This window comes from Pseudomonas bubulae, from assembly GCF_037023725.1.
Taxonomy (GTDB): domain Bacteria; phylum Pseudomonadota; class Gammaproteobacteria; order Pseudomonadales; family Pseudomonadaceae; genus Aquipseudomonas; species Aquipseudomonas bubulae.
Genome location: NZ_CP146077.1, coordinates 4,424,168 through 4,539,510 on the forward strand (window position 1 = coordinate 4,424,168; position 115,343 = coordinate 4,539,510).

At 58.1% G+C, this 115,343-nt stretch carries 102 protein-coding genes, 6 tRNA genes, 1 pseudogene and 1 riboswitch; of the genes and pseudogenes, 50 read left to right on the forward strand and 59 right to left on the reverse strand.

Translation table 11 applies throughout. The features are described from left to right. Window positions 1-87: 87 nt before the first annotated feature. Both V6L81_RS20330 and V6L81_RS20335 read right to left on the reverse strand, forming a co-directional pair. On the reverse strand, window positions 88-1,401 hold the full coding sequence (locus tag V6L81_RS20330) for an MFS transporter (RefSeq protein ID WP_338660296.1): 1,314 nt from the start codon (window positions 1,399-1,401) through the stop codon (window positions 88-90). Between the two features lie 65 nt (window positions 1,402-1,466). Beyond that, the gene (locus V6L81_RS20335) at window positions 1,467-2,708 is read right to left on the reverse strand and encodes a glutamine synthetase family protein (protein WP_165446524.1); all 1,242 of its coding nucleotides are present in this window, start codon (window positions 2,706-2,708) and stop codon (window positions 1,467-1,469) included. A gap of 305 nt (window positions 2,709-3,013) precedes the next feature. Between V6L81_RS20335 and V6L81_RS20340 the strand changes: the two genes are divergently transcribed. After that, window positions 3,014-4,312: a histidine-type phosphatase gene (locus V6L81_RS20340; RefSeq protein WP_218722814.1), complete on the forward strand. Its 1,299-nt coding sequence runs from the start codon at window positions 3,014-3,016 to the stop codon at window positions 4,310-4,312. Here the strand turns inward: V6L81_RS20340 and V6L81_RS20345 are convergent. Together V6L81_RS20345 and V6L81_RS20350 are read right to left on the reverse strand one after the other, a co-directional pair. Continuing rightward, a complete protein-coding gene (locus tag V6L81_RS20345; protein WP_338660297.1) occupies window positions 4,305-5,522 on the reverse strand; it encodes an EAL domain-containing response regulator in 1,218 nt (405 codons plus the stop codon). The genes V6L81_RS20340 and V6L81_RS20345 overlap by 8 nt on opposite strands. Window positions 5,523-5,642: 120 nt before the next feature. Then, window positions 5,643-6,404, reverse strand: coding sequence for a FadR/GntR family transcriptional regulator (locus tag V6L81_RS20350; RefSeq protein WP_095001834.1), 762 nt, complete (start codon window positions 6,402-6,404; stop codon window positions 5,643-5,645). A gap of 238 nt (window positions 6,405-6,642) precedes the next feature. Here V6L81_RS20350 and V6L81_RS20355 point away from each other — a divergent pair, with 238 nt between their 5' ends. From V6L81_RS20355 to V6L81_RS20395, 9 genes are all read left to right on the forward strand, one after another. Continuing rightward, complete coding sequence (locus tag V6L81_RS20355) at window positions 6,643-7,383, forward strand: SDR family oxidoreductase (protein ID WP_095019233.1); 741 nt, start codon at window positions 6,643-6,645, stop codon at window positions 7,381-7,383. A 153-nt stretch (window positions 7,384-7,536) separates the two neighbouring features. After that, window positions 7,537-8,385: a fumarylacetoacetate hydrolase family protein gene (locus tag V6L81_RS20360; RefSeq protein WP_095032406.1), complete on the forward strand. Its 849-nt coding sequence runs from the start codon at window positions 7,537-7,539 to the stop codon at window positions 8,383-8,385. Between the two features lie 14 nt (window positions 8,386-8,399). Next, the gene (locus V6L81_RS20365) at window positions 8,400-9,677 is read left to right on the forward strand and encodes an L-fuconate dehydratase (RefSeq protein WP_095019231.1); all 1,278 of its coding nucleotides are present in this window, start codon (window positions 8,400-8,402) and stop codon (window positions 9,675-9,677) included. Window positions 9,678-9,701: 24 nt separating this feature from the next. Further along, the gene (locus V6L81_RS20370; RefSeq protein WP_095019230.1) at window positions 9,702-10,547 is read left to right on the forward strand and encodes an amidohydrolase; all 846 of its coding nucleotides are present in this window, start codon (window positions 9,702-9,704) and stop codon (window positions 10,545-10,547) included. Beyond that, on the forward strand, window positions 10,544-11,320 hold the full coding sequence (locus tag V6L81_RS20375) for an SDR family oxidoreductase (RefSeq protein ID WP_338660298.1): 777 nt from the start codon (window positions 10,544-10,546) through the stop codon (window positions 11,318-11,320). The genes V6L81_RS20370 and V6L81_RS20375 overlap by 4 nt, the downstream gene beginning before the upstream one ends. Continuing rightward, complete coding sequence (locus tag V6L81_RS20380; RefSeq protein WP_095001840.1) at window positions 11,317-11,658, forward strand: L-rhamnose mutarotase; 342 nt, start codon at window positions 11,317-11,319, stop codon at window positions 11,656-11,658. Before V6L81_RS20375 ends, V6L81_RS20380 begins: the two co-directional genes overlap by 4 nt. A 148-nt stretch (window positions 11,659-11,806) precedes the next feature. After that, the gene (gene fucP, locus V6L81_RS20385; protein WP_095001841.1) at window positions 11,807-13,033 is read left to right on the forward strand and encodes an L-fucose:H+ symporter permease; all 1,227 of its coding nucleotides are present in this window, start codon (window positions 11,807-11,809) and stop codon (window positions 13,031-13,033) included. A gap of 36 nt (window positions 13,034-13,069) precedes the next feature. Continuing rightward, entirely contained in the window at window positions 13,070-14,380 is a 1,311-nt protein-coding gene (locus V6L81_RS20390) for an MFS transporter (protein WP_095001842.1), read from the forward strand. 84 nt (window positions 14,381-14,464) lie between these two features. Further along, window positions 14,465-14,716, forward strand: a complete 252-nt coding sequence (locus tag V6L81_RS20395; RefSeq protein WP_095001843.1) for a hypothetical protein — start codon at window positions 14,465-14,467, stop codon at window positions 14,714-14,716. A 26-nt stretch (window positions 14,717-14,742) separates the two neighbouring features. On the opposite strand, the gene V6L81_RS20400 is transcribed toward V6L81_RS20395, so the two are convergent. The 3 genes from V6L81_RS20400 to V6L81_RS20410 all read right to left on the reverse strand — a co-directional run bounded on the left by V6L81_RS20400 (window position 14,743) and on the right by V6L81_RS20410 (window position 18,011). Then, on the reverse strand, window positions 14,743-15,201 hold the full coding sequence (locus V6L81_RS20400; protein ID WP_095032408.1) for an REP-associated tyrosine transposase: 459 nt from the start codon (window positions 15,199-15,201) through the stop codon (window positions 14,743-14,745). A 468-nt stretch (window positions 15,202-15,669) separates the two neighbouring features. After that, the gene (locus V6L81_RS20405) at window positions 15,670-16,938 is read right to left on the reverse strand and encodes an MFS transporter (RefSeq protein ID WP_095003379.1); all 1,269 of its coding nucleotides are present in this window, start codon (window positions 16,936-16,938) and stop codon (window positions 15,670-15,672) included. Between the two features lie 116 nt (window positions 16,939-17,054). Continuing rightward, window positions 17,055-18,011 (reverse strand): LysR family transcriptional regulator, encoded by a 957-nt coding sequence (locus V6L81_RS20410; RefSeq protein WP_095003378.1) that lies wholly within the window; start codon window positions 18,009-18,011, stop codon window positions 17,055-17,057. A gap of 106 nt (window positions 18,012-18,117) precedes the next feature. On the opposite strand from V6L81_RS20410, the gene V6L81_RS20415 reads away from it, so the two are divergent. From V6L81_RS20415 to V6L81_RS20445, 7 genes are all read left to right on the forward strand, one after another. Beyond that, window positions 18,118-18,858, forward strand: a complete 741-nt coding sequence (locus tag V6L81_RS20415) for an SDR family oxidoreductase (protein WP_095019225.1) — start codon at window positions 18,118-18,120, stop codon at window positions 18,856-18,858. 138 nt (window positions 18,859-18,996) lie between these two features. Continuing rightward, window positions 18,997-19,845 carry an ureidoglycolate lyase gene (locus tag V6L81_RS20420; RefSeq protein ID WP_095003376.1) on the forward strand — a complete coding sequence of 283 codons (849 nt, stop codon included), beginning with the start codon at window positions 18,997-18,999 and terminating at the stop codon, window positions 19,843-19,845. A gap of 37 nt (window positions 19,846-19,882) precedes the next feature. Continuing rightward, window positions 19,883-20,857, forward strand: coding sequence for a D-erythronate dehydrogenase (gene denD / locus V6L81_RS20425; protein WP_095023003.1), 975 nt, complete (start codon window positions 19,883-19,885; stop codon window positions 20,855-20,857). A 171-nt stretch (window positions 20,858-21,028) separates the two neighbouring features. Continuing rightward, window positions 21,029-22,396, forward strand: a complete 1,368-nt coding sequence (locus V6L81_RS20430; protein WP_095003374.1) for an MFS transporter — start codon at window positions 21,029-21,031, stop codon at window positions 22,394-22,396. Continuing rightward, window positions 22,393-23,277, forward strand: coding sequence for an NAD(P)-dependent oxidoreductase (locus V6L81_RS20435; RefSeq protein ID WP_169917099.1), 885 nt, complete (start codon window positions 22,393-22,395; stop codon window positions 23,275-23,277). The genes V6L81_RS20430 and V6L81_RS20435 overlap by 4 nt, the downstream gene beginning before the upstream one ends. A 21-nt stretch (window positions 23,278-23,298) precedes the next feature. Next, window positions 23,299-25,083: an IlvD/Edd family dehydratase gene (locus tag V6L81_RS20440; protein WP_095003372.1), complete on the forward strand. Its 1,785-nt coding sequence runs from the start codon at window positions 23,299-23,301 to the stop codon at window positions 25,081-25,083. Window positions 25,084-25,215: 132 nt separating this feature from the next. After that, complete coding sequence (locus tag V6L81_RS20445; RefSeq protein WP_095023006.1) at window positions 25,216-26,403, forward strand: fumarylacetoacetate hydrolase family protein; 1,188 nt, start codon at window positions 25,216-25,218, stop codon at window positions 26,401-26,403. 63 nt (window positions 26,404-26,466) lie between these two features. On the opposite strand, the gene V6L81_RS20450 is transcribed toward V6L81_RS20445, so the two are convergent. Continuing rightward, window positions 26,467-26,543 (reverse strand) — tRNA-Arg (locus V6L81_RS20450). A 325-nt stretch (window positions 26,544-26,868) separates the two neighbouring features. Between V6L81_RS20450 and V6L81_RS20455 the strand changes: the two genes are divergently transcribed. The 3 genes from V6L81_RS20455 to V6L81_RS20465 all read left to right on the forward strand — a co-directional run bounded on the left by V6L81_RS20455 (window position 26,869) and on the right by V6L81_RS20465 (window position 27,905). Further along, on the forward strand, window positions 26,869-27,099 hold the full coding sequence (locus V6L81_RS20455; protein WP_095019285.1) for a hypothetical protein: 231 nt from the start codon (window positions 26,869-26,871) through the stop codon (window positions 27,097-27,099). Between the two features lie 28 nt (window positions 27,100-27,127). Further along, a complete protein-coding gene (locus V6L81_RS20460) occupies window positions 27,128-27,304 on the forward strand; it encodes a PA3371 family protein (protein ID WP_179291755.1) in 177 nt (58 codons plus the stop codon). Window positions 27,305-27,578: 274 nt separating this feature from the next. Then, window positions 27,579-27,905: an Arc family DNA-binding protein gene (locus V6L81_RS20465; RefSeq protein ID WP_016782142.1), complete on the forward strand. Its 327-nt coding sequence runs from the start codon at window positions 27,579-27,581 to the stop codon at window positions 27,903-27,905. 75 nt (window positions 27,906-27,980) lie between these two features. On the opposite strand, the gene mgtE is transcribed toward V6L81_RS20465, so the two are convergent. The 10 genes from mgtE to ltaE form a co-directional block, all read right to left on the reverse strand. Continuing rightward, window positions 27,981-29,423, reverse strand: coding sequence for a magnesium transporter (gene mgtE, locus V6L81_RS20470; RefSeq protein WP_016782141.1), 1,443 nt, complete (start codon window positions 29,421-29,423; stop codon window positions 27,981-27,983). 403 nt (window positions 29,424-29,826) lie between these two features. Further along, window positions 29,827-29,903: transfer RNA gene (locus tag V6L81_RS20475), tRNA-Arg, on the reverse strand. A gap of 71 nt (window positions 29,904-29,974) precedes the next feature. Next, window positions 29,975-30,051, reverse strand: a tRNA-Arg gene (locus tag V6L81_RS20480). Between the two features lie 71 nt (window positions 30,052-30,122). Beyond that, window positions 30,123-30,199: transfer RNA gene (locus tag V6L81_RS20485), tRNA-Arg, on the reverse strand. Window positions 30,200-30,270: 71 nt separating this feature from the next. Beyond that, window positions 30,271-30,347: transfer RNA gene (locus V6L81_RS20490), tRNA-Arg, on the reverse strand. Between the two features lie 107 nt (window positions 30,348-30,454). Beyond that, window positions 30,455-30,545: transfer RNA gene (locus V6L81_RS20495), tRNA-Ser, on the reverse strand. A 61-nt stretch (window positions 30,546-30,606) separates the two neighbouring features. Continuing rightward, a complete protein-coding gene (gene csrA, locus V6L81_RS20500) occupies window positions 30,607-30,795 on the reverse strand; it encodes a carbon storage regulator CsrA (protein WP_095003370.1) in 189 nt (62 codons plus the stop codon). 184 nt (window positions 30,796-30,979) lie between these two features. Further along, complete coding sequence (locus V6L81_RS20505; protein WP_095003369.1) at window positions 30,980-32,215, reverse strand: aspartate kinase; 1,236 nt, start codon at window positions 32,213-32,215, stop codon at window positions 30,980-30,982. A gap of 83 nt (window positions 32,216-32,298) precedes the next feature. After that, window positions 32,299-34,917 (reverse strand): alanine--tRNA ligase, encoded by a 2,619-nt coding sequence (gene alaS / locus V6L81_RS20510; protein ID WP_095019219.1) that lies wholly within the window; start codon window positions 34,915-34,917, stop codon window positions 32,299-32,301. Between the two features lie 146 nt (window positions 34,918-35,063). Then, entirely contained in the window at window positions 35,064-36,068 is a 1,005-nt protein-coding gene (gene ltaE / locus V6L81_RS20515) for a low-specificity L-threonine aldolase (RefSeq protein ID WP_095003367.1), read from the reverse strand. A 215-nt stretch (window positions 36,069-36,283) separates the two neighbouring features. Then, window positions 36,284-36,454, forward strand: a riboswitch (FMN riboswitch). 131 nt (window positions 36,455-36,585) lie between these two features. Here ltaE and V6L81_RS20520 point away from each other — a divergent pair. After that, window positions 36,586-37,080 carry a 6,7-dimethyl-8-ribityllumazine synthase gene (locus V6L81_RS20520; RefSeq protein ID WP_095019218.1) on the forward strand — a complete coding sequence of 165 codons (495 nt, stop codon included), beginning with the start codon at window positions 36,586-36,588 and terminating at the stop codon, window positions 37,078-37,080. 278 nt (window positions 37,081-37,358) lie between these two features. Continuing rightward, window positions 37,359-38,714 (forward strand): M91 family zinc metallopeptidase, encoded by a 1,356-nt coding sequence (locus V6L81_RS20525; protein ID WP_095019714.1) that lies wholly within the window; start codon window positions 37,359-37,361, stop codon window positions 38,712-38,714. Here V6L81_RS20525 and astE read toward each other — a convergent pair. From astE to V6L81_RS20560, 7 genes are all read right to left on the reverse strand, one after another. Further along, window positions 38,711-39,721, reverse strand: coding sequence for a succinylglutamate desuccinylase (gene astE / locus V6L81_RS20530; RefSeq protein ID WP_095003229.1), 1,011 nt, complete (start codon window positions 39,719-39,721; stop codon window positions 38,711-38,713). The genes V6L81_RS20525 and astE overlap by 4 nt on opposite strands. 12 nt (window positions 39,722-39,733) lie before the next feature. Further along, complete coding sequence (locus tag V6L81_RS20535; protein ID WP_003440880.1) at window positions 39,734-40,021, reverse strand: hypothetical protein; 288 nt, start codon at window positions 40,019-40,021, stop codon at window positions 39,734-39,736. A gap of 67 nt (window positions 40,022-40,088) precedes the next feature. After that, window positions 40,089-41,435 (reverse strand): N-succinylarginine dihydrolase, encoded by a 1,347-nt coding sequence (gene astB / locus V6L81_RS20540; RefSeq protein ID WP_095003230.1) that lies wholly within the window; start codon window positions 41,433-41,435, stop codon window positions 40,089-40,091. Window positions 41,436-41,552: 117 nt separating this feature from the next. After that, window positions 41,553-43,022, reverse strand: coding sequence for a succinylglutamate-semialdehyde dehydrogenase (gene astD / locus V6L81_RS20545; RefSeq protein WP_338660701.1), 1,470 nt, complete (start codon window positions 43,020-43,022; stop codon window positions 41,553-41,555). Further along, a complete protein-coding gene (gene astA, locus V6L81_RS20550; protein ID WP_095003232.1) occupies window positions 43,019-44,056 on the reverse strand; it encodes an arginine N-succinyltransferase in 1,038 nt (345 codons plus the stop codon). Before astA ends, astD begins: the two co-directional genes overlap by 4 nt. 55 nt (window positions 44,057-44,111) lie before the next feature. Further along, on the reverse strand, window positions 44,112-45,131 hold the full coding sequence (gene aruF, locus V6L81_RS20555; protein WP_095003233.1) for an arginine/ornithine succinyltransferase subunit alpha: 1,020 nt from the start codon (window positions 45,129-45,131) through the stop codon (window positions 44,112-44,114). Between the two features lie 240 nt (window positions 45,132-45,371). After that, a complete protein-coding gene (locus tag V6L81_RS20560) occupies window positions 45,372-46,592 on the reverse strand; it encodes an aspartate aminotransferase family protein (RefSeq protein ID WP_095020866.1) in 1,221 nt (406 codons plus the stop codon). 396 nt (window positions 46,593-46,988) lie between these two features. On the opposite strand from V6L81_RS20560, the gene V6L81_RS20565 reads away from it, so the two are divergent. Next, window positions 46,989-52,112 carry an NEL-type E3 ubiquitin ligase domain-containing protein gene (locus tag V6L81_RS20565; RefSeq protein WP_338660299.1) on the forward strand — a complete coding sequence of 1,708 codons (5,124 nt, stop codon included), beginning with the start codon at window positions 46,989-46,991 and terminating at the stop codon, window positions 52,110-52,112. A gap of 2 nt (window positions 52,113-52,114) precedes the next feature. Here the strand turns inward: V6L81_RS20565 and argR are convergent, their stop codons facing one another. From argR to acs, 7 genes are all read right to left on the reverse strand, one after another. After that, a complete protein-coding gene (argR, locus tag V6L81_RS20570; protein WP_095003236.1) occupies window positions 52,115-53,095 on the reverse strand; it encodes a transcriptional regulator ArgR in 981 nt (326 codons plus the stop codon). Between the two features lie 115 nt (window positions 53,096-53,210). Next, on the reverse strand, window positions 53,211-53,975 hold the full coding sequence (locus V6L81_RS20575; protein WP_095003237.1) for an ABC transporter ATP-binding protein: 765 nt from the start codon (window positions 53,973-53,975) through the stop codon (window positions 53,211-53,213). 23 nt (window positions 53,976-53,998) lie between these two features. Beyond that, window positions 53,999-55,111 carry a succinylglutamate desuccinylase/aspartoacylase family protein gene (locus V6L81_RS20580; protein ID WP_338660300.1) on the reverse strand — a complete coding sequence of 371 codons (1,113 nt, stop codon included), beginning with the start codon at window positions 55,109-55,111 and terminating at the stop codon, window positions 53,999-54,001. A 3-nt stretch (window positions 55,112-55,114) separates the two neighbouring features. Continuing rightward, window positions 55,115-55,813: an ABC transporter permease gene (locus tag V6L81_RS20585; protein WP_095003239.1), complete on the reverse strand. Its 699-nt coding sequence runs from the start codon at window positions 55,811-55,813 to the stop codon at window positions 55,115-55,117. Beyond that, window positions 55,810-56,499, reverse strand: a complete 690-nt coding sequence (locus tag V6L81_RS20590) for an ABC transporter permease (RefSeq protein ID WP_095003240.1) — start codon at window positions 56,497-56,499, stop codon at window positions 55,810-55,812. The genes V6L81_RS20585 and V6L81_RS20590 overlap by 4 nt, the downstream gene beginning before the upstream one ends. A 105-nt stretch (window positions 56,500-56,604) precedes the next feature. Then, window positions 56,605-57,378 carry an ABC transporter substrate-binding protein gene (locus tag V6L81_RS20595; RefSeq protein WP_095003241.1) on the reverse strand — a complete coding sequence of 258 codons (774 nt, stop codon included), beginning with the start codon at window positions 57,376-57,378 and terminating at the stop codon, window positions 56,605-56,607. Between the two features lie 512 nt (window positions 57,379-57,890). Beyond that, complete coding sequence (gene acs, locus V6L81_RS20600) at window positions 57,891-59,846, reverse strand: acetate--CoA ligase (protein ID WP_086798394.1); 1,956 nt, start codon at window positions 59,844-59,846, stop codon at window positions 57,891-57,893. Between the two features lie 415 nt (window positions 59,847-60,261). On the opposite strand from acs, the gene V6L81_RS20605 reads away from it, so the two are divergent. The 3 genes from V6L81_RS20605 to V6L81_RS20615 all read left to right on the forward strand — a co-directional run bounded on the left by V6L81_RS20605 (window position 60,262) and on the right by V6L81_RS20615 (window position 62,678). Beyond that, window positions 60,262-60,525, forward strand: coding sequence for a DUF2790 domain-containing protein (locus V6L81_RS20605; RefSeq protein ID WP_095003243.1), 264 nt, complete (start codon window positions 60,262-60,264; stop codon window positions 60,523-60,525). Between the two features lie 141 nt (window positions 60,526-60,666). Next, complete coding sequence (locus V6L81_RS20610) at window positions 60,667-60,924, forward strand: heme utilization protein (protein WP_095019707.1); 258 nt, start codon at window positions 60,667-60,669, stop codon at window positions 60,922-60,924. 503 nt (window positions 60,925-61,427) lie between these two features. Then, complete coding sequence (locus V6L81_RS20615) at window positions 61,428-62,678, forward strand: ribonucleotide-diphosphate reductase subunit beta (RefSeq protein WP_016782118.1); 1,251 nt, start codon at window positions 61,428-61,430, stop codon at window positions 62,676-62,678. 79 nt (window positions 62,679-62,757) lie between these two features. Here V6L81_RS20615 and V6L81_RS20620 read toward each other — a convergent pair whose 3' ends face one another. Further along, window positions 62,758-63,804, reverse strand: a complete 1,047-nt coding sequence (locus V6L81_RS20620) for a hypothetical protein (protein ID WP_338660301.1) — start codon at window positions 63,802-63,804, stop codon at window positions 62,758-62,760. Window positions 63,805-64,413: 609 nt separating this feature from the next. Here V6L81_RS20620 and V6L81_RS20625 point away from each other — a divergent pair. Beyond that, window positions 64,414-64,731: a helix-turn-helix transcriptional regulator gene (locus V6L81_RS20625; protein WP_095003246.1), complete on the forward strand. Its 318-nt coding sequence runs from the start codon at window positions 64,414-64,416 to the stop codon at window positions 64,729-64,731. Window positions 64,732-64,740: 9 nt separating this feature from the next. Here V6L81_RS20625 and V6L81_RS20630 read toward each other — a convergent pair whose 3' ends face one another. Next, complete coding sequence (locus V6L81_RS20630; RefSeq protein ID WP_095003247.1) at window positions 64,741-65,769, reverse strand: MBL fold metallo-hydrolase; 1,029 nt, start codon at window positions 65,767-65,769, stop codon at window positions 64,741-64,743. A 256-nt stretch (window positions 65,770-66,025) separates the two neighbouring features. Here V6L81_RS20630 and V6L81_RS20635 point away from each other — a divergent pair, with 256 nt between their 5' ends. Next, entirely contained in the window at window positions 66,026-67,105 is a 1,080-nt protein-coding gene (locus V6L81_RS20635) for a diguanylate cyclase (protein WP_095020862.1), read from the forward strand. 23 nt (window positions 67,106-67,128) lie between these two features. Here the strand turns inward: V6L81_RS20635 and V6L81_RS20640 are convergent, their stop codons facing one another. Beyond that, window positions 67,129-67,452 carry a DUF2025 family protein gene (locus V6L81_RS20640; RefSeq protein WP_095003249.1) on the reverse strand — a complete coding sequence of 108 codons (324 nt, stop codon included), beginning with the start codon at window positions 67,450-67,452 and terminating at the stop codon, window positions 67,129-67,131. Window positions 67,453-67,620: 168 nt separating this feature from the next. On the opposite strand from V6L81_RS20640, the gene V6L81_RS20645 reads away from it, so the two are divergent. The 5 genes from V6L81_RS20645 (at window position 67,621) to V6L81_RS20665 (ending at window position 72,014) form a co-directional block, all read left to right on the forward strand. Then, the gene (locus tag V6L81_RS20645; RefSeq protein WP_095025551.1) at window positions 67,621-68,754 is read left to right on the forward strand and encodes a glycerophosphodiester phosphodiesterase; all 1,134 of its coding nucleotides are present in this window, start codon (window positions 67,621-67,623) and stop codon (window positions 68,752-68,754) included. Between the two features lie 95 nt (window positions 68,755-68,849). Beyond that, window positions 68,850-69,155 (forward strand): PepSY domain-containing protein, encoded by a 306-nt coding sequence (locus V6L81_RS20650; RefSeq protein ID WP_095003251.1) that lies wholly within the window; start codon window positions 68,850-68,852, stop codon window positions 69,153-69,155. Between the two features lie 130 nt (window positions 69,156-69,285). Further along, complete coding sequence (locus V6L81_RS20655) at window positions 69,286-70,464, forward strand: GAF domain-containing sensor histidine kinase (protein WP_095032414.1); 1,179 nt, start codon at window positions 69,286-69,288, stop codon at window positions 70,462-70,464. A gap of 141 nt (window positions 70,465-70,605) precedes the next feature. After that, window positions 70,606-71,394, forward strand: a complete 789-nt coding sequence (gene mddA / locus V6L81_RS20660; protein ID WP_338660302.1) for a methanethiol S-methyltransferase — start codon at window positions 70,606-70,608, stop codon at window positions 71,392-71,394. Between the two features lie 113 nt (window positions 71,395-71,507). Beyond that, window positions 71,508-72,014: an N-acetyltransferase gene (locus tag V6L81_RS20665; protein ID WP_095019699.1), complete on the forward strand. Its 507-nt coding sequence runs from the start codon at window positions 71,508-71,510 to the stop codon at window positions 72,012-72,014. On the opposite strand, the gene V6L81_RS20670 is transcribed toward V6L81_RS20665, so the two are convergent. Then, the gene (locus V6L81_RS20670) at window positions 72,011-72,502 is read right to left on the reverse strand and encodes a GyrI-like domain-containing protein (protein WP_095023017.1); all 492 of its coding nucleotides are present in this window, start codon (window positions 72,500-72,502) and stop codon (window positions 72,011-72,013) included. The two genes, V6L81_RS20665 and V6L81_RS20670, sit on opposite strands and share 4 nt — an antisense overlap. A 198-nt stretch (window positions 72,503-72,700) precedes the next feature. Here V6L81_RS20670 and alaC point away from each other — a divergent pair, with 198 nt between their 5' ends. Next, window positions 72,701-73,909: an alanine transaminase gene (gene alaC / locus V6L81_RS20675; RefSeq protein WP_095003256.1), complete on the forward strand. Its 1,209-nt coding sequence runs from the start codon at window positions 72,701-72,703 to the stop codon at window positions 73,907-73,909. A gap of 48 nt (window positions 73,910-73,957) precedes the next feature. Here the strand turns inward: alaC and V6L81_RS20680 are convergent, their stop codons facing one another. Both V6L81_RS20680 and V6L81_RS20685 read right to left on the reverse strand, forming a co-directional pair. Beyond that, complete coding sequence (locus V6L81_RS20680; RefSeq protein WP_095003257.1) at window positions 73,958-75,310, reverse strand: GntP family permease; 1,353 nt, start codon at window positions 75,308-75,310, stop codon at window positions 73,958-73,960. Between the two features lie 85 nt (window positions 75,311-75,395). Next, the gene (locus tag V6L81_RS20685; RefSeq protein WP_095003258.1) at window positions 75,396-75,929 is read right to left on the reverse strand and encodes a gluconokinase; all 534 of its coding nucleotides are present in this window, start codon (window positions 75,927-75,929) and stop codon (window positions 75,396-75,398) included. Between the two features lie 229 nt (window positions 75,930-76,158). Between V6L81_RS20685 and V6L81_RS20690 the strand changes: the two genes are divergently transcribed. Continuing rightward, the gene (locus V6L81_RS20690) at window positions 76,159-77,190 is read left to right on the forward strand and encodes a LacI family DNA-binding transcriptional regulator (RefSeq protein WP_095003278.1); all 1,032 of its coding nucleotides are present in this window, start codon (window positions 76,159-76,161) and stop codon (window positions 77,188-77,190) included. 34 nt (window positions 77,191-77,224) lie between these two features. On the opposite strand, the gene V6L81_RS24275 is transcribed toward V6L81_RS20690, so the two are convergent. Then, window positions 77,225-77,797, reverse strand: a complete 573-nt coding sequence (locus V6L81_RS24275) for a methyl-accepting chemotaxis protein (RefSeq protein WP_371928113.1) — start codon at window positions 77,795-77,797, stop codon at window positions 77,225-77,227. Next, window positions 77,774-78,544, reverse strand: a pseudogene (locus tag V6L81_RS24280) (PAS domain-containing protein); the annotation flags it as partial. The gene V6L81_RS24275 and the pseudogene V6L81_RS24280, both read right to left, overlap by 24 nt. A 604-nt stretch (window positions 78,545-79,148) precedes the next feature. Between V6L81_RS24280 and V6L81_RS20700 the strand changes: the two are divergent. Next, window positions 79,149-79,595, forward strand: coding sequence for a GNAT family N-acetyltransferase (locus V6L81_RS20700; protein ID WP_317757127.1), 447 nt, complete (start codon window positions 79,149-79,151; stop codon window positions 79,593-79,595). On the opposite strand, the gene def is transcribed toward V6L81_RS20700, so the two are convergent. Both def and V6L81_RS20710 read right to left on the reverse strand, forming a co-directional pair. Continuing rightward, window positions 79,549-80,088, reverse strand: coding sequence for a peptide deformylase (gene def / locus V6L81_RS20705; RefSeq protein WP_095003261.1), 540 nt, complete (start codon window positions 80,086-80,088; stop codon window positions 79,549-79,551). The two genes, V6L81_RS20700 and def, sit on opposite strands and share 47 nt — an antisense overlap. Before the next feature lie 2 nt (window positions 80,089-80,090). After that, window positions 80,091-81,044, reverse strand: coding sequence for a YihY/virulence factor BrkB family protein (locus V6L81_RS20710; protein WP_095003262.1), 954 nt, complete (start codon window positions 81,042-81,044; stop codon window positions 80,091-80,093). Window positions 81,045-81,325: 281 nt separating this feature from the next. Between V6L81_RS20710 and V6L81_RS20715 the strand changes: the two genes are divergently transcribed. After that, on the forward strand, window positions 81,326-81,706 hold the full coding sequence (locus tag V6L81_RS20715) for a hypothetical protein (protein WP_016782092.1): 381 nt from the start codon (window positions 81,326-81,328) through the stop codon (window positions 81,704-81,706). A 206-nt stretch (window positions 81,707-81,912) separates the two neighbouring features. Here V6L81_RS20715 and fadD1 read toward each other — a convergent pair whose 3' ends face one another. Together fadD1 and fadD2 are read right to left on the reverse strand one after the other, a co-directional pair. Continuing rightward, window positions 81,913-83,604: a long-chain-fatty-acid--CoA ligase FadD1 gene (gene fadD1 / locus V6L81_RS20720; RefSeq protein ID WP_095003263.1), complete on the reverse strand. Its 1,692-nt coding sequence runs from the start codon at window positions 83,602-83,604 to the stop codon at window positions 81,913-81,915. Between the two features lie 329 nt (window positions 83,605-83,933). Next, the gene (gene fadD2, locus V6L81_RS20725; RefSeq protein ID WP_338660303.1) at window positions 83,934-85,622 is read right to left on the reverse strand and encodes a long-chain-fatty-acid--CoA ligase FadD2; all 1,689 of its coding nucleotides are present in this window, start codon (window positions 85,620-85,622) and stop codon (window positions 83,934-83,936) included. A 208-nt stretch (window positions 85,623-85,830) separates the two neighbouring features. On the opposite strand from fadD2, the gene V6L81_RS20730 reads away from it, so the two are divergent. After that, entirely contained in the window at window positions 85,831-86,775 is a 945-nt protein-coding gene (locus V6L81_RS20730; RefSeq protein ID WP_095025547.1) for an alpha/beta hydrolase, read from the forward strand. A gap of 79 nt (window positions 86,776-86,854) precedes the next feature. Beyond that, window positions 86,855-87,325, forward strand: a complete 471-nt coding sequence (locus V6L81_RS20735) for a MaoC family dehydratase (RefSeq protein ID WP_019829146.1) — start codon at window positions 86,855-86,857, stop codon at window positions 87,323-87,325. A gap of 119 nt (window positions 87,326-87,444) precedes the next feature. Here V6L81_RS20735 and V6L81_RS20740 read toward each other — a convergent pair whose 3' ends face one another. Further along, complete coding sequence (locus V6L81_RS20740; RefSeq protein ID WP_095003266.1) at window positions 87,445-87,912, reverse strand: PA2169 family four-helix-bundle protein; 468 nt, start codon at window positions 87,910-87,912, stop codon at window positions 87,445-87,447. A gap of 208 nt (window positions 87,913-88,120) precedes the next feature. Here V6L81_RS20740 and V6L81_RS20745 point away from each other — a divergent pair, with 208 nt between their 5' ends. Both V6L81_RS20745 and V6L81_RS20750 read left to right on the forward strand, forming a co-directional pair. Then, window positions 88,121-88,357 (forward strand): DUF3820 family protein, encoded by a 237-nt coding sequence (locus tag V6L81_RS20745; RefSeq protein WP_019693207.1) that lies wholly within the window; start codon window positions 88,121-88,123, stop codon window positions 88,355-88,357. 12 nt (window positions 88,358-88,369) lie between these two features. Beyond that, window positions 88,370-89,563, forward strand: coding sequence for an aminotransferase class V-fold PLP-dependent enzyme (locus tag V6L81_RS20750; protein ID WP_095032564.1), 1,194 nt, complete (start codon window positions 88,370-88,372; stop codon window positions 89,561-89,563). A 95-nt stretch (window positions 89,564-89,658) separates the two neighbouring features. Here the strand turns inward: V6L81_RS20750 and V6L81_RS20755 are convergent, their stop codons facing one another. The 3 genes from V6L81_RS20755 to zwf are packed head-to-tail and all read right to left on the reverse strand — an operon-like array spanning window position 89,659 to window position 92,511. Then, on the reverse strand, window positions 89,659-90,324 hold the full coding sequence (locus V6L81_RS20755) for a bifunctional 4-hydroxy-2-oxoglutarate aldolase/2-dehydro-3-deoxy-phosphogluconate aldolase (RefSeq protein ID WP_095003268.1): 666 nt from the start codon (window positions 90,322-90,324) through the stop codon (window positions 89,659-89,661). A 17-nt stretch (window positions 90,325-90,341) separates the two neighbouring features. Then, complete coding sequence (pgl, locus tag V6L81_RS20760; RefSeq protein WP_095019695.1) at window positions 90,342-91,055, reverse strand: 6-phosphogluconolactonase; 714 nt, start codon at window positions 91,053-91,055, stop codon at window positions 90,342-90,344. Continuing rightward, window positions 91,042-92,511: a glucose-6-phosphate dehydrogenase gene (gene zwf, locus V6L81_RS20765; RefSeq protein WP_095003270.1), complete on the reverse strand. Its 1,470-nt coding sequence runs from the start codon at window positions 92,509-92,511 to the stop codon at window positions 91,042-91,044. Before zwf ends, pgl begins: the two co-directional genes overlap by 14 nt. A gap of 205 nt (window positions 92,512-92,716) precedes the next feature. On the opposite strand from zwf, the gene V6L81_RS20770 reads away from it, so the two are divergent. Then, on the forward strand, window positions 92,717-93,577 hold the full coding sequence (locus tag V6L81_RS20770) for a MurR/RpiR family transcriptional regulator (RefSeq protein WP_169845242.1): 861 nt from the start codon (window positions 92,717-92,719) through the stop codon (window positions 93,575-93,577). A gap of 22 nt (window positions 93,578-93,599) precedes the next feature. Here the strand turns inward: V6L81_RS20770 and V6L81_RS20775 are convergent, their stop codons facing one another. From V6L81_RS20775 to V6L81_RS20800, 6 genes are all read right to left on the reverse strand, one after another. Beyond that, window positions 93,600-94,463 carry a D-hexose-6-phosphate mutarotase gene (locus V6L81_RS20775; protein ID WP_095003271.1) on the reverse strand — a complete coding sequence of 288 codons (864 nt, stop codon included), beginning with the start codon at window positions 94,461-94,463 and terminating at the stop codon, window positions 93,600-93,602. 97 nt (window positions 94,464-94,560) lie between these two features. Continuing rightward, complete coding sequence (locus V6L81_RS20780; RefSeq protein WP_095003272.1) at window positions 94,561-95,898, reverse strand: carbohydrate porin; 1,338 nt, start codon at window positions 95,896-95,898, stop codon at window positions 94,561-94,563. 84 nt (window positions 95,899-95,982) lie between these two features. Beyond that, the gene (locus V6L81_RS20785; protein ID WP_095003273.1) at window positions 95,983-97,143 is read right to left on the reverse strand and encodes an ABC transporter ATP-binding protein; all 1,161 of its coding nucleotides are present in this window, start codon (window positions 97,141-97,143) and stop codon (window positions 95,983-95,985) included. A gap of 3 nt (window positions 97,144-97,146) precedes the next feature. After that, a complete protein-coding gene (locus tag V6L81_RS20790) occupies window positions 97,147-97,983 on the reverse strand; it encodes a carbohydrate ABC transporter permease (RefSeq protein WP_095003274.1) in 837 nt (278 codons plus the stop codon). Next, window positions 97,976-98,884: a carbohydrate ABC transporter permease gene (locus V6L81_RS20795; protein WP_095003275.1), complete on the reverse strand. Its 909-nt coding sequence runs from the start codon at window positions 98,882-98,884 to the stop codon at window positions 97,976-97,978. The genes V6L81_RS20790 and V6L81_RS20795 overlap by 8 nt, the downstream gene beginning before the upstream one ends. Before the next feature lie 106 nt (window positions 98,885-98,990). Next, entirely contained in the window at window positions 98,991-100,280 is a 1,290-nt protein-coding gene (locus tag V6L81_RS20800; protein WP_095019694.1) for an ABC transporter substrate-binding protein, read from the reverse strand. A 354-nt stretch (window positions 100,281-100,634) separates the two neighbouring features. On the opposite strand from V6L81_RS20800, the gene V6L81_RS20805 reads away from it, so the two are divergent. Beyond that, complete coding sequence (locus V6L81_RS20805) at window positions 100,635-101,282, forward strand: AP2 domain-containing protein (protein WP_338660304.1); 648 nt, start codon at window positions 100,635-100,637, stop codon at window positions 101,280-101,282. Here V6L81_RS20805 and V6L81_RS20810 read toward each other — a convergent pair. From V6L81_RS20810 to edd, 4 genes are all read right to left on the reverse strand, one after another. Continuing rightward, complete coding sequence (locus V6L81_RS20810; protein ID WP_095024520.1) at window positions 101,251-102,711, reverse strand: HAMP domain-containing sensor histidine kinase; 1,461 nt, start codon at window positions 102,709-102,711, stop codon at window positions 101,251-101,253. The two genes, V6L81_RS20805 and V6L81_RS20810, sit on opposite strands and share 32 nt — an antisense overlap. After that, window positions 102,701-103,432, reverse strand: coding sequence for a response regulator (locus tag V6L81_RS20815; protein ID WP_095019828.1), 732 nt, complete (start codon window positions 103,430-103,432; stop codon window positions 102,701-102,703). The genes V6L81_RS20810 and V6L81_RS20815 overlap by 11 nt, the downstream gene beginning before the upstream one ends. Window positions 103,433-103,521: 89 nt before the next feature. Beyond that, window positions 103,522-104,478 carry a glucokinase gene (locus V6L81_RS20820; RefSeq protein ID WP_338660305.1) on the reverse strand — a complete coding sequence of 319 codons (957 nt, stop codon included), beginning with the start codon at window positions 104,476-104,478 and terminating at the stop codon, window positions 103,522-103,524. Next, the gene (gene edd, locus V6L81_RS20825; RefSeq protein WP_095001384.1) at window positions 104,475-106,301 is read right to left on the reverse strand and encodes a phosphogluconate dehydratase; all 1,827 of its coding nucleotides are present in this window, start codon (window positions 106,299-106,301) and stop codon (window positions 104,475-104,477) included. The genes V6L81_RS20820 and edd overlap by 4 nt, the downstream gene beginning before the upstream one ends. Window positions 106,302-106,510: 209 nt before the next feature. On the opposite strand from edd, the gene gap reads away from it, so the two are divergent. From gap to V6L81_RS20860, 7 genes are all read left to right on the forward strand, one after another. Further along, the gene (gap, locus tag V6L81_RS20830; protein WP_095019826.1) at window positions 106,511-107,512 is read left to right on the forward strand and encodes a type I glyceraldehyde-3-phosphate dehydrogenase; all 1,002 of its coding nucleotides are present in this window, start codon (window positions 106,511-106,513) and stop codon (window positions 107,510-107,512) included. 4 nt (window positions 107,513-107,516) lie between these two features. Beyond that, window positions 107,517-107,981: a methylglyoxal synthase gene (locus V6L81_RS20835; protein ID WP_095001382.1), complete on the forward strand. Its 465-nt coding sequence runs from the start codon at window positions 107,517-107,519 to the stop codon at window positions 107,979-107,981. A 165-nt stretch (window positions 107,982-108,146) separates the two neighbouring features. Continuing rightward, window positions 108,147-108,665 (forward strand): RNA polymerase sigma factor, encoded by a 519-nt coding sequence (locus V6L81_RS20840; protein WP_095001381.1) that lies wholly within the window; start codon window positions 108,147-108,149, stop codon window positions 108,663-108,665. A 51-nt stretch (window positions 108,666-108,716) separates the two neighbouring features. Then, window positions 108,717-109,685 (forward strand): FecR domain-containing protein, encoded by a 969-nt coding sequence (locus tag V6L81_RS20845; RefSeq protein ID WP_095019825.1) that lies wholly within the window; start codon window positions 108,717-108,719, stop codon window positions 109,683-109,685. A 118-nt stretch (window positions 109,686-109,803) separates the two neighbouring features. Continuing rightward, window positions 109,804-112,401, forward strand: a complete 2,598-nt coding sequence (locus tag V6L81_RS20850; protein ID WP_095001379.1) for a TonB-dependent receptor — start codon at window positions 109,804-109,806, stop codon at window positions 112,399-112,401. A 112-nt stretch (window positions 112,402-112,513) separates the two neighbouring features. Further along, window positions 112,514-113,122 carry a biliverdin-producing heme oxygenase gene (locus V6L81_RS20855; RefSeq protein WP_095001378.1) on the forward strand — a complete coding sequence of 203 codons (609 nt, stop codon included), beginning with the start codon at window positions 112,514-112,516 and terminating at the stop codon, window positions 113,120-113,122. A gap of 57 nt (window positions 113,123-113,179) precedes the next feature. Further along, window positions 113,180-113,581: a YbaN family protein gene (locus tag V6L81_RS20860; RefSeq protein WP_095001397.1), complete on the forward strand. Its 402-nt coding sequence runs from the start codon at window positions 113,180-113,182 to the stop codon at window positions 113,579-113,581. A 171-nt stretch (window positions 113,582-113,752) separates the two neighbouring features. Here the strand turns inward: V6L81_RS20860 and arcD are convergent, their stop codons facing one another. After that, window positions 113,753-115,180, reverse strand: a complete 1,428-nt coding sequence (arcD, locus tag V6L81_RS20865) for an arginine-ornithine antiporter (RefSeq protein WP_095001377.1) — start codon at window positions 115,178-115,180, stop codon at window positions 113,753-113,755. Window positions 115,181-115,343: the final 163 nt, after the last annotated feature.

A 115,343-nucleotide genomic window follows, 5' to 3' on the forward strand; every position in this document is an offset into this window, starting at 1 on the left:
GGCTTGCCTGCGATGCACAGGGCGCGGTCTGGCTGAAAAACCGCGCTGAAGCCATCGCGAGCAAGCCCGCTCCCACAGGGGTATTGCCTATGTTTTGGACTCTGGTTCCGGTTCTGGCTCCTGCTCCTCCACCATCGGTTCCTGCACCATTTGCTCCTGGACCACCTGCTCATCCACCCGCGGGTCAAGGGCGGCGACCAGCGGCGAGCTGGACATGCTGTCGGGCATGGCCACGTGATGCAGCGGCGCATCATCGACCTGGTGCAGGTTGGTCACCGCATTCGGGCGAATCCGCCATACCAGGATCAACCCTGCCACGCTGAAAAACCCATAGAGCATCTGGCTGCCAAACAGTTTCATCAGCACCCCCGCCACCAACGGCCCCACGCTTGCGCCCACGCCATAAGTCACCAGCAGCATGGCCGTCAGCGACACACGACGCTCCGGCTCGATATGGTCGTTGGCAAAGGCCACGGCCAGCGGATAGATGCAAAATTGCAGCAAAGCCGCCAGGCAACCGGCAATAAACAGTACCTGCATGGGCACCGCCGGCAAGATCGCCAATGGCAACGCAGCCACCGCCAGCAAGCCGGCGAAAATACGGATCAGCAACGGCCGGTCATAACGGTCGGACAACCAGCCCAACGGCCACTGCACCAGCAAGCCGGCAAAAATGCAGCTACCCATATACAAGCCAACCAGTTCGGTAGACAGCCCTTGCTGCGATGCGTAGAGCGGTGCCAGACCGTAAAACGAGCCCACCAGCAAACCCGCGCCCATCACCGCAATCAACGACTGCGGCACACGCTTGATAAAAAATTTCGGGTCCATCGGCGCCGGGTGCAAAGGCGCCGGGTGAATACGCCGGGTCATGGCCACAGGCACCAGGCACAAGGCAAAACACAAGGCCACCACCATCAACAACTCGAGACCGAGCTGCGGGTGAACCGCCAGGATCAATTGCCCAAGCACCAGCCCCAGATAGGAGGCGATCATGTAGAGGCTGAACACCACGCCGCGCTGCCTGGCCTCGGCCTGCTCGTTAAGCCAGCTTTCGATGACCATGTACTGGCACATCATGCCCAGACCGACAATCACCCGCAGCAACAGCCAGATCGGCAGCCAGTCCGTCAGCCCGTGGCACAGCACCGCCGCACCGACAATACCGGCGCATGTGGCGTAGGCACGAATATGCCCGACCCTGGCAATCAGCCGGTGGCCGATCTTGCCACCCAGCACCAGGCCAAAATAGTTGGCCGCCATCAGCGCGCCGATCCACAGGCCGTCGACATTGTCCGCTGCCAGGCGCAGCGCCAGATAAGTACTCAACAGGCCGGAACCGATCAACATCATCAGCGAGGCAAAATACAACGCTCTAAAGGACTTCCAGATCTGGTGCATTGGCTTTCCCTACGGCTCCTTGTGTCTGCCACCGGGAACAGGCCCGGCGCCACAGATTTAAACGGTCAAGCCTGAGCCGCAAGAACGCGACGTTCCCAGGGCGTGATTTCGTCATGGAAGCTGGTCAGTTCCAGCGTCTTGGACGCAACGTAACCTTCGATGAACTCAGTGCCGAACAGTTCAATCGCCATTTCACTACGGGCCAGGCGTGCCAGTGCCGCGTGCAAGGTGCAGGGCAATGTCAGCGCCTCGGGCACCTGGAACTCACCCTGGATCGCAGCACTCGGTTCAAGCCCACGCTCGATGCCATATAACCCTGCCGCGAGGCTGGCGGCAATTGCCAGGTAGGGGTTGGCGTCCGCCCCCGGCAAACGGTTTTCAACCCGCCGCGCCGCAGGTGAGCTGGCTGGAATGCGTAAACCCGCACTCCGGTTGTCATGGGACCAGCACGCGTTGTTCGGCGACGCATAGGGGTGGAACAAGCGCTGATAGGAATTTACGTTCGGCGCAAACAACGCGGTAAAGTCCGCCATGCCCGCCTGCTGCCCGCCGATAAAATGGCGGAAGGTGGCTGTCGGCTGCCCCGCTTCGTCGCTGAACACGTTTCGCCCGCTGGCCGCCTCGACCACGCTCTGGTGAATATGCATCGAACTGCCGGCCGTGTGCGCCAGCGGCTTGGCCATGCACACCACGTTAAGGCCATGCTTGAGGGCAACTTCCTTGAGCAGGTGCTTGAACAGAAAAGTCTGGTCGGCCAGCAGCATCGGATCACCGTGCAGCAGGTTGATCTCGAACTGGCTGACGCCCATCTCGTGCATAAAGGTGTCACGGGGCAAGCCCAGTGCCGCCATGCACAGGTACACCTCATTGAAAAAAGGCCGCAAGCCGTTGTTGGAGCTGATGCTGAACGCCGAAAATCCGTCTTCACGGCGCCCGTCCAGGCCCACGGGCGGGCGGAACGGCTGGGCCGGATCGGGGTTGTGCGCAAACACAAAGAACTCCAGCTCGGTCGCTACCACCGGCGCCAGTCCCCGCGCCGCGTAGCGGGCGATCACCGCTTTCAACTGGCCACGGGTCGACAGACGCGAGCTTTCACCGCTGAGCTCATCGGCATCGCAAATGGCCAGGGCACGGGTTGGCTGGCTCCAGGGCAGGCGATGAAGCTGGGTGAGGTCTGGCACCAAGGCAAGATCACCGTCCTCGCCGCCATAAAAGCGTGACTCCGGGTAGCCACCCATGATGCATTGCAGCAGCACGCCACGGGCCATCTGCAAGCGCCGCCCTTCTATAAACCCCGCAGCAGTCATCACCTTGCCACGGGGCACGCCATTGAGGTCGGGGGTGACGCATTCAATCTCATCAATACCCGCCAATCGCTGTGCGAGCAAACCCTGGCCATCGCTATTCATGCCACTATCCTTGTTGTTAAGCAGGCCGCGCAGGGCAATGGCTACAAAATACGCACTGCCTGTTCGGAATTTCAAGCGAGCACCGCACAAATCTCGCGAAAACAGTGAACCTTCCTTCGGCAACTGCTACGGAGCTCGGCGTTTGTCTTATTTGCCGACTAGACTCTTCGCCCACTGTGTCAGGAAGACCCAAAGGAAGATCGATGAAGACGCTGCCCCCGCTTTATACCGGCCTGTTGCTGGCCAGCCTGTTCAGCCCCGCAGCCTTGGCCCAGATACCCAGCAGCGATGGCTATGTGCTGGATAAAGTCGTGCAGGTCAGCCGCCATGGAGTGCGCCCGCCTACCGAATCCAATGAAAAACTGCTGACCTCGGTCACCCAGCGCAAATGGCCAACCTGGCTGGTGCCCTTCGGTAACCTGACCGGCCACGGCTATACCGGCGCGGTGGAAATGGGCCGCTACCGTGGTGAAGTGCTGCGCGACGCCGGGCTGATCCCCCGGGGCTGCCCGGATGCCAGCCAGTTGCTGGTACACGCCAGCCCCCTGCAACGCACCAAGGCCACGGCCCAGGCCTTGCTCGATGGCATGTTCCCCGGCTGCGGCCTGCAACCGGGCTATGTCCACGGCAAGCAGGATGCCCTGTTCCAGGCCAATGAAATGCCCTTTGCCGCGCTCGATCCGGCCAAGGCCAAAGCTGAAATCCTCAAGGCTCTGGGCGGCAGCGTCGAAGCCGCACAGGCACGCTACAAACCCTTTGAAGAAAAACTCAGGGAGGTCGTCTGCCTGCCTGCCACCGATTGCCCGTATGGCAAACAGGACTGGACACTGGAACAAAACGCCAAGGGCCGTTTCGCGATCAAGGGCCTGAGCGCAGGTGCCAATATGGGCGAAGTGTTCCGTCTGGAATATAGCCAGGGCCTGCCACTGGACAAGGTCGCCTTCGGCAACGGCCGCACCGCCGCCGAGGTATCCAGCCTGATGGTGCTGACCAAGGCCAAGTACGACTACCTCAACGACATCCCCTATATCGCCAGCCGCGGCGCTTCCGAGCTGATGAACCAGATTGCCCTGGAACTCAAGCAGGGCACCCCGCTGGAACAGAAAGACGCGCCGGATAGCCCGCCCGATGTACCGCTGATGCTGCTGGTGGCTCACGACACCAATATCTCTTACCTGCGCACCATGCTCGGCTTCGGCTGGAAGCAGGGAGATTACATCGCCAACAACATCCCGCCCGTGGGTACGTTGCAGTTCGAACGTTACAAGGAAGTCAAAACCGGCGAGTACTTTTTGCGCATCGCCTTTGAGGCCCAGTCAATGGATCAGATTCGTAACCTGACCCAACTGACCGACACGCAAAAACCCCTCAGGAGCGATTTCCAAAGCGCCGGTGACTGCCGCAAAACCAGCGCAGGCCTGCTCTGCCCGCTCAAGGATGCGATGGTCAAAGTCGAGCAGAACATCGACCCCACCGCGCTGACGCCCTACACCTTCAACTAGTTGTGGTCAAGGCAGGGCTTGCTTCACGTTGCTGCAACCAGCACAGCAAGTCCTGCCCGCTCATGGGCCGCGCAAACCAGTAACCCTGCCCTTCAACACAGCCCATGGCCAGCAAACGCTGGGACTGTGCCTCGGTTTCAATCCCTTCAATAACCACCGACATACCCAAGGCTTTACCCAGGGCCAGGGTGCTGGCGATCACGGCGGCGCAACGCGGTTCATGCTCCAGGTTGCCCACAAATTCACCGTCCAGCTTGATTTCGGTGAATGGCAACTGGCACAGCCGCTGCAATGACGAAAAACCGGCACCAAAATCGTCAATTGATAACCGGCAGCCCATCATGCGCAGGCGCACCAGATTCTCCAGGCTGGCGACCGGAGCTTGCAGCAAACCGGTTTCAGTCAATTCGAATGTCAACCTGGAGCCCGGCGTGACATGACGGGTCAGAACCCCCTTTAGGGTATAAGTCAGCTGACTGTTAGCCAGTTGCGACGCTTGCAGGTTGAACGCCATGTTCAAGGGATAACCCCGGGTCCGTGCTTGCTCTTGCAGGCTCAACGCCTGATCGAGTTGGGCAAACAGCAACTCGTCCATCAAGCCGCAGCGCTCCAGCACCGGGATAAATACCGCCGGTGGTAGCACGCCCTTATCGGGGTGCAGCCAACGGCAAAGCACTTCGACTCCGGTCACATCGCCGGTTTGCAGATTGAACTTGGGTTGATACCAGGCCTGCAATTGCTGCAGGGCCAGAGCCTGACGCACTTCGTCCTCGCAAGCCAGTGACAGCGTGCTGCCCGGTACAGGTCCGAGCGTGCAGATACTGCTTTGATACTTGAGTAACAGAGGTTGCAGCACAGCGGCATACAACGGTTTGCCGGCATCGCCAAGCAACTCGAGCCCCAACAGGGCAATGAGCTGATGCGCAGCACAACGCAAATCGGCCGACAGCGCACTGCTGACAATAATCGACCGGACTTGCCCCGTCCTGCCCACGCGACGCAAAAACGCCAGGCCGTCCATGCCATCCATCTGCAAATCGCACACGGCGATATCCACCGGCCCCACTTGCTGAAGAACCGTCAACGCCTGGCTGCCGTCACTGGCCTCAAACACGTCATGGCAACCCAGGGAGCGAAACATGCTTACCGCGACGGCACGCTGGAAACTGTCATCTTCCAGGATCAGGACACGCAGGGGATTTCCAGGCATTAAGATGAACCATCGAGAAACGGTGTAGGTCAATCATCTCGAATGCTGAAAGATTTTTACCTAGGAAAAGTCCCAATAAATGTAGGACTAATGCCAACCCTCCCGACTGGCGATTGAATGTCAGCGCGCGCTGCGACTGAATATACGGATCACTTCATCCAGGTGCTCGGCCATTGCCTGCCGTGCGGCGGGCGCATCGTGCTGCTCGAGCGCCAGCAGGATACGGCGGTGCTCATCTTCCGAGCGATGGGTCATATCCTGTGGGGTGTAGTGGTTTTGCAGGCGCTGGAACATGCTGCCGTAACGATGGCCCAATAGATGCTGGATCATCAGGGCATAGGCCGGGTTGTCCGAGGCCTGGGCAATGCGGATATGGAACAGACGATCGCCGGGGTGGGTGTGGGACCCTTCGCGGTTGTCCTGAACGTTGCGTTCAAAAGCTTCGCGGATGCCCGCCAACTCCTCGTCACTGGCATTGATCGCCGCCAGCGCCGCCGCTTCGGGCTCAATCAGGCGACGGGCCTGCAACAGCGCGAACGGTGGAATTTCGGCATTGAAGTCGATTTCAAGGTTCAGCTCGGGGTCCAGTTCTTTCCACTGGTTGCGCGTAGCCTGGGCCATAACCGGTTCATCTGACACCGCCTGCACCGGCGGCTCACAGACCAGTACCCCGTTACCGACGCGTACATCCACCAGACCTATCACTTCAAGCGCAATCATCGCCTCACGTACCGAGGCACGACTTACACCCAGCAACTTGGCCAGTTCACGCTCGGCTGGCAAACGGCTGCCCGGCGGAAATTCACCGCTGTCGATCAAGGCGCGTAGCTGATCAGCGATTTGCCGATAAAGCCGTTGGTTATCAATAACTTGAAATGGCATCAGGAAATAAGCTCTGGTTTGGACAGCATTCGACAAGCACTTGGAGCTGAAAAAGACGCTTGTTGAAGCTTGAGGTGCATGCTACAAAAGGCCCAATGGCCTGACCATTGGATGGATATCGTAAAGCGATCATAGCAAACCTTATCCTTGTACTTGTGTCGTTTTGCCATTTGCTACGCCCCCAATGGCCTGACCATTGGGCCAACTATAAAAACAATGACATCGTAACGGAGCACCCATGGATCTTTCCGGCAAACGTGTGCTGATCACTGCCGCTGCGCAGGGGATTGGCCAGGCCACCGTCCAGGCATACCTCGCCGCCGGTGCCGAAGTCTTCGCCGCCGATATCAATGCCGGCGCCCTCGACGCCCTTGAGGGCGCGCACAAACATGTTCTGGACGTCACCGATGCTGCTGCCATCGAGCGCCTGGCCAAACAGCTGGGCCCACTGGATGTGCTGTTCAACTGCGCGGGCGTGGTGCACAGCGGCACTATCCTGGAATGCGAAGAAAAGGACTGGAACTTCGCCCTGGACCTCAACGTGACAGCCATGTACCGCATGATCCGCGCTTTTTTGCCGGGCATGCTGGGCAGCGGCGGAGGCTCGATCATCAACATGGCCTCGGTCGCCTCCAGCGTCAAAGGCGTGCCCAACCGTTTTGCCTACTGCGCCAGCAAAGGCGCGGTGATTGGCCTGACCCGTTCTGTAGCGGCTGACTTTGTGAGCCAGAACATCCGCTGCAACGCCATCTGCCCCGGCACCGTCGACTCCCCTTCCCTGCGCCAGCGTATTCGCGAACAGGCCGAGCGCGAAGGCCGCAGCGTGGACGAGGTGTATGCCGCCTTTGCCGCGCGCCAGCCCATGGGCCGCATTGGCACCGCCGAGGAAATCGCCCAGTTGGCGCTGTACCTGGGCTCAAGTGCCAGCGGCTTTACCACCGGCACGGCACAAATCATTGATGGCGGCTGGAGTAACTAGCCGCAAGCTTTTGACCTTGTGGGAGCGGGCTTGCTCGCGATTGGATCGCTGCGCTGTATCAGGCAAATCGCGCTGATGCCATCGCCAGCAAGCCCGCTCCTGCAGCAAGCCTGCTCCCACTGGGCCCTGCCCCTCCCCCAAAAAGGATTGTTTATGAAACTGCTGCGTTACGGTGAAAAAGGCCAGGAGCGTCCCGCCCTGCTCGACAACGACGGCCAACTGCGCGATTTGTCGGCAGTGGTCGCGGATATCGCAGGCCAGACCCTGAGCCCCGAAAGCATTGCCCGCCTGCAAGATATCGACCCGTCCACCCTGCCACTGGTTGAGGGCTCCCCCCGTATCGGCGCCTGCGTCGGCCAGGTCGGAAAATTTATCTGCATCGGCCTGAACTACGCCGACCATGCTGCCGAAACCGGTGCCGCAATCCCCGCCGAACCGGTGGTGTTCAGCAAATGGACCAGCGCCATCGTCGGCCCCAACGACAACGTCGAAATCCCGCGCAATTCGCGCAAAACCGACTGGGAAGTCGAGCTGGGTGTGGTGATCGGTAAAGGCGGTCGCTATATCAGCGAAAACCAGGCCATGGAACACGTGGCCGGTTACTGCGTGATCAACGACGTCTCCGAGCGCGAGTTCCAGCTGGAGCTGGGCGGTACCTGGGACAAAGGCAAAGGCTGCGACACTTTCGGCCCGCTGGGCCCGTGGCTGGTGACCCGCGACGAAATCGCCGATCCGCACCAGCTCGACCTGTGGCTGGAAGTGGATGGCCACCGCTACCAGAACGGCAACACCCGCACGATGATCTTCCAGATCCCGAAAATCATCAGCTACCTCAGCCAGTTCATGAGCCTGCAACCGGGGGATGTGATTTCCACCGGCACCCCGCCAGGCGTCGGCCTGGGTATCAAACCCGAGCCTGTCTACCTGCGTGCCGGCCAGACCATGCGCCTGGGCATCAGCGGGCTGGGCGAACAACAGCAACGCACCGTGAACGCCGACTGACAGGGAGCCATACCATGACCACAATTACTGCCGTACGGGTTGAAGATATCCGCTTCCCCACCTCGCAATCCCTCGACGGTTCTGACGCGATGAACCCGGACCCTGACTACTCGGCGGCCTATGTCATCCTCGAAACCGACACCCCCGGCCTTGAAGGCCATGGCCTGACCTTCACCATCGGCCGCGGCAACGAAATCTGCTGTGCCTCGATCAAGGCCCTGGCCAGCCTGCTGGTGGGTTTGAAGCTGGAGTGGATCGCCGAAGACATGGGCCGTTTCTGGCACCACGTGACCAGCGACAGCCAGTTGCGCTGGATCGGCCCGGACAAGGGCGCCATCCACCTGGCCACCGGTGCGGTGGTCAACGCCGCCTGGGACCTGTGGGCCAAGGCCGAAGGCAAGCCGGTGTGGCGTCTGGTGGCAGACATGAGCCCCGAAGAACTGGTGCGCTGTATCGACTTTCGTTATATCACCGACTGCATCACCCCGGCAGAAGCTCTGACCCTGCTGCGCGAGCGCGCCAATGGCAAGGCCGAGCGACTGGCCTTGCTCGAGGCTGAAGGCTACCCCTGCTACACCACCTCCGCCGGCTGGCTGGGCTATGCCGACGACAAACTGCGCAGGCTGTGTCAGGAAGCGGTGGATGCGGGCTTCTCTCACGTCAAATTGAAAGTCGGCCACGACCTGCAGGACGATATCCGCCGCGTGCGCATCGCCCGGGAAGTACTGGGCCCGGATCGCAAGCTGATGATCGACGCCAATCAGGTATGGGAAGTGGACGCGGCCATCGACTGGGTGCGCGAACTGTCATTCGCCAACCCGTGGTTTATCGAAGAGCCAACCAGCCCGGACGACGTCGAAGGTCATCGAAAAATCCGCCTGGGTGTCAGCCCGGTCAAGGTAGCGACCGGCGAAATGTGCCAGAACCGTATCGTGTTCAAGCAACTGATCATGCGTGAAGCCATTGACGTGGTGCAGATCGACGCCTGCCGCCTGGGCGGGGTCAATGAAGTGCTGGCCGTGATGCTGATGGCCGCCAAGTACAACCTGCCGGTATGTCCGCACGCAGGCGGCGTTGGTCTGTGCGAGTACGTGCAGCACCTGTCGATGATCGACTACCTGTGCATCGCCGGGACTCACGAAGGCCGGGTGGTGGAATTTGTCGACCATCTGCACGAGCACTTCGAAGACCCCTGCGTGATCCGCAACGCGGCCTATATGCCACCACAGGCTCCGGGCTTCTCGATCCAGATGAAGGCCGCCTCCCGCGAGCAGTACCGCTACCGGGGCTAAGCAAACGGACGGAGTACAACAATAATGTCGTCCCCACACTCACTACGACTGGATGCACACCAGCACTTCTGGCGCTATGACGCCGCGGCCTATCCGTGGATAGGTCGCGACATGAGCGGTTTGCGCCAGGACTTTACCCCCGATGATCTGCGGCCCTTGCTCGATGCTGGCGGATTCGACGGTTGCATCGCCGTGCAGGCCCGCGCCTGTGCCAGTGAAACCGATCAACTGTTGCAACTGGCGCAGCGCTACCCGTGGATTCGCGCCGTGGTGGGCTGGGTCGACCTGTGTGCCCGCGACCTTGAGCAATCGCTTGAGCGCTGGGCGCAAGCGCCGGTTTTGCGTGGCTTTCGTCATCAGTTGCAGGACGAACCCTCGCTCGCCCAGTTTATCCAAAATCCGGGGTTCAGCCGTGGCTTGCATACCTTGCAACGCCAGGGACTGGTCTACGAAGTGCTGGTCAAGGCCCGGGATCTGCGCACGGTTACCGAACTGTGCCAGCAGCATGACCAGCACCATCTGGTACTCGACCACCTGGGCAAACCCGATATCCAGGCCGGGGACTTGAAAACCTGGGCCAGCCAACTGGCACCGTTGGCGGCCCTGCCCCACGTCAGCTGCAAGCTGTCAGGGCTGATCACCGAAGCCCATTGGCAGGACTGGTCCAGCGCACAACTGACGCCCTATTTGCACATGGCACTGGAACTGTTTGGCCCCGAGCGCCTGATGTTCGGTTCCGACTGGCCGGTGTGCCTGTTGGCCAGCGACTACGAGGCCACTCACACCCTGGTCGCCAGCGTGTCAGAGCACGCGGCCATCTGGGGTGGTACGGCGTGCCGCGTCTACAACATAGAGGGAGTGACGCAATGAATCTGCATCTGCAAGACAAGGTGTTTATCGTGACCGGCGGCGGCTCGGGGATCGGCGCAGCCATCACCCTGGGGCTGGCTGACGAAGGTGCGATCCCGGTGATTTTCGGCCACAGCCCGCTGTCCGATGAGCTGGCCCGGCAATTGGATCAGCGCGGGGCGCAGAGCCTGTTTGTGCAGGTCGAACTGCGCGACGAAGACGCCTGCCGCGCGGCAGTCGCCAGCGTGCTGCAACGCTTCGGGCGCATTGACGGGCTGGTCAATAACGCCGGGGTCAACGATGGCGTTGGCCTTGAAGCCGGGCGCTCGGCCTTTGTCGAGTCACTGGAAAAAAACCTCATCCATTATTATCTCATGACCCATCTGTGCGTCGATGCGCTCAAGGCCAGCCGCGGTGCCATCGTCAATATCAGCTCCAAGACGGCCCTCACCGGGCAAGGCGGGACCAGCGGCTACACCGCCGCCAAGGGCGCGCAACTGTCGTTGACCCGCGAATGGGCCACTTCATTGCTGGCTGACGGGATCCGGGTCAATTCGGTGATCCCGGCCGAAGTCATGACCCCCTTGTACGAGCGCTGGATCGACACCTTCGCCGACCCGCAAGCCAAGCTGGCGAGCATTGTTGAAAAAATTCCCCTGGGCCGGCGCATGACCACGGCCGCAGAAATCGCCGACAGCGTGCTGTTTTTGCTCTCCCCGCGCGCCTCCCACACCACCGGGCAATGGCTGGTGGTGGACGGTGGCTACACCCACCTGGACCGGGCGCTGACATGAACCGCCAATGCCTGGCGCTGGACCTTAAGGACGACCCGGCGCTGATTGCCGAGTATGAGCGCTTGCACCAGAACATCTGGCCGCAGATCAGCGCCCATTTGCGCGGGTATGGCGTGCTCGACATGCAGATATGGCGCCTGGGCACGCGGCTGTTCATGGTCATGGACACAGCCCCGGGGTTTAGCGCCGAGGCCTTTGCCCGGGCTGGCGCCAGCGACCCCAAGGTGCAGGAATGGGAAGCGCTGATGTGGCGTTTTCAGCAGCCTACACCCTGGACAAAGCCCGGTGAAAAATGGGCGCCAATGGCACAGATTTTCAGCCTGAAAGATTCTCCCTGACCCTGTGGGAGCGAGCCTGCTCGCGATGGCATCACCGCGGTGGTCAGGCAAACCGAGCCGCCTGCATCGCGAGCAGGCTCGCTCCCACAGGGTGTAGATCCACGCAAACCACAACGCCGAACTCACAACAATAAGAAGGAGATGCGTCATGTCACTCAAGCACCCGAACGTCGCAGCGCCGTCCTTTACCCGGGCGGTCACGTCCTATCGCCGGGCACTGATCCTGGTCACCTGCCTGTTTTTTCTCTGGGGCCTGTCCTATGGCTTGCTCGATGTGCTCAACAAGCACTTCCAGGAAACCCTGCACGTCAGCAAGGCGCAGTCGGGCCTGCTGCAAAGCGCCTACTTTGGCGCGTATTTTCTGATCGCCCTGCCCGCCGGTTTGCTGATGGACAGGTACGGCTACAAGGCCGGCATCCTGCTGGGCCTGTGCCTCTACGCCACTGGCGCCCTGCTGTTTATGCCCGCCGCTGCGGCGCAGAGTTTTCAGTTTTTCCTGTTCGCGCTGTTTGTGATTGCCTGCGGCCTGGGCTGCCTGGAAACCGCCGCCAACCCCTACGCCACGGTGCTGGGTGAACCCGCCGGTGCCGAGCGCCGCCTGAACCTGGCGCAGTCGTTCAACGGCCTGGGGCAGTTTTTCGGCCCCTTGATTGGCGGCGCACTGTTCTTCAGCGGTGCCAACAGCACCGACACCACACAATCGCTGCAAATGACCTATCTGGTGATTGCCGCACTGGTGTTGCTGGTGGCCATCCTTATCGCCCGCACTGCGCTGCCCGACCTGCGCGAGCAGGAAGTGCAAGTTGCGCAGCACGACCACAAAGGCCTGTGGCAACACCGCGAATTCGTCACGGGGGTTATCACCCAGTTCTTTTATGTGGGAGCACAAGTTGGCGTGGGGGCGTTTTTTATCAACTACGTCACCGAGCACTGGGCGCAGATGAGCAGCCAGCAAGCCGCGTATCTGCTTTCGGTGGCCATGCTCAGCTTTATGTTCGGACGCTTTTTCAGCACCTGGCTGATGGGCAGGGTCAATGCCCAGCGCCTGCTGCTGATCTATGCGCTGATCAACGTGGCGCTGTGTGCGGTGGTGGTGCTGGGGTTTGAAGGTGTATCGGTGGTCGCGCTGGTGGCGACGTTCTTCTTTATGTCGATCATGTTCCCCACCCTGTTTGCCATGGGCGTGAAAAACCTCGGCCCACATACCAAGCGCGGCAGCTCGTTCATGATCATGGCCATAGTTGGCGGCGCGCTGCTGCCCTATGTGATGGGTCTGGTGGCCGACCACTCCTCCACGGCCGTGGCCTATCTGTTGCCAATGGGCTGTTTTGTAATCGTCGCTGCCTATGCCCGTGCTGCCCTGAAAAAAATCTGATTGCTGTACTCCACAAAAACAATAACGGAGCACCCCATGACCAACCCCGCACTGCAACAGGCGCTGAGCAAGATCCGCTGGCGCATCCTGCCCTTTGTCGCCCTGATGTTCGCCATGGCGATCATCGATCGTTCCAATATCGGCTTTGCCAAACACGCCCTGCAGGCGGACACCGGCCTGAGCAACGCGGCATTTGCCCTGGGTGCGGGGATTTTCTTTATCGGCTATGCCGTGTTCGAAGTACCGAGCAACCTGATGCTGCACAAGATCGGCGCACGCATCTGGCTGAGCCGGATCATGGTGACCTGGGGCCTGGTCTCAGCGGCGATGATGTTTGCCCACGACGAAACCAGCTTCTATATCCTGCGGTTTCTGCTGGGCGTAGCCGAAGCCGGGCTATCGCCGGGGGTGGTGTTGTACCTGACCTACTGGTTCCCGCAGAACCAGCGTGGCTCGGCCTATGGCATTTACTATTTTGGCGTGCCGGTGTCGTTGATGGTGGGCGGCCCGGTATCGGGCTGGTTGCTGGAAAGCGCGCAGTTCGGCCTTACCGGCTGGCAATGGATGTTTGTCACCGAAGGCCTGGCGGCCTCGATCATCGGCGTATTCGCGTTCTTCTACCTGACCGACAAACCCCGGGATGCCAAGTGGCTGAACACCGAAGAAAAGGCCGCGATCGAACACGAGCTGGAAAAAGAGCAACTGCAAAAAGCCAACAAAGGCCCGTCGTCGTGGCGTGCAGCAATGTTCAACCCGGTGGTGCTGTACTTCACCCTGATCTACTTCACCATTCAGGTCAGCGTGTATGGCGTGCTGTTCTACCTGCCAACGCGGATCGCCGAGTTGCTGGGTACCGGCATTGGCCTTAAGGTCGGCGCCCTGACCTCCATTCCGTGGATTGCCACCGTATGCATGCTGTACCTGGTGACACGCCATGCTGACCGCAAGGGCCAACAAACCCGCTATGCCGCATTGATGCTGGCAATGGCCGCAGTGGGCATGATCGGCTCGACCTTGAGTGGCAACCTGGTGCTGGTGATTATGGCGTTCTGCGTGGCTGCCGCCGGTTTTATCACCGTGCAACCGTTGTTCTGGACACTGCCTACCCGCTTTCTGGGTGGTGCAGCGGCGGCCAGCGGGATTGCCGTGATCGGTGCCCTGGGCAACCTGGGCGGTTTTCTTGCACCCACGGTCAAAACCTGGGCCGAGGGCTACTTCAACAACCCGCACGCGGGCATGTACTTTCTGGCCGGCACGGCGCTGCTGGGCGCATTGATGCTGATTCGCTCAGCGAGGGCGAGCGGCAATCCGGGCAAACTCCCGGCCCCGGCAGCCACACCACACTGAGGGGCACTGCGGGTATTAACACGGGTCACATGTGAGCTACATTGGGTAACAAACAACAGCCCGTAAACTCACAAAGGGTGACCCGTGAATACCAATCAAAAACTGCGCACCTTCGACCTGATCCGTGAAGCGGTACTGCCCGAGTACCGCGACCGCGTAAACGAATACCTGAGCCTCTACGAAGAGACGCTGCACAGCGCAAACACTCCGACTGCCGACATCCAGGCCAGTGCCCAACAGCTGCGCGGCTACCTGCGCGGCCTCAACACCACCCGGGTGCTGGGCATGGCTGACTGGGAAGAACTGGACCGGCGCATTACCGAGTCGTGGTTGTAACGGTAAACACCTATCCCCCTGTGGGATCAAACCCAGATTGCGTACCACAAGGGGTAGTCCCCCACCCGCTGGACCAGCCCGGCGCGCAGCGGGTTGGCAATCACATAACGGGCCATCTGCTTGATATCTTCATCACGCCGCAAGGCATGGTCGTGGTAGCCCTGCTGCCAACGGCGGCCTGTTTGCCCAGTGGACTGGTTGATCGCGCGGGCGCTCAACGATTTTGTGCGACACATCAACTCATCCAGCGAGCCTTTATCAAGGCTGATCAGCCAATGAAAGTGATCCGGCATCACCACCCATGCCAGCGAAGTGGCCAGCCCCTGCTCTTGTGCCCGCTTGAACTGTTCGACCACCCGTCGGCCTACACGCCAGTTCAGGAAAATCGGTTGGCGTTCAAGCGTATTGGCGGTCAGAAGATAAATGCGATTTTGCTCGCTGTAACGACCACGGCGCAGGCGGTGGGAGGCAGAAAAAGAAGGCATGGCCTGACTCTATGAGTTGATGAATTTCAAAGGCTAGTCAGTAGCGGGCCAGCCACAACGGGCATCGTTTGACGGGATATGTCGTGGGACTTTTTTGTGATCACCGCAAACCTGTGGGAGCTGGATTGCCTGCGATGCACACAACGCGGTCTGGCTGGAGCACTCCGGGGATGCCATCGCGAGCAAGCCCGCTCCCACAGAGGTACGCGGCTGACCCCGGATCTTGTGAGCACCGCAAAAACTGTGGGAGCTGGCTTGCCTGCGATGCAAACAACGCGGTCTGGCTGGCGCACCCCGGGGATGCCATCGCGAGCAAGCCCGCTCCCACAGAGGTACGCGGCTGACCCCGGATCTTGTGAGCACCGCAAAAACTGTGGGAGCTGGATTGCCTGCGATGCACACAACGCGGTCTGGCTGGCGCACCCCGGGGATGCCATCGCGAGCAAGCCCGCGCCCACAAGGGCTCAGTCAGGCGGGAGCAAGGGTGGCCAAGGGCGCTTCCGGTGCCTGCGGCTCCTTGAGCAACGCAAAGTAGGCAAAGGCCGAACACGCCGCCACCACCGCACTGATCACAAATGCCGAGGAAAACGAACCGCTCTGCTGCACGCTGAATCCAGTCAGGATCGGCGCTATGGAACCTGCCAGGTAACCGCCAAAGTTCTGGATCGAGCCAAACGAAGCCACACGCTCCGACGGCACAATGGTGTTGACGATCATCCACGCCGTGGCACTGGAGATGTTGATAAAGAACATGGTCAGGCACAGCAGGATCACGCACGCCACCACGTTGGTGGTAAAGGCCACAATCAGGGTAAACAGCGCCCCGCCCAGCAGCCCCAGAATCACCATCAGCTTGCGGCTGGCCAATACCCGCATGCCTCGCGCCACCAGTCGATCACAGCATTTACCGGCCACAATGGTGCCCAACGCGCCAAACAAATAAGCCAGCGATACCACCCAGGCCGTGCGATACAGATCCAGACCGTGCTCACGCTCAAAATAACCGGGCAACCAGGTGAGATTGAGCCAGATCATGTAAATCACACCCATAAACCCGAGGAACGCCCCCCAGGTGTTGCGATCCCTGAACAACGAGGTCCAGCGCACTTTCGCCGCCTTGACCTGTTGCACCGGCACCGGTTCCGCACGACCTGTCTCGGCCATGTATTGCGCCTTGCTCTTGTAGAACTTGAACCAGCACAGTGCCAATACCAGTCCCATGACGCCGGTAAGGATAAACATCCCGCGCCAGCCCAGATGCACCATGAACACGGTCAGCAACGGCGGCGCCAGGCACGGGCCGATACAGGTCGAAGACCACACCCAGCCGGTCGCCGTGCCGCGCTCCTGGGTATCGAACCACTCTGACAATGCCTTGGCCGCCGAAGGAAACACCGGTGCCTCACCTATCCCCAGCAACACCCGCAAGCCAACCAGATGGCCATAGCTGCTGAACAGGCCGAAGGCCGCCTGCGCAACCGACCACACCACCAGCGATCCACCCAGTGCCAGCTTGCTGCCCAACTTGTCGATCAAGGCACCAAGAGGCAGTTGTGAAAAGGCGTAGGCAATGGAGAACGCCGAGAGCATCACCCCCATTTGCATCGGGCTGATGGCCAGGTCTTTCTGGATGGTGGTGTTGGCGATGGATAAGGCGCTGCGGTCAAGGTAGTTGACCACGCCAATCAGGAACAGGAAGAAGATCGTCAGCGTCTTGTAGCTTTTTATTGTTCTCATACGCGCCTCTCATGAGCGGTTGCGCCCCTACCCGACAGGTGGGGCGACGCTCACTTTAGAGGGCGGTTTGGCCTGTGCCCAATTACATCATTCCATCAGTTAATAACCGCGCGTTATCAAGGTGTCTGGCGAGCACCGCGCAGGGCATCGGGACCACTTAACAAGGCGTCGATAAAGGCTTTTGCCGACCACTGCGGGACATCGTTGCGCCGGGTAATCACCCCGTAGTCAGCCAGCACCAGCGGAAACGGCAAGGCCAGGCGAGTCAGGCGACCGGCCTGGATTTCCGGTTCGACCATCGACTCGGCCAGCATCGCCACCGACGGCGTGGTTTGCAGCAGTTGCATGGTGGTCTGCAAGGACACGGTTTCGACGGTGTTTTCCGGGGTCTGCATGCCTGCTTCGACGAAGGCTTTTTCCACCCGCGCGCGCATCGGCGTGCCCGTCGGGTAAATCACCCACGGCCAACTGCCCAAATCCGCCAGTGGCACTTCACTGGCCCCGGCCAGCGGGTGCTGGCTGCCCGTAACCAGGCACAACGGCTCCGGCGCCAGCGCCTGGAATTCAAACAACTCACGATGACGATCGAGGGTAAAACGGGCCACCACCAGGTCCAGTTCCTTGTGTTCGAGCAAGGTCAGCATATTGGCACTGGTGCCCTCAAGCACTTGCACGGTGAGCAACGGCCAGTCCTGCTTGACCCGCACAATGGCAGCAGGCACGGCCAGGGCTGTGGCCGCATAAATGGTGCCGACCTTGATCAGGCCATGCCCACCCTGGCGCAGATGGTTGATCTGGCTGACAAACTGACCGGTGTCGTTCAACGCGATCTGGGCAAAACGGGCCACATGGCTGCCCAGATCGGTAAGGGTCATGCTGCGCGGCAAACGGGCAAATACTTCGAAGCCCAGCTGGTGCTCGATTTCGCGCAACATCTTGCTCACGGCTGGCTGGCTGATGCTCATTTCCTGCGCAGTCGCATGCATGTTTTGCGTGCGCGCCAGGGTGTCGATCAGCACCAAATGGCGAAACCGCAGCCAGTTGCACAACTGGTTAAATCCGACATCCGCCATCCGATAACCCCCGGTTATTAAGACCTGAGAATATCTCATTGGCGATTATCGCAAAGCAATATTAGTGTGCAGCTGTTGGGCCAAATAATAACAACGGACTTTCGTCATGAACCTAGCCAACAAACGTGTGCTGATAACTGCTGCGGCGCAAGGCATAGGCCGCGCTTCGGTACTGGCCTTTCGCGATGCGGGCGCGCAGGTCATCGCCACCGACCTGCATGTCGAAGCCCTGCAAGATATCCCCGGTATTCAAGTCCTGCCCCTGGACGTGACCCAAGCTTGCGCCATCGATGCCATCTGCCAGCAACTGGGCGCTATCGACGTGCTGTTCAACTGCGCAGGCTATGTGCACAGCGGTGCCCTGCTGGAGTGCGACGAGCAGGCCTGGCAATTTTCTTTCGACCTCAATGTCACCGCCATGTACCGCATGATCCGCGGCTTCCTCCCCGGCATGCTGGAAAACGGCGGCGGCTCGATCATCAACATGGCTTCGGTGGCCTCCAGCGTCAAAGGCGTGCCCAACCGCTTTGCCTACACCGCCAGCAAGGCTGCGGTGATCGGCCTGACCAAATCGGTCGCCGCCGACTACGTGCGCCAGGGCATTCGCTGCAACGCCATTTGCCCCGGCACGGTGGACTCCCCTTCGCTACGCCAGCGCATCGCCGAACAGGCCCTTGAGCAAGGGCGCTCCGAAGCTGAGGTCTATCAGGCCTTTGTTGACCGCCAGCCCATGGGCCGCATCGGCAGCGCTGAAGAAATCGCACAACTGGCGCTGTACCTGGCCAGCGATGCCAGCAGCTATACCACCGGCACCGTCCAGGTGATCGATGGCGGGATGAGTAATTAAGCATTTTGTGGGAAACCCTGTGGGAGCGAGCCTGCTCGCGATGCAGGCACCTCGGTGTTTAAGTGGCACCGCATTGATGCATTCGCGAGCAGGCTCGCTCCCACACTAGATTTATTTCCATGCACCAAAGGAGCTTTTATGAAACTGCTGCGCTACGGCGATAAAGGTCAGGAAAAACCCGGCCTGCTCGATGCCCAAGGCAATATCCGCGATTTGTCGGCGCATATCGCCGACGTTGCAGGCGCTGCGCTGTCAGCCGCAAGCCTGGAAACACTGAGCAAAATCGACCCCGCCAGTTTGCCCCTGGTCAGCGGTTCGCCACGTATCGGCGCCTGCGTCGGCCAGGTCGGCAAGTTTATCTGCATCGGCCTGAACTACGCCGACCACGCTGCCGAGTCGGGCCTGGCGGTGCCGTCGGAACCGGTGGTATTCAGCAAATGGACCAGCGCCATCTGCGGTCCCAACGACAACGTGGAAATCCCCCGCGACTCGACCAAAACCGACTGGGAAGTCGAGCTGGGCGTGGTGATCGGCAAGGGTGGACGCAATATCGATGAACATAACGCCCTGGAGCACGTGGCCGGATACTGCGTGATCAACGATGTGTCGGAGCGCGAATGGCAGATCGAACGTGGCGGCACCTGGGACAAGGGCAAGGGCTTTGACACCTTTGGCCCCCTCGGACCATGGCTGGTGACCCGCGATGAGATCAGCGACCCGCACCAGCTCGACCTTTGGCTTGAAGTCGACGGACAGCGCTACCAGAACGGCAACACCCGCACCATGGTCTTTCAGATCCCGGCCCTGATTGCTTACCTGAGCCGCTGCATGTCGCTGCAACCGGGCGACGTGATTTCCACCGGCACACCGCCGGGTGTGGGCCTGGGGATCAAGCCAACCCCGGTGTACCTGCGCGCAGGCCAGGTCATGCACCTGGGCATCAGCGGCCTTGGCGAACAGCGCCAGCTCACCGTACAGGCCGACTGACTTCACGCTCACACAACTATAAGAAAGGGTTTTACACATGCGCATTCTGATTACTGGCGGCACCGGCTTTATCGGCAAACAACTGGCCCAGCGCCTGCTCGACATGAACAGCCTGACCTTTGAAGGCCAGGCGCCTCGCACCATTGAGCGCATCGTGTTGTTCGACGCCTTTGCCGGCGAAGATGTGCCGAGCGACCCGCGTATCGAACTGGTGACCGGCGATATAGCCGACCCCGATGTCATCGCCCGCGTCACCGATGGCGTGGATCTGGTATGGCATCTGGCAGCCGTGGTCAGCTCGGCGGCCGAAGCGGATTTCGACCTGGGCATGCAGGTCAACCTGCACGGCCTGATGCTGCTGCTCGAAACCCTGCGCAAGCAAGGCAACGCGCCGCGCTTCGTCTACGCCAGCGGTTTTGCAGTATTCGGCGGCGCCCTGCCGCCAGTAGTCGATGACAACACCGTGCTTACCCCACAATCGTCCTACGGCATGCAAAAAGCCGTAGGCGAATTGCTGGTCGCCGACTATGCGCGCAAAGGCTTTGTCGACGGCCGGGTGCTGCGCCTGCCAACCGTGGCTGTACGCCCCGGCAAGCCGAACAAGGCGGCCTCGACCTTCTTCAGTTCGATCATCCGCGAGCCACTGGTGGGCCTGCCTGCCGTATGCCCGGTACGCCCGGATACCCAGGTTTATCTCACCTCGCCGCGGCGCATTATTGAGTCGATGCTGCTGGGCATGACCCTGTCGCCAGAAACCCTGGGCAACCAGCGCATTATCCCGCTGCCGGGCGTGACCACCACCGTGGCCGACATGGTCGCGGCGCTGCAACGGGTGGCCGGTGATGACGTGGCCAAACTGATTCGCTGGGAGCCCGACGCGACTATCCAGCGTATCGTCGAAAGCTGGCCGAGCAAGGTAGAAGCCCCCCGTGCCCGTGCCCTGGGCTTTACCGCCGACGCGGACTTCGATGCCATCGTGCGCGCACATATCGAGGATACGGCCGACAAATAGCCCACCACCCCCTTGTGGGAGCGGGCTTGCTCGCGATCAAGGCGACGCGGTGCAACTGAAGCCCCGCAGCGATCCCATCGCGAGCAAGTCCGCTCCCACAAAAAGCCCTGTCTCACCCAAATGCTGCAACGCTCACGCTACTCACAACAATAAAAACTGAGGTCGTGCCACATGACTACTCCACTCACCGATGTCTCGGACATCGAACAACAGACAATCAAGCGCGTGACCAGGCGCATGATTCCTTTTCTTGTACTGCTGTTTGTGGTCGCCTTTCTGGACCGCAACAACGTCGGTTTCGCCGCACTGCGCATGAACGAAGATATCGGCATCAGCCAGACCATTTATGGCCTGGGCGCAGGTATTTTCTTCCTCGGCTATTTCATGTTCGAAGTGCCGAGCAACATTTTGCTGCACCGCTACGGCGCCCGTGTATGGATCGCGCGGATCATGGTGACCTGGGGCATCATCGCCGGCGCCATGGGTTTCCTGCAGACGCCAATCCACTTCATCTCCCTGCGCGTGCTGCTGGGTATTGCCGAAGCCGGGTTCTTCCCTGGCGTGATCTATCTGCTGTCGCTGTGGTTCCCGAGCCGCTATCGCGCACGCATGATCGCCTCGTTTTATCTGGGCGTACCCATCGCGCAAATCATCGGCGCACCGCTGTCGGTGGGCCTGATGGAGATGGGCGATGCCTGGGGCTTTGTCGGCTGGCGCCTGATGTACATCGTCGAAGCCGTACCGGCGGTGATCCTCGGTGTGGTGTGCTACTTCTACCTCACCGACCACCCGGCCGATGCCCACTGGCTGACCGACAAACAGCGCACCTGGCTGATCAACACCCTGGCCCAGGAAGAGCGCAACAAACCGCTGGTGGTGGGAGTGCAACCGACCAAGGGCCAGATGATCCGCAAGGCCCTGTGCAACCGCCAGGTATGGCTGCTGGCACTGGTGTATTTCGGCATCACCTCGGGCTCCAACGCGATGAACTTCTTCATGCCAACGGTTCTGGCATCGTTCCGCGGTACCTTCGGCCTGGAAATCGGCCTGATGCAGAACGGCCTGATCACCGCCATTCCCTATGCCGTTGCTGCTGTGGCGATGATCTGGTGGAGCCGGCGCTCTGACCGCCTGCAAGAACGTCACTGGCATGCCGGCGGTGCCGCCATGCTCGCGGCAGTGTCGATTGCCGTGGCGCTGTGGCTCAACCAGCCGTGGATCATTGTCATCGGTTTCATTCTGCTGGCGATGGGCGTGTACAGCGCGATCAACGTGTTCTGGGCAGTCCCCGGGCAAGTGCTGACCGGTGTCGGCGCGGCCGTGGGCATTGGCCTGATCAACTCCATCGGCAACCTCAGCGGTTTTATCGGCCCTTACCTGACCGGCTACCTGTTCACCGTGACCGGCAGCTACACCCCGGGGTTTCTGGTGATCGCCGCACTGGTTGGCCTGGGTGGCCTGGGCATGGTGCTGATGCCGCGCAATAAAGAATCGCAAATTGGCGCCGCACTGGCCCCTGCCACTGGAGGAAAAGCATGAACCTGCCAAGCGTAGCCTTTATCGGTACCGGGATCATGGGCCTGCCCATGGCCCGCAACCTGCTGCACGCCGGCTTCCCGGTGCGGGCCTGGAACCGCTCCCCGGGCAAGTTGCAGGCGCTGGCAACACTGGGGGCGGCGGTTGCGCCGACCCCGGCAGGCGCGGCAGACGGTGCTCAGGTGCTGATCTGCATGCTCAGCGATGGCCCAACCTGTGACGAGGTGCTGTTTGGTGAAAACGGTGCCGCCCTGGCACTGGCACCGGGGGCGCTGGTGATCGTGATGAGTTCGATCCCGGTCGACACCGCCGTTGAACAGGCGCGGTTGTGTGCCGAACGCCGCCTGCGCTACCTCGATGCTCCGGTGTCGGGGGGCGAGCGCGGAGCGCGGGAGGCCAGCCTGGCAATCATGGTTGGCGGCGAAACGGCCGCCTTTGAGCAGGGCCGCGAAGTACTGGCCGCCATGGGCCGCCCGGTGCATGTCGGCCCGGCGGGCACCGGCGAGTTGTCCAAGCTGGTCAACCAGTTGATCGTCGCCAGCACCATCGCCACCGTCGCCGAGGGCTTGCTGCTGGCCGAGCGCGGCGGCGCCGACCCGGCAAAGGTCCACGAAGCGTTGATGGGTGGTTTTGTCGACTCGCCGATCTGGCGCCAGCACGGCCAACGCATGCTGAACAACGATTTCACTCCCGGTGGCCCGGCCAAATGGCAGCTCAAAGACACCCGCACCGCCCTCGCCCAGGCGCAGAAGCTGGGCCTGGACCTGCCGGTCGGCCGCCTGGTGGACAGCCTGTTTGCCGCCATGGTCGAGGCCGGTGACGGCGAACTCGACCACGCCGGACTGATCCGCCAGTTGCGCCGCAACAACCCATTGCCTGAATAAAATAATCAGCCGGAGCCTGCCATGACCGATTCAACCCCACGCCGCCTGCGCAGCCAGCTGTGGTTCGACGACCCAAGCCACGCCGACCTGACCGCACTGTATGTGGAACGTTACATGAACCAGGGCCTGACCCGCGCCGAACTGCAATCGGGGCGGCCGATTATCGGCATCGCCCAGACCGGCAGCGACCTGACGCCCTGCAACCGCCATCACATCGAACTGGCCAAGCGGGTCAAGGACGGCATTCGCGATGCAGGTGGCATCCCGATGGAGTTTCCGGTACACCCGATTGCCGAACAGTCGCGCCGCCCCACCGCGGCCCTCGACCGCAACCTCGCCTACCTGGGCCTGGTCGAGGTGCTGCATGGTTACCCGCTGGACGGCGTGGTGCTGACCACCGGTTGCGACAAAACCACCCCGGCCTGCCTGATGGCTGCGGCCACCACTGACCTGCCTTCCATCGTACTGTCCGGCGGGCCGATGCTCGACGGCTGGCACAAAGGCCAGCGCATTGGTTCGGGCACCGTACTGTGGCATGCGCGCAATCTGCTCAGCGCCGGCGAAATCGATTACGAAGGCTTTATGACCCTGACCACCGCATCATCGCCGTCGGTGGGTCACTGCAACACCATGGGCACTGCGCTGTCGATGAACGCCCTGGCCGAGGCACTGGGTATGTCCCTGCCCGGCTGCGCGAGCATCCCGGCACCGTACCGCGAGCGCGGGCAAATGGCCTATGCCACCGGGATGCGCATCGTCGACCTGGTGCGCGAAGACGTACGCCCCTCCCAGATCATGACCCACGCAGCCTTCGAAAACGCCATTGCCGTGGCCTCGGCGCTGGGCGCATCCACCAACTGCCCGCCGCACCTGATTGCCATCGCCCGCCACAGCGGTATCGAGCTGTCACTGGAAGACTGGCAGCGCGTCGGCGAAGACGTGCCCTTGCTGGTCAACTGCATGCCCGCCGGCGAGTACCTGGGTGAAAGCTTCCACCGCGCAGGCGGTGTACCGGCGGTGATGCATGAACTGGACAAGGTCGGCCGCCTGCACCGCGACTGCCTCACGGTCAGTGGCCGCAGCATGGGTGACGTGGTTGCCGACTGCGTCACCGGCGACCGTGACGTGATCCGTTCCTACGAAGACCCGCTGATGCACCGAGCCGGTTTTATCGTACTCAGCGGCAACTTCTTCGACAGTGCCATCATGAAAATGTCAGTGGTGGGCGAAGCATTTCGCAAGACCTACCTCAGCGACCCGTTGCAACCCAACAGCTTCGAAGCGCGGGCTATTGTGTTCGAGGGCCCGGAAGACTACACGGCGCGGATCAACGACCCTTCGCTGGACATCGACGAGCGCTGCATTCTGGTGATTCGAGGCTGCGGCACCGTGGGCTTCCCCGGCAGCGGCGAGGTCGTGAACATGGCGCCACCTTCCAACCTGATCAAGGCCGGGATCGACTCCCTGCCCTGCATGGGTGATGGCCGCCAAAGCGGCACCTCGGCCAGCCCGTCAATTCTCAACATGTCCCCGGAATCTGCGGTGGGTGGCGGTCTGTCGTTACTGCGCACCGGCGATCGCCTGCGCGTCGACCTCAACGCGCGCAGCGTCAACCTGCTGGTGGACGAAAGCGTGCTCAACGAACGCCGCCAGGAACCGCTGCCACCGCTGGCCCCGTCACAAACTCCGTGGCAGGAACTCTACCGCCAACTGGTCGGCCAGCTCTCCACCGGCGGCTGCCTCGAACCGGCCACCCTGTACTGGCGCGTGATCCCGGAAAACGGCCCGCCCCGTCACTCCCACTAGACACGACAAACACATTACCTGTGGGAGCGAGCCTGCTCGCGAAGCAGATACTGCAGATGGTCAGCCAACCCGTGGTGACTTGATCGCGACCAAGCTCGCTCCCACCAAGCACTCTTTTCAAGGATCACGTATATGCAAACGCTGCAATTGACCATAGAAAACACCCTGCCCGATGACTGGCAGCGCGCCACCCTGGTCGGTCGCGTGTGGTTGCCCGGCGAACGTGGCGGCCCGGCCGTGGTGGTGATTCGTGACGGTGAAGTAATCGACTGCACGGCCCACTTCCCCACCCTGAGCCTGCTGCTCGATAGCGACAACCCGCTGCAAGCCGTGCGTGAAATCCGCGGCACCGTATTGGGCACGATCCAGGCCTTGCTGGCCAACAGCGGCGAGCAGCGCGACATGGCCAAACCCTACCTGCTGGCCCCGGCAGATCTGCAAGTGATCAAGGCGGCGGGTGTCACCTTTGCTGCCAGCATGATCGAACGGGTGATCGAGGAAAAAGCCGGAGGCGATGCCCACCGTGCCGAAGAGGTTCGTGCCCTGGTGCACGAAGTGATTGGTAATAACCTGCGCGACCTGCGCCCCGGCTCGCCAGAAGCCATGCGCCTCAAACAAGTGCTGATCGAACAGAACATGTGGTCGCAGTACCTGGAAGTGGGTATCGGCCCCGACGCCGAAATTTTCACCAAGGCACCGATCCTCGCTGCTGTGGGCAGCGGCAGCGCCATTGGCATCCACCCCGGTTCAAGCTGGAACAACCCGGAGCCGGAAGTGGTGCTGGCGGTAGACAGCCAGGGCCGGATCCACGGCGCGACCCTGGGCAACGACGTCAACCTGCGCGACTTCGAAGGTCGCAGCGCGTTACTGCTGAGCAAGGCCAAGGACAACAACGCCTCCTGTGCGCTGGGGCCCTTTATTCGCCTGTTTGACGAACACTTCAACCTCGACGACGTGCGCCATTGTGAAGTGACCTTGCGTGTTGAAGGTGTCGATGGCTACGTGCTGAACGGCAAAAGCTCAATGAACCAGATCAGCCGCGACCCGGCGGACCTGGCCGAACAGACGCTCAACGCCAACCACCAGTACCCGGACGGTTTTGTCCTGTTCCTGGGTACCCTGTTCGCTCCTACAGAAGACCGCGACCAACCGGGCCAGGGGTTTACCCATAAGGCCGATGATGTTGTAAGCATCTCGTCACCGACACTGGGAGCGTTGCACAACCGCGTGACCGGCAGCGACCAGGCGCCACAATGGGCGTTCGGGGTCAGTGCACTGATGAAGAACCTGGCGGGCCGCGGGCTGCTCGGCCAGGCCTGACTGGCTGATTGAAAGCCACAAAAAAGGCCCCGCCTGTTCAACAGTGCGGGGCCTTTGCGTATCTGGTGTCCCAGGCGGGGTTCGAACCTGCAACCTTCCCCTTAGGAGGGGGATGCTCTATCCAATTGAGCTACTGAGACAAATAACGGCGTGCATGGTAACGGGCATGCCTGGGTTTGTCATGTCGTGAGTGGTCTTTTTAACTGTAAGACAGCGGCCTAAACAGACTTTTTTTGCCTCCGATGAGCGGTACGAGGTTGCGATCGACTGCACAGCACAGGCAAGGCTCAGGCGGCCATCGTGCAATTTGCACTACATCAAAAAGCCATCATTGCAAAATGCAATTAAACACTCTTGAATATACGGCTCAACTCGCTGTTTTATAAGGTTTTTTAGCCTTGTTACAGTTGGCACGAAGACTGCTCTATTAACAGTATCCCGTCCATGCTCTCAGAGATGACCGCCATGAACAGCACGCTACTACTGTTAAACACCCTCGCGCTGGCCGTATTGCTGGTTTTTCATTTTCTGCCCGAGCCCGTTTCGGCCGAGCAGCCTGTTGAAATGACGGCTACCTTCAACAAACCGCGGCCACAGGTTGCGGTGATGAAAGAGACCAGCCGCGTGACACCTCGTCTGGCTGCCAACCAGCCCGTCGCCGACCAGGCACCTGCGGGTGAACGCTGGGTCTTTTGAAAGCACATTGAGAGATGGGTAAGAAATCATGTCCAAAATCGCTTTGGCTCTGTTAATGCTGGCACTGTCGAGCCTTGCCCTGGATGTATTCACCAGTAACGAATTTGGCAATCTGCCCTTGATCGCCGCCGCGGTGTTTTTCGCTTGCTGGCTGGTGGCGCTGCTGCTTGGTCGCAGGTTCAAGTTTGACCCGCAATTGCGCTGAAACTGCCCATAGGCAAGGGGGAAAACCCATTAATTTGCTGGGTTAATCGCTAAGCCACCCATTCGAGTGTATATTTTTAACAAGACCTACTGGCATAACGCCTTTATCCGGTTCAATATTTGTCACAGAATTGACGCCAGGGAAGTGGCAGATTTGAGGCATGATGCGCGCCTCTTAGCAATTCAGGTTGAACATTTGGCTATAAGGACGGTCTTAAACACATCCTGCGGCCAATTCCCGAGAACCGCTCCCCTGAACTAACCGGTTAACTAAAATGCGCCCATTGAAACAGGCAATTTACTCCAGCCGCACGGCTGACAAGTTCGTCGTTCGCCTGCCAGACGGAATGCGCGAGCGCATCGCCGAAGTGGCTCGCAACCATCACCGCAGCATGAACTCTGAAATCATTGCTCGTCTCGAGCAAAGCCTTATCCAGGAAGGCGTTCTGGGTGATGAGCTCAGCATGCGCCTCGACAGCCCCGAGCTTTCCCTGCATGAGCGTGAGCTGCTGCAACGCTTCCGCCAGTTGTCACACCGCCAGCAAAACGCCCTGGTATCACTGATTGCTCACGATGCTGAAGCAGCCTCTGAAGAATCCTGATTTAACTCAGGCATAAAAAAAGCCAGCAAATGCTGGCTTTTTTTATGGGCGCTGTTCGCGCCCTGTACATAATGATCAAAGCAGGAAGATAGTCGCCAGCCCCAGAAAGATGAAGAACCCGCCACTGTCGGTCATGGCGGTGATCATCACGCTTGCGCCCATGGCCGGATCACGCCCCAGGCGGGCCAGCGTCATTGGTATCAATACCCCCATCAGTGCTGCCAGCAGCAGGTTGAGGGTCATGGCTGCGGTCATCACCACGCCGAGCGACCAGCTGCCATACAGCAGGTAGGCCACAACACCAATCACGCCACCCCACACCAGACCATTGATCAGGCCCACGGCGAGCTCCTTGCGCATCAACCGCGAAGTGCTGCCGGTGTTAACCTGATCCAGGGCCATAGCGCGCACGATCATGGTAATGGTCTGGTTGCCGGAGTTACCGCCAATACCGGCCACGATGGGCATCAGTGCTGCCAGAGCCACCAGCTTTTCAATCGAGCCTTCGAACAGGCCAATCACCCGCGAAGCAATAAATGCCGTGACCAGGTTGACTGCCAGCCAGGCCCAACGGTTACGCAGGGACTTCCACACCGAGGCGAAGATGTCTTCTTCTTCTCGCAGACCGGCCATGTTGAGAACTTCGTTTTCACTCTCTTCACGGATCAGGTCGACCATTTCATCGATGGTCAGACGGCCGATCAGCTTGCCGTTCTTGTCGACTACGGGGGCCGAAATCAAGTCATAACGTTCAAATGCCTGAGCAGCATCGTAGGCATCTTCGTCCGGGTGAAAACTCACCGGGTCGTTGGCCATGACCTCAGACACTTGTTTTTCAGGGTCGTTGACCAGCAGACGCTTGATCGGCAGCACACCTTTGAGCGCACCGTCGTAATCGACCACGAACAGTTTGTCGGTATGGCCCGGCAACTCCTTGAGGCGACGCAGGTAACGCAGCACGACTTCAAGGCTGACATCCTCACGGATGGTCACCATCTCGAAGTCCATCAGGGCGCCGACCTGGTCCTCGTTATAGGACAGTGCGGAGCGCACGCGCTCACGCTGCTGGCCATCCAGGGTCTCCATCAGCTCATGGACGACGTCTCGCGGCAGCTCGGGAGCCAGGTCAGCAAGTTCGTCGGCGTCCATCTCCTTGGCGGCTGCCAGGAGCTCGTGATCGTCCATGTCGGCGATCAGGGTTTCACGCACCGAGTCGGATACTTCGAGCAGGATGTCGCCATCGCGATCAGCCTTGACCAGCTGCCAGACCGTCAGGCGGTCGTCCAGAGGCAATGCTTCGAGGATATAGGCAACGTCTGCGGAGTGCAGGTCTTCCAGCTTGCGCTGGAGTTCAACAAGGTTTTGCCGATGGACCAGGTTCTCGACCCGGTCATGGTGATGGCCTTCCTGACGATGAGTCAGATCTTCGACCACACGCTGGCGATTAAGCAGCTCAATAACTTGAGCAAGGCGGCTTTGCAGGCTTTCTTGGGTTTTCTTTACTTCAACTTCGGTCATAGGCGAACTCCACTCCCAGCAGCAGGGCACGCCGGAAGGATCAATCAGTCAATTCATGATTGGTAAAGCGGGATGCTGAGTTACTACTGGGTAAGTCCATGGAGGTATTCCACAAGCCCCGGCGGGGCTGACGGGCGCAATCATACACGGCTTGAAAATTAATGACGCAAAAATCTTGGAGATAACAAAAGCTTGCGAAAAACCGCCAGACGGCGCCTGCGCACTGCTTGTGCGACGAAGGATGAGTTGCACAGGGCACAACTCAAAGCTGAAATTCAACCTTGTAGCCGTTGACGAGCAGGGACAAGAACCAGAATAAACACAAGACAAGTCGCGAGGATGACAGCAATAGCCAAATCGCAGATAACAAAAAGCCCGCACAATGTGCGGGCTTTTTGATGTTTGGTGCACTCGACAGGATTCGAACCTGTGACCGCTCGGTTCGTAGCCGAGTACTCTATCCAGCTGAGCTACGAGTGCAGGTTGTGTTTGTTAAACCAGACCACCGCTGGCTGAAGCAAAGCCAACTGCCTGGGCAATTGACTCTTAAATGGTGCACTCGACAGGATTCGAACCTGTGACCGCTCGGTTCGTAGCCGAGTACTCTATCCAGCTGAGCTACGAGTGCAAGTTGTGTTTGATAGACCAGACCACCGCTGGTTGAAGCAAAACCAACCGCCTGGGCGATTGACTCTTAAATGGTGCACTCGACAGGATTCGAACCTGTGACCGCTCGGTTCGTAGCCGAGTACTCTATCCAGCTGAGCTACGAGTGCAAGTTGTGTTTGATAGACCAGACCACCGCTGGTTGAAGCAAAACCAATCGCCTTGGCAATTGACTCTTAAATGGTGCACTCGACAGGATTCGAACCTGTGACCGCTCGGTTCGTAGCCGAGTACTCTATCCAGCTGAGCTACGAGTGCATTTGAAGCGGCGCATTATAGACCGTTGAATCTCTCTGGCAAGATTTTTTTTCAGTATTTTCAACAACTTACTGAACTGCCTAGATTACAACGTGCTACATGAATAATGGCGGAGAAGGGGGGATTCGAACCCCCGACACCCTTTTGAGATGTACTCCCTTAGCAGGGGAGCGCCTTCGGCCACTCGGCCACCTCTCCGCAACACGGGGCGTATAATAACCAGCCTTTTCCCCGCATGCAACTAAAAACTTAAATAAAATTAAAGACTTGGTTCTTCATCCTTTTCATTCTTGATCCGCAGGTAGATCTCTTCACGGTGTACGGCCACTTCCTTGGGAGCATTGACGCCAATGCGCACCTGGTTGCCTTTGACGCCCAATACGGTCACGGTAATTTCGCCATCGCCTATGATCAGGCTTTCCGCACAACGGCGAGTCAGAATCAGCATACGTTTCTCCTCACACTTATCTTTTCAGGGACAACAGTCTGCAAAAAAAAAGAGCCCGAGCCTACTAGCGACTAGTAGCACTCTGCGCTCCTTAGTATTGACCAACATGACAAAACGGGTGGGCTTCGTGCATGCCTGCCAAAAAACAAAGGGCGCGGATTAACCGCGCCCTTCTGGCAACGCCTTACTCGCCCTGTCGGGCTGGCGCATCCAGATCAAAAGCGGTGTGCAGGGAACGCACGGCCAGCTCCAGGTACTTTTCTTCGATCACAACAGACACTTTGATCTCGGAAGTCGAGATCATCAGGATGTTGATGTTTTCCTTGGCCAGCGATTCAAACATGCGGCTGGCAACGCCTGCATGAGAGCGCATGCCCACACCCACGATCGAAACCTTGGCAATGTTGGTGTCGCCCACCACTTCACGGGCACCGATCTCGCGAGCGGTATTTTCCAGCACGCTTTGCGCCGCATTGTAGTCATTGCGGTGTACGGTGAAGGTGAAATCGGTGGTGTTATCGTGCGCAACGTTCTGCACGATCATGTCGACTTCGATGTTGGCCGCGCTGATCGGGCCCAGAATCTTGAACGCCACGCCCGGGGTGTCCGGCACGCCACGGATGGTCAGCTTGGCTTCGTCGCGATTGAACGCGATACCAGAAATGATCGGCTGTTCCATGGATTCCTCTTCATCAATAGTAATGAGGGTACCTGGACCCTCCTTGAAGCTGTGCAAAACGCGCAGCGGAACGTTGTACTTGCCGGCGAACTCGACTGCGCGGATCTGCAACACCTTGGAACCCAGGCTGGCCATTTCCAGCATTTCTTCGAAGGTGATCTTTTCCAGACGCTGCGCCTTGGCCACAACCCGCGGGTCAGTGGTGTAGACGCCGTCAACATCGGTGTAGATCTGGCATTCATCAGCCTTGAGGGCCGCTGCCAGCGCCACACCCGTGGTATCGGAACCGCCACGGCCCAGCGTGGTGATATTGCCGAGCTCATCAACGCCCTGGAAACCGGCAACCACAACCACACGACCGGCCTTGAGATCAGCGCGAATCTTCTGATCGTCAATTTTCAGGATACGGGCCTTGGTGTGCGAGCTGTCCGTGAGGATGCGCACCTGGCTGCCGGTGTAGGACACGGCCGGCACACCACGCTTGTTCAGCGCCATGGACAGCAGACCAATAGTCACCTGCTCGCCCGTGGATACAATCATATCCAGCTCACGCGGCAACGGCTGATCGCTGATTTGCTTGGCCAGGTCGATCAGGCGATTGGTTTCGCCGCTCATGGCCGATAGCACGATCACCAGATCATTGCCGGCTTCGCGGAACTTCTTAACTTTATCGGCGACCTGCTCGATTCTCTCGACAGTGCCGACCGAGGTGCCTCCGAATTTCTGTACGATCAAAGCCATTTCAAAGCAGCCTCAGCCCATAAAGGGCGCCCATTTATCATTCAAACAACGCGCCGTTACTAGACAACGGCGCGTTCTGGACCTCAGATACCCTGCTCGACAAATGGCACGGTCAGAGCCAGCGCGGCGTCCAGGGCTGCAGCATCAACACCGCCACCTTGCGCCATGTCCGGACGACCACCGCCCTTCCCGCCCACTGCCGCAGCAGCCTGCTTCATCAAATCACCGGCTTTGAGTTGGCCAGTCAGGTCTTTGGTTACGCCTGCAACCAGTACAACCTTGTCTTCATGGACACTGCCGAGCAGGATCACCGCACGACCGAGCTTGTTCTTCAGCTGATCTACCAGCGCCAGAAGCGCCTTGCCGTCTTGACCGTCCAGGCGGGCGGTCAACACTTTCACGCCTTTTACGTCCACTGCCGACGATGACAGATCATCACCCGCTGCGCTTGCGGCCTTGGCCTGCAACTGCTCAAGCTGTTTTTCCAGCTGACGGTTGCGCTCAAGTACCGCCGACAATTTGTCGACCAGGTTCTCGCGCGAGCCCTTGACCAGGCTGGCGGCTTCCTTGAGCTGCTCTTCGGCAGCATTTAGGTAAGCCAGTGCGGCTGCGCCGGTCACCGCTTCAATACGACGGATACCGGAGGCTACACCGCCTTCGCTGATGATTTTCATCAGGCCGATATCACCGGTGCGCTTGGCGTGGATACCACCACACAGCTCAACCGAGAAATCACCACCCATGCTCAGCACGCGCACGCTGTCGCCGTACTTCTCGCCAAACAGCGCCATGGCGCCTTTTTCCTTGGCGGTTTCGATGTCGGTTTCTTCAGTCTCGACCGGGGTATTCTTGCGAATCTCGGCGTTGACGATATCTTCCAGCGCCTTGATCTGCTCAGGCTTGATCGCTTCGAAGTGACTGAAGTCAAAACGCATGCGCTGGCTGTCAACCAGAGAGCCTTTCTGCTGAACGTGCTCGCCCAGAACCTGGCGCAAGGCGGCGTGCAGCAAGTGGGTGGCCGAGTGGTTCAGCGCCGTGGCGTGACGCACATCGGCGTCCACCTGGGCTTCAACGGTTTCGCCCACTTTCAGGCCGCCCGCAGCAACCACGCCGTGGTGCAGGAAAGCGCCACCGGTCTTGGTGGTGTCGCGCACGTCAAAGCGGGCAGCACCCGCCTGCAGGTAACCGCAATCGCCGACCTGACCGCCCGATTCGGCATAGAACGGGGTCTGGTCGAGAATCACCACACCCTCGTCGCCTTCGTTCAGGCTGGCAACCGACTGCCCTTCTTTATACAGCGCAACCACCTTGGCCGAGGCCTGGGTAGCGTTGTAACCGACAAACTCGGTCGGCACGTCGACTTTGACCAGGGTGTTGTAGTCCAGGCCAAACGAGCTGGCCGAACGGGCACGCACACGCTGGGCTTCCATCTCGCGTTCGAAGCCTTCTTCGTCCACGGTCAGGTTGCGCTCGCGGGCGATATCGGCCGTCAGGTCCATCGGGAAGCCGTAGGTGTCGTAGAGCTTGAACACTACGTCGCCAGGCACCACGGTGCCCTTGAGCTCAGCCAGATCCAGCTCGAGGATTTTCAGACCCTGCTCCAGGGTCTTGGAGAACTGCTCTTCTTCAGCCTTGAGCACGCGCTCGATATTGGCCTGCTCGCGCACCAGCTCCGGGAAGCTGGCACCCATCTCGGCCACCAGGGCCGCGACGATCTTGTAGAAGAAATTGCCAGTAGCACCCAGCTTGTTGCCATGACGGCAGGCGCGACGAATGATGCGGCGCAGCACGTAGCCGCGACCTTCGTTCGATGGCAGTACACCGTCGGCGATCAGGAAGCTGCACGAACGGATATGGTCCGCTACCACCTTGAGCGATGCCTGGCCTTCGTTGGCGCAGCCGATCGCGTCCGCCGCTGCGGTCAGCAGGCTCTGGAACAGGTCGATATCGTAGTTGGAGTTGACGTGCTGCATCACCGCACTGATCCGCTCCAGGCCCATGCCGGTGTCTACCGACGGCGCTGGCAACGGATGCAACACGCCATCGGCGGTGCGGTTGAACTGCATGAAAACGTTGTTCCAGATTTCGATGTAACGGTCGCCGTCTTCGTCTGGCGAGCCCGGCGGGCCACCCCAGATTTCCGGGCCGTGATCGTAGAAAATCTCGGTGCACGGGCCGCACGGGCCGGTATCGCCCATGGTCCAGAAGTTGTCCGATGCATACGGCGCGCCCTTGTTGTCGCCGATACGGATCATGCGCTCGGCAGGCACGCCGACGTCCTGGGTCCAGATGTCGTAGGCTTCGTCATCGCTGGCGTAGACGGTCACCCACAGCTTGTCTTTGGGCAGCTTGAGAACACCGGTCAGGAAGGTCCAGGCGAAATTGATCGCATCTTTCTTGAAGTAATCGCCAAAGCTGAAATTGCCGAGCATTTCAAAGAAGGTGTGGTGACGGGCGGTGTAACCGACGTTTTCCAGGTCGCTGTTCTTGCCGCCGGCACGCACGCACTTCTGGCTGCTGGTCGCTCGGGTGTAGGCACGTTTTTCTTGACCCAGGAAACAGTCCTTGAACTGGTTCATCCCCGCGTTGGTGAACAGCAGGGTCGGGTCGTTATTAGGGACCAAGGAGCTGGAAGGGACACGGGTGTGACCTTGCTCCTCGAAGAAGCGAAGGAAGGCTTCACGGATTTCTGCGCTTTTCATAGGTTCTTCCACGGAGGCTGCGGCCAGAGGCAAGTAAATCACGTCAATCGACAGTGCGACTCGCAAAGGGCCGCATTATATCGGCCCTTCGCCCCGGGTACAGCGTGTTTATACGATAGCGACAAGCAATTGGACGGATTGAACGCTTATTGAAGGGAAAACTCGGCAAAAACCGCTATCACCTGCTCAATCTGGCTGCGACTGACATCCATGTGCGTCACCATTCGCAAGCGCGGCGCGGCACTGAGCCTGATCCCCTGGCCGGCCGCAAAGGCCTTGAGTGCCTCGGCACGCTCACCGATCTGGACGTAGACCATATTGGTCTGCACCGGCTCAACCTCATAACCGGCAGCACGCAGGCCCTCGGCCAGCAACTGGGCATTGGCATGGTCATCGGCCAGACGCGCCACCTGATGATCCAGTGCATACAGCCCGGCAGCCGCCAGTTGACCGGCCTGGCGCATGCCGCCCCCGACCATCTTGCGCAGGCGCCGGGCGCGGGAGACAAGCTCGGCGGTGCCGCACAACACCGACCCCACGGGCGCGCCCAGGCCTTTGGACAGACAGACCGATACCGAATCGAAATGGCGGGTGATATCACCGGCGTCAACGCCCAGTTTGACCGCCGCGTTGTACAACCGCGCGCCATCAAGATGCAGCGCCAGGCCGTGCTCGCGGGTCAGGCGGCCGGCCGCTGCCAGGTACTCGGTGGGCAGCACCTTGCCTTGCATGGTGTTTTCCAGCGCAAGCAGGCGGGTGCGGGCAAAGTGGAAGTCATCCGGTTTGATCGCGGCAGCCACCTGTTTCAGATCAAGCGAGCCATCGGCCTGCACCTCCAGCGGTTGCGGCTGAATGGACCCCAGGACCGCCGCCCCGCCACCTTCGTACTTATAGGTGTGAGCCTGCTGACCGACGATGTATTCATCACCGCGCTCGCAATGCGCCATCAAGGCCAGCAGGTTGCTCATGGTGCCGGTGGGCACAAACAGCCCCCTGGCAAAGCCCAGGCGCAATGCCAGCTCGGATTCCAGTTTGTTCACCGAAGGATCTTCGCCATACACATCATCGCCCATAGGCGCATTTGCCATGGCTTCACGCATGCCTGGGGTGGGTTGGGTCACGGTGTCACTACGAAGATCGATAACAGACATGGCATTGGCCTCGGCAAGGTTTGATCAGTGTTGAATGCTAAACGTGCGATTCCCGCCAGAACAAGCCTACTCTGCAGCGATCGACAATATTCGGATACTCACGTAGGAATTACCTTATTAATGAAATGGAAAAACTGATAGCTATTAGCAAAAAGCATCAATGCATACTCGAAAAATATGTGATACAAAATGTCCGCCGCCAGAAAGGCTGGTGGCAACGTTCTCAGGGCGGGGTGCGACTCCCCACCGGCGGTAATTGCGCGCAAAGCGCATAGCCCGCGAGCGCTTGGCACATTCTTGAGCTTCGGCCAGGAATAAACCAAGGTCAGCAGACCCGGTGTGATCCCGGGGCCGACGGTCATAGTCCGGATGAAGAGAGAACGGGATTGGCGCCAAAGGGCCGTCAACCAGGCGGGATAGTGGCGATGCCGTATGGCCGTGCGCTGCCCTCCTGAACGTACCCTTTAATCCCATTCGATTCATATGCCCTGTTTTTCACACAAACAGGAATCTGAACATGCAACCTACAGCTATTCACCACAACGAACGTGTCGCATTTATCCAGGCTTCCTGGCACAAAGAGATTGTCGACCAGAGCCGCAAGGGCTTCCTGGCCGAAATGCTGGTGCTGGGCTATCAGGAAAGCGACATCGATTTCTTCGAAGTCGGCGGCGCATTCGAGATCCCGCTGCACGCCAAACTGCTGGCCAAGACCGGTCGTTACGCCGGAATTGTCGGCGCCGCACTGGTCGTGGATGGCGGCATCTACCGTCACGACTTTGTTGCCCAGACGGTCGTCAGCGGCCTGATGCAAGTACAACTGGAAACCGAAGTGCCGGTGTTCTCCGTCAGCCTCACGCCGCACCACTTCCACGCCGGTGAGGAGCATCAGAAGTTTTTCTTTGAGCACTTCGTGCACAAAGGCCAGGAAGCCGCCCGGACGTGCGTAGACACACTGCAGAAAATCCGCAACATCAAGCGCATGGATACCCAGCAAAAACGCGCGGTGTAATGCCTGATTCCCCGGCCAGCCCTGAAACCAGGCTCGCCGGGGAGCACACCATAAACATGTAACGCACACATAAGCCATCCAGGCGTTTCAATTGTCGACACAGGTGCCCGGTCACCGATGACATTTGAACTTGACGCCCAGGAGCATCTCTTATGTGCCCAACCCCGCCCCCAGTAACAACTACCCCTCTGCCAGCCCCTCATCATTTCGAGTTTGACGGCGGTGCCCAGGCCCCGCTCGAAAGAACCGAAACAACGGTTTCACACCCCCTGCCCCATGTGACAGAGAGCACCACACAAAGCATTCTTCATATTGGCGATAACGCCACCCTCGTGCGCTACGTCACTGAAGGCGTCCTGTACCCCCGCCCCATTGACCGCCTGGTCTTCCGTGCCTCGGTGGCGCGGGCATCCATTTGCGTCACCAAGGGCGACAACGACTCTCTGCTGATCGACCTGAACCATGAGCGCTATCGGATAAAGCCTGCAAGTGCAAAGCAGATCATCGAAATTCATACCTTGAACGGCAACGATACGGTTTACATCGCCGACACCCTGAAAAACACCTTTCATATCGAAACCGGCCCCGGCAATGACACCGTCGTGACCAGCAGCGGCAAGTCCACGGTGCTGACCGGTACTGGCGATGACATGGTGATGACCCGTGGGGGCACCAGCTACGTAGACACTGGAGATGGCAATGACATCGTCAACGCCAATGGCACGGGCACAACCGTTGCCTACACGGGCAAAGGGGCAGACTTTTTTCGTGGCGGGGCCGGCATGGCCTTTATCGACGCAGGAGAAGGTGACGATGTAGCCGTCGGAGGCCAGGGCCACAGCATTCTATGCGGGGGCGACGGCGATGACCTTATTACAGCCGGAGCGGGCTCCAATGTGATCTATACCGGCCAGGGCCAGGACATCCTCAATCAAATAAAAGACAGGGACAAAGTATTCACCGACAGCGAGCCCACCTATATCGCCGAAGGCAGAATCACCCCGCACAAAAAGGTCGCCAATACATTTATTGGCAGCCCAATCCCCCTGCCGGAATCAGGGCTGATTATTCAAGGCAGCGAAGAGTTTATCGTAAGGGTTCAGGATGACTTGAAACTGTTGCTGAGCTCCGGCAACGGGAGCCAGCTACTGCGCGAACTGACAAAAAGTATTCGTAAAAGCCAGAAACCCATCACCATCGCCGAACTCAAGCAGGTAAATAACGGCCTATACATACCCAATCTGGGTGATGGCCGGTCTTTTATTCAGGTCGGGATGGCAGGTCTGCCTGATTTCGGAGGAACGGTGTACTACAACCCGGCATTTTCCACACCCGGCGCGATACCGCTTACCTCTCTCTACCACGAGCTATGCCACGCCTACAACTTTGTCACGGGCACACGATTTTTAGGCGCAAGCCCCGACGGGCATCAGGGAACCAAGCAAGCTGCGCTGGTGAAAAATGATGAACTGCAGGCCGTGGGCTTACCTTGCAACACAGAGCCCTTTGACTTCGATAAAGACCCTGCAACCCCTGCCCTCCCCACGAACCCGGCACAGTTCAGCGAAAACGGCATACGCGAAGAACTGGGGCTGCCCCTGCGCAAAACCTATATCCATTACTCGGATGATTAACCCTGTGGGGCCAGGGTTGTCGGTTCGATAATGATACCGGCGCGCAGGCCATTTTTGACTTTAGGGTTGGGAAAGATGATCCGCGCACCCTCTTCTTCAATAATCCAGCGGGTTTTGCCGGCGTCTTGCGCCAGTAGATAGCCCTTGGGCAACTCGCTGAAATTTTCGATATCGGCAGGCAAGTGCAGGATAAAGGCATCACTGTGCTTGATGACTTCACGCGCCACACTGAACAACTGCAAACCCTCGAGCGAAGCATCGGCCAGTGCTGGCTCGCTACCCTCGATCATCTGCTGCAAACGCTGCTCCAGACGTTCGACATTGACTCCGCCGTTCTGCCCGAAAGGCCGGGCCTTGCCCAACTCAAGGGTAAACGCCTCGGCGCCCAAGCGATCGTAGGTATAGGCACTGAACACAATGGAGGGCTTGTTTTGCAACAGCACCGCTTCCATCCCGGCCGCACGCAAGCGCGACAGCTCTTCGCGAGAGTGGCTACGGCCCTCCTTGAAGGGATACAACGCAAACTGCTCGATCTTCGACCCTCGAATGGCCGTGTGCAAGTCGTAGTGCAGACGAGTACGCCCGGGAGGGCTGAAAAAGGTTTCAGCCAGGTGTTCAAGCTCGCAAGCACGCAGGGCTTCGGGGCCACTGCTGCTTTCGTGACGGCCGTTGAACAGCCGGTTGAGGTCTTCCTCGACAAAACGTGCGCCAGTACGCATGGCGCCGGGGTTGCCGAACAGGAACAGAATTCGCGCACGGGGCTTGATAGTACCCCGTGCAATGGCCTGCAACAGGCGATCAAGCAACTCGATCGGCGCTGTTTCATTGCCATGGATGCCGGCTGACAACAACAGATCCATACCGTTGTCACGAGCCTCGGGCGGGCGCACTTCAAGCGCGCCTTCGGTCAGCCAGCGCATCCGCACGCCGTCGACAGTCAGTTGAGTTTTCTCGGCCGGTTCACGTCCGGCCAAGGTCAGTTCAAGCAGTTTGCCGAGAGCGAGCATAGAACTTCCTTATCAGTGGTTGCAGTCCGGACCGTGTACGTGACCGTCTTCATCATCGCCCAGATCAGCCGGTTCCATTTCCAGTTGCAGGCTCACAAGGTTAGTCGCCAATGGGCGCAGCAGCAGGTTGGCGTATTCGGCATCGCCTTCTTCAACGTCTACACCGATCAGCAACTGGCCACGGCCGTCCTGCTGAATCCACAATTCCTTGCCCTGCCACATGACGGCAACGCGCGTGCAGGACGTTTCCAGCTGGGTACCGTCGGTGTCTTCAAGGATCAGCTTCAGGGTATCAGTCATTTCATCGCTCTCATTGGGGTGTGAAGGTGCGTGCCCGGCGTCAACTATCGCCCAGGCACAGCGCCTTTCAATTGATCTGGAAGGGGTAAACCGCGCCCAGTTTAAGGATTTGCGTCAGTTCATCCAATGCCGTGCGGCATTCAAGCAGCAATTGTGGATCAGCCAGGTCACTTTCGCGCAAAGCATCACGATAATGTTTGTTCACCCAGACCGTCAGGGTGTCGTACAGCGCCGGGGTCATGATCACGCCGGGGTTGACGGCCGCCAGCTCGGTTTCGTTGAGCGCGACCCGCAGGCGCAGGCACGCCGGACCACCGCCATTCTGCATGCTCTGCTTGAGGTCGAACACCTTGACCTCACGGATCGGCCCGCCAGCGGCCGTCAGCCCTTGCAGGTACTGCCACACGCGCGGGTTGGCACGACACTCTTCAGGCACGATCAATAGCATCGAGCCATCGGCGCGGCTCAGCAGCTGGCTGTTGAACAGATAAGAGCGCACGGCATCTTCCACGGCCACCTGATCACGGGGCACGCTGATCGACTGGAAGTTGGCGCCGCGGGTCGCCAGCTTGGCCTGCAACTCGGCCAGCATCTGCTCGGTATTGAGGAAAGCATCCTGGTGATGGAACAACAGTTCACCATTACCCACGGCGATCACGTCGTTATGAAACACACCCTGGTCAATGACCGCAGGATTTTGCTGGGCAAACACCACACCCTCCTCGCTCAGGCCATGCAGGCGAGCCACTGCCTGCGAAGCCTCGAGGGTCTGGCGCGCCGGGTATTTTTGCGGTGCCGGGTAACGACTGTCGAACGCACTGCGGCCGAACACAAAAAACTCGACACCGGCCTCACCATAATCGCGGCAAAAACGCGTGTGGTTGGCTGCACCTTCATCGCCAAATTGCGCCACTGCCGGCAAAGCCGCGTGGTGGGCAAAATGCTCCTGATCGGCAAACATCGCGCCCAGCACGCGACTGGTGGTCGGGTGCTCGATACTGCGATGGTATTTGCAATTGAGGTTGGCAGCGGTGAAGTGCACGCGACCGTCAGCGGTGTCGGCACTGGGGCTGACTGTGGCCGCATTGGCTACCCACATGCTCGAGGCCGAGCAGCTGGCGACCAGCAATGGCATGGCCTCTTTGGCGGCGCGCTCGATCACCTGAGCATCAGTCCCGGCAAAACCCAGGCTGCGCAAGGCAGCAACGTCCGGACGCTCTTGCGGGGCCAGCACGCCCTGGACAAAGCCCATGTCCATCAACGCTTTCATTTTTTCCAGGCCTTGCAGCGCAGCTTCCTTAGGGTTGGAAGCCTGCTGGCTGTTGCTCTGGGAAGCGACGTTGCCAAACGACAAACCGCCATAGTTATGGGTCGGCCCCACTAAACCGTCAAAATTGACTTCAAAGGACTTCATCAGCGAGGCTCCGGAAAACGGTTATAAGTCATACAGCACCTGTGGGAGCGAGCCTGCTCGCGAATGGCCTTTAAGGCTTTCGCGAGCAAGCTCGCTCCCACAGGGTTGAGATAAGCGTTACGACATCCGCACGCCCGGGGTCAGCGCTGCTGGCAAAGCCAGGGTCGGCGTTTCAAGGGAAGCCACCGGGTATGCGCAATAATCCGCCGCGTAGTAGGCACTGGCGCGATGATTGCCCGACGCCCCGATACCACCAAATGGCGCACTGCTCGCCGCGCCGGTCAATTGTTTGTTCCAGTTGACGATACCGGCGCGGCTTTCGAGCCAGAACTGCTGGTAACGCGCTTCGGAATCCGACAGCAACCCGGCCGCCAGACCAAACGCCGTGTTGTTGGCTTCAGCAATCGCCGCATCAAAGTCAGCGTAGCGAATCACTTGCAGCAATGGCCCGAACAGTTCTTCGTCCAAACGATCGCGAACCTCTGTCACATCGATAATGCCCGGCGTCAGCAAGGCGGCATTACTGTCTGGCTGGTGCATTTCCAGCAAGGCCACAGCCCCCGACCCCAGCAACACTTCCTGGGCATCCATCAAGGCGCGCGCTGCGCCAAGGGAAATCACCGACCCCATAAATGGCGCCGGCTGCTGATCGAAAGCACCCACTTCGATGCTCTGACTCACTTCAACCAGGCGCGTCAGCAGGCTGTCGCCCCATGCGCCTTGCGGCACCAGCAAGCGGCGGGCACAGGTGCAACGCTGCCCGGCGGAGATAAAGGCCGACTGGATGATGGTGTACACCGCTGCGTCCAGGTCCTCTACCTGATCGACCACCAGCGGGTTGTTGCCACCCATTTCCAGAGCCAGGATTTTGTCCGGGCGCCCGGCAAATTGCTGGTGCAGGGCATTGCCGGTGCGGCTCGAACCGGTGAAGAACAACCCGTCGATACCCGTGTGCGCCGCCAGGGCGATACCGGTGTCGCGTGCGCCCTGCAGCAGGTTGAGCACGCCCGCAGGCAGACCCGCTTCGATCCAGCACTTGACCGTCAGCTCGGCGACTTTAGGGGTCAGCTCGCTCGGTTTGAATACCACGCTGTTACCCGCCAGCAACGCCGGAACAATGTGCCCGTTGGGCAAATGACCGGGGAAGTTGTACGGGCCGAAAACAGCCACTACACCATGAGGCTTGTGACGCAAAACGGCCGTGGCATCGCCCAGCGGTCCGCTTTTTTCACCCGTGCGCTCGCGGTAGCTCTGTACCGAAATCGCCACTTTATTGATCATGCTGGTGACTTCGGTGGCCGACTCCCAGAGGGGTTTGCCGGTTTCTTCACCGATGCAGCGCGACAGTTCGTCGGCGTGGTTTTTAAGGCTTGCGGCAAACGCTTCGAGCACACTCAGGCGCTGCTCGAAAGTCTGTTTGGCCCACTGCGGGAAAGCCTGGCGCGCAGCCTTCACGGCGGCATCCACTTGCCCGGCATCGGCGCCCTTGCCAGCCCAAAGCACGTGTTGGGTAACCGGGTTCAGCGACTCCAAAGCCTCGCCCTGCCCGCTCTGCCAGGTACCTGCGATATACAACGTACTCATTATTTTGACTCCCGTGGGGCCACTGACTGGGCGGACAAGGCAACGGCGCGCACCTGGTCGCCCGCGCTCAGTTGCAGGCGTTTGGCGGTCAGCGGGTCGACCACCAGGGTGCCAGCAGCCAGCCGCGCAGGGGCGGCCGTGATGCGGCAATCTTCGCGTTTGCGGTTGTGCATCAGGTAAGGCGTTGCGTCGTCACCCGGTGTGCCAATAGCCAGTACCAGCGCTTCGCTGTCGCGCACTGCGCGGATCTTGCTGGTTTCACACTCAACCGCCGGGCCTGCGTCAAAAATATCGACGTAGCCCTGATAACTGAAGCCTTCGCTTTTAAGCATGTTCAAGGCCGGTTCGGTGTGGGTATGCACCTTGCCGATCACCGCTCGGGCATCTTCGGACAGGAAACAGGTGTACACCGGGAACTTGGGCATCAACTCGGCGATAAAGGCTTTGTTGCCCACGCCGGTCAGGTAGTCGGCCTGGCTGAACTCCATTTTGAAAAAGTGCCGGCCCAGGCTTTCCCAAAATGGCGAGCGGCCACTTTCATCGGACATGCCACGCATTTCGGCAATGATCTTGCTGCCAAACAGCTCCGGGAACTCGGCGATAAACAGCATCCGCGCCTTGGCCAGCAGGCGGCCATTGAGCCCGGTACGGTAATCGGCACTCAGGAACAATGAGCACAGCTCGGAGTTGCCGGTCAGGTCATTGGCCAGAAACAGGGTCGGGATTTCGCGGTAAATATTCAACTCTTGAGAGGCGCTGACCGTCAGGCCCACACGGAAGTTGTACCAGGGCTCACGCAAGCCCACGGCACCGGCAATGGCGGAAATACCCACCACTTTGCCATCGTCGTTTTCGAGCACAAACAGATAGTCCGCATCGCCACGCTCGGCTTCGCCACGGAAGGTTTTCTCAGCCCAGGTGACCCGATGCAGCAAGCGCTCTTCGTTGGCCGGCAAGGTGGTCAGGCCGGTGCCGGTGCTGCGTGCCAGCTCAATCAGGGCCGGTAAATCGCTGTTGCGTACAGGACGAACGATCATGCTATCTCCTTGGACGGGGCTCGCTGACGACCCCCGCGAAACTCGCTCAAACGCGTTATACCGCTACCACTCGTACGCTGGCACCTTCGCCAACACCAAGTGCTTCGGCCGCTTCCAGATCCAGCGTGACCGGTTTGCCCGGCGCCCAATCCAGCTCCAGCAATACGGCGCGGTAATCCTGTAGCTGGGCATTGGCCACCAGATACTGACGTCCACCGCCTGTGCTCAGTGCGCCGATCTTGACCGGAACCACGCGGCTCTGGGCGATTGAGCGGATGCCCGAAACCCGGGCATGCAAGGTCGGGCCACCGTCGAAAATATCGATGTAGTGATCGGTCTCGAAACCTTCGCGCATCAGGATGTCAAAGGTGATCTGCGCACGCGGGTGGACTTGCCCCATGGCCTCTTGGGCGGTGTCAGGCAGCAGCGGCACGTAAATCGGGTAATGCGGCATCAGCTCGGCAAGGAAGGTGCGGCTTTTAAGCCCGCACAGACGCTCGGCGGCGGCATAGTTCAAGTCGAAGAAGTTGCGACCAATGGCGTCCCAGAACGGCGAGTCGCCATTTTCATCGCTGTAGCCAACGATCTCGGTGACCACGGAATCGGCAAAACGCTCCGGGTGGTTGGCCACAAACAGCAGGCGGCCACGGGAGTTGAGTTCGGACCAGGCCGACCCCACCAGTTCCGGGACCACATAAAAACTGGTCAGCAGGCTGTTACCGGTCAGATCATGGCACTGCGACAGGACGTGAATCTTGTTGTGAATCTTCAGTTCGCGGGAGGCGTGCACGAACGTCTCGTTACGGAAGCTGTAAAACGGCTCCGAATAACCGGCCGAGGCCACGATCGCCGAGCACCCCACCAACTTGCCGGCAGCGGTGTCTTCAAGGACGAAAAAATAGCTTTCTTCGCCATTGAAGCTCACTTCGGCAGCGAACGAGGTTTCAGACGCGGCGATCTTGTCGCGCAGGCGTTCGATATCGTCCGGCAATGAAGTGACACCAATCGGGCTGTCCGCAGCCAGACGCTGTACCTCGCCCAGATCAGCCATTTGCGCAGGGCGCATCACCAGCATGGTGTCACTCCTTAATCCTTGAATTGCATAGAGGGGTATAGGCCGAACAGTCGAGTACACCCGGGATTTCAACTGTGGGAGCGGGCTTGCTCGCGATGACGTCACTGCGGCGTGACTGACACACCGCGCTGCCTGTATCGCGAGCAAGCCCGCTCCCACATTGAAAGCCCTGTGCATTGAGCCTGGCCCGGCACATTAAATTCGGTTCGACGCCCGGCAAGCCGGGCGTCGAGGTCACACTCAGGCTTGCGTCAGATTCTTTACGGCACGTTCGAAGCGGTTCAGACCTTCTTCGATATCGGCCTCGTCAACCACCAGGCTTGGCGCGAAACGCACAACGTCGGGGCCGGCCTGCAGAATCATCAGGTTTTCTTTTTCAGCGGCATTGAAGATGTCCTTGGCGCGGCCCTTCCAGGCATCGTTCAGCACACAACCCAGCAGCAGGCCCATGCCACGCACTTGAGTGAACAGGCCGTATTGCTGGCCGATTTGCTCAAGGCGGGTCTTGAACAGGTCATGCCTGGCCTTGACGCCTTGCAGTACCTCTGGCGTGTTGATCACATCGATTACCGCATTGCCGACTGCACACGCCAGCGGGTTACCGCCGTAGGTGGTGCCGTGGGTGCCGACAACCAGATGCTTGGCCAGCGCTTCGGTGGTCAGCATGGCTGCGATCGGGAAACCGCCGCCCAGGCTCTTGGCGCTGGTCAAAATATCCGGGGTCACGCCGTAATGCATGTAGGCAAACAGCTCGCCGGTACGACCCATGCCGGTTTGAACTTCGTCAAACACCAGCAACGCATTATGCTGGTCGCACAGTTCGCGGGCGCCTTGCAGGTAAGCCTGCTCGGCCGGCAGCACGCCGCCTTCGCCCTGGATCGGCTCCAGCACCACTGCGCAGGTCTTGTCCGAAATCGCCGCTTTCAGCGCGTCAAGGTCGTTGAACGGAACATGGGTAATGCCGGTGATTTTCGGACCAAAACCGTCGGAGTACTTCGACTGCCCGCCCACGTTCACGGTGAACAGCGTGCGGCCGTGAAAGCTGTTGAGCGCAGCGATGATTTCGTACTTCTCGCTGCCGAAACGGTCATGGGCGACACGACGGGCCAGCTTGAAAGCGGCTTCGTTGGCTTCAGCGCCCGAGTTGCAGAAGAACACACGCTCGGCAAAGGTCGAGTCCACCAGTTTTTTCGCCAGGCGCAACGCCGGCTCGTTGGTGAACACGTTGGACACATGCCAAAGAGTATTCGCCTGTTCAGTCAAGGCACCGACCAATGCCGGATGCGCATGGCCAAGAACGTTAACGGCAATGCCGCCCGCGAAGTCGATCAGCTCCCGACCGGCCTGATCCCATACTCGGGAACCGGCACCACGCACAGGAATAAAGGCTGCAGGCGCGTAGTTGGGAACCATGACCTGGTCGAAATCGGCGCGTTGCACCGGGGCTTGCTCAACGGACATCGGAGTCTCCTGAAGAGGAACGCCTGCCTAAACTGGCGAGCGATGGGGGGATTGTAGGGACACATCGGGAGCACGCCTTGTCGCCAAGCGACAACTTCTTATAGCGCCAAACCACGATTTACAAAGGCATTACGACAATGCGACATATTCCGTCACAAAGGCGCAGTTTAAACGCTGGGGCGTCTTTGCGGCAGCACTCTGGCGCGCTGATTTTCCCGGAAAACGCGAGTTTTTGCCGATCACCGCCGGATCTGTACGTATGGGTGCTAAATATGTATGGATTGATCGCTGATTGTTGATGCAAAGCCTCCGCCAGCCAGCAAATATTTGCGCTTTTTAACGGGCTCGTACTGGCGGATCTTGAAGGTACTCCATCAGGACATACGAGTACCGGACATGCCCGATCCAACACCTCTTGCGCCCCTGAAACCGCCCCCTGAAAAAGGGTTAACAGCGGCGAACCGACTCCAGACCATCCCCCACTTCACGACCATTGCCGAGGCCATGCCGCCCTGGGCCACGTCCCTGGGCCGACCGACCCTGAACGCATTGAAAGGGACGTCCCCCAGCCTTCACCCAACCTTGAGGACCCTCACGCCCGCTCAGGGCGACACCTTGCGCAAAACGTTTGCAGCGCGATGGGCCGCCCGCAACGATGTTGAAAAAGACCTGGCAAGGGTCGTAGATGTTCACGGGTTTGCGGCGCCCTTGCTGAACAACCTTATTAAACGCCAATATCAGCTGGACCTGGATGTACACAACACCTTTATCAATCTGTATATCCCGAACTACCTGCCTGTCATCGGCCTGCGCGAAAGCGGTACCACGACCTGGCGCGTGTCCCTGATAGACGCGGCCCTGCACAACTTTGAACTGCATGAAACCCTGCCCTATGCCTACCTCTCAGGCTCGGGGTATATCAGCCGCCCCGATGCCCAGGGGCATTTCAAGCAGCTCAATCACATCACCGAGCACATGCCCGTGCAGGCGTTCACGGCCTTGTGCCGAACACTGAATCTGGGCGCCCGCTACAAGGACCATCTCACGCGCCATCTGGGTCTTGACGATCATGGCAGGCAGTTAAGGCTGAAAAACAAAATACTGGACAGTCAACGCGCCGACCTGAAGGCCGATCTGACCTACGCCGTGATGACCAGACAGATCGGCCTGCCCCTGTATGAGTCACTGGATGCCTTTCTCATAGGCCTGGACAACCGTTGGCTGACCTATCGCCTGACAGTGCTCTCCCTCGACATCGAAAGCCCGCTGATCTTCATGCCGGTACATCAACGATCGGTAGTTGCGTACATACCCCACGACCCCCTGCATCCGGTCAAGGAGTACTCATCGATCGGCGAGTGCATGGCGCATCTGACCGAACGCCTGAAAAGCACTTCCTACCAGCATTTCTTCAGCCGCTTCGTCGCCCACGACCGATTGGGGGCTTTTCTGGAGGGTCTTAAAAGAACCTACTGGCAGGTCATCCCCGACACCCCCATCGCACCGGGCGCAACGCTACCAGACGCACTGGTTGCGCAAACCCTGATACCGATCGAAAAACCCGCGATTGAATACCTGCTGGTGCCGATACCTGATGACCTCTGGGAAACGCTTTACAGCAGGCAACTGGCAAAAATTTTCAACGATGCCAAAAGCCTCGCCGTGTCGACCGATGCCGAAGACCGCAAAACCCGTGAGGCACGCCTTGAACGCCTGAAAGGCATTGGCATGGCACTGCTGAATGCCGCAGCCTTTGTCATCGCGCCTTTTGTACCTGTCGTCGGCGAACTGATGCTGCTGCAAATGGCCTGGCAACTGCTGGACGACACCTATGAGGGTATCCACGACTGGGTGCAAGGCAAGACCACTGAAGCATTCGAACACCTGTTCGGGGTGCTGGAGAGCGGTATCCAGGCAGGTTTTTTTGCGGCTGGCACAAAAGTGCTGGGAGGCTTGCTGCCCAAGCCATCCGCCTTTGTACAAGGCATGAAACCTGTCACCTGCAACGATGGCGCCACTCGATTGTGGAACCCTGACATCAGCGCCTACCACCACGACCTGGCCCTGCCCGAACACCTCGCGTCCGACGAACTGGGCCTGCAGTACCACCAGGACAAAACACTGCTGACCCTCAGTTCCGGGCAGCAAGCCCGACACACGCTGGTACTGGACAAGACCGAAAGCGCCGGCCCTTATACTTTGCGTCACCCGACACGGCCCCACGCCTACGGCCCCCGGATGCAGCACAACGATGAAGGCGCCTGGCTGATGGAGGGTGAGCGCCCGCAAACCTGGCAAGGCTCGATCCTTATGCGTCGGCTCGGCCCTGTCGCCGAGGGCTTCAGCGATGCCGAGCTGGAAAAGCTGCGAATTATCAGCGGCACCGATGAAGGCGTGTTGCGAAGGGTTCACCTGCATAACGAACCGACTCCGCCTCTGCTCAAAGACTGTATGGCACGACTGAGGATCCAAAAACAAAATATCGAGGACATCACCCGTATTCGCCAAGGGCGAGCCCTTTCAACCAGGGGGAACTGGCTGGAAAGCCTGCCCACCGAATTACCCGGCTGGCCGCCAGACAAAGCCCTGAATGTCTTTGTCGATGAAACCCTAAGTGGCATGGCCCATGTCTACGGTGCCCCCGAGGCACTCCCCGAGGACTCTCTCAGGATTTCTCAGCAGGACATCAAGAACGGCAAACTGTGGCCCCTGATTGTCGACAACTTCAACACGCCTCAACTCGATGCCCTGCTGGGCCCGCGCGCAACAAAGACAGAAGCCGTCAACACCCTGCAGGCCAAGGTGTCCGACTACGCCCGGCAACGACGGGAAGACATCTTCGACCATCAGTACGCCAGGGAGCGCCAGACAAAAAACCCGGCAGCGCGATTGATAGAAAGCACCTTTGCGCACCTGCCCGCCCCTGTCACCCAAGCGCTGCTTGAGACCACCAGCACGCTCGAGAAAACCACCCTCCTCGAGAATGGCAGAATCCCCCTGAGGGTAAAAAATCTGGCCACCGAGCTGGAACACCAAACCCGCATAGCTCACGCCCAGGAGGGACTGCTTGAAGATGACCTGCTGACTCCAGACGGCGAAAAACTGGCCATAAACACCCTGAAAACCTACACCGATGCGATCCACGACCTTCATCTCGAGGTGCGCGATCTGGTCGTTGACGGCACCTTGCGCTGCAGCCATGCCCCCAAGGACGCCAGGCACACCCGAATACTGGTTCGTAAAGGTCCGGACGCCTATGAGACCTACGATGGCGAGCATGCCCTGCTGCATCCAGCCTCGCGCTTTCACGGTGCGCTGATGAAGGCGCTCCCCGAACGTAACAGCGAGCACCTGAAATCCAGGTTCGCCATTGGCCAGAACTTCAAACAATGGCTGGCAGATAAGTACAGCGCCCCCGGTGAAATCCGAACGGCACTTGATCTGCCATCCCCGGCAGCTTGCGTGGCAACCGAAAGCGAAACCCTGTTGCGCGGCGCCGCCAGCAGCCGGGTCAATACCACGCCTGCAGCCAATCCCTTGCAGGAACGGGTCAAGGCCCTCTACCCCTATCGAAATAACGACGAGATAGCGTTGATCACGGCGCGAATCGACAGCGAGCAGGCCCTTGAACACCTGCGCGCCACCGAGGAGGAAAAAGACCAGCTTTTCGAGACACTGGACAACTGGATCAGCGCTGCGATCGGCGTCACCACCGACAACGCATTGCCACCCAACCTTCATGGTTTAAGGCGCCTGATAGGCTCCAGAATAAAGAACTCCTGGCTATCGGCCGACAAGGTCCATATCAACAAAACAGGACAGGCTGCCATAGTGGCCGAACTGGACTTCAGCAGCACCCTATTCGGCCATGCCGGCACCGACAGCCTGGTTTTAAGCCGCCCCCTGAGCCATGTAGGCCTGCTGAGGCTCGACGATTGCAGCTTTTCCCCAAACCAGGGCGACTTCCTGACCTACTTTCCCAATCTGAAGGTACTTTCGCTCAACGCCAACGACCTTGAAACCCTGCCCGAGACACTCGATACACTGCCGCACCTCAGGTCGCTGCACCTTGCCCATAACCGCCTGACCCTGAACGCCGGGATGCAGAGTCAGCTCAAGCACCTTACCCGTCTTCAACACCTTGATCTGGGTCACAACCCTCTTGGCAGCCCTTTGGCCGTGGGGCATATGCCCGAACTCAGGACACTCGTACTGGAGAACACCCGCATCACTCAATGGCCCCCGGGGTTGTTCGACCAGCCACGACCGAAGGCTTTCAAATTGAACCTGCTGGGCAATGAGATCCATACCGTGCCCGACTACCCCGATCAATCGGCCGAATCCTGGTTGATTGCCAATGCCCGCCTTGAACGCCAGAAGCTCGACCTGGAGAGTCAGGACCGTGTCACTCAGTATCGCCGCGCCCTTGGCCTAGACCCTCATCGCACTTATCCGCCACGAGGGTCAGAGCAAAGCTCATTCTGGTTGTTCGGCCCCCCCGGGTCACAGGTATCCATGCAGGAACTCTGGGAGACTCTAGAGCACGAGCATGGCTCACAGGGATTTTTTGAAGTCATCGCCCGAATGGAAATCCCCCCGGACGTATTTGAAACACCCTCTGACCAAATTGCCTATCAGGAAGGCCTGGGAGATTTGAAGCAGAAAGTCTGGCGCTTGATCGATGCTGCCAGTAACGACACCCGCATGCGCGAGCTACTGTTCACCCTGGCCAGTTCGCCCACCAATTGCGCCGACGCCGGCGCCCAGATATTCAATGCCATGGGCCTGGAAACCATGGCCCATGAGTTCTATAACGCCCGAAGCACACCACTGGAACTGGAAAAAAACCTGATAACGCTGGCACGCGGCAAGGCCCGGCTGGCCAAGATCGGTGACATTGCCCGGGCTGATGTGGCGCAACGTGTCAGGCCTGTGAGTGAGGGCGGCCAGGGCTTGAGGTTTACCAGCGAAGTGATCGATGGTGCGCCCGGAACGGTCGACGAAGTCGAAGTCCACACCGGCTACCAGACCCGGCTGAGCACAAGCCTCGAACTGCCCTGGGTACCCAACTACATGGTCTACAGGATGACTGCCCAGGTGGGCGATACGGAGTTTGTCAGGGCCTATCGCCTGATTCATGAGGGCGAAGCCGGTGACGGGCTGGTCAATCAGATCCTTGATGTGCCCTTCTGGGAGACCTACCTGAACAAAACTTACGCCTCGGAACTGGACGCCAACGCCAGCCTCTTCGAACAGAAGGCCGAGTGGCTCGAGCAGCTCAGGGAGCTGCAGGATAATTGGGTTCGCTCGGATACGCGCCTGGAGCAGCGCCATGCAGGGCAGCGTGTCGAGCTGCAGGAGCTCGCCCTAAAACTGGCAGTGCCTGAGCCTCAGGTATTCACCTCCGAGCCCATGAATGACAAGCTCTACTACCGGATCTACAGCCAGATCGCCGATGAACGCAAAGAGCTCAGCCGGCAGTTGACCCGTCAGGCTCTGACCAAAGCCAGGCTGACCTGACCTCAGCCGCGCTCGGCCGGGGCCGAAGACAACTCGAAAGGGCTGCTGCTACGGCGCTGATTGCGATCTTCACGGGGAGTCGCACCAAAGAAGTTGCGATAGGCGCTGGAGAAATGCGGCCCCGACGAGAAACCGCAGGACAAGCCGATCTGGATGATCGACTTGCTGGTTTGCATCAACATCTGCCGGGCTTTATTCAGGCGCAGTTCGAGGTAGTACTGACTCGGCACGCGATTGAGGTACTGCTTGAAGATACGCTCCAACTGACGACGGGAAACGCACACATGCTGGGCGATTTCGTCGGTGGTCAGGGGCTCTTCAATATTGGCCTCCATCAGCAACACAGCCTGGGTCAGCTTGGGATGGCTGGAGCCAAGACGGTTCTGCAGCGGGATACGCTGACGCTCACCGCCTTCACGGATGCGCTCGACCACCAGCTCCTCGGACACCGCACCGGCCAGTTCGGCACCATGATCGCGAGCCAGCACCGCCAGCAACAAATCGAGTACCGACAGCCCGCCGCAAGCGCTCAGGCGATCACGATCCCAGTCGAACAAATGACTGGTGGCGATTACTTTGGGGAAGCGCTCGGCGAAATCGTCCTGCCAGCGCCAGTGCACGGCCGCACGGTAGCCATCCAGCAAACCCAATTGCGCCAGCGGGTAGACACCCGCCGACAGCCCGCCAATCACGCACCCTGCCCGCACCAGTTGCTTGAGCGCACTGCTCAGGGCCGAGGTCAGGGCGGCAGGCGGCTCATCCGCCAGCAAAAACAGCTTTTGGCAACCTTCAAGCTTGCCGTTCCAGGGCTCACCCGGCAATTGCCAGGCTCCTTCAAGCGGTGCCTCGGCCTGCAAGAACAACAACTCGTAGACGACTTCAGGATGCACGCGCTGGGCAACACGCAACGCTTCCTCGGCCAGCGCCAGAGTCAAGGCTTTGGTGCTGGGCCAAATGAGGAAACCAATTCGATGGGCGGTCATGGCGTGCTATCCGGAACGAAAACGGGAATAAAACCTGTGCACCCAGCCTGGGCCAGCTACGCAGGATGCGGAGCATGACCTATTTTGGTGCACAGCGGCAGTCTTAAAATTGCAGTTATTTCAAGCTGCCCGACAGAAACTGCTGCAACCGCTCGCACTGCGGGTTAACCAGCACTTCACGCGGGTCACCGCTTTCTTCGACAATACCTTTATGCAGAAACACCAACTGGTTCGACACTTCACGGGCAAAACCCATTTCGTGGGTCACCACCACCATGGTGCGGCCTTCCTGGGCCAGATCCTGCATCACCTTGAGCACATCACCCACCAGCTCAGGGTCAAGGGCCGAGGTCGGCTCGTCAAACAGCATGACCTCAGGCTCCATCGCCAGCGCACGGGCAATTGCCACACGCTGCTGCTCGCCACCGGACATATGCCCCGGGTAAGCATCCTTGCGGTGCGACACGCCTACTTTCTGCAGGTAATGCTCAGCCTTGTCACGGGCTTCGGCCTTGGACATGCCCAGTACATGCACCGGCGCTTCCATGATGTTTTCCAGCGCGGTCATGTGCGACCACAGGTTGAAATGCTGGAACACCATCGACAGGCGCGAGCGCATGCGCTGCAACTGCTTGGGATCGGCGGCCTTGAGCGCGCCATCCTTGTTGGCAATCAGCTTGAGCTCTTCACCATTGAGCAGGATCTTGCCTGCATGGGGTTGCTCGAGCAGGTTGATGCAACGCAAAAAGGTACTTTTGCCGGAGCCACTGGAACCGATGATGCTGATCACATCACCTGCCTTGGCGGCCAGCGAAACGCCTTTGAGCACTTCATGACTGCCATAGCGTTTATGCAGGTCTTGGACTTCAAGTTTGTACATGCTGTCGGTTCTCACAAAAACAGTCAGTCGTTGAGCAAGCGCCCGTGACGCAAAGGCTTGCGCCCCGCCACTTTAGCCAGCCAGAAACCGGGTTGGGCATAGCGCAGTCGCTCAACGGCAAATAACACACCGGCGGTGCCCGCGCATACCGTACTGACCCGGTCAGATAAAGGATCAATCACTTCAAACAGCGGCTCGCCGGGCTCAACCCAGGCGCCCACCGGACGTAAAAAACTCACCACACCGGGGTGCGGTGCAAACAACAACTCAGTGCCTTCAAATGGCATGCCTTCACATGCCTCATGCTGCGCTGCAGGCCAGTCACCTGTGATCAGGCCCTGTTCGGCCAGAAACGCCAGAATGCCCTCGGCATAAGCTTCGGCCTGCGGGCGGCCGGTGTCCGCCTGCCCGCCCAGCTCCAGGGTGGTCGACATGCAGGCCAAAGGGATCTGCGCATCGGCAAACTGGCGCTGCAAACGCAGCCAGGGCACTGAGCAGGCTTCATCGAAGGAGCTGCCACCCGAGTCTTCAGCCAACAGCCCAACCCGCACACCCAGATGCGCAGCCAGCGAACGCCACTGCGGCCAATGCTGGGGCAAGGCGTACAGATGCAGTGCGGCATCGGTCTCGCAGTGCAGATCCAGGACAATGTCTGCATCACAGGCATGACTCAACAAAACACGCTGCATACCTTGCAACTGACTGACCGGACCTGGCAACTCGGACAATATATCAAGCATTGTCTGACGGATCAGTCGGGTGTTGGCGTGAGGATCATCCCCCAGGCGACCTGCCAGCCTCTGCGCTACCGGCTCACTCAACTCGACGAAATCGCGGTTGAAGTTTTTGCCGCTGCCAAACTCGAAACGTCCCTGATGACTGCCTTGCAGCAACTGGCCGAGCCCCAGGGGGTTGGCCACGGGCACCAGTTCGATCACGCCATTCAAAGCACCCCGGGCTTCAAGTTCGCTCAGGCGCTTTTTCAGTTCCCAGGCACAACGCATGCCCGGCAGTTCGTCTGCATGCAGGCTGGCCTGGATATAGGCTTTGCGCTCACCTTCACCGAAACGGAACACCGTCAAGTGACGCTCGGAACCCAGGCTGCTCCAGGGCAGCAGGTGATCGATACGCTCCATGACTCAGGCCTTGCGCGGGGCCATATAGCCCAGCCAGCGGCGCTCGGCCAGTTTGAACAGGCGCACCAGAATGAAGGTCAGGCACAGGTAGAAAGCACCGGCCGTGATGTAGGCCTCAAACGGCAGGTAGTACTGGGCATTGACGGTACGCGCAGCGCCCGTAATGTCGATCAGGGTCACGATGGAGGCCAGACTGGTGGTCTGCAACATCATGATCACTTCATTGCTGTATTGCGGCAGAGCCCGGCGCATGGCCGACGGCAGCAAAATGCGGCGATACATCTTGGAACGGGACATGCCCATTGCCTTGGCCGCTTCAATCTCACCATTGGGCGTGGCCCGCAGGCTGCCGGCTATGATTTCGGCGGTATAGGCGCTGGTATTGATGGCAAACGCCAGGCAGGCACAGAAGGTGGCACTGGACAACAGCGGCCACATAAAGCTGTCACGAATTACTTCGAACTGGGCCAGCCCGTAGTAGATCAAGAACAGCTGCACCAGCATCGGCGTGCCGCGAATCACGTAGGTGAACAGCCAGGCCGGAAAGTTGACCCAGGCCTGCTTGGAGACCCGCATCAACCCCAGCGGCACGGCTGCCAGCAGGCCGAAAAACAGCGAGATACCCAGCAGTTTCACGGTTTCCAGCATGCCGCTCAAGTACAGCGGCATGCTGGCCCAGATGACGTTGTAGTCAAAGATCATAGATCAGCCGCCCTTACGCCTACCGAGTAGCGCTTCTCAAGTTGTCGCAATGCCAGCAGCGAAACACTGGTCAGTACCAGGTACATCGCCGCAACGGCCAGGAAGAAGGTGAACGGCTCGCGGGTGGCATCAGCCGCCTGCTTGGCCTTGAACATCATGTCTTGCAGGCCCACCACCGAAATCAGTGCAGTCGCCTTGGTCAACACCAGCCAGTTATTGGTAAAGCCAGGGATCGCCAGGCGAATCATCTGTGGCACCAATACCCGGAAAAACACCTGAAACGGGCTCATGCCATAAGCCATGCCGGCTTCAGCCTGCCCCTTGGGAATGGCCATGAAGGCCCCACGAAAGGTCTCGGACAGGTAGGCACCAAAAATGAAGCCCAGGGTGCCGATACCGGCCGCCAACGGATTCAAGTCAATGTAATCGTCGTAGCCCAGCATCGGCGCAACGCGATTGAGCAGGTCCTGACCGCCGTAGAAAATCAGCAAAATCAGCACAAGGTCGGGAATCCCGCGGATTACCGTTGAATACAGATCGCCCATCCAAGCCAGCCAACGTACCGGCGACAAGCGCAACGAAACACCGATCAGACCTAGAACAATGGCCAGGGCCATGGACGACAAGGCGAGCTGAAGCGTCAGCCAAGCGCCATCGAGGATGACAGCCCCGTAGCCTTTCAACATGATTCCGGCCCTCTAAAAAATAGCTCGAAAATGGGGGAATAAAAAATGGCGCAAACTTCAGAGATTCTGTCGCTTGCGCCATTTCGGACGTACTGCTGCGATGTATTACTGACCGTAAATATCGAAGTTGAAGTACTTGTCCTGGATTTGCTTGTACTTGCCGTTTTCACGCAGAGCCGTGATAGCAGCGTTGATCTTGTCTTTCAGGGCGTCGCCCTTGCGTACGGCGATACCCACGCCATCACCAAAGTACTTGACGTCGGTGAATGCCGGGCCTGCGAATGCGTAGCCTTTGCCAGCCGGGGTCTTCAGGAAACCGTCTTCCAGCAGGGTGGCGTCTGCAACGGTGCCGTCGAGACGACCCGCTTCCACGTCCAGGTAGATTTCGTTCTGCGAGCCGTAAGGAACGACAACGGCACCTTTAGGCGCCAGAACTTCCTTGGCGAAACGGTCGTGAATCGAGCCGCGCTGTACGCCGATTTTCTTGCCTTTGAGTTCATCAAGGCTGTCGCTGACCACAGTACCTTCCTTCATCACCAGGCGCGCTGGCGTCAGGTAGTACTTGTTGGTGAAATCAACGGACTTCTTGCGGTCTTCGGTGATGGACATCGAGGACAGGATTGCGTCGATTTTGCGCACTTTAAGTGCCGGGATCAGGCCATCGAATTCTTGCTCGACCCACACGCACTTGACCTGCATCTGCTCGCACAGTGCATTACCGATGTCGTAGTCAAAACCCACGATACTGCCATCCGGGGCTTTGGAAGCGAACGGAGGGTAAGCCGCTTCAATACCAATTTTCAGAGGTTTGTCAGCAGCAAAAGCCTGCAGGGACAGCACGGACAGTGCCAGGGCGCCAAGAAGCACGAGTTTCTTCATCTTAGGACTCCATCGGTAAAGGCAATAAAAGCAGAGTGAGCCTGAGCCCAATATGCGGAGGTTAAACCGGGAATGCGGCGCCACGTCCTACTGGCGTTGCACTGTGACCAGCACAACAACGACGAGCGGGTGATCGGCATTCTAACGACAGGCTTCAAGCCGTTATTTCTTCAATGCGACAACTAGTTACAGATGCACCGAAAAAAGCGACTCCAGGCATTGACAGCTCTTCATGTTTATGCAAGAGCAAAAGACATAAAACCTATGTGAGTTGCAAATAGCGGGCCTATTATTCGCAAAGCCTTCTATTCCGGCAAGTGCAGCGTTTCATCTTATTTATTCAGGAGCCGAAAAGGGCTCTAAAACGGTGCTTTGAGTATCAGAAGGCCCCGCTAACGGGCAACCGGTTACATCTGCGGTAACACATAGTCGACTCCCACAGGATCTGCAGTTGCCCAATAAAAAGCCCCGCCAGGTTATGCCGGACGGGGCTTGGTGACCTTCAGGCCGTGTTACGCGACCTTCATGCCTTTATGGGTATCGATCAAGTGCTGCACCACACCCGGGTCAGCCAGAGTAGAAATATCACCCAGACCGTCGTATTCGCCGGTAGCTATCTTGCGAAGGATACGACGCATGATTTTGCCCGAACGGGTTTTCGGCAGGCCGGGCGCCCACTGGATGACATCCGGCGAAGCGATCGGACCGATCTCTTTGCGCACCCAGTTTTTCAATTCAAGGCGCAACGCCTCACTTGGCTCTTCGCCACCATTGAGGGTGACATAGACATAAATCCCCTGCCCTTTGATGTCATGGGGCACGCCAACCACTGCAGCCTCTGCCACTTTAGGGTGGGCCACCATTGCGCTTTCGATTTCAGCAGTCCCCATCCGGTGGCCGGACACGTTGAGCACGTCATCTACACGACCGGTGATCCAGTAGTAACCGTCTTCGTCGCGACGCGCGCCGTCGCCGGTGAAGTACATGCCACGGAAGGTCTTGAAGTAGGTATCGACGAACCGGTCGTGATCGCCATACAAGGTGCGCGCCTGTCCAGGCCAGGAGTCCAGAATCACCAGGTTACCTTCAGCGGCCCCTTCTATAAGGTTGCCAAGGTTATCCACCAGCCCCGGCACCACACCAAAGAACGGACGCGCTGCAGAGCCTGGCTTGAGTGCATGCGCCCCAGGCAGCGGGCTCATCATGCAAGCGCCGGTTTCGGTCTGCCACCAGGTATCCACAATCGGGCAACGCTCTTTGCCGACCGTTGTGTAGTACCAGTTCCAGGCCTCAGGGTTGATCGGCTCACCCACCGAGCCCAGCAAGCGCAAGCTGGAGCCATCGGCATCCTTAACCGCCGCCTGACCTTCGGCCATCATCGCGCGAATGGCTGTAGGCGCGGTGTAGAGAATATTGACCTTGTGCTTGTCGACAATTTTCGAAACGCGGGTAATGTCCGGGTAGTTCGGCACACCTTCGAACAGCACGGTGGTTGCGCCGTTGGCCAATGGCCCGTAGACGATATACGTGTGACCGGTCACCCAGCCGACGTCCGCCGTGCACCAGTACACCTCGCCCGGGCGGTAGTCGAACACGCGTTCGTGGGTCAACGCCGCATAGAGCAGATAGCCACCCGTGGTGTGCTGCACACCTTTGGGCTTGCCGGTGGAGCCGGAGGTATAAAGGATAAACAAGGCTTCTTCTGCGCCCATTTCTTTCGGGGCGCAGTGAGTCGAGGCCACGGCCATCAGGTCGTGGTACCAGATATCACGATGCTTGTACCAGGCGATGTCCCCGCCGGTACGCTTGAACACGATGATCTTCTGAACGCTGGAGGTATCCGGGTTGGTCAGTGCCACATCGACATTGGCCTTGAGCGCGGTACGCTTGCCGCCACGCAGGCCTTCGTCAGCGGTGATCACTACCTTGGATTTGCAGTCGATGATCCGGCCGGCCAGCGCCTCTGGCGAGAACCCACCAAATACAACCGAGTGGATTGCACCGATCCGGGTACACGCCAGCATGGCGACCACAGCCTCAGGCACCATCGGCATATAGATGGTGACTACGTCACCCCGGTGCACATCCTGACCGCGCAAGGCGTTGGCCAGCTTGCACACCTCTTCGTGCAGCTCACGGTAGGTAATGTTGCGCTGCTCGGAAGGATCATCCCCTTCCCAAATGATGGCCACTTGATCGCCGCGCTCGGCAAGGTGACGGTCCAGGCAGTTGTAGGAAACGTTGAGAGTGCCGTCCGCGAACCATTTGATATCGACATGATGATCGTCGAAAGAGGTCTGTTTGACGGTGGTAAAAGGCTTGATCCAGTCGAGGCGCTTTGCTTGTTCGCGCCAGAAGCCATCCGGGTTGACGACGGACTGCTGGTACATCGCCTTGTAGGTCGCCTCGTCAGTCAGCGTATTGGCAGCGACTTCAGGGCGTACGGGATACAGGGAAGCGGCACTCATGTTTCATACCTCAATGCTTGTAGTTGTTGTTTTATGACCCTGTTTTAGCCGGGCCAGGCCGTGAGATCCATTCGACGTTGGTAGTAAGAAACACGCAGAAAAGTCATGGTTTTTCTGCGCAAGGCTCAAGCACAGTACTTACAGCGATTTCCTGCTCGTCACGCGCCTTGTAAACGTCAGAAATGAGCTCTGTTTTCAACGATTGTTGCAGAAACTGTCAACAGTCTTTATCAAAACTCCCTCTATATGCCCGCACGGCACAGGCCTAAAATTCATCTCGCCAACCAAGGCACCGCGATTAACCCAAGTTACAGCCCCCACGAAGGCAAGTTAAGTCGCTCTTCAATACTCAGTTTCACGCACAGCCTCACAAGGGCTGTGTGACCCCACTCGACCTAAAACAGGTAACTCTGAAATGAAAGCGTTGTTAGTTCTGGCCCTGAGCAGTGTGTGTCTGACCGCCATGGCTGAGGAAGTGAACACACAAGCTGCGCACCCGCAACCTGCCGTCGAACAGTATTCCTACTCATCCGAACTGGACATCGCCAAAGTGATTTCCATGAGCGAAATCCCCAGCGTTTGCGAAGTTGTGCCGGCCCAGATGGTCTACGAAGACTCGCAGGGCAAGCAGCACACTCTTGAATACCGTGTCATGGGCAACGGCTGCTCCAACGGCTGATTAATAACCTGCGATTTATTCCAGCGTTAATCAACTCACTTATTCACGCGAACCAACGCGGTGTTTAATTGCAACTTTCAACCTGGCTTATATAACTTTGAAACGTTGCCCGCCGCGCATGTATCGCCCGGGAATTATCTAATGAAACGTTCTTTGATAGTGGCTTTCAGTTTGTCTGTTCTGGCCAGTTCAGCTTTTGCCGCTGACGGTTATGACCGTACCCACGCCGCCACTTTTACTGAAGATGGCTACAACAGCACCCGCTCGGCCAATTTTGCCGAAGACGGCTATGACAGCACTCGCTCGGCCAGCTTTGCCGAAGACGGCTATGACAGCACCCGCTCGGCCAGCTTTGCTGAAGACGGCTATGACCGTACCAACGGCCATCGTCTCAGCTAACACCGCTTCGACCTGACGCCCGGTAGCTGCCGGGCGTGGTCTGCCTTGCAACAAATCTCCCTTCCCTCCCGCTCATGCCACAGGTCATTTGGTCGCCCAGACCCATGACAAAAAAACTTCTGCCCCGGCAAACCCTCGCCCAGCCGCAGCCTTGCTTAAGCCCTGGACAAATTTAGGGCGTTTCGTCGCATCTCCAGCAAAAAAACTGGCTGAAATACCTTGTGCAAAAGCCTTATACTGCGGCCATCAAAAAGGCTTGGCATATCCCCTTCGCGGGCTAAAAAACCACGCTGCTACGGCCTCAAGGCCCAGGGCAAGTGCAGGCACGACCTCCTTCCCTGAACGACAGCGGTACAAGCCAACGTACACATTCATGTTTTTGCGTGAGCACAACGCTACTGCAAGCAACATTTCTTAGATCCAAGTGGCCTATGGCCGCGTAAAAACCAAACCATAAGTGTTTTCACGCAGCTATCAGGCCCTCACGCAGGAGACGACACGTCATGCTGAGCTGGGACGAATTCGACAAAGAAGACGAAGGCGAAGTCGCTGTTAAAGGCGCCAACGCAGGCCACGCAACCGAAGCCAACATGGACCGCCTCGACGCCGCTGGCGGCGTAGCTGCCCAGGAAGCCCGCGCAGTCACGGCTACCGACTCGGCCGCGATCATTCGTGCCAAAGCCGCGCTGGACAACCTCGACATTGCTGAAGGTCTGGCCGAACTCGAAGGCGCTTCCGCCCGTGTAGCGGTTGACGAAAAAATGATGATCAACTGCCGCGCCGACCTGAACCAGCTCGTACCGTTCAAGTACGACTGGGCGTGGCAGAAATACCTGGACGGTTGCGCAAACCACTGGATGCCGCAAGAAGTCAACATGACCGCCGACATCGCCCTCTGGAAAAACCCGGAAGGCCTGACCGACGACGAGCGCCGCATCGTGATGCGCAACCTGGGCTTCTTCTCGACTGCCGACTCCCTGGTTGCCAACAACCTGGTACTGGCCGTATACCGCCTGATCACCAACCCGGAGTGCCGCCAGTACATCCTGCGCCAGGCTTTCGAAGAGGCGATCCATACCCACGCCTACCAGTACTGCATCGAATCGCTGGCCATGGATGAAGGCGAGATCTTCAACATGTACCACGAGATCCCGTCGGTTGCTAAAAAAGCTACCTGGGGCCTGAAATACACCCGTTCGATCTCTGATCCGAAGTTCGAAACCGGTACTGTCGAAACCGACAAAGAGCTGCTGCGCAACCTGATCGCCTACTACTGCGTTCTGGAAGGCATCTTCTTCTACTGCGGCTTTACGCAGATCCTGTCGATGGGTCGTCGCAACAAAATGACCGGGGTTGCCGAGCAGTTCCAGTACATCCTGCGCGACGAATCCATGCACCTGAACTTCGGCATCGACGTGATCAACCAGATCAAAATCGAAAACCCGCACTTGTGGGACGCTGAAATGAAGGAAGAAGCTTCGCAGATGATTCTGCAAGGCACCCAGCTGGAAATCGAATACGCTCGTGACACCATGCCACGCGGCGTATTGGGCATGAACGCAGCGATGATGGAAGACTACCTCAAGTTCATCGCCAACCGCCGCCTGTCGCAAATCGGCCTGAAAGAAGAATACCCGGGCACGACTAACCCGTTCCCATGGATGAGCGAAATCATGGATTTGAAGAAAGAGAAAAACTTCTTCGAAACACGGGTCATCGAATACCAAACCGGCGGTGCATTGAGCTGGGATTGATACACCGGGTTGGTTAAAGCCACACCGGGTAAATAAAAAGGGCCAACCATGTTGGCCCTTTTTAGTGGCATCGAAATTTTTATTTACCCTTTATTAAACTCAAAAAGCCGGAATCCGCCTGCCATAGTGCGGCGAGTTTCGTGTGAGACTTTCCAGCAGCTTCCAGATTTCTCAGCTCCTCAACGGCTACAGCCCACCAAAGAGGCGTACACGCCTCAAGATAGGGTAATTGGCTACCCGCCTTACCCAGCAGATAGAGTTTGGCAGTTTTTCGAGAGGTACTGCATTGCCCCCTCAATTTCCACCTCAGCTGTAAACGGTGACGCAGCGAGACCCTGGGAAGACGGTCAGGAACGGCAAATGATGCTTGCGGTAAACCCTCACGATAGCCCTCACCCTGCTTATTAAAAAAAACCCGGTACATTGCATGGTGATAGTGCTTCACCGAGAAGTAATGATTAATGCAGTCATTGGCCGCAATCACTTTTCGACCATGCAGCATAAACGATATAGCAATTTGCTCAATCGTAAGAAGTGTTGCTCCATGGTGAGCCCATTGATCAATCAAACTAATTACACCTTCAAAAATATGACCGTTGGTTTTGGTCATCCCGCAAACCCCGCTATTGAACAGCTTCAACCACGGTGCGGGGGCTTTATTTTCAGCGTCGAGCTGTGTAACCAGTTTACGAAACCCCAGACGCCGGGAAGCATCTGCCCAACTCAACTCAAACTTATCCATCAAAAAATGATTATCAGAGACCCGTTTAAACAACTGGGCCGGGTCTTTGAAAAAAACCGTATCGGTATCAACGAAAATGGTTTTGCCAGACAGCGCAACGCCCGCCTGGATAGCGCAAGCCTTACGCCGGTGATAATAACCGCCTGCCCCTTGCCAGGCGTCCAGCACCTCAACGCTCAGAGGCAACACGCTCACAGGCCAGCCATCAAATGCCTCAGGCTGATCAGTCATCAGTGTGATCGTAAAGTCAGCCGGATCTTTTCTGTAGCGCAACGCCGACAAAATACTGAATTTTGCTTCAAGCCGATAAACTTCTTTGTCGCCATACAGCAAATACAGGAGTTGATTGATACTGTTGGTGGGCTCACCTATGGCTTCCATCATCTTTTTTATACCGTTCTTGCAGATAAGGGTAAACGTTTAAACAGTCATCATCCGACCACTGAAAAACTGTTTAAAAGTTCTCTTTTACATTAACCGCACACACCCAGCGACAGAGAAAACCCCAGATACCTTTTGCAACTGACTTATTGCTGATTTTCGCCGCAAGGCTCCCACCCTGAATACAACGTGGGTGTCTTCGTAGAAGGTGATGGCTGCTTCAACAGATACAAGTGTGCAAACTTTATGGGCATTATATTTTGATAGCGTCAATGTGCAGGCTAAGCACTGGGACATCCCTGATATGGGAACCAGTCTTAAGCTTATTTAAAATAAAAGAGTTAGGATTTTTCTGATTTCAACGAAGAAAGCTCTGCTAACCGTGCCCCCGCGATGACGTGAGCAACATGGGCGTTTTCCGCGAAAAGATTACACACACCCCACTATCGAAATTTTCGACCCATGCTCTTCGCGCAAAAGCTCATAAAAATGCAGCCAGACAACAGATTTCGCCCCTCGGCACTTATCAAAAAATGAGTTTGTTCCGGCACCAAGATAGCTGTATAAAAACACAGTACATTTTCAAGCACTGACTCAGCCCTGGAGAAACCCATGCCTCATTCAGCCACGCGCAGTACGTTTGAACGTATCGTCATCAATCAATTTACCCCGCTGCACTGCTCGCAGGCCCGCGAAATGCTGGGCTGGAATCGCGAGTACCTGAGTGAGCAGTCCGGGGTTTCAGTCTCGGCCATTGAACGCTTCGAGTCACAAGCCCCCGTTCGCGACGTAACCCGGCTGGCCCTGGCCTATAGCCTTGAGGCGCAGGGCCTGGTGTTCTTTCCCGGCTTTACCCCCGGTCGCGGGGGAAATGTTCGCGGCACAACACCAGACCCGATGGGGCGCGAAGATTTTGCTCTGATCGAGTGAAATACGGCCCTATTGCCCTGGGGTTTCTACCTCAAGCCACCAGGCACGGCCCCGGTGAGGGGTTAGCAGATTGAAAGCCTCACCCATTTGTGGCGTTGTAATCAGCACTTTGCGCTGCTCTGCCAACGCCACAATGCGCTCAAACGGCTCGAACCAGGCATGAAAGGCCAGATCAAAGGTGCCGTTGTGAATAGGTAACAACCAACGCCCGTTGAGGTCGTTGTGCGCTTGCAGGCTGTGTTCGGGCTGCATATGCACATCGGGCCAGTCGGTGTTGTAGGCACCCGTCTCCATCAGGGTCAGATCAAATGGCCCAAACTGCTCGCCGATCAGCTTGAAACCGTCGAAGTAACCTGAATCTCCACTGAAGAAGATTCGCACGTCATCAATGATCATCACCCAGGATGCCCAAAGCGTCTGGTTATGATCAAACAGGCCGCGGCCTGAAAAGTGCTGGGAAGGAGTCGCGATAAAGCGGATACCTGCAAGTTGGGTGCCCTGCCACCAATCCAGTTGCTGAACCTTGCTGGCTGGTACTCCCCATTTGACCAGCAAGTCGCCCACACCCAGCGGCGCCAAAAACTGCTGTGTTTTGGCGGCCAGTTGCAATACGGTTTTTTGGTCCAGGTGATCGTAATGATTGTGGGAAAGAATCACTGCTTCCAGTGGCGGGAGCTCATCAAGGCTGATGGGCGGCGCATGGAAGCGCTTGGGGCCAGCCCACTGGAACGGCGATGCACGCTCAGCATAGACCGGGTCGGTCAACCAGTACTTTCCCTTGAGCTTGAGCAGCAGAGTCGAGTGACCCAACCGGTACACACTGAAATCCGCAGCCTCGTCCAATTGCTCACGGGTCAGCGGTTTGACCGGGATCACACCTGCAGGGCGAGTGCTCGCAGGCTTTTGGAATATCATTCTCCAAAAAATGCCCAAGGTTTTGCCGATACTGGAAGGCGGCCTGACGCCAGCATTTTGAAATGCACCTTTATGACGCTCAGCGGGCTTAGGCCCCTCTGCACTGCTTGAGTCGAGTGCCATGGCTTGAAGGCTCCAGTCAAAAGTGATTAATACTCTGTTTACAGGCCTGTTAGAGGATGATCGACATTCTACTGGCATCCTTCTGCGCCGCAGCTTGCCCTCGACTTAATAAGCTAATCTAGTCCCCATAACTGTTTCAGAATTTTCGGAACAGATGGGGTGTATTCTCGACAAGGCTGACCGACCAGCCAACAATCGATAATGCAGTACCCGACAGTTGCCAGAAACTCCGCCCGCACATCTTGCGCAGATAGACATGGACAATAAAAGAGGCAAAGGGTTGTCGTTCGCCAAGCGTATTTATGCGCCGCGAGTGATTGGCTCAGGGTTTGGCAGTATCGGGCTAATGGCCGCCCTCTACCCCCTCGACAGATCCATATGGGTTTGGCCACTACTGCTGCTAAACGCGTTCGTATGGCCTCACCTGGCCTATCAATTGTCATCGCGTGCAACCTATCCCTACCGGGCTGAACGTCGAAATATTTTGATTGATTCCATGTGCGGAGGGTTTTGGGCGGCGGCTATCGAGTTCAATCCGCTGCCTACGGTGATCATCGTGTCGATGATGACCATGCACAACGTGGCTGCCGGAGGGCCAAAACTGCTGGTTCGCGGAGCGCTGGCGCAGCTGGCAGGCGCCCTGGTCGCGTTGCTGCTGTTCGGCTTTGCGTTTACACCCCATACCACCAGCCTGCAGGTCTATGCCTGCGTACCCGTGCTGATTCTTTACCCTTTTGCTGTAGGCATGGTCAGCTATGGTCTGGCAATCACCCTGGCCGAGCATAAACGCACCCTCAGTACCCTCAGCCGCACCGATAGCCTGACCGGGTTGCTTAATCACGGCTCATGGAAAGACCTGCTGCAACTCAGTTTCCAGCAAAGTCTGGAGCGCAATTCTCCGGCGACTCTGGCGCTGATTGATATCGATCACTTCAAACAGATCAACGACACCTACGGGCATATTGTCGGCGACAGTGTATTGCGCCAGCTCAGCAAGGAGCTCAAGGACAATTTGCGTACTGAAGACCTTGCAGGCCGCTACGGCGGTGATGAATTCTGCGTCATCCTGCCCAATCGCACCCTGGACCAGGCCCGGGAAATCATGGAACGGCTGCGCCACGTGATTGACAACTATCAACACGCCGACGAGCCCGGCCTGTGCGTTAGCCTGAGTATCGGGCTTGCCACTTGCCGCCCCGAACTCCTCCAGGCCAGCACGTGGCTGAACGAGGCAGACAAAGCGCTGTATATCGCAAAGAATACAGGGCGCAACAAAATCAGTGTTGGCGCAGCAGACACCCTTGCTGAATCACAGCTGAGCAATGATCCGGTATAGAAACAGGGCCCGGGCAGCGCTATTCAACTGATGCAGCGACGCAAGGCCGAAATCTCGGGCACATCCTGGCGCTGCATATACACCCTCAAGGGCTCGGTGATGTTCAGGCGGTCATCGATATTCTGATCCAGCAACAACTGAATCAACTCGCGCTTGAGAGTCATGGTGCCAGCACCATCGGCCTGCCAGACAAATTCGCTGGTGGGCGTGATGTTGTCGTCGGCGACATCCATTCCAAATGAATCTTCACTGAAACGGACAATGTGCTGGCCTGTCTTACGATTGAAACCAACAAAGCCGCTAAGTAGGTCGGCGGCCTGACAGATGAGTTGCGAAGTGATACGCATGGTAAACCTCACTGATGAGCCTGAAAGGCTCCGGGACGGTGGTTTACACGCAAGTTCGATTGCCTGCCCCTCTGCCGGGGACGTTGATGTGGCCAAGAATACTGCACATCTTCACGAAAAACCGCTAAAAAACACCCTCTGTTTTTCTGATTGAAAGGAACTCAACCAATGCCTGACACTTTTGGCAAAAACGCCCTGCTGCTGAGCCTGCTCCTGGGCTTGGGTGGCGTACAGAATGCTGGCGCATCCAATGCGACCGAGGCGGCACTGGCCAACGCTCATGGCATACCGCGCCCGGCGGTGATCGCCCATCGCGGTGCGTCCTTCGATGCTCCGGAATCAACCGCTGCCGCCTACACCCTTGCCAGGGATCTGGGGGCTGACTATCTGGAAATGGACCTGCAACGCAGCAAGGACGGCGTTCTGTTTGCGCTGCATGACAACAGCCTGTTGCGCACCACTGACGTCGCCAAAAAGTTTCCGCAACGCAAGGACAGCCCGGCCAGCGCCTTTACCCTGGCCGAGCTTAAAACCCTGGATGCCGGCAGTTGGTTCAACCAGGCTTATCCGGATCGCGCGCGCCCGTCCTATGTCGGGCTGCCGATCCTGACCCTGGACGAAATTATCGATATCGCCCAGGGCAATCCACAGTACAAACCGGGCCTCTACATCGAAACCAAAGAGCCCAGGCAGTTCCCGGGCCTTGAACACGATCTGAAAAACAAGTTGAGCGAACGCGGCTGGCTTGAGCCCGTTGCCTCGGCAGAGGCGGAAGGCAAACCACTGGTCGGCCAGGGCAAAGGCCGGGTCATGTTGCAAACCTTCGACAAAAACAGCCTTGAGCTGCTGCAAAAAGAAATGCCCGACACGCCGAAGATCCTGCTGTTATGGGTAGGTGAAGGCGGCATGAAGCCCAGCACCTCAGTCAGTTTCGCCGACTCCGGCGAAAAGGATAAAGCCGCGTACTACGCCAAACAGCATCCCAAGGACAAAGCCGAGTTCATCCAGTGGCTCGACTTTGCCAAGGCCAACGGTGCCATCGGCACAGGCCCTTCGGCAGCCTTGACCCACGGGGGTGACCAGAGCTACTTCGACCTGATCCAGCCCTGGATGAACAGCGCCGCCCATGACCGGGGCATGCTGGTACATGTTTACACCCTCGATGCCCCCGTTGACTTCAAAAAGGCAATGGACGCAGGTGTCGACGGCATCTTCACCAACCGCGCCAGCGAGTTGCTCACGTATTACCAGCGCCCGGTGCCACAAAGCGTCAATCAGTTGCTGGAGAAAAATGGCTTTTAAACCTGCAAGCCGGCAAGGGGCGAAAATTAAGGGTGAGTTAAGTTGCGCCGGTTAATCTGATCCCACTTGAACAGATCAACCCAAAGGGACTCAACATGAAAAAACTTAATCTGGTATTTGCAACTGTTGCCCTGGCTCTGACTGCCGGTATTGCTCAGGCCGATGTACGCCCGGACCATATCCCGGGCCTGATCAAATCGGGTGAAATCACCTCGTTTGAAAAGTTGAATCAAGCAGCACTGGACAAACACCCTGGCGCGACCATTCTCGATACCGAGCTTGATCACTCCTACGGCAAGCTGGTGTATGAAGTTGAATTGCGCGATACCAAAGGCATCAAATGGGACGTAGATCTCGACGCAAAAACCGGCGAAGTGCTGCAAGACAAACAAGACACCTGAGTTGATTTGAATAAAAGGCTGCGCCACTCTTCATGGGTGGCGCGGCCTTTTTATTTAGCGCTTGCTTAGGAATAAGTGCCGCGCTCAAGTGTTCTGGCTAGAATCATCTTTTTGAGCTCGAGCTTTTACCATGACGCACGGCACGGCTGACGATATCGCGACAATTAACCGGATCAGTGCCGTACCTGCAATGTTGCAGGTGATTACGGAAATGACCGGTATGCGCTTTGCTGCCGTTGCCCGTGTCACCCAGACCACCTGGACCGCCTGCGCGGTACTCGACAAGCTGGGTTTCGGTTTGCAGTCCGGTGGCGAGCTGGACCTGGTCAGCACCCTGTGCTTTGAAAGCATGAACTCGCACCTGCCGATCATCATTGATAAAGCCAGCGCCGATCCGCTGTACCAACACCATCACACGCCGCGGATTTATCGCTTCGAAAGCTACATCACGATTCCGGTATGGCGCACTGACGGTAGTTTTTTCGGCACCCTGTGCGCACTCGACCCCGAGCCTGCAAGCCTCAGGAACAGTACGATCCAGTCCACAATGGAGTCATTCGCACGCCTGCTGTCGCTGCAAATTGACGCCGAAGAAAACCTGCAACGTACAGAAACCGCGTTGGAGCAGGAGCGTGAAACCGCAGAGCTGCGCGAGCAATTTATCGCTGTTATAGGCCATGACCTGCGCAACCCGTTATTCGCCATCACCACAGCCGCAGAGCGCTTGCTACGGGTGCACCCAGACCCCTCCACCGATGTCCTGGTCAAGCATATCCTGAGCTGCGGCAACCGTGCCTCGCAGCTGGTTGAGGACGTTATGGACTTTGCCCGCGGACGGCTCGGTAGCGGCATCCCGCTGACGCTGCGCGAGTGCCCCGATCTCGACCAGGTCTTCATCCATGTCATCTCGGAACTGCAAAGCGTTCATGCACAACGTTCCATCCGCTCAGACATAGGGCCACTTGAGGGCATCCGCTGTGACAGCGGCCGCCTGGCCCAACTGCTCTCCAACCTGTTGACCAATGCCATCACCCATGGCTGCCCCGACGGGCCCGTTGACATCTCGGCACTGGTACTCAATGGGGTATTCACCCTGAGGATCTGCAACCAGGGCGAGCCCATCCCGGCCGAACAACTGCCGCATTTGTTCAAACCCTACTCACGCCCGGCCACCGACACTCCCCAGGCCGGACTTGGCCTTGGGCTGTATATTGCCAGCCAGATCGCCCTGTCCCACGGCGGCCATATGGAAGTCACCTCGGACCAGGACCAAGGCACAGTCTTCACCTTCAGCATGGCGCTGCCCTGATGCTCTGACGCCCTCGACTGGTATGTGAGACGACATCTTATGACCGCCCGGCCGCGACGCTAGCCATTTGCCATATAGGGGCTAAGGTACTGGCTGTAGACGTTTTAATTGAAATTTCGCCATGTTCGAAAGGAGTCGTTCATGCACACCAAAATTGAGCTGAAACCGCGTTCAACCAGCCGTACTGAAAAACTCGCAGCGCTGCTCTATAGCCTGTTCAGCTATCTGTTTTTTCTACTGACATTTGTTTATCTGATAGGTTTTCTGGGGAATGTCGCCGTCCCGAAAAGTATCGATTCGGGGCCAGGCCTGGCATGGCCCTGGGCGCTTGTGGTCGATGTGCTGCTGATCACCGTATTTGCCCTGCAACACAGCATCATGGCGCGCAAAAGCTTCAAGCGCAGGTGGTGTCATGTCATACCGCCAGTTATTGAACGAGCCACTTATGTCCTGGCCTCCAGTGCGGTGCTGGCGCTTATATGCTGGCTGTGGCAGCCGATCGATATCAGTGTCTGGAGTGTACAGTCGCCCTTGTTTGCGGGGTTACTTGTCACGCTGTACTGGTTCGGATGGGGGTTGGTGCTGCTGGCCTCTTTCATGATCAGCCACTTCGAATTGTTTGGCGTCAAACAGCCCTTTGACACCCTGCGCCAACCAAAACCCGTAAACAACGCATTCAGAACCCCCGCGCTCTACAAGCTCGTGCGTCACCCGTTGTATCTGGGATTCCTGATCGCTTTCTGGGTAACGCCCGAGATGAGTGTCGGGCACCTGGTGTTTGCACTGACAAGCACCCTTTACATTCTGATCGGCACCCAACTGGAAGAGAAAGATCTGGTTGAGCTGTTTGGAGACAAGTACCGGGTTTATCAAAAAAACGTCGGCATGTTGCTGCCCTCTCTACGCCGCAAGTCCGGCACCGGGCGCTGACCCACGAATAAATCTGTATTTAGAACCGTGATGGGTAGAAACTGACGCGCTGTTCAGCGGCTACTGACACTGCCTGTCAGATGCCTCCTATTGCGCCTCGATAGAACCCCGACATGAACACCCGCCTATGCGCTTATGAAGACCTGACACCCCGCCAGCGCGAGCAACTGCGCGAGATAGAAGTTCGCCCTGAGCAGATTGCTTTTTGCGGCACCATCGAGTCTGCCCTGCACTCGTTGCCGGTCCAGCCGCAGGCGGGCATCAAAGGGCTGGTGCTGCTCAACGACGAGTTGCCAGTGGCATTTTTGCTTCTCAAGCGCGAGCCGCTTCTGGCCCACTGGGCTGAGCCGGGCTGCGCCACCTTGCACGCACTACAGGTCGACAGCCGTGCTCAGGGCCAGGGATTGGGCAAGGCCTGTTTGCGCGAGCTTGCCAGGGCCATTGAACAGATATGGCCCGAGATTCGCCAATTGATGCTCTCGGTCAGCCCGTTCAATACCAGCGCCATGGCTTTTTATCTGAGCCAGGGCTGGGTCGAGCAAGGCGAGGCCTATCGTGGTGAGCGACGGTTGGTGCTGTCGCTGGCCCCCATGCTGCCCCTGCAGTTGCAGGCAAGCTAAGCAGACTTTTTGATCGGCAGCCAGATTTCCAGCAGCCCCGTACCGGTGTCCGCATTGAAATCTGCGCTGTAGCGCTCGAACTCGGGCGCATCAGCGGCTTGGTAGCCCGAATTTGGCAACCAGTCTTTCCAGATCGCCTGAAAGGTCTGACCAAGCGTGTCCAATGCCCCGTGATGCTCAAAGACCGCGTAAGACTGCTCTTGCAGTTCAATCCAGCGATACCGCTCAGGCAGATCATCAAGCTTGCTGATAGCCACGCCAGCAATGTATTCAAAACCACCCTCGCCATCAGGATTACAACAAACACCGTAGGTTTCATCGCCAATTTGGCTTGGTACTTTGCCGATTTCGGGAATGAATTTTTCCCATAACAGCGGGATTCGATCAACGCTCTCCTCAGTGAAACGGCCACCCAAACCCGCGATCAATTGAAACTGGCCTTTGGCAAATCGCGGCGCTGACAGCTCGAACTTTTTTAGTTGGTCCATGGGGCATGCTCGATGGAGGAAGTAGGAAACCTAGCATCTGAGTATAGGAACAAAACCACATACAGGTCGGATCAGCGAAAAATAGACGCTGACAGCACCTAGACAAAAGGCCATCAGCGCCCGTATTGTTTCGTCCAGACCACCGCAGTGGTCAACGTCGCTCGGACGGTTCCGGGCGCTTACGTATCAGAGGCACACATGGCAGACCAAGGTTCGCCGCGACGCTTTGCGCGCATAGATCGACTCCCCCCCTACGTTTTCAATATCACTGCCGAGCTGAAGATGGCCGCCCGCCGCCGTGGCGAAGACATCATCGATTTCAGCATGGGTAACCCTGACGGCCCGACACCTCCCCACATCGTCGAAAAACTCTGCACCGTCGCGCAACGTGAAGACACTCACGGCTACTCGACTTCGCGGGGAATTCCACGCCTGCGTCGGGCCATTTCGCGCTGGTATGCCGACCGTTACAACGTTGAGATCGATCCCGAGCACGAAGCCATTGTCACCATCGGCTCCAAGGAAGGCCTGGCGCACTTGATGCTTGCCACCCTGGATCAGGGCGACACCGTGCTGGTGCCCAACCCCAGCTACCCGATTCATATCTACGGTGCCGTGATTGCCGGTGCCCAGGTGCGTTCGGTACCGCTGATCCCCGGCGTGGACTTTTTTGCTGAGCTGGAAAAAGCTATCCGCGGCTCCATCCCCAAACCGAAAATGATGATCCTGGGCTTCCCGTCCAACCCGACGGCGCAGTGTGTCGAACTGGATTTCTTCGAGCGCGTGGTGGCCCTGGCCAAGCAATATGATGTGCTGGTTGTGCACGATCTGGCCTACGCCGATATCGTCTATGACGGCTGGAAAGCGCCTTCGATCATGCAAGTACCGGGCGCCAAGGACATCGCCGTGGAGTTCTTCACGCTGTCCAAAAGCTACAACATGGCAGGCTGGCGTATCGGTTTTATGGTGGGCAATCCTGAGCTGGTCAATGCTCTGGCGCGAATCAAGAGTTACCACGACTACGGCACCTTTACCCCGCTGCAAGTGGCGGCAATTGCTGCACTTGAGGGTGACCAGCAATGTGTGAAGGATATTGCCGAACAGTATCGTCAGCGCCGTAACGTGATCGTCAAAGGGCTGCACGAACTGGGCTGGATGGTCGAAAACCCGAAAGCTTCGATGTATATCTGGGCCAAGATTCCCGAACACTACGCCCACCTGGGCTCACTGGAATTCGCCAAGAAGCTGCTGGCAGATGCCAAGGTCTGTGTTTCGCCGGGGGTAGGCTTTGGGGAGTACGGTGACGACCATGTGCGCTTTGCCCTGATTGAAAATCAGGATCGCATTCGTCAGGCGCTGCGTGGAATTCGCGCTATGTTCCGCGCTGATGGCTTTAACGCTGGCTAAAACGACTGTGGGAGCTGGTAAACCAGCTCCCACAGGTTTATTGGTGCTTTAAACCACCAACGACAGCAGCAGAATAAAGATCAAACCTACAACCGAGAGGATGGTTTCCATCGCGGTCCAGGTCTTGAAGGTTTCAGCCACGGTCATATTGAAGTACTGCTTCACCAGCCAGAAACCTGCGTCGTTGACGTGAGACAGGATCAACGAGCCTGCGCCGGTTGCCAATACCAGCAGCTCACGGTTCACACCCGGAATCATGTCCACCACCGGCAACACAATCCCCGCCCCGGTAATGGTCGCTACGGTCGCAGAACCCGTCGCGATACGAATCACTGCAGCCACCAGCCAGGCCAGCAAAATCGGCGAAATTTGCGCGTTTACCGCCATATGGCCGATCACGTCACCCACACCGCTGGCTACCAGCATCTGCTTGAAACCGCCGCCCGCACCAATGATCAGAATGATCGCTGCGGTAGGAGCCAGGCTCGCGTCCAGCAGCTTGAGGATGCGTTTGGAGTCGATACCCTGGCGGGCGCCAAAGGTGTACAGCGCCAGCAGCAATGCCAGCAACAGCGCACTGATCGGGTGGCCGATCATGTCCATCCACACACGGAAGAAGTTGCCATCGGGCAGCGCCACGTCGGCGAACGTCTTGAGCAGCATCAGGAATACCGGCAACAGCACGGTGATCAGGGTGATGGAAAAACTCGGCAAGGTGCTGGATTCCGGCTCACTGGCCAGTTGATCCATGAGGTCCTGGGATGCATGGCCCGGGATGTACTTGGCGATAAACGTACCGTAAATCGGTCCGGCAATGATCGCGGTAGGCAGAGCAACAATCAGGCCGTACAGAATGGTCTTGCCGATGTCGGCACCAAACACGCCAATGGCCAGCAGCGGGCCCGGGTGCGGCGGTACCAGCCCGTGAACAGCCGACAAGCCGGCGAGCAGCGGGATACCGATCTTGATGATCGACACGCCAGTACGTCGCGCAACGATAAACACCAGCGGAATCAGCAGTACAAAGCCGATTTCGAAGAACAATGGAATACCGACCAGAAAGGCGGCAAACATCATTGCCCACTGCACCTTGTCCTTGCCGAAGGCACGGATCAGGGTACGGGCGATCTGGTCAGCACCACCGGAGTCGGCCATCATTTTGCCAAGCATGGTGCCCAGCGCCAGGATGATCCCGACAAAGCCCAACACGCCGCCAAAACCATCCTGGAACGACTTGATGATCAGGTTGGCAGGCATGCCGGCCGTCAGCCCCAGAAACGCAGAGGCGATGATCAAGGCAATAAAGGGGTGCAGTTTGAATCGGGTGATCAGTACGATCAGGCCGATAATGGTCACCACTGCATCAAGCAGCAGAAACGTATTATGGGACATGCCTAGCATGGGGCGTCTCCTGCCTTTTTGTTGTTATCAAGTACGGGGGTGCAGCTACAGCCGAGGCAGATAGCGCTATCTGTTTGAAACAACATCATGAAGTTGCCATTACCGTCTGCTCGCACCACCAGTCTCGGGCGGCGCTTGCTAATTGCTTAACGTTCATCTGGGCTGCATTCAGAGTCAGCACCAAGGATTCATTGGTCGGTGATTCAAGCGCAGCGAACTGGCTGTCGATCAGGGTCTTGGGCATAAAGTGCCCCGGACGATCGGCCACCCGGGCAGCCGCCACCTCAGGGGTCAGCTCCAGAAACACAAAACCCAGACCATCTACCGCACTGCGTAAACGCTCGCGATAACGCAGCTTGAGTGCCGAACAGGTCAGCACCGGGCGCTGACCACTGGCAACCGCACGACGCAATTCGTCGCACAGGCTGTCAAGCCAGCCGGCACGGTCTTCATCGGTCAGGGGAATACCGGCACTCATCTTGGCAATGTTGGCCGCCGGGTGAAACGCATCGCCTTCAATCGGGGTCGCGCCATTGAGCTGGCACAATGCCTGGCTAACGCTGGATTTGCCGCAGCCGGCAACACCCATGATGACCAGAGCAGTGATAGGTTGACTCATGAAACACCTCAGTCCGTAGACAGCGCTGTCTTTGTTCATGCGTTCAATACTTGAAAGCAAAGCACAAAGCTTAGGCTACCGACGTCTATTTCTCATTTTTATGGGGAGACGCGGAGACGCTCTCGACATACAAAGCTGGGGTAACTGATTTACACGCAATCAGGCAATTGCGGGTCCGCCAGGACAGCGCTACCTTAGTGACTTGTTTTTTGTTTGGCAAGCCGCCCTGATGACCACCTCCAAAAACGATAAAAACACCCGGACCACGGGTCGCCCCACCCTTAACGAAGTTGCCCGCCTTGCGGGGGTCAGCCCCATCACCGCCTCGCGAGCCCTGCGCGGTATCAGCAGCGTTGCCACGGAGCTGGCCGAAAAGGTCCGTGTTGCTGCCGACGAGCTGAACTATGTGGTCAATCCCGCCGCCCGCGCGCTAGCTTCGGCGCAGAGTCATTCTGTCGTGGTGCTGGTACCTTCGCTGTCCAACCTGCTTTTTATAGACACCCTCGAAGCCATCCATGACGTGTTGCGCCCCCGTGGCTTTGAAGTATTGATCGGCAACTTCCACTATTCCCGTGACGAAGAAGAAAATTTGCTGCGCAACTATATGGCCTACCAACCCCGAGGCCTGCTGCTGACCGGTTTTGATCGTTCGGAAAGCTCACGGCGGATGATCGAGACCAGCAATGTACCCTGCGTGTACATGATGGAGCTGGATGCCGCCGAGGGCTTGAACTGCGTCGGCTTTTCACAGCTGCAGGCCGGTGAAACAGCTGCCCGGCACTTGATCTCCCGTGGCCGCAGACATCTGGCCTATATCGGCGCCCAGCTCGATCAACGCACGTTGCTGCGCGGTGAGGGTTATCGCCGCACTTTGCAGGAAGCCGGACTGTACAACCCTGATCTTGAAGTACTGACGCCACGTCCGTCTTCGGTTGGCCTGGGGGGCGAATTGTTCCTGCAATTGCTCGCCAGCCATCCACAAGTGGATGCGATCTTTTTCGGCAACGACGACCTGGCCCAGGGCGCCTTGCTTGAGGCTGCACGCATCGGCATCAAAATCCCGGAGCAAATCGCCGTACTGGGCTTTAACGACCTCCCGTCTTCAGAGTTTATGGTGCCTCGCCTGAGCAGTATTCGTACGCCCCGGGAAGCCATTGGCCGTCGCGCAGCCGAGCAGATGCTGACACTGATGGCAGGCAATAAAGTTGCCAACCCTGTTCAGGACATGGGCTTTGAACTCATGGTGCGTGAAAGCAGTTAAAGCCCCTCACCCTCATCATGTACACAGTACAGCTTTAATGCAGTTGCAACGTCGAGTTGAACTGGCTGATGGCATCGACCACATGCCGGGAGCCTTGCTGGATTTCCAGAATCGCTTCCCCGGCCTCATTTGCCAGCTCAACACCAAGCCCTGTGCGGCTAAGGCTCGACTGCATGCTGGTCACAGCGCTCAGCGACAGATCATGATTTCGACGCACCACTTCGACAATTTCCAGGGTGGCAGCACTGGTGCGCGCCGCAAGGCTTCTGACCTCATCGGCCACCACGGCAAAGCCGCGCCCGTGCTCCCCCGCCCGCGCTGCCTCGATCGCGGCATTGAGCGCCAGTAAATTGGTTTGATCCGCAATACCACGAATGGTCTGCACGATCTTGCCGATACTGTCCGACTGTTTGCTTACCGCATCAATGCTCTGCGCTGCTTCATTAAGGTCTTTGGAAATGGCCTCGATGATTTGCACGGTTTGCTGCACCACCTGCGAGCCCTTCTGCGCGCAGGCATCGTTTTGCACCGAAGTGCTGTGGGCCGATTCGGCGGCAGTCTGCAGGTTGGTGACCTGAGCAGTGATATCACTGGCGAATTTCACCACTTTGTACAGGCGCCCCCTGGCATCGAAGATGGGGTTATAGGAGGCCTCGAGAAACACCGTATGACCGTGTTTGTCGACCCGCTCAAATCGTCTGGAATGGTACTCGCCGCGATTGAGCGAGGCCCAGAAAGCCTTGTAGCCGGCTGACTCGGCCTCGCTTCGACGACAGAACATGCCGTGATGCTGGCCGACAATTTCGCTCAGCGAGTAATGCATGGTGTCGAGGAAGTTCTGGTTGGCATTGATTACCCGCCCATCCGGTGAAAACTCGATCACCGCCATCGACCGGCTCAGGGCGTTTACGATGCTCTGGGTTTCGTGTTCTTTATTGATTCGATCTGTGACATCCGAAGCCACCTTGATGACACGCACAACGTGCTGGTCAGCGCCGACGATGGGCATGTAACTGGCTTCCAGCCACACCTCACGCCCCGCCTTGTCGAGCCGTGAAAAGGTGCCGCTCAAAGGTTCGCCTCGGGCCAGGTCCCGCCAGAAATTGTTGTACTCACTGGATTTAACGTAAGCCGCTTCGCAAAATAGCCGATGGTGCTTGCCCCGAATCTCGTCAGCGGAATAACCCACAACCCGACAAAAATTCTCGTTGGCATCCAGAATGGTGCCGTCAGGGGCGAACTCAATAATTGCCATGGAACGGCTGATAGCCTGCACTTTAGCGGCCATGTCATTTAATAAGCCGCTAAGACGTTGATTTTCGAGCAGATCGGCTTTGCGATGCGAATTAAACATGGCTCAATCCCTGGAGGTGCTGTCTATTGATAATTCAAAAGTTTCAAGACGCAGCCAATCAGCTGGGTATCTCACTCTTAACGTTAGAGCTGTACGCACTTCGAGGGTTTGAGCACTTATGGCTACGACCCCGTAAACATGGAGCATAGCTAGCCAAATGACGCGCGCAAGCAAATGGCCATCAACCTGCGACGGAACGCTCACGCTTTAAAAATTTACCAAATGGATGATGCAGTATTAAAAGTGACAGGGCCCCGAGGAGCGGGCCCCGGTAAATCCACTTAATGACCAAACAATCCGGTATCAGTTTTTTTGGCTTTCTTGTCAGCGCGTTTTTCATCGGCTGTTTTAGCCGGCTTTTTCTTCGCTGCTTTCTTTGAATCCATACCTTTGGACATGTTATGCACTCCAGTAACCAGGGTTGTTCACTGAGGTATAGCACTGATCCATGGTGAACTTTCATTTAAAGTCGGTTATTTCGAAATGAATGCGTATGTGTACCCTTTAATTCCGAATACAGATCACCCACACTATTCAGATAACCCGCAGAAATCTGCCTTTTAGTTATTTATACTGCGCGCCCCTCCCCCGAGCCTGTGGACTTATGACTGCCATTATTTACGCCCCGCTTGAAGCGGCTTTATGGCCACTGATGAACAAGTTTTATCGCACACATCAATCATCGATGAAGGCGGTCAGGGAAGCGCAGTTATGGGTCGCCCGCAAAGAGGGGATTATTGCCGGTTTATGTTTGCGGCCAATGGCTCACGGCCACTGGCTGACCGGGCTTTTTGTCGCGCCAGCGCTACGCGGCCAAGGGGTGGCTGGCGATCTGGTCAGCCAGGCAATAGCTGCCGTCGATGGCCCGATCTGGTTGTTCTGCGACCCGCAGTTGCAGGGGTTTTATGAAAAGCTGGGGTTTAGCCTGGAGGTGGAATTGCCCCATGCCCTACATGAGCGGCTGGTTCGCTATCAACGCAACAAAGCGATGATAGCGATGGGCCTTACTCCTTGGTGTGCGGATCCAGATCAGGAAACAGCACCTCAATAAAACCGAACTTGCTGAAGTCCTTGATCCGTGACGGATACAGACGACCGATCAAGTGATCGCACTCATGCTGCACGACCCGCGCATGAAACCCCTCTGCAATCCGTACGATTGGCTCACCCTTGGGGGTGAAACCTTCGTAGCGGATCTTGTGGAAGCGCTCGACGACCCCACGTAGACCCGGCACCGACAGGCAACCCTCCCAGTCCTCTTCAACTGCCGGGCTCAGCGGCGTGATCAGCGGGTTGATCAGAATGGTCTGCGGCACGGCTTCGGCATCCGGGTAACGCTCGCTGTGCTCGAAACCGAACACCACCAGTTGCAGGTCAACGCCAATCTGCGGCGCTGCCAGGCCCACGCCGCCAGCGTGTTCCATGGTCTGCAACATATCGTCGAGCAGTTGCCAGAGTTCTGGCGTGTCGAACATCTCATCCGGCACCGGTTGGGCCACACGTAATAAACGCTCATCACCCATTTTCAGGATTTCACGAATCATGGTCAGGTTTCATCAGAAGTGGATTTAAGGGAGTGGTCGCGGCCAAGGCCAGAGACATGCTGCTTTGGATCAGGGTCGGCAGACTCATCGAATGTCTTCTCGCCCGGATTTTTGCCTTCAGCCGACATATGTTCGATCACAGCATTCATTTCAGCGCCCAGCAACAGCACCGCGGCCGAAATGTAGAAGTAAAGCAACAGCACGATGATTGCACCGATACTGCCATACATGGCGTTGTAGTCCGCGAAGGTTTTGACATAAAAGGCAAACCCCAAGGAAGCCACAATCCAGACCACTACCGCCAGCACCGAGCCCGGGGTAATAAAACGGAATTTCTGCTCAACATCGGGCATCACGTAATACATCAACGCCACTGCCACCATCATCAGCAAAATAATCGCCGGCCAGCGCAGGATGGTCCACAGCGTGACCACAAAGTCTTCAAGCCCCACCTGCCCCGCCAGCCAGCTCATCACCTGCGGTCCGAGCACCATCAGTGCGGCGGCGACCAGCAGCATGCCGGCAATGCCGATCGTGTAGAAAATCGACAGCGGAAAACGTTTCCAGACAGGGCGCCCTTCAACCACGTCGTAGGCAGCATTCATTGCGCTCATCATCAGGCGCACACCCGCAGAAGCCGTCCATAGCGCAATGACGATACCTACCGAAAGCAATCCGCCCTTGGATTGCTGCAACTGGTCGATCACCGGGTTGACCTGCTCCAGCGCTTGCGGCGGCAGTACCAGTTCGGACTGCAGGCGCAACCAGGTAAAGAAGTCTGGCAGATGCAAAAAACCGATCAATGCAATCAGGAACAGAATGAAAGGGAATAACGAAAACAGCATTTGATAGGCCAGCGCCGAGGCGTAGGTCGACATTTCATCGTCGATAAATTCCTTGACCGTTCGGATCAAGACTTTGCCCAAAGGCAGGCCGTTCAAGCCTGGGAATAACATAGCGTCTCCTTTCGCCGCACCGTTAATGAGGTCAACACGCCTCCAAGCGAAGGGTTTTACCTAAAAGTAGCCCAATTGGCGACTTTGAAAATACCGGATCGCCAAACCCGTAAAAAGGCCAACCCAACATTGACCTTGTGGTCCGGCATCGAGTTTCATTTATTTTCTGCCCATCATTTCGTCGATCAGCGCAGGTTGGGCTTTATGTTTGCCCGCTAACCCCCGAGAATACGCGACGTATTCAGGCTATGGCGCTGAAGATCCGCAATTGTAGGAAGGTTATGAAACTCGATAAAAAGCTGGCTATTGCCCGCAGGAACCAGGAACTCGGCGGCGCGGTACTCGGCGTCAACAACTGCCATTTCGCCGCACTGAACACCAACAAGAACATCTGGTGGTTCGATATTCCGCTGGCGCGCCTGGCCGTCGGCCAGTACGAATGGGTGCATCTGCTCCTGCACACCCCAAGCACCGACGAACTGCTGCACCTGAAGGTAACGACTGCATTCCTGCGTGAAAAACGCGAAGGCATGGTAGTACGTGCAACGCACAAGCGTACGCCGACCATGAGCCTGGAGTTGAGTGCAGACAAGGACTCCTATCTGCAGGACGTGCGTCCTACAGGTACTGGCGTCAACTTCGCACAGTTTTTACAGAAATAAACCCAAAGGCCAAAACCTGTGGCCGACCTGTAGATACTCTGTTGCAGGTCAAGCCCTATTGTGGGAGCGAGCCTGCTCGCGAACGACCTTCGCGAGCAGGCTCGCTCCCACAGTTGCAGTGTTCCTTCGGCAGCTGCTACAACAGACCTTCACCGTATCAAAACGAAAAATCCCCGCATTGCGGGGATTTTTCGTATCCAGGCCTGTTACTTCTTGAGGCCCAGCTTTTTCAGTTCTTCGTCTCGCAACTCACGACGCAGGATCTTGCCCACGTTGGTGGTCGGCAAGCTGTCGCGGAACTCGACGAACTTGGGCGCCTTGTAAGCCGTCAGGTTGGCACGCATATGCGTCATGACCTGTTCCTTGGTCAGCGTCATACCCGGCTTGACCACGATAAACACCTTGATCAGCTCACCGGTCTTCTCGTCCGGAATACCGATTGCAGCGCACTGCAATACGCCCGGCAAGGAGGCCATCACGTCTTCCAGCTCGTTGGGGTAAACATTGAAGCCCGACACCAGAATCATGTCTTTTTTGCGATCAACGATACGCATGTAGCCATCAGGCTGAATCACTGCGATATCACCGGATTTCAACCAGCCTTCGCTGTCCATGATCTCGGCGGTGGCGTCAGGACGCTCCCAGTAGCCTTTCATGACCTGCGGGCCCTTGATGCACAGCTCGCCGACTTCACCCAGCGGCAGCTCTTCGCCGGCATCGTTAATCACTTTGCACAGGGTCGAAGGCACCGGAATGCCAATGGTACCGATCTGAATGCTCTGGGCCGGGTTGACCGTGGCTACCGGACTGGTCTCGGTCATGCCATAACCTTCGCAGATCGGGCAACCGGTCACGGTCTTCCAGCGCTCGGCCACCGACAGTTGCAAGGCCATGCCACCCGAGAGCGTCACTTTGAGGGCCGAGAAATCCAGCTTGCGGAACGCCTCGCTGTTGCACAGCGCCACAAACAGGGTATTGAGGCCGACAAAACCGGTGAATTTCCACTTGGACAGCTCTTTGACCATCGCCGGTAAATCACGGGGGTTACTGATCAATACGTTGTGATTGCCCAGTAGCATCATCGCCATGCAGTGAAAGGTAAAGGCGTAGATGTGATACAGCGGCAAAGGCGTAATCAGGATTTCACAACCTTCATCGAGGTTGGAGGCCATCAATGCCTTGCACTGCAACATGTTGGCGATCAGGTTGCGATGGGTCAGCATCGCGCCCTTGGCCACACCGGTAGTGCCGCCCGTGTATTGCAGCACGGCAACATCACTGCTCACCGGGCTGGCTTCCTTGACCGGCTGGCCCTGGCCTTTGCTCAGCACGTCGTTGAACTTGACGGCCTGTGGCAAATGATAAGCAGGGACCATCTTTTTCACGTACTTGATGACGCTATTGATCAGCACCCGCTTGAAAGGCGACAGCATGTCAGCCACTTCGGTGACGATCACATACTTGACCGACGTCTGGGGCACGACTTTTTCAGCCAGATGCGCCATGTTCGCCAGGCACACCAGTGCCTTGGCACCGGAATCCTTGAACTGGTGTTCCATTTCCCGCGCGGTGTACAGCGGGTTGGTGTTGACCACAATCAAACCGGCGCGGATGGCTCCGAACACAGCAATCGGGTATTGCAACAGGTTGGGCAGCTGCACGGCGATGCGATCGCCCGGCTGCAAGTCGGTGTGCTGCTGCAACCAGGCTGCAAAAGCGCCCGACTGCTCATAGAGCTCACCGTAGGTAATGGTTTTGCCGAGGTTACTGAACGCCGGTTTATCGGCGAAACGCTGGCAAGATTCCCGCAGTACCGTCTGAATATTTGGATATTCATCTGGATTGATTTCAGCAGCAATCCCAGCTGGGTACTTATCCTTCCAAAAGCCTTCAATCATGGAAGCCCACTCCTCAGCGTCGCGAATTCTTCACCGCATCGGGTGCGGTTCTTATTTGTTTGATTTTTATAATGGACAGCTCTGACTTTCACTTACCCTGAAGTCACAAAGCGCGCCGAGAGTAGCAGCTTTGCCAAAGGCCGCCTAGAGCCAAAAACCGGGTTTAGAGTAACCAACCTGACTGTAGGACAATCCAAAGTCATCATTAGTGCAAACACTCTATTAACTAAGTAAGCCCTCTATCTCAAGCATTACAACCCCTTATCCTAGACATAAAAAAACGCTCGCGGCCTTTCGGCCAGCGAGCGTCTGTCGCCACAGTGAACGAATCAGGCGGTATCCCGTAACTCACGACGCAGGATTTTTCCAACCGGCGTCATGGGCAAGGCATCACGCAACACGATTTGCTTGGGCACCTTGTAACCGGTGAAATTGTCCTTGCAGTAAGCCGTGAGTTCCTCAACCGTCACCCCGCCTGCGCGCGGCACCACAAACAGTTTAACCGCCTCCCCCGTGCGCTCGTCGGGGACGCCGATAACCGCGCAATTGGCAACTTTGGGATGCGCCATCACGATGTCCTCGATTTCGTTGGGGTACACATTAAAGCCGGAGACAATAATCAGGTCTTTCTTGCGATCGACGATGCGGACAAAACCGTCCGGATCAATCACGGCGATATCACCGGTCTTGAACCAGCCCTCGGCATCCAGTACTTCGGCCGTGGCCTCGGGGTTTTGCCAGTAGCCCTTCATCACTTGCGGGCCTTTGACGCATAACTCGCCGCGCTCACCCAGCCCAACCTCATTGCCATCATCGCTGATCACCTTCATCAGCGTTCCCGGTACCGGCATGCCCACAGTGCCCAGACGCGCCTGCGGGCCGTAAGGGTTGGCACTGGCCACCGGTGAGGTTTCAGTCAAGCCATAGCCTTCGACGATGCGACAGCCGGTGAGCCTTTCCCAACGCTCAGCTGTGGTCTTGACCAGCGCAGTACCGCCTGAGTTGGTGAGCTTGAGGTGGGAGAAATCCAGGTCTTTAAAGTCAGGATGGTCCATCAGAGCCACAAACAGGGTGTTCAAGCCCAGCAACCCGGAGAACTTCCAGTTTTTCAGCTCCTTGATAAAACCCTTGATATCGCGCGGATTGGTAATCAACAGGTTGTGATTGCCCGTAACCATCATGCACATGCAATTGGCCGTGAATGCGTAGATATGGTAAAGCGGCAACGGTGCCACCATGATCTCTTGACCGTCCTTGAACATCGGCAGGCCATCTTCGGCATGCTGGGACAGGCACGCACGAATCTGCTGCATATTGGCGACCAGATTGCCATGGGTGAGCATCGCGCCCTTGGGCAGGCCGGTGGTGCCGCCGGTGTACTGCAGGACGGCGATATCATCCAGCGTTACCGCCAACGGGCGGATCACCTGCCCCGCGCCCCGGCGCAAGACGCTCTTGAAGGAAATGGCCTGGGGCAACTGATAGGCAGGCACCAGTTTTTTCACCTTGTCGACCACCAGGTTGGTGATCCAGCCTTTGGCGGCCGGCATCATGTCGCCCATTCTGGCTTCGATCAGGTAGTCGATTTCGGTGTCTTGCAGCACTTCCTGTACCCGCTTGCCGAACATGTTCAGGTACACCAGCGCCCGAATCCCGGCGCTCTTGAACTGATGGCGCATCTCGCGCGAGGTGTAGAGCGGGTTGGTGTTGACCACAATCAGCCCGGCACGCATCGCGCCGAAAACGGCAATCGGGTATTGCAGGGTATTGGGCATTTGTACGGCGATCCGGTCACCCGGTTTGAGATCGGTGTACTCCTGTAGATAACCGGCAAACGCGGCACTGTGACGCTCAAGCTCGGCATAGGTGATGGTCACACCCAGATTGCTGAAGGCCGGGCGATCCGCGAATTTCTTGCAGGAGCGTTCAAACACGTCAACGACCGACTTGAAGGCCGTCATGTCGATATCCAGCGGTACACCGGCGGGACGTTTGTCATTCCAGAAATCAGGTTGCATTGTATTTATCCTCGTACCTGAGAGTGCCTGGCCGCGTCTCTTGTCTAAGGAAAAGCGCAGCCTGCGGACGGTAACAGTTATCAAGTTGTAGGCAAATACAGCGATCTTCGCCATTTACATCTTGAATCTTATTACTGCGTGCCCCCCGTTAACTGGCCCCCTCGCAAATGCGCGATACACTGCTACGACAACAAATAAAGGAAATGCCATGACCCCTGAGACTTTCTGGCTGGAAGCGAATGACCGCAGCGGTCTTTTCGTTAACCAGTGGCTGCCGGACAGTACACCCAGGGCTGTTGTCCTGCTGGCTCATGGCATGGCTGAACACAGTGGCCGTTATACGCACCTCGGCCAGGCCCTGTGTGCTGCCGGCTTTGCCCTGTATGCCCATGATCAGCGCGGTCACGGTAAAACAGCCGAGCGCGGCACCCTGGGCTATTTTGCCGACAATGATGGCTGGTGCGCGGTGGTCAGCGACGTGGCCAGCCTGAGCCGGCATATCGGCCAGGCCCACCCTGGCATACCGGTTTTTTTGCTCGGGCACAGCATGGGCAGCTATATCGCGCAGGCGTATGTGATGCATCACAGTGCCAGCCTGCAAGGGGTGATTCTGAGTGCTTCGAATTTCCAGCCGGTGGCGCTCTATCGTGCAGCCAGCCTGATCGCCCGATTAGAGCGTTGGCGCCAGGGAGCCAAGGGCCGCAGTGCGCTGATCGAATGGTTGTCGTTCGGCTCGTTCAACAAGGCCTTCAAACCCAATCGCACGCCGTATGACTGGCTCAGCCGCGATCCGGCCCAGGTCGATGCCTACGCCAGCGACCCCCTGTGCGGCTTTCGGTGCACCAACCAACTGTGGATCGACCTGCTCGGCGGGTTGCAGCAAATCAGCAAAGCGTCCAATCTCGCTCAGATCGATCCGGGCCTGCCGCTGCTGATAATCGGCGGCGAATGTGATCCGGTGAGTGAAGGCAAGCGTCTCACTGATCTGGCCAGGGCATTGCGAAATGCCGGCAATCGTCAGTTGCAACTGAATCTGTATCCGCAAGCGCGGCATGAACTCTTCAACGAAACCAACCGCGATGAAGTCATGGCTGATGTAATTAAGTGGCTAAATCAGGCATTGAGCCACTCCCGCCCGTCGCGAAGCGAATGAGCGAAAAACAGATTTACACCTAAAAAGCTTTTAAAATCATAGCTTTAAAACCAAACACTCGTCACAGGACATGCGCTAGATGACTCAGGTTACCAACACCCCGTACGAAGCCCTCGAAGTCGGCCAGACAGCCAGCTACAGCAAAACCGTCGGAGAGCGTGACATTCAGCTTTTTGCGGCCATGTCCGGCGACCACAATCCGGTGCACCTCGACCCCGAGTTCGCCGCCGCCACCATGTTCAAGGAGCGTATTGCCCATGGCATGTTCAGTGGTGCGCTGATAAGTGCTGCCGTAGCCTGCGAGCTGCCTGGCCCGGGCACCATCTATGTCGGCCAGCAAATGAGCTTTCAGAAACCGGTGAAAATCGGTGACACCCTCACCGTGCGCCTGGAAATCCTGGAAAAACTGCCCAAGTTCCGTGTGCGCATTGCTACTCGCGTATTCAACCAGCGCGATGAAATCGTTGTTGATGGCGAGGCCGAAATCATTGCGCCACGCAAGCAACAAACCGTGACCCTGCCGGTACTGCCTGCGATCAGCATTGGCTAAAACGCAATGTGGGAGCGGGCTCGCTCGCGATAGCATCAACTCGATCATTCTGATCAATCGAGTTTTTGCATCGCGAGCAAGCCCGCTCCCACATTTTTGGAACTACAGCTTCAAGCTAATCATGCACGGGCACGGGCCTGATTGCGCAGCGCCTTGACCTGATCGTGGTTGCGTTGCACGCCGTGGTACTGACGCTCTACCAGATCACGAATGCCGACCAGGTTGTGCTTGCTGATTTTTTCCAGCGCTTCTTTATAAGCCTTCAGCGCATGGTCTTCGCCGCGCTCGGCTTCGTTGAGCACCGCTTCTTCGTCTTTGCCGGTAAACACGGACTTCACATCCACCCAACGGCGATGCAAGTCACCGGCCACGCTGGTGCTGGTTTCCGGGTCACCACCCAGGGCTCGAACTTGAGCCTGAAGTTCGGCAGCTGCGGCAGCGCAATCGGCTGAACGCTTGGCAAACAGAGCCTTCAGCTCCGGGTGCTTGATATCTTCGGCACAGCTTTTAAATCCTTCCTGGCCGTCTTTGCTGGTTTCGATCAGATCGTTCAGGATGCTAATGGCTTCTTTATTAAGGTCAGTCATTGTTCAATTCCTTACAAGGTTGAGGATCGTGCAATAGAGGTTGCAGGGCTCGTGCCAGTTTTATAATTAAATAAAATCCTTAAATATCAATGGCTTAATAAATATCAAAAAATCTGTATCCGGTTTATATGCATGATCTGTCAATTGGCCTTCATGCAAATTGCCTGTATTTTGATTTCCACAGCTTTACCCATCTAAGGGCCGCTGCATGAACCCCGAAAAACTCGAACTGCTGGTCACTCGTGAAATGCCCTTCGGCAAATACAAGGGCCGAATCATCGCCGACCTGCCCGGCCAGTACCTCAACTGGTTCGCCCGTGAAGGTTTCCCCCACGGAGAACTGGGCGGCTTGCTGGCCCTGATGCAAGAGATTGATCATAACGGCCTGTCGGACCTGCTCGACCCGTTACGCGCCAAACACGGAAAACCCAAACCCCGCCATTGATAGAGCTGCCCCATGCCAAGGATTGAAGACAACGCCCGCGACGAACACTTCTGGCAAGCAATTGCCGAGCGCTACGACCTTGCGCCCGGCCCGATCAATCTGGAGAACGGCTACTTCGGGCGTATGACCCGCGACGTGGCACAGGACTACCAGCGTAATATCGACTTTATTAACCGCAACAACTCGGTGCCTGTGCGCCAGCACTTCGATACCACTCAGGGCCTGGAAATTCGCGACTCGCTGGCGGGGTTGCTTGGTGTAGCCCCTGCCGGCCTGGCGCTGACCTTTTGCGCGTCTGACGGCCTGCAATCATTGATCCGCAACTACAATGGCCTGCAAACGGGCGATCAATTGCTGATCAGCGACCTGGAATACCACAGCGTCGAATACGCCATGCGTGGAGTGGCACGCCAACGCGGCCTGGAAATTATCGAAATCTCCCACACGCACCCAGCCACGTTTGAAAGCCTGGTGGCCAGCTATCGCCAGGCATTTGAACGTAACCCGCGGATCAAGCTGATGGCGCTCACTCACGTTACCCATCGCACTGGCCTGGTCATGCCCGTGGAGGCCATTGTTGCGGCGGCAAAAGAGCATGGGGTTGACGTGATTCTGGACGGTGCCCATGCCCTGGGGCAGATCGAACTGGACCTGCCGGCACTGGGTGTGGCCTTTGCCGGTTTCAACCTGCATAAATGGATTGGCGCGCCGCTGACCCTGGGCCTGATGTATATCGATCCCCAGCGCCTGGGCGACATTGACCCCGATATGGGCAATGAGCGCTACCCCGAGCCGGATGTGCGCAACCGCGCCGTTTATGGCACGGTCAACATCCCCGCCTGGCTAACCCTGACCAAGGTGCTGCAGGAACACCATGAGATGGGTGGCGCCCGAGGCAAGGGTGCCCGACTCAACTACCTGCGCAACCTGTGGGTCAGCGAGGCGCGCAAGATCGAGGGCATTGAAGTGCTGGTCAACGATGATCCGCGCTTGTATTGCGCAATCACTTCGCTGCGCTTTACCCATGTGCAGGATCAACAACCGATGGTTGATCGCCTGCTCAAGGACTACAACCTGTTCACCGTAGCCCGCAACGGTTCGGCGTGTGGCAGTTGTATCCGGGTAACAGTGGGCTTTGCCACCACGCTGGATGACATCAACCAACTGGTGCGGGCGCTGCGCGAGCTTTCGCAAGCTCACACATAACCTTGTGGGAGCGGGTATTTTTCAGGCAAAAAAAAGGTGCGCCGACCAAGCGCACCAAAAACCGTAGAACACACAACACATTCGTAACTAAAACATCAATCCAGCAGGGCAAGCGCCTCAGCGGTGCATTCCTGGATTCGGGCCCAGTCGCCGTTCTTGATCCATTCGCTGTCCAGCATCCAGCTACCGCCCACGCACATCACGTTTTTCAAGGCCATGTAGTTGCGGATATTAGCCGGACCAACACCGCCGGTCGGGCAGAATTTCACTTCGCCAAAAGGGCCGCCGAGGGCCTTGATCGCCGCTACACCGCCGCTGACTTCTGCAGGGAACAGTTTGAAACGGCGGTAACCCAAGCCATAGCCTTCCATGATCCCGGAAGCATTGCTGATGCCCGGCAGCAGCGGAATGTCGCTGGCAACACTGGCCTCGAGCAAGTCACGGGTAATGCCCGGAGTAACAATAAATTGCGAACCGGCGTCTTCCGCCGCCGCCAGCATATGGCGATCCAGTACGGTACCCGCACCTGTCACCAGCTCAGGGCGCTGGTCACGCAGGATACGAATGGCCTTGAGGCCGAACGCCGAACGCAGGGTCACTTCCAGCGCCGTCAGACCACCGGCCGCCAGCGCATCCGCCAAAGGCAGGATGTCTTGTTCGCGGGCAATGGTAATCACCGGCAGAATTCGTGCTCGCTCACACAGGCTGTCGATCAGGGCGACTTTATCCGCCATCGATACGTTCGCAATTGTTGTTGTCATGGCAGCTGATCCTTGGCTCATGGGCACCAGTAAATCTCTAACGTAGGTTGCAGGAAGGCACGAATCGGCAAGGCGGCAACATCTGTGCCCCCCAGCGCTTCGTTGAGGGTGTTCAATTTGGACTGGCCCTGGATCGACAGCACCTTGTGCTTCGCGCTCGCCAACAGGCTGCGACTCATGCTCAGACGCTGGTGCGGCACCGTTGGCGCCAGCATCGCCCAGCAACGACGCGGGTTGTCCAGTTGCAGGGCTTCACTCAGATTCGGGCTATTGGGGAACAGCGACGCGGTATGCCCGTCATCGCCCATACCCAGGATCAGCACATCGATCGGCGGCAACTCGGCCAGCCCCTGATCGGCCTCCAGCGCAGCCTTTTCTACCGTGGCTGCAGCGTTATACAAGCCGACAAAACGGGCTTTGGCCGCCGGGCCTTGGAGCAGATGCTTTTTAAGCAGGCCCGCGTTGCTGTCGGCATGCTCGACCGGCACCCAGCGTTCATCCGCCAGGCTGACAACCACTTTCGACCAATCGACCGGCTGCTTGATCAAGCTTTGGAAAAACGCCACCGGGCTGCGGCCGCCGGACACCACCAGAGTGGCAACGCCCTGCTCGGCGATAGCCTGGTTCAATTGCCCGGCAACTTTTGTTGCCAGCCCTTCGGCCAACAACGCCGGGTTCTTGAAGGTGTGCGAGCTCACACCTTCAGGCAGTTTCAAATCAGATATCGCCATACCAAGACCTCCCGTCCCGCGTAATCAGTGCAATGGAACTCATCGGCCCCCAGGACCCCGCCGCGTAAGGCTTGGGCGCATCACCGGACTTTTTCCAGCCGGCGATCAACTGGTCGCACCATTTCCATGCCGCTTCAATTTCATCTTTGCGTACAAACAGGTTCTGGTTGCCGCGCATGACTTCGAGCAACAGGCGCTCGTAAGCATCCGGAATCCGTGTGCTGCGATAAGTGTCAGAAAAATTCAATTGCAACGGTCCGCTGCGCAGTTGCATGCCTTTATCCAGGCCCTGGTCCTTGGTCATTACCCGCAAGGAAATACCTTCGTCCGGTTGCAGGCGAATAATCAGCTTGTTGCCGATTTGCAGGCGCTGCTCGGGAGCAAAGATGTAGTGCGACGGCTCCTTGAAGTGGATAACGATTTGCGAGAGCTTTTGTGGCATGCGCTTGCCGGTGCGCAGGTAGAACGGCACCCCTGCCCAACGCCAGTTACGAATATCGGCGCGCAGTGCCACAAAGGTCTCGGTGTCACTCTGGGTGTTGGAGTTTTCTTCCTCCAGATAACCCGGCACCGACTGACCTTCGCTGTAACCGGCAATGTACTGGCCGCGTACCACCTGGGTGGTCAGGCCTTCGGCGCTGATCGGGGCCAGGGCCTTGAGCACTTTGACCTTTTCGTCGCGAATGCTGTCGGCCGACAGGTCCGCAGGCGGGTCCATGGCAATCAGGCACAGCAACTGCAGCAGGTGGTTCTGGATCATGTCGCGCAGTTGGCCAGCCTTGTCGAAATAGCCCCAGCGGCCCTCGATGCCGACTTTCTCGGCCACGGTGATTTCAACGTGGGAGATGTAGCGCTGGTTCCACTGGGTCTCGAACAGGCTGTTGGCAAAACGCAGCGCGATCAGGTTTTGTACGGTCTCTTTGCCCAGGTAGTGGTCGATGCGGTAAGTGCGGTTCTCGGGGAAGAACTGCGCCACGGAATCGTTGACCTTGCGCGAAGACTCAAGATCCGAACCGATGGGCTTTTCCAGCACCACACGGGTGTTTTCAGCCAGGCCGACCGCGGACAGGTTCTCGCAAATGGCACCGTACACAGCCGCCGGAGTGGCGAAGTAAGCGATCAGGCGCTGCTCTGTGCCGGCCATTTCAGCCAGCGCCAGGTAATCTTCAGTCTTGAAAAAATCCACATGCAGGTAGCTCAAGCGAGCCAGGAAGCGGTTCAATGCTTCGACTTCGATTTCCTTCTCGCCCAGATACTGGCGCAACTGGCTGTCGATATGCGCCAGGTGCGTGGAGGCCTCGCCCGGCTCTCGGGCCAGCGCGAGAATGCGTGTGTCGGCATGCAGCAGACCGGCGCGATCCAGTTGGTACAAGGCAGGAAACAGCTTGCGCAGGGCCAGATCGCCAAGGGCGCCGAACAAGGCAAAGGTGCACGGTTCAACCGTAATCGAAGGCATGATGTTTGTTCTTTTATCAAGTTAAGCTACAAATACCTTTTTTCAAGGTATCACTCAAGGAAAAATGTAGTAATAAACACAACATTTTCTCAAAATACAGATTCCTGCTAGTGGTCGTCACAGGCCACCAGTAGGATAGGCCACCTTCCAGAACCGCTTTAGTCCGGTTCTTGCATCGCTGACCCAAGGACCATAAATGGACCGCGTGCGAAATTTACTCGAACAGATCAAGGGCCGCCTCGAAGACCTGAACAAGGCCGAGCGCAAAGTGGCCGAAATCATTTTGCAGAACCCGCAGCAGGCGACCCGATTCAGCATCGCCGCCCTGGCGCAGGCAGCTTCTGTCAGCGAACCCACGGTTAACCGTTTCTGCCGTTCATTTGGTGTCAGCGGCTACCCCGAGTTAAAGCTGCAACTGGCACAAAGCCTGGCCAGCGGCGCAGCTTACGTGAGCCGCGCGGTAGAGGCAGACGATAATCCGGCCGCGTATACACAAAAAATCTTCGGCAGCGCCATCGCCTCGCTGGACAGTGCCTGCCAGGCACTGGACCCCAACCTTATCAGCCGCGCCGTCGACTTGCTGATCCAGGCCCGGCAGATCCACTTTTTTGGCTTGGGCGCTTCTGCACCGGTGGCACTGGATGCGCAACACAAGTTCTTCCGCTTCAACCTGGCCGTCACCGCCCACGCCGACGTGCTGATGCAGCGCATGATCGCCTCGGTGGCGCACACGGGTGAATTGTTCGTGATTATTTCCTACACCGGTCGCACCCGTGAACTGGTGGAAGTGGCTCGCATTGCGCGCGCCAACGGTGCCTCGGTACTGGGGCTAACTGCGGAAAACTCGCCACTGGCCAAGGCCAGCACCCTGAGCCTGAACATCCCGCTGCCCGAAGACACCGACATCTATATGCCGATGACCTCGCGCATCATCCAGCTGACCGTACTGGATGTACTGGCAACCGGCATGACCCTGCGCCGCGGCGTGGACTTCCAGCCACACCTGCGCAAAATCAAGGAAAGCCTCAACGCCAGCCGCTATCCGGTGGGCGATGAGTTCAACTAGGCAAGCGCTTGGTAATGCCCCATCAGACGCTGCAAAGCCCCGCCCTCGCCTGCAAGCTCAAATGAGCCTGCTCGCCCGGGGCAAGGGCCTGGTTATGGGTACCGCCACTCGTGGACTCCACACACACAAAGCCCATCACTTCGTTCCAGCTCACCCCCAGCAACGGCCGCTTGCCGGGATGCCAGACCACCGTGCTGCCCTGATCACCCGTGTCGATGCTCAAAGCCCGTTGCCAGGCATGGTCATTGAGCTGCATTTCGCCGTCATGCTGGAACACCCGCTGACAACCACCTCCCACCCGTAACTCGCCTTTCTGCTGGCATACCTCACGGTTCAACTGGTCGTAGCCGTGCGCTCCGTCCAGACCGGACAGCGCTACCTCAGCAACATCACCAATTCGCCAGTAAGCGCGCAACGCCTGGCTCACCTGGCAAGGCTCGTCGTCCTGATGTTCGGTGCTCAGGCGCAGCTCCATTTCTTCGCCCAATCGCGCATGCAAATCCACCTGCCAATCGCACAGCTGCAAGCGCCAGTGCAAGGTCACCCCTTCTTCGTCGCTGCTGCTATCGAGCAGCTTCCAGTCGATCAACCGCGCCCAGCCATGGGATGGCCAGGCGTTTTCACTGGGGTGACGGCCATACCAGGGCCAGAAGATCGGTACCCCACCACGTATCGCACCCACTTGCGGCCACTTGGCAGCGCACCACAGCCAGGGTTTTTGCCCGGTCGGCTGGAAGTGCAGCAACTGCGCGCCCTGACGGCTGAACACCGCCTGGCAATGCGGATGATCGATCACCAGTACGTCGCGCTGCTGAAAGCGCTCCCACTGGAAAACCGGCTGCTCGCGTCTGGATTTGAAAAAACGGTGAAGCGGATGCTCATGCATGTGCCGCAGTCCTGAAAATCATGCGCCGGGGGGTGCAGCCCCGAAAAAAAGCGGATAGCCAAGGCTATCCGCTGGAAAAACAAGGAGCTTAGCGCATTTAGAACGTCGACTGAATTTTCAGTCCGGCCACCAATGCGTTGTCTACCTGGTCCACACCACCCGGGTGAGTGATGTACTGCAGGTTTGGACGCACCGTCAGCCAGTTGGTCACGTGGAAGCCGTAGTTGAGTTCGTAGTTGTACTCGGTATTGCGCAGCGGCGTGTACAAGGGGTCGCTGTAGTCGGTGGCACCGATGGACGCATTGATCAGCTCGGCGCTTTTCTTCACGTCATCGTTGACATGAATACGGGCGGCGCCAATGCCGATGTCATCCTTGGGCCGGGCATCGAACGGCCCTTTGTACACAAACATCAGCGACTGATAGTTGTCGACGATGTTGGTCTGCTTGTCATGGAAAGTGGCGTTGGCCGCGATATGCAGGCCGCGCGAAGCGTCACCGTTGTGGCTAGTGAGCTGCTGCTGCACGACAAACCAGTAGCCGTGTTTGCTGTCACGTACGCGATAGTCCTGACCATCATTGGTGATATTGACCTTCACGTCATCGGCAGGCGCCGTGCTCTTGTAGTAACCCACACGGTATTCGCCCGGCAGGTCGTTGACCTTGGGCGACCACACCAACTCAACCGGCAACACAGTGCCCTTGGTACCGCTGCCGCTGAGCTTGAAGCCGTTGCCGTGCTCCAGTTGCGACGGGTTCTGGTTGTACGCACCGATTTGCGCGTACAACTCAGGCGTGATGTTGTACTTCACGCGCAGCGCCGCCTGGCTGACCGGCCAGTTGTACCAGAGGTTGGTGGCCCAGTTACCCACCTGCGAGCCACAGAACGCCAGGTTCTGGAATTCGCACGGGAAGGTGTTGAAGTCCTCGCCTTCACCGAAATAACCGGCCTTGACGTCCAGCTTGCCATCGAGGAACTGGTGCTGGATCCACAATTGGGTCAGACGCACCATATGGCCACGGCCATAGACTTCCTGGGAGGAACTCAAGGTCCCTGCACGCGGATCACCGACACGGTCATTGGAGATATTCTGACCATTACGGTTGGTCAGCTGGATCTTCGCCTGGGTGTTGTCCCAGCCCCACAGCTTTTGCAGGTCCAGCGCCACACCCAGACCAAACTGGTCGCTGTAGCGTGCGGTCTTGTCGTCGTTGTAGCCACCGTGCAGGTTGGCGCCCACTTCACCGACATAATCGGCCTTGATGTCGATACCCTGCTCGATCAGTCTGGTGCGCTCGCCGCCCCAGTCGCCCGTCATCCATTTCGAATCGGCACTGAAGGCTTCGTCGGCGTAGACACTGCTTGCACCCAGACCTAGCGCGACAATTGCCGATAGCTGGCAGGCCAGACGGGTGCGGGTCATTCTGTTAGTCATCCCTTTAATCCTCGTTGTCTTCTTATTGGCTTTGTTTAACGCGGCACAACTGCAAGGAGGCCCGGTAACAGGCTCCCTGTTGACTTAACGACCCTTGAATTGCGCCACGTTATCAGCCCGGCCTTGAGCCTGAGGCGAACTCATCGCCCCCAGACGCTCCCCCGTATTCGCATCAAACAGTAGCACTTTGGCAGGATCGAACTGCAAATTGAGGCTCTGACCGACCGCAGGGGCATCATCCGGAGCCATGCGGCAGCACACTTTGATGCCGTTGAGGCTGACAAAAACCAGAGTATCGGGGCCGGTGGGTTCGACAACCTGCACCTCGGCGCGAATAACCGGCAGGCCATTGGGTTCGGCTGGCGCCAGCACAATTTGCTCGGCGCGGATGCCCACGATCACATCGCGGTCTTCCAGCCCGGCGTCCTGCATACCCAGCGGCAGCTCGCAACGCGCCTGGCCGCTGTCGAGCAAGGCCAGCAAGCGGCCGTCGCGACGCTGCAAACGCAGGGGGATAAAGTTCATCGGTGGCGAGCCAATAAAACTGGCGACAAACAGGTTGGCCGGGTCGTTGTAGATCTGTTTCGGCGTACCGAACTGCTGAATGATGCCGTCCTTCATCACCGCCACTTTGTCGCCCAGGGTCATGGCTTCGATCTGGTCGTGGGTAACGTAGACGGTGGTGGTTTTCAGGCGCTGGTGCATCAGCTTCATTTCGGTGCGCATCTCGACCCGCAGCTTGGCATCGAGGTTGGACAGCGGCTCGTCGAACAGGTAGATCTTCGGCCGCCGCGCCAGCGCCCGGCCCATGGCCACGCGCTGCTGCTGGCCACCGGACAGCTGGCCGGGCTTGCGCGTCAGCAGGTGCTCGATCTGCAGCAGTTTGGACACCCGCGCCACTTCTTCGTCAATGGCTGCCGCACTCATCTTGCGGATCTTCAGGCCGAAGGCAATGTTGTCGCGGACATTCATGGTCGGGTACAGCGCGTAGGACTGAAACACCATGGCGATGTCACGGTCCTTGGGGCTCATGCCGCTGATATCGGCATCGTCCACCAGAATCGCCCCGCCACTGATGCTCTCAAGACCGGCGATGCAGTTCATCAGGGTTGATTTGCCGCAGCCCGAAGGGCCCACCAGAATCAGGAACTCGCCGTCATCGATTTTCAGCTCGATGTTTTTCAGCGTGTCGGGCAAACCCTTGCCGTAGGATTTATTTACGTTGCGTAATTCTAGAGTCGCCATGCCTTACCCCTTGACCGCGCCGGACGTCAGCCCGCGCAGAAAATACTTGCCCGCAAAGATGTAGACCAGCAGCGTCGGCAGCCCCGCGATCATGGCCGCAGCCATGTCCACGTTGTATTCCTTGGCGCCGGTGCTGGTATTGACCAGGTTGTTGAGCGCCACCGTAATCGGCTGCGCATCGCCACTGGCAAACACCACACCAAACAGAAAGTCGTTCCAGATTTGAGTGAACTGCCAGATCAGGCAGACCATGACGATGGGCACCGACATCGGCAGCAGGATGCGCCCGAAAATAGTGAAAAAGCCCGCACCGTCCAGACGCGCAGCCTTGACCAGCGCATCCGGGATACTCACGTAGTAGTTGCGGAAAAACAGCGTGGTAAAGGCCAGACCGTAGACCACATGCACCAGCACCAGGCCGGTGGTGGTGTTGGCCAGCCCCAGTTTGCCGATGGTGAACGAGGCCGGCAGCAACACCGTCTGAAACGGCAGGAAGCAGCCAAACAACAGCAGGCCGAAAAACAGCTGCGAACCGCGAAAACGCCACATCGACAAGACATAACCGTTCATGGCGCCGATAAAGGTCGAAATCAGGACCGCTGGCACGGTGATTTTCACCGAGTTCCAGAAATACCCGCCCACCGTGTCCCAGGCCTTGATCCAGCCGATACCGTCGATCACTTGCGGCCAGCTCAGCAGGTTGCCGGTGCGGATGTCTTCCGGGGTTTTGAAACTGGTAAGCAGCATCACCACCAGCGGCACCAGATACACCGCCGCCGCAAGGATCAGGGTGGCGTAGATCGCCACACGGCTGAAGGTAAAACGCTGAGCATTAATCATGGCGTTTGTTCCTCAGCTCGGAATACAGATACGGCACGAGAATGGCCAGAATCGCGCCCAGCATCATGATCGCGCTGGCAGAACCGATGCCCATTTGCCCACGGCTGAAAGTAAAGGAGTACATGAACATCGCAGGCAGATCCGAGGAGTAGCCAGGGCCACCGGCAGTCATCGCTGACACCAGGTCGAAGCTCTTGATGGCAATGTGCGCCAGGATCATGAAGGCGCTGAAAAACACCGGTCGCAGGCTCGGCAGGACAATGCGCAAGTAGATGGTCGGCAAGTTTGCGCCGTCGACCTGAGCGGCACGAATGATCGACTGATCAACCCCGCGCAACCCGGCCAGAAACATCGCCATGACAAATCCGGAGGCCTGCCATACCGCCGCGATCACCAGGCAGTACACCACCCGGTCCTGATCCAGCAGCCAGTCAAAGCGAAAGCCTTCCCAGCCCCAGTCACGAAGCATTTTATCCAGCCCCAGGCCCGGGTTGAGCAGCCATTTCCAGGCCGTACCGGTGACGATCATGGAGAGCGCCATCGGGTACAGGTAGATGGTGCGGATAAAACCTTCCTTGCGAATCCGCTGGTCGAGCAGAATCGCCAGGAACACGCCAATCACCAGGCTGATGACGATAAACATGCCACCAAACACCGCCAGGTTCTTGCTCGCAACCCACCAGCGGTCATTGGCCATCAAGCGCGCATATTGCTGCAGGCCGACCCACTGGTAGCTGGGCATAAAACTGGAGTTGGTGAACGACAGCAGGAACGTCCAAAAAATGTAGCCATAAAAGCCCACCAATACGATCAGCATGCTCGGCGCCAAAACCAGCTTGGGCAACCAGCGCTGCAGCGCATCAAAGGGCGAGGCCTTGCTGAACACAGCCACGGAACTCATCGAAATACTCCCGGCAGGGTATGCCGGCATCCGCCAATGCAGATGCCGCACAACCAGGGACAAGGGGGGGAGCCACGCACAAGGCGTGGCGGGTCAGCTCAACGAATTACTGTGCCGACTTGATGGCCGAATAGAGCTTTTTCCCGGCAGTGGCCGGATCAGCACTCTTGTCGCTCATAAAGTTGCTTACCGTGTCGAAAATAGCGCCCTGTACCGCCAGCGAGGTGGCCATGTTATGCGCCATGCTCGGCAACTGACCGTGGGTTTTGCCCGCTTCGGCAAAATCCTTGGCCGAGGCCTGGGCACAGCTGTCGAACTTGCTCATGTCCAGGTCACTGCGTACCGGGATCGAGCCTTTGTTCTGGTTGAACACGTACTGGAATTCGGGTTCAAGGGCGACTTTGGCCACGTCGTTTTGCGCGGCGATATTGCCCGGCGTGTTGTTTTTCGCCGAGAGTTTGAACATCGCCAGCGAGTCGATGTTGTAGGTAAAGCTGCCCTGGGTGCCCGGAAACGGCACGCATTCGAAATCAGTACCGGCCTTTTTGCCCGCAGCAGCCCATTCGCTTTTCGCCCAGTCACCCATGATCTGCATGCCGGCCTTGCCGTTGATCACCTTGGCCGCTTCCAGGTTCCAGTCCTGGCCGGTGCCGTCAGGGTCCATATAGCCCTGGAGTTTTTTCAGTTTGCTGAACACTTCAGCCATCTGCGGGCCGGTGAGGGTTTTCTCATCAAGATCGACGAACGCTTTTTTATAGCCTTGCGGGCCCATGACGCTCAGCACCAGGTCTTCAAAGACCGTGCTGTCCTGCCACGGCTGGCCGCCGTGGGCCAGGGGAATAAAGCCCGCTGCCTTGAGCTTGTCGCCCGCAGCAAAAAGTTCGTCAAGGGTAGTGGGCGCCTTGTCGATACCGGCCTTTTTGAAGACTTCAGGGTTGATCCACAACCAGTTCACCCGGTGAATATTCACCGGTACCGCCACGTAATGGCCGTCGTACTTCATGGTGTCGGATACGGTCTTGGACAGCATGCCATCCCAGTTGTTGGCCTTGGACACCTCATCGAGGTTGGTCAACAAACCCAGTGCGCCCCACTCCTGCAAGTCCGGGCCCTTGATCTGCGCCGCTGATGGCGGGTTGCCGGAGACGGCGCGGGTTTTCAGCACGGTCATGGCCGCAGCACCGCCACCGCCTGCTACAGCGCTGTCCTGCCAGGTATAACCGTCTTTTTCGATCAGTTTTTTCAGCACATCAACCGCTTTGGCTTCACCGCCGGAGGTCCACCAATGCACCACTTCAACCGTGCCTTTGGAATCGGCAGGGGCGGCAGCATAAGCACCCAGGGGGAACAGTGTGGCAAGCGAAATGACAACGGCGAGGCGATTGAATGAATTCATGTCGAGACCTTTCTTGTTGTTATAGCTGTGCAAGTCTTTTGCTTGCGCTGCTAGAGAGTGTATCCATCGCAAACTGCCTGCACGTAACGAACAGACGCCGAAATGTCACAACCTGGTGACATGGCGCCCGAGGTGATTGTTCTGTTCCAAAGATCTTTCAACAGCGCTAAACCCCGTATTCCTCTGGGCACTTAAGCTGCGCCTATCGATACATAAGGTATTTTCTGCGTTGCATGTAGGACGGATCCCGAAGTCGTTTTCCCACGTTGAACCTGCAAAAAACTTCAGCGAGGCTGCAACACTTCGCCACAATTCAAGAACGGATGCCGGCCCCCCCATCAGGAGATGAGTTTCATGCCAAAACAGCGCGTAACGCCCCAGAATCACTGTTTTATCAGCCAGCTACTGGATCCGGACGGCACCCCCTGCGCCTGGAAGCTGGACATTCGGCGCTCGGGGAAAGTACATGTCCACTGTTTCAATTTCACCGACTACGCGGATCAGGCTGCTGCCCTGGAGGCCGCTGAGACCATGCGTAACCAATTGGTTCTCAAAATGCCCCTGGCGTTTTCTTATGAAAACCGTCAGCGCCTTATGCCGCACAACACCAGCGGTCATCCAGGGGTGTACCGGGTCCGCTCCAACCAGATCGACTACTGGCGTGCGACAACCCGCATTCACGGCTACAACCTGAGCAAGAGCTTTCGCGTTGACCGGCATGGCGATGACGAGGCCAAACGTCTGGCGCTACAAGAGCGTCAGAGGCAACTGACTCTGTGCAATGAGCCCTACGACGTGGCCATGGAAAAACTGCAACAGCACTTCGGCCAGACCAGCAGGCGCGTGCGTGAGAACCGTATCAACGCCGCCATGAACAGCGACCACCCGCCCAGCCCCACCCTTGCAAAGCCTTCGGACAGCAACCTGGAACCCCTGTTGCCCATCAGCCCCGAGCAGGCGACCCTGTCGATCAATCGCCATTTCGCGGCAAGTGCAAAGTAACCCGCAGGCCGCCGGCCCGCAGGTTCTGCAAACTGACTTCACCGCCATGGCTATGGGCGATGCTGCGTGCAATCCCCAATCCGAGCCCGTAGCCCTGCTGCTGCCCGGCCAGGCGAAAGTGCGGTTCGAATACCTGCTCAAGACGCTGCTCGGGTACGCCCGGCCCCTCATCGTCAACCGTGAGGACAAAGGCCTGCTCATTGTCATCAATACGCAAATGCGCGTAGTGGCCGTACTTGAGCGCGTTATCGATCAGGTTGCCCATGCAGCGCCGCAGCGCCAGGGGTTTACCATAGTAAGGTCTGACAGCCCGGCCCTGCAGCGTTACGCGGCCGTTACCCTGGGGCAGCAGGTAAGGCTCGATCAGGCAGTCAAGCAACTGGTTCAAGTCCACGGCTTCGATGTTTTCGTGAATATCGGTGTCTTTCACACATTGCAGCGCCCCTTTGACCAGCATTTCCAGCTCGTCCAGATCACGGCCGAATTTGTATTGCAGTTGTTCGTCTTCGAGCAGCTCGACCCGCAGGCGCAAGCGGGTAATGGGCGTGCGCAAATCATGGGAGATGGCACTGAACAACTGGCCGCGCTCGGTCAGATAACGACTGATGCGGGCACGCATGGTATTGAGGGCGCGCGCCACCTCGACCACTTCACTGCCGCCGCCCACCTCGACCGGCTTGACCTCGTCCTCACCCAGCGACATGTCCCGGGCCGCTCGCGCCAGACGCTTGAGCGGACGGCTTTGCCAGTGCATCAAGAGGCCGATGAACAACAACAGAAAAATACTGCTGAGCACGATAAACCACACCTGCAGGGCCGGCAGCCCCTCCTCTTCGAGACTGGTGTAGGGCTGGGGCAACAAGGAGGCGATATACAGCCATTCACCGGGCACCATCTGGATTTGTGTGACCAGGATCGGCGGATCGACCGGCTCCAGCGTCAGTGCAAAATGCGCCCAGGAGCGCGGTAGCTCGTCGAGTTTGAGACCGGCATTGAAAATACGCAGATCCTGGGGGCTGACAAACTGCACCGACATCTCGACATTGGGCCCCACGGCCTCGCGCAATACCTGATCCACCGCATCCAGTACCGCCTGCTTGCGCTGGGTGGGCGGCAACACCTGCATATCCAGTGGTTTGTCGTTGAGGCTCACGACAAAACGCGTACCGCCCATGCTGCGCAGTTGATCCAGTACCAATGGGCGATAGGCCAGCGGCAGGGAACGCAGGTAGGCGACGGTGGCGTTCATCGAGTGGGCCAGGCTACGCGCGCTGTTGACCAGGCCTTCGAGTTGCGTGGTACGCAACTGCGACAACCAGATAGCACTGGACAGGGTTTGCGCCAGCAGGATCGCGAGCAAGGTCAGCAACAACATGCGTCCCAGCAGCGAACGGGGCATATGCCATTTGCGCAGGCGCTTAAAGGTCATTGCCGGACATGACCTGAGCCGCCAGCTGATAACCGCTGCCGCGGATGGTGCGGATCAGCCGTGGCGGCTTGTCAGTGTCACGCAGGCGCTGGCGCAGGCGGCTGACCGCCATGTCGACAATGCGATCAAGCGGCATCAGCTCACGCCCGCGGGTTGCATTGCCAATAGTGTCGCGGTCGAGAATCTGCTGCGGGTTATCGAGAAACAATTTGAGCAAGGCAAAATCTGCCCCCGACAAAATCACCTCTTCTCCATCGGTATGAAACAGCCGATGAGTCACGGTGTTCAGCCGCCACTCTTCAAATGCCAGCACCTCGTTGCCCGAGGTGGTAGCGACAAATTGTGCCCTGCGTAACAACGCCTTGATCCGCGCCAGCAGCTCACGGGGGCTGAAGGGTTTACCCAGGTAATCGTCGGCGCCCAGCTCAAGGCCAATGATGCGATCGGCCTCGTCGGAACTGGCAGTGAGCATGATGATCGGGATCTGGGCAAAGCGCGGATGCTGACGCACCCAGCGGCACAGGCTGAAGCCGTCTTCATCGGGCAACATGACATCGAGGATCAACAGATCACTCGCCGCGCTGTCCAGCGTTTCGCGAAAACCGGCGCCATCTCCCACGGCACGCACCTGGAAACCGGCGCGGGTGAGATACAGATCAAGCAGGTCGCGAATTTCCTGGTCGTCATCGACCAGCAAAATGGATTTGCCGGGTGTGCTCACAGTGGTGTTCCTTATTGTTTTTATACGGCGATCCAAACTCTGTGGGAGCGGGCTTGCTCGCTCCCACAACAAGCCCACTCACGGAGCTTTCAGCCAAACGCCTGCTGCAACGCCACCCCGGCACCGATCAAACCCGGGTACGGCGCCGTCACCAGCCACACCGGGATATCCTTGAGGTAGTCGCTCATGCAGCCTTTGTCGGCAAAGCTGCGGGCAAAGCCGCTGGCCAGGAAGATATCGGCAAAGCGCGGAATCACCCCGCCGACGATATACACCCCGCCACGGCCACCGATGGTCAGCACATTGTTGCCCGCCACACGGCCCAGCCAGCAACTGAAATGCTCCAGCACTTGCAGCGCCACAGGGTCGCCCGCCAAAGCAGCCGCGGTAATGGCCCGGTCGCTGTCCAGTACCGGTGCATGGCCATCCACCGCACAAATCGCCCGATAGACCCGCGGCAAACCGCTGCCGCTCAAAATGCTCTCGGCGCTCACATGGCCGATTTCATTGTAGATGTGCTGCCACAACTGCACTTCACGCGGGTTGCTCATGGGCAGGTCGACATGCCCGCCCTCCCCCGGCAAGGCCATGAATTGACCCTCGCCGAGATTGAGCAAAGTGCCCACACCCAGCCCGGTGCCCGGCCCGATAACCACCGCCGGGCGCGTCGGGTCAACAACCCCCGGGCAAACCTGGCGCACATCTTCGGGTTGCAGCCGGGTCATGCCCAAGGCCATCGCGCTGAAGTCGTTGATCAGCAGCAGATTGTCGACCTGCAGCGCATGGCAGAAAGCCGAGCGGCTCAAGCGCCAATGGTTGTTGGTAAAACGAAATTCATCGCCACTCACCGGCCCGGCCACTGACAGACATACCGAGCCTACAGAGCCCGGAGCCAGTTCCAGCGTATCCAGGTAAAGCTTGATGGCATCTTCCGGGCAGGCGAAGTCTGCTGTGGGCAATACGCTGACCGAACGCAACTGGTCGTTTTCCCACAACGCAAAACGTGCGTTGGTACCGCCTATATCACCGACCAGTGCGAGCTTCATTTCAGATTTTCCAGAGACGAGGTAAAGGTGCTCGCGCCCTGCTCGGCCGAACTGAAGGCCTGACGCATAAACGCAAACAACTCACGCCCGGTGCCGACGGCATTATCCAGAGTGCCGACAGCCGGGGTGCGCGCGGCAAATTCTGCCTCATCCACCAGCAGTTGCAACGTACCTTTTACCCCATCGACGCGAATTATGTCGCCGTCCTGCACCCGCGCCAGGGCGCCGCCAATCGAAGCCTCGGGGCTCACATGAATCGCTGCCGGGATCTTCCCCGACGCGCCTGACATCCGCCCGTCGGTAATCAGCGCCACCTTGAAGCCCCGATCCTGCAACACACCCAGAAACGGCGTCATCTTGTGCAGCTCGGGCATACCGTTGGAGCGCGGCCCCTGAAAACGCATCACGGCCACGAAGTCGTGTTCCAGCTCACCGGCCTTGAACGCATCGGCCAGTTGTTGCTGGTCCTGGAACACCCGCGCCGGGGCTTCGACGATCTGATGTTCCGGGGCTACCGCCGAGACCTTCATCACGCCACGGCCCAGGTTGCCTTCCATCACCCGCAGGCCACCCTCGCCGGAGAATGCACGGGCAACCGGGCGCAGGATCGACTCGTCGAGGCTTTCAATCGGACCTTCACGCCATACCAGCTCGCCATCCACCAGGAACGGTTCGCGGGTGTAGCGGCTCAGGCCATAGCCCGCCACGGTGTTGACGTTTTCGTGAAGCAGACCGGCTTCCAGCAGCTCCCGAATCAGGAACGCCATACCACCGGCGGCCTGGAAGTGGTTGATATCGGCCTTGCCGTTTGGATACACGTGGGACAGGGTCGGTACCACCTCGGAGAGGTCGGCCATGTCTTGCCAGGTCAGCTGGATACCCGCCGACATGGCAATCGCCGGCATGTGCAAGGTGTGGTTGGTCGAACCGCCGGTGGCGTGCAGCGCAACGATGGAGTTGACCAGCGAACGCTCGTCAACGATCTCGCCCAGCGGCATGAAATCGCCGTTTTGCTTGGTCAGACGAGTGACTTGATGAGCCGCTTCGCGAGTCAGGGCATCGCGCAAAGGCGTGTAGGGGTTAACGAAAGAGGCGCCTGGCAAATGCAGGCCCATCACTTCCATCAGCAACTGGTTGGTGTTCGCGGTGCCGTAGAACGTGCAGGTGCCAGGGCTGTGGTAGGACTTCATCTCCGATTCCAGCAACTCTTCGCGGCTGGCCTTGCCTTCGGCGTAGCGCTGGCGCACATCGGCTTTTTCCTTGTTGGAAATGCCCGACGGCATCGGCCCACCCGGTACAAAGATGGTCGGCAAGTGACCAAAACGCAGCGCCCCCATCAGCAGGCCCGGCACGATCTTGTCGCAAATGCCCAGCATCAGCGCCGCGTCGAACATATTGTGGGAAAGCGCCACGGCTGTGGACAAGGCAATCACTTCGCGGCTCAGCAAACTGAGTTCCATGCCCGGCTCGCCCTGGGTCACGCCGTCACACATGGCCGGGGTGCCACCGGCGAACTGGCCTACCGAGCCAATTTCACGCAGGGCTTTTTTGATTTGCTCAGGAAAGTGCTCGTACGGCTGGTGCGCCGAGAGCATGTCGTTATATGACGAAACAATTGCCACGTTGGCCGCGTTCATCATCCGCAGGCTGTTTTTATCTTCAGTGCCACACCCTGCCACGCCGTGGGCGAAGTTCGCGCATTGCAGCTTGCCGCGTTGCGGGCCGTCGCCGGCAGCGCCACGAATAAGCGTCAGATACGCCTCGCGGGTTGCACGACTGCGGGCAATAAGACGCTCGGTGACTTCAAGAACGCGGGGATGCATGTGTTGAACTCCAGGCTAACGGATGTGGCGACCTGTGCGTGTCCTATGCTGACCGAAGGGCTCCGGGGAGCGACTTCAATCATTCGGACCCGTTGATTCAGGTCACTCGTTGTAGATAAAACAAAATATTGCCACTTAAATGGCTTGTTTTCTATTTTTATGCGAATAATCTTGTAATTCCAACAACAAATCGATGGCAGGCGCTTTCCATGACTCTACGAATCGCAATCAATGGTTTTGGCCGTATCGGCCGTAACGTCCTGCGCGCACTGTATACCCAAGGCTACCGTCAGGACCTGCAGATCGTCGCCATCAACGATCTGGGTGACAGTTCGATCAATGCCCATCTACTCAAGTACGACACGGTTCACGGCACGTTCGACGCCAATGTCGAACACGATCAGGAAAGCCTGACCGTCAATGGTGACCGCATCAGCGTGACCGCCATTCGCAATCCGGCCGAACTGCCGTGGGCGGCACTGAACATCGATGTGGTGTTTGAATGCACAGGTTTGTTCACCGAGCGCAGCAAGGCACAAGCACATATTACTGCTGGCGCCCGCAAGGTGATTATCTCTGCTCCCGGCAAAAATGCCGATGCGACGGTGGTCTACGGTGTCAACCACGACATTTTGCGTCAATCCCACCACATTATTTCCAATGCTTCCTGCACGACCAACTGCCTGGCACCCGTGGCGCAAATCCTGCACCGCGAATTCGGCATTGAAAACGGCCTGATGACCACCATTCACGCCTACACCAATGACCAGAACCTGACCGACGTTTATCACTCGGACCCCTACCGCGCACGTTCGGCCACCCAGAACATGATCCCGAGCAAAACCGGCGCAGCCGAAGCCGTGGGCCTGGTATTGCCGGAACTCGCCGGCAAGCTCACCGGCATGGCCGTGCGGGTGCCGGTGATCAACGTGTCGCTGGTCGACCTGACCATTGAACTCAAGCGCGAAACCACCGCAGCTGAAGTCAACGCACTGTTCAAGGAAGCCAGCCAGCACTCCAGGGTACTGGGTTACAACACCCTGCCGCTGGTATCGAGCGACTTCAACCACAACCCGCTTTCGTCGATCTTCGATGCCAATCACACCAAAGTCAGCGGCAAACTGCTAAAAGTGCTGGCCTGGTACGACAACGAGTGGGGCTTCTCCAACCGCATGCTCGATAACTGCCTGGCGCTGCACAACGCGGAGTAACGCGATGATCGGTATCAGCTTCACCACGGCCACCCTGGCGGCGCGCAAGCGTATCGCCCTGGTGGCCCACGATCATTGCAAGGGCTTTTTGCTGGACTGGGCCGAACGCCACAAGGCAGCCCTCAGCCAGCATGACCTGTGCGCCACCGGCACCACCGGGCTGCTGCTGAGCCAGCGCCTGGGCCTGCCGATCGAAAGCATGATCAGCGGGCCGTTGGGCGGCGATCAACAGGTGGGGGCACGGATCGCCGAGCAACGGGTCGACATGCTGGTGTTCTTCTGGGACCCGTTCGAGCCCCAGCCCCACGACCCGGACATCAAGGCACTGCTGCGGGTTGCGGCAGTATGGAACATCCCCGTGGCGTGCAATGAATGCAGCGCCGACTACCTGCTCAGCAGCCCGCTGATGAGCCAGCCCCATGAACACCGCATTCCTGATTACAGTGCGTATTTGAAGGGTCGGGTTTAGGTTTATGGTGGGAGCGAGCCTGCTCGCGAAGACGCACTATCGTCTACGACCTTCGCGAGCAGGCTCACTCCCACCAGAACGATTTCAAACCATTTCAAAACAGCACTTGACCAATAGCACAGATGATAAGCATTATCATTCGCTCAAAATCGGTCGGGTAGCACTGTGAGTCAGTCCCACTTCAATCAAGTCTTCCTTACCCAACGGGTAACCCTGCTGCGCACCCTGGAGCGGATGGTCAACAACCACAGCACCGCCGAAGACCTGCTGCAGGAGACCTACCTGCGCGTAACCCGCGCCTTGAGCGAACGCAGCGTCGAGCACCTTGAGCCCTTTGTGTTCCAGACCGCACGCAATCTGGCGCTTGACCACCTGCGCGCCCGGCGGATCCAGTCACGCACCGTGGTCGAAGATGTGCCCACTGAAGTGATCGAAGGCGTTGCCTCCCCTCTCAGCACCCCTGAAGAAGCCCATCAAGCCGCGCAACTACTGGAGCGTCTGAGTGTGAGCCTGAGCCAGTTAAGTGCCCGTCAACAACGGATTTTCATCCTCAGCCGCCTGCATGGCTGCAGTTATCAGGAGATTGCCGAAGAGCTTGACGTTTCCTTGAGCACCGTTCAAAAGGAACTCAAATTGATCATGGCAATCTGCATCGGGGTAGCCGACAGACTCAATCGCCCTTAACCTTGACCGGCGATGCCTGCTAGAACGCTCTGAAACTGCCAAGGAACATCCGTGACGGACACTCACAAATCTGCCGTGCCAGAACTGGCGCAAGACGTGCTGCAGGACAGCGCCATGGATCAGGCACTGGAATGGCTGATTACTCTTGAGTGTGCGAGCGACGAACAAAAAGCCGCTTTCGAAAACTGGCTCAATGCCGACCCCGCCCATGCCCAGGCCTTTGCCAAGGCCAATGCGATCTGGAACGGCGAACCGCTGCTGGCCGCCGCGCAAACCCTGCAAGCCCGCCGTACCCCCGGCCTGTTGCGGCGCATAGGACGACACTGGAAACACCTGGCAACTGCGGCGGTGGTGATAATCAGCGTCGGCAGCTACAGCAATGTACCGTTACGCCTGCAAGCCGATCACCTGACCGTGGTGGGCGAGCGCCAGCGCCTGCAACTCGAGGACGGCTCAAAAGTGCTGCTTAACACCAACTCGGCGTTTTCCAGCAAGGTGGTCAATGCCCAAAGCAGCGCCCGCCTGTATCAGGGCGAAGCGTATTTCGAAATTCCCGCCGACCTGGAGTTCCCGCTGGTGCTTGATGCTGGCCCTGTGCGCGTCAGCGTGCGCGACACCGCCTTCGCCGTGAGCTACCTCAATGGTGAAACACAGGTGCGGGTGCAGCGCGGCGACGTCGACTTGCGGGTCAACAGTGCCGGTGCGCAAATGCGCCTGTCGGCTGGCAACAGCGTGCGCATTGGCCCTGACGGCTTCAGCAAGACCGCCCGGCTCAACCCCCAGACCGACCTGGCCTGGGTGCAGGGGCGCCTGGTGTTCGAAAACTGCCCGATGGGCAAGGTGCTGGATGAAGTACGCCGCTACTACCCAGGCTGGATCGTCAACAACAACGACAAACTCGCCAACGTGGCAGTGACCGGCAACTACCGGCTGGATCAGCCTCTGGATATCGTCCGCTCACTGGCCCATATCACCTCAAGTAGCCTTTCAGAATTCCCGGCATTGGTAATTCTCAATTAAAAGTAGGTTTTTTTACTCGATAGCCTAAGGTCATACGTCTCGTTGTAGTCAATGCAACTGATTCGCATTTTGAGTCAGCTTCGCAACTATAAGATTCGTTCACCACGGAGCGCTATCAATGCCCACTCGTTTCAACAGCCGGTCCTCATCCAACGCCCGCAAGGGTGGTTTGCAGCAGTGCACGTTGTCGTTGTTGACCGCCGCCATGCTTTTGGCCGGTGTGCAGGCGGCTCCAGCCCTGGCGGCGACCGATGAGCAGCCGGCGACCCGCTCCGTGGGCAATTACAAGTTTGCGATCTCCCAGCAGCCATTGGCCTCCGCGCTTAACGATTTCAGCACGGTGACCGGCTGGCAGGTCGGCCTGCCGGCAGAGCTGGCGCAGAATGTGTCCTCGCCCGGCGTGCGCGGTTCACTCACCCCGGAAAAAGCCTTGGAGCGCCTGTTGATCGGCACCAACCTGGGCTACCGCAAGCTGGCCAGCAACAATATCGTGCTGGAAAAGCGCAGCAGCTCCACCGGCACCCTGGCCCTGCAACAAGTCACCATCAGCGCCACTCGCCAGGAGCAGGACGTGAACTCGGTGCCCAGCACAATTACCGTCCATGACCGCCAGGATATGGACCGCGATAACGTCAATACCATCAAGGACCTGGTGCGCTATGAGCCGGGTGTCTCGGTAGGCGGCGCCGGCCAGCGTGGCGGCATCAGCAACTACAACATCCGCGGCATCGACGGCGACCGGATCCTGACCCAGGTGGACGGCGTCGAGATCCCCAACTCGTTCTTCAACGGCCCGTACGCCAAGACCCAGCGCAACTACGTCGACCCGGAAATCATCAAGCGCGTCGAAATCCTCCGTGGCCCGGCGTCGGTACTTTATGGCAGCAACGCCATTGGCGGTGCCGTCAGCTACTTCACCCTCGACCCCAATGACATCATCAAGCCGGGCCAGGATGTTGGCGCCCGCCTCAAGGCCGGCTACAGCTCGGCCGATCGCAGTTGGTTGAAATCCGGCACCGTCGCCGGCCGCTCGGGCGACTTCGACGGCTTGTTGCACCTGAGCCAGCGCGACGGTCACGAAACCGAATCCTACGGTGACCACGGCGGCACCGGGCTGTCCCGTACCGCGGCCAACCCTGAAGATACCAAAACCACCAACGTACTGGCCAAGCTGGGCTGGAACTACAACGATGACGACCGTCTTGGCTTCACTTATGAGAAGTACAAGGACCGCCTCGACATCAATGAAAAAAGCGCGGTCGGCGGACCGTTCAACAACGGCCAGCCGCTGGGCATGTACCTGTCGCGTAACGGCAAGGACACCATCAGCCGCGAGCGTTTCGGCCTGGAAAACAGCATGGCGCTGGATACCGCCGTGGCTGACCACTTCAAGTGGAGCCTGAACTACCAGATCGCCAAAACCGACCAGAACACCCTGGAAGACTACTTCCCCTACAGCCGTCATGTGATGCGTTCGCGCAACACCACCTACGAAGAAAAAACCTGGGTACTGGACGCCCAGGCAGACAAAGCCTTCCATATTGCTGACACCGATCACCTGCTGACCTACGGTGCCACTATCAAGCACCAGAAAGTCACCGGTTCGCGCAGTGGCTCGGGCACCTGCCTGGCAGTAGGCAATGGTTGCACCGCCGTGGGCGCCGACAGCCCGAAAGATTACCTGGTCAAATCCAGCGACTTCCCGGACCCGACCATCAACACCTACAGCCTGTTCGCCCAGGACCAGATCAGCTGGAATGACTGGACCTTCATGCCCGGCCTGCGCTACGACTACACCAAGCTGACGCCGCATATCACCCAGGAATTCCTCAACACCGTCAACAGCGACCAGAAAGGCACCGTAAGCGATGCAGACAAGGTCTGGCACCGCCTGTCGCCAAAACTGGGCGTCACTTACGCGTTCAACGACAACTACACCTGGTACGGCCAGTACGCCGAAGGCTTCCGCACCCCGACCGCCAAGGCGTTGTACGGTCGATTTGACAACCTGCAGGCAGGCTACTCGGTAGAGCCGAACCCGGATCTGGAACCGGAAAAAAGCAAAAGCTACGAGACCGGCCTGCGCGGCAACTTTGACGCTGGCTCATTCGACGTGGCGGTGTTCTATAACAAGTACCGCGACTTCATTAACGAAGATGCCATCACCCCCGGCTACGACGACCTCAAGTTCCAGGCCAACAACATCAAGCACGCCACCATCAAGGGTGCCGAGGTCAAAGGCCGCCTGAACCTGGACGCTTTCGGCGCGCCACAGGGCCTCTATACCCGTGGTTCCGTGGCATATGCCCACGGTCGCAACGAAGACACCGGCCAGCCGATCAACAGCGTCAACCCGCTGACCGCCGTGATGGGCCTGGGCTACGAGCAGCAGAACTATGGCGCCCTGGTGAGCTGGACCCTGGTCAAGAGCAAGGACCAGGTCGACGACACCAGCTACTTCGCCCCCGATGGCACCAGCAAGCAGTTCAAGTCGCCTGGCTATGGTGTGCTCGACCTGACCGGTTTCTACAAGGTCACCAAGGACGTCACCGTCAATGCCGGCCTGTACAACCTGACCGACAAGAAATACTGGAACTGGGATGACGTGCGCGGCTACGACAGCGTGGGTGAGGCCGGCGTGCTGAACCCGGCCAATATGGAGCGACTGACCGCGCCGGGCCGCAACTTCTCGATCAATCTGGTCTGGGATATCTGATCAGCCACGCTCACTGCGCAGAATTTTGCTCTGCGCAGTGAGGATTTTTTACTGTGATGCGTCTTCCTGATCGTCTAGTTACAAAGCGCATCTCATTCTCAAGGATTTTTTCATGACCACTGCTGATTCCGCATCACGTCCGGCCTTGCGTTCCCAACGTCTGAACCAGATCACCAACGAGCCGCATCAAAAGCTCGACGCTTTGGTCAAGGCGCACAAGCCATTTGATGACGTGGCCAGCTTCGCCCGCTTTGTCGTCGCCCAGTACCTGTTCCAGTCGGAGCTCAAGGCGCTGTACACCGACCCGGCCCTGAAAGAAATCGTCCCTGACCTGCCAGAGCGCTGCCGCGCCGAGCAAGCCAAGGCCGACCTGGCCGACCTCAACACCGAAGTGCCTGCCCCGGTTGCCGGCGCGGTCAACTCGCCAAGCAAGGCTGAAGCACTGGGCTGGATCTTCGTTTCCGAAGGCTCCAAGCTGGGCGCTGCATTCCTGATCAAGCGTGCTGTGGGCCTGGGCCTGAGCGACAGCTTCGGCGCCCGCCACCTGGGCGAGCCTGCCGGTGGCCGTGCCGAAGGCTGGAAAAGCTTTATCCGCACCCTCGACGGCCTGGAACTGACGGCTGAAGAAGAAGCCGACCTCGACAAAGGTGCAGTAGCGGCCTTTGAGCGTTTTACCGTATTACTGGAACACGCCTACGCTGCTCAGCCAGAACTGGCTTAAGCTGACAGGCCCGACCAGCGCACGCTGGTCGGGTGTCCTTTTATGCGTCCTGAGCTTATGACCCGCCAAACCCGATCCACGTCGAAAATCGCCCGAATCCTGTTCGGCTTGCTGGCCTATGTGAGCCTGGGCATTGGCCTGATTGCGATAGTGATTCCTGGCCTGCCGACCACCGAATTTATTTTGCTCGCCGCCTGGGCCGCGACCAAAAGCTCCCCGCGCTTGAGTGCCTGGCTGGAAAACCACCGGTTGTTTGGTCCGATCCTGAGCAACTGGCGCAACGGCAAGATCATCAAGCGCAACGCCAAAATCAGCGCCACTGTCAGCATGTTGTTGTGCGCAGGGCTGATGCTGTATGTGCTGGATCACAACTGGCCGGTGTTTCTGGCGATTGCCGGCATGAGCATGGGCAATCTGTGGATCTGGTCGCGACCGGAGCGCTTGCCAAGCCCTTCGTAGCAGCTGACGAGCGGAGCACTCATAAGGCTTTTTACAGGAACTGGCCCCCCTCGGAATTTATGAGCGCCGCACACCTGTGGGAGCTGGCTTGCCTGCGATACTGACACCCCGGTGTATCAGGCAAACGGCGGCGATGCCATCGCGAGCAAGCCCGCTCCCACAAATCGCCACTTACAACGCCAACGCCCCGCTATACAGCGCATAAGCTGCCGCCAGTGCCGTTATCACCACCATCGCGAATATCACCTTCTCCCAGGGCTTGAACAGCAGCTCACCCTGCTCGCGCTTGGCCTTGGCGAAAAAGAACACCCCCGGTGCATACAGCAACGCCGAGAGCAGCAGGTATTTGGGCCCCGCCGCATATAACAGCCACATCGCATAAATCAGCGCCACCGCCCCTACCAGCAGGTCCTTGACCCTCCGCCGCCCCGCCCGCTCATAAGTCTCGCCCCTCACGCACAGCAGCACCGCGTAAGCTGCCGACCACAGGTAAGGCACCAGGATCATCGATGACGCCAGATAGATCAGACTGGTGTAAGTACCGGCGGACACCAGGGTGATCACCAGGAAAATCTGGATCATCGAGTTGGTCAGCCACAGGGCATTGACCGGCACATGGTTGGCGTTTTCCTTTTTCAGGAACGCCGGCATGGTGTTGTCCCGGGCTGTGGCATAGAGGATCTCGGCGCACAGCAACGCCCACGACAGCAGCGCCCCCAGCAGCGAGATCGCCAGCCCGATACTGATCAGTATCGCACCCCACTCTCCCACCACATGCTTGAGCACCCCGGCCATCGACGGGTTTTGCAGACTGGCTAGTTCCGGCTGGCTCATGATCCCCAGCGACAGCACGTTCACCAGCACCAGCAGGGCCAGCACGCCGAGAAAGCCAATGACCGTAGCCTTGCCCACATCCGAACGTTTCTCGGCACGGCCCGAGTAGACACTGGCACCTTCAATACCGATAAACACGAAGACCGTCACCAGCATCATGTTGCGCACCTGGTCCATCACGCTGCCCAGGCTGGGTGTTTGTGTGCCCCAAAAATCCCGGGTGAAAATATCGGCCTTGAACGCCACGGCGGTGAGCACGATAAACATCACAATGGGGACGATTTTGGCCACGGTGGTCAGCTGGTTGATAAACGCCGCTTCCTTGATCCCGCGCAGCACCAGGAAATGCACCCCCCACAGCAGCAACGATGCGCAACCTATGGCGATCGGCGTGTTGCCCTGGCCAAACACCGGGAAAAAATAGCCCAGGGTGCTGAACAGCAATACGAAGTAACCGACGTTGCCCATCCAGGCGCTGATCCAGTAGCCCCAGGCTGACGAGAAACCCATGTAGTCGCCAAACCCGGCCTTGGCGTAGGCATACACCCCCGAATCCAGCTGCGGCTTGCGATTGGCCAGGGTCTGGAACACAAAGGCCAGCGCCAGCATGCCCACTGCCGTGATTGCCCAGCCGATCAACACGGCACCACCGGCAGCATGCTCGGCGATATTTTGTGGCAACGAAAAAATCCCGCCTCCAATCATCGAGCCGACAACCAACGCGATCAGGGCGTTGAGCCTAAGCTTTTGCGTCTGTTGCGACATCGTCACCTCGCTGTACTACTTGGTTAAAACTTATGAATATCAGGCTACAGACGTTCACTGACTAAATATATGCAGTGCCCAAACGTTTAATAGATCCCCGCAATAAGCCGTGCTTCCCTGATAACCATTGCGCCTATTGAAACCTAAAAAACCGTTCATATAT

Bases quoted from the DNA above. Each gene is read 5' to 3' on its own strand.
- V6L81_RS20330 (WP_338660296.1), bottom strand. From the start codon at position 1,401: ATGCACCAGATCTGGAAGTCCTTTAGAGCGTTGTATTTTGCCTCGCTG.
- V6L81_RS20335 (WP_165446524.1), bottom strand. From the start codon at position 2,708: ATGACTGCTGCGGGGTTTATAGAAGGGCGGCGCTTGCAGATGGCCCGT.
- V6L81_RS20340 (WP_218722814.1), top strand. From the start codon at position 3,014: ATGAAGACGCTGCCCCCGCTTTATACCGGCCTGTTGCTGGCCAGCCTG.
- V6L81_RS20345 (WP_338660297.1), bottom strand. From the start codon at position 5,522: ATGCCTGGAAATCCCCTGCGTGTCCTGATCCTGGAAGATGACAGTTTC.
- V6L81_RS20350 (WP_095001834.1), bottom strand. From the start codon at position 6,404: ATGCCATTTCAAGTTATTGATAACCAACGGCTTTATCGGCAAATCGCT.
- V6L81_RS20355 (WP_095019233.1), top strand. From the start codon at position 6,643: ATGGATCTTTCCGGCAAACGTGTGCTGATCACTGCCGCTGCGCAGGGG.
- V6L81_RS20360 (WP_095032406.1), top strand. From the start codon at position 7,537: ATGAAACTGCTGCGTTACGGTGAAAAAGGCCAGGAGCGTCCCGCCCTG.
- V6L81_RS20365 (WP_095019231.1), top strand. From the start codon at position 8,400: ATGACCACAATTACTGCCGTACGGGTTGAAGATATCCGCTTCCCCACC.
- V6L81_RS20370 (WP_095019230.1), top strand. From the start codon at position 9,702: ATGTCGTCCCCACACTCACTACGACTGGATGCACACCAGCACTTCTGG.
- V6L81_RS20375 (WP_338660298.1), top strand. From the start codon at position 10,544: ATGAATCTGCATCTGCAAGACAAGGTGTTTATCGTGACCGGCGGCGGC.
- V6L81_RS20380 (WP_095001840.1), top strand. From the start codon at position 11,317: ATGAACCGCCAATGCCTGGCGCTGGACCTTAAGGACGACCCGGCGCTG.
- fucP (WP_095001841.1), top strand. From the start codon at position 11,807: ATGTCACTCAAGCACCCGAACGTCGCAGCGCCGTCCTTTACCCGGGCG.
- V6L81_RS20390 (WP_095001842.1), top strand. From the start codon at position 13,070: ATGACCAACCCCGCACTGCAACAGGCGCTGAGCAAGATCCGCTGGCGC.
- V6L81_RS20400 (WP_095032408.1), bottom strand. From the start codon at position 15,201: ATGCCTTCTTTTTCTGCCTCCCACCGCCTGCGCCGTGGTCGTTACAGC.
- V6L81_RS20405 (WP_095003379.1), bottom strand. From the start codon at position 16,938: ATGAGAACAATAAAAAGCTACAAGACGCTGACGATCTTCTTCCTGTTC.
- V6L81_RS20410 (WP_095003378.1), bottom strand. From the start codon at position 18,011: ATGGCGGATGTCGGATTTAACCAGTTGTGCAACTGGCTGCGGTTTCGC.
- V6L81_RS20415 (WP_095019225.1), top strand. From the start codon at position 18,118: ATGAACCTAGCCAACAAACGTGTGCTGATAACTGCTGCGGCGCAAGGC.
- V6L81_RS20420 (WP_095003376.1), top strand. From the start codon at position 18,997: ATGAAACTGCTGCGCTACGGCGATAAAGGTCAGGAAAAACCCGGCCTG.
- denD (WP_095023003.1), top strand. From the start codon at position 19,883: ATGCGCATTCTGATTACTGGCGGCACCGGCTTTATCGGCAAACAACTG.
- V6L81_RS20430 (WP_095003374.1), top strand. From the start codon at position 21,029: ATGACTACTCCACTCACCGATGTCTCGGACATCGAACAACAGACAATC.
- V6L81_RS20435 (WP_169917099.1), top strand. From the start codon at position 22,393: ATGAACCTGCCAAGCGTAGCCTTTATCGGTACCGGGATCATGGGCCTG.
- V6L81_RS20440 (WP_095003372.1), top strand. From the start codon at position 23,299: ATGACCGATTCAACCCCACGCCGCCTGCGCAGCCAGCTGTGGTTCGAC.
- V6L81_RS20445 (WP_095023006.1), top strand. From the start codon at position 25,216: ATGCAAACGCTGCAATTGACCATAGAAAACACCCTGCCCGATGACTGG.
- V6L81_RS20455 (WP_095019285.1), top strand. From the start codon at position 26,869: ATGAACAGCACGCTACTACTGTTAAACACCCTCGCGCTGGCCGTATTG.
- V6L81_RS20460 (WP_179291755.1), top strand. From the start codon at position 27,128: ATGTCCAAAATCGCTTTGGCTCTGTTAATGCTGGCACTGTCGAGCCTT.
- V6L81_RS20465 (WP_016782142.1), top strand. From the start codon at position 27,579: ATGCGCCCATTGAAACAGGCAATTTACTCCAGCCGCACGGCTGACAAG.
- mgtE (WP_016782141.1), bottom strand. From the start codon at position 29,423: ATGACCGAAGTTGAAGTAAAGAAAACCCAAGAAAGCCTGCAAAGCCGC.
- csrA (WP_095003370.1), bottom strand. From the start codon at position 30,795: ATGCTGATTCTGACTCGCCGTTGTGCGGAAAGCCTGATCATAGGCGAT.
- V6L81_RS20505 (WP_095003369.1), bottom strand. From the start codon at position 32,215: ATGGCTTTGATCGTACAGAAATTCGGAGGCACCTCGGTCGGCACTGTC.
- alaS (WP_095019219.1), bottom strand. From the start codon at position 34,917: ATGAAAAGCGCAGAAATCCGTGAAGCCTTCCTTCGCTTCTTCGAGGAG.
- ltaE (WP_095003367.1), bottom strand. From the start codon at position 36,068: ATGTCTGTTATCGATCTTCGTAGTGACACCGTGACCCAACCCACCCCA.
- V6L81_RS20520 (WP_095019218.1), top strand. From the start codon at position 36,586: ATGCAACCTACAGCTATTCACCACAACGAACGTGTCGCATTTATCCAG.
- astE (WP_095003229.1), bottom strand. From the start codon at position 39,721: ATGCTCGCTCTCGGCAAACTGCTTGAACTGACCTTGGCCGGACGTGAA.
- V6L81_RS20535 (WP_003440880.1), bottom strand. From the start codon at position 40,021: ATGACTGATACCCTGAAGCTGATCCTTGAAGACACCGACGGTACCCAG.
- astB (WP_095003230.1), bottom strand. From the start codon at position 41,435: ATGAAGTCCTTTGAAGTCAATTTTGACGGTTTAGTGGGGCCGACCCAT.
- astA (WP_095003232.1), bottom strand. From the start codon at position 44,056: ATGATCGTTCGTCCTGTACGCAACAGCGATTTACCGGCCCTGATTGAG.
- aruF (WP_095003233.1), bottom strand. From the start codon at position 45,131: ATGCTGGTGATGCGCCCTGCGCAAATGGCTGATCTGGGCGAGGTACAG.
- V6L81_RS20560 (WP_095020866.1), bottom strand. From the start codon at position 46,592: ATGTCCGTTGAGCAAGCCCCGGTGCAACGCGCCGATTTCGACCAGGTC.
- V6L81_RS20565 (WP_338660299.1), top strand. From the start codon at position 46,989: ATGCCCGATCCAACACCTCTTGCGCCCCTGAAACCGCCCCCTGAAAAA.
- argR (WP_095003236.1), bottom strand. From the start codon at position 53,095: ATGACCGCCCATCGAATTGGTTTCCTCATTTGGCCCAGCACCAAAGCC.
- V6L81_RS20575 (WP_095003237.1), bottom strand. From the start codon at position 53,975: ATGTACAAACTTGAAGTCCAAGACCTGCATAAACGCTATGGCAGTCAT.
- V6L81_RS20580 (WP_338660300.1), bottom strand. From the start codon at position 55,111: ATGGAGCGTATCGATCACCTGCTGCCCTGGAGCAGCCTGGGTTCCGAG.
- V6L81_RS20585 (WP_095003239.1), bottom strand. From the start codon at position 55,813: ATGATCTTTGACTACAACGTCATCTGGGCCAGCATGCCGCTGTACTTG.
- V6L81_RS20590 (WP_095003240.1), bottom strand. From the start codon at position 56,499: ATGTTGAAAGGCTACGGGGCTGTCATCCTCGATGGCGCTTGGCTGACG.
- V6L81_RS20595 (WP_095003241.1), bottom strand. From the start codon at position 57,378: ATGAAGAAACTCGTGCTTCTTGGCGCCCTGGCACTGTCCGTGCTGTCC.
- acs (WP_086798394.1), bottom strand. From the start codon at position 59,846: ATGAGTGCCGCTTCCCTGTATCCCGTACGCCCTGAAGTCGCTGCCAAT.
- V6L81_RS20605 (WP_095003243.1), top strand. From the start codon at position 60,262: ATGAAAGCGTTGTTAGTTCTGGCCCTGAGCAGTGTGTGTCTGACCGCC.
- V6L81_RS20610 (WP_095019707.1), top strand. From the start codon at position 60,667: ATGAAACGTTCTTTGATAGTGGCTTTCAGTTTGTCTGTTCTGGCCAGT.
- V6L81_RS20615 (WP_016782118.1), top strand. From the start codon at position 61,428: ATGCTGAGCTGGGACGAATTCGACAAAGAAGACGAAGGCGAAGTCGCT.
- V6L81_RS20620 (WP_338660301.1), bottom strand. From the start codon at position 63,804: ATGATGGAAGCCATAGGTGAGCCCACCAACAGTATCAATCAACTCCTG.
- V6L81_RS20625 (WP_095003246.1), top strand. From the start codon at position 64,414: ATGCCTCATTCAGCCACGCGCAGTACGTTTGAACGTATCGTCATCAAT.
- V6L81_RS20630 (WP_095003247.1), bottom strand. From the start codon at position 65,769: ATGGCACTCGACTCAAGCAGTGCAGAGGGGCCTAAGCCCGCTGAGCGT.
- V6L81_RS20635 (WP_095020862.1), top strand. From the start codon at position 66,026: ATGGACAATAAAAGAGGCAAAGGGTTGTCGTTCGCCAAGCGTATTTAT.
- V6L81_RS20640 (WP_095003249.1), bottom strand. From the start codon at position 67,452: ATGCGTATCACTTCGCAACTCATCTGTCAGGCCGCCGACCTACTTAGC.
- V6L81_RS20645 (WP_095025551.1), top strand. From the start codon at position 67,621: ATGCCTGACACTTTTGGCAAAAACGCCCTGCTGCTGAGCCTGCTCCTG.
- V6L81_RS20650 (WP_095003251.1), top strand. From the start codon at position 68,850: ATGAAAAAACTTAATCTGGTATTTGCAACTGTTGCCCTGGCTCTGACT.
- V6L81_RS20655 (WP_095032414.1), top strand. From the start codon at position 69,286: ATGACGCACGGCACGGCTGACGATATCGCGACAATTAACCGGATCAGT.
- mddA (WP_338660302.1), top strand. From the start codon at position 70,606: ATGCACACCAAAATTGAGCTGAAACCGCGTTCAACCAGCCGTACTGAA.
- V6L81_RS20665 (WP_095019699.1), top strand. From the start codon at position 71,508: ATGAACACCCGCCTATGCGCTTATGAAGACCTGACACCCCGCCAGCGC.
- V6L81_RS20670 (WP_095023017.1), bottom strand. From the start codon at position 72,502: ATGGACCAACTAAAAAAGTTCGAGCTGTCAGCGCCGCGATTTGCCAAA.
- alaC (WP_095003256.1), top strand. From the start codon at position 72,701: ATGGCAGACCAAGGTTCGCCGCGACGCTTTGCGCGCATAGATCGACTC.
- V6L81_RS20680 (WP_095003257.1), bottom strand. From the start codon at position 75,310: ATGCTAGGCATGTCCCATAATACGTTTCTGCTGCTTGATGCAGTGGTG.
- V6L81_RS20685 (WP_095003258.1), bottom strand. From the start codon at position 75,929: ATGAGTCAACCTATCACTGCTCTGGTCATCATGGGTGTTGCCGGCTGC.
- V6L81_RS20690 (WP_095003278.1), top strand. From the start codon at position 76,159: ATGACCACCTCCAAAAACGATAAAAACACCCGGACCACGGGTCGCCCC.
- V6L81_RS20700 (WP_317757127.1), top strand. From the start codon at position 79,149: ATGACTGCCATTATTTACGCCCCGCTTGAAGCGGCTTTATGGCCACTG.
- def (WP_095003261.1), bottom strand. From the start codon at position 80,088: ATGATTCGTGAAATCCTGAAAATGGGTGATGAGCGTTTATTACGTGTG.
- V6L81_RS20710 (WP_095003262.1), bottom strand. From the start codon at position 81,044: ATGTTATTCCCAGGCTTGAACGGCCTGCCTTTGGGCAAAGTCTTGATC.
- V6L81_RS20715 (WP_016782092.1), top strand. From the start codon at position 81,326: ATGAAACTCGATAAAAAGCTGGCTATTGCCCGCAGGAACCAGGAACTC.
- fadD1 (WP_095003263.1), bottom strand. From the start codon at position 83,604: ATGATTGAAGGCTTTTGGAAGGATAAGTACCCAGCTGGGATTGCTGCT.
- fadD2 (WP_338660303.1), bottom strand. From the start codon at position 85,622: ATGCAACCTGATTTCTGGAATGACAAACGTCCCGCCGGTGTACCGCTG.
- V6L81_RS20730 (WP_095025547.1), top strand. From the start codon at position 85,831: ATGACCCCTGAGACTTTCTGGCTGGAAGCGAATGACCGCAGCGGTCTT.
- V6L81_RS20735 (WP_019829146.1), top strand. From the start codon at position 86,855: ATGACTCAGGTTACCAACACCCCGTACGAAGCCCTCGAAGTCGGCCAG.
- V6L81_RS20740 (WP_095003266.1), bottom strand. From the start codon at position 87,912: ATGACTGACCTTAATAAAGAAGCCATTAGCATCCTGAACGATCTGATC.
- V6L81_RS20745 (WP_019693207.1), top strand. From the start codon at position 88,121: ATGAACCCCGAAAAACTCGAACTGCTGGTCACTCGTGAAATGCCCTTC.
- V6L81_RS20750 (WP_095032564.1), top strand. From the start codon at position 88,370: ATGCCAAGGATTGAAGACAACGCCCGCGACGAACACTTCTGGCAAGCA.
- V6L81_RS20755 (WP_095003268.1), bottom strand. From the start codon at position 90,324: ATGACAACAACAATTGCGAACGTATCGATGGCGGATAAAGTCGCCCTG.
- pgl (WP_095019695.1), bottom strand. From the start codon at position 91,055: ATGGCGATATCTGATTTGAAACTGCCTGAAGGTGTGAGCTCGCACACC.
- zwf (WP_095003270.1), bottom strand. From the start codon at position 92,511: ATGCCTTCGATTACGGTTGAACCGTGCACCTTTGCCTTGTTCGGCGCC.
- V6L81_RS20775 (WP_095003271.1), bottom strand. From the start codon at position 94,463: ATGCATGAGCATCCGCTTCACCGTTTTTTCAAATCCAGACGCGAGCAG.
- V6L81_RS20780 (WP_095003272.1), bottom strand. From the start codon at position 95,898: ATGACTAACAGAATGACCCGCACCCGTCTGGCCTGCCAGCTATCGGCA.
- V6L81_RS20785 (WP_095003273.1), bottom strand. From the start codon at position 97,143: ATGGCGACTCTAGAATTACGCAACGTAAATAAATCCTACGGCAAGGGT.
- V6L81_RS20790 (WP_095003274.1), bottom strand. From the start codon at position 97,983: ATGATTAATGCTCAGCGTTTTACCTTCAGCCGTGTGGCGATCTACGCC.
- V6L81_RS20795 (WP_095003275.1), bottom strand. From the start codon at position 98,884: ATGAGTTCCGTGGCTGTGTTCAGCAAGGCCTCGCCCTTTGATGCGCTG.
- V6L81_RS20800 (WP_095019694.1), bottom strand. From the start codon at position 100,280: ATGAATTCATTCAATCGCCTCGCCGTTGTCATTTCGCTTGCCACACTG.
- V6L81_RS20805 (WP_338660304.1), top strand. From the start codon at position 100,635: ATGCCAAAACAGCGCGTAACGCCCCAGAATCACTGTTTTATCAGCCAG.
- V6L81_RS20810 (WP_095024520.1), bottom strand. From the start codon at position 102,711: ATGACCTTTAAGCGCCTGCGCAAATGGCATATGCCCCGTTCGCTGCTG.
- V6L81_RS20820 (WP_338660305.1), bottom strand. From the start codon at position 104,478: ATGAAGCTCGCACTGGTCGGTGATATAGGCGGTACCAACGCACGTTTT.
- edd (WP_095001384.1), bottom strand. From the start codon at position 106,301: ATGCATCCCCGCGTTCTTGAAGTCACCGAGCGTCTTATTGCCCGCAGT.
- gap (WP_095019826.1), top strand. From the start codon at position 106,511: ATGACTCTACGAATCGCAATCAATGGTTTTGGCCGTATCGGCCGTAAC.
- V6L81_RS20835 (WP_095001382.1), top strand. From the start codon at position 107,517: ATGATCGGTATCAGCTTCACCACGGCCACCCTGGCGGCGCGCAAGCGT.
- V6L81_RS20850 (WP_095001379.1), top strand. From the start codon at position 109,804: ATGCCCACTCGTTTCAACAGCCGGTCCTCATCCAACGCCCGCAAGGGT.
- V6L81_RS20855 (WP_095001378.1), top strand. From the start codon at position 112,514: ATGACCACTGCTGATTCCGCATCACGTCCGGCCTTGCGTTCCCAACGT.
- V6L81_RS20860 (WP_095001397.1), top strand. From the start codon at position 113,180: ATGACCCGCCAAACCCGATCCACGTCGAAAATCGCCCGAATCCTGTTC.
- arcD (WP_095001377.1), bottom strand. From the start codon at position 115,180: ATGTCGCAACAGACGCAAAAGCTTAGGCTCAACGCCCTGATCGCGTTG.